We start from the raw sequence: 115,343 nt of genomic DNA, 5'->3' as shown, positions 1-115,343 counted from the left end.
GTGACCGCGGATAGTTCGACAGGTTCGTATCGCGCCTGAGCGCGGCCGGCTTCGATGCGGGAGAAATCCAGCAGCGTGTTTACCAACTTGGCGAGTCGAAGTGAATTCCGGTAGACCACCTCGAGTTCCTGGCGCGCCGCCTCGTCGAGTCCCGATGCGGGAGAACGTAGTTCGGCCACGGGAGCCATGATCAACGTCAGCGGGGTGCGGAACTCGTGGCTGATATTGGAGAAGAAGGTCGTCTTGGCGCGGTCGAGTTCGGCGAGTTCCTCGGCTCGACGCTGCTGCGCGGCATAGCTTCTGGCGCTGCCGATGCCCGCGGCGATATGACTGGCGACCAGCGTGAGGAAGTCACGATATTGCTCGTCGAGCGCGCGGTAGCGGTTGATCGCGGCGACGAGAAACCCCGCGGGTGCGGCGCCCTGCTGCACCAGTGGTGATACCAGCGCCTGGATCGGCGGCTCGTACCAGTCGCCGCAAGGCAGGCCGGGATAGCGTTCACCGTCGAGTTCGATCAGAACCTGATCACCGCGCGCAGATTCGCCCAGCGGCCACAGCGCCGAGCCCGCGGCGGGCAGCAGCGCCGGGGCGGCCGGATGGCCGGGCTCGATTCCGCTGCACCCCGCCAGCCGTGCGTTGCCTGCGTCGTCGAACAGATAGGTCAAGGTGAACGGGAGATCGCGTGGATTCTGGCCGAGTTGGCGCGCCGCGTAGGTCAGCATCTCGTCCTCGGTGCGCACGACGCTCGGATCCGAGCCGAGATCACGCAATGTCGCGATTCGGCGCTGGGCGATCACGCGCTCGGTGTCCTCGCTGACGACGCACAACATGCCCACCACCTGGCCGCTGTCGTCGCGCAGCGGGCTGTACGAAAACGTGTGGTACGACTCCTCGAGGTATCCCGACCGCTCCAGGAACAACAGCAGCGCGGAATCCCATGTCGCCCGCCCGGTGGTCAGCACACCGTCGATGCGAGGACCGATGTCGGACCAGATCTCGGCCCACACCTCGCGCGCAGGTCGTCCCAGCGCCCACGGGTATTTATGGCCGAGCGTGTCGCGGCGGTACGCCGCGTTGCAGAAGAACGTCAGGTCAGGACCCCACCCCATCCACATCGAGAACCGCGACGACAACAGGATGCTGACCGCCGTCTGCAGGCTCTGCGGCCAGGTGGCGGGCGATCCGAGCGGCGTGCGCTCCCAGTCGACGGTCGCGAGGTCACGGCCGACCTCTGGATCGGCGTCGAAGACTTCGGGTAGCGAGCCTCGCCTGATGTCGTCCGCGCCCATCTCACTCCCTCTGCTGGCTAGCCCCGAAGGGAGTGGGGTAGCGGCGATTGCAAGACGCGATATACCCAATGGGGAGCCCTGGCAACCCCCGCCGTCCCACTCGTTGTCGATGCCTGCCTCGTAGATTAAGGGACGATTGCATCGAAAGCGCAGCGTTTCACCGTCTCGCTCGGCCTGGTGCTCATCACGTCGAGGGTGCTGCATTGGGGCGTCGCGGCCGCCTGACACGTCGCGTCGACGGCGCCCCGTCAGCAACGCCGGTTACGCTCACGACGTGCTCAGCAGGCGTGGATTTCTTGGCGTAGCCGGCGTCGCACTCGTCGCCGCATGCAGTTCGAAAAAGCCGGGCGAAATCGCCAAGGACGGCTCGGTCACCGTCAAACACATCTTCGGCGAAACAAAGATCCCTTCGCCGCCCAAGCGGGTCGTCAGCGCAGGCTTCACCGAACAAGACGACCTGCTGGCCGTCGGGGTCGTGCCGGTCGCGATAACGGACTGGTTCGGCGCCCAACCGTTCGGCGTATGGCCATGGGCCCAGCCCAAATTGGGCAGCGCGCAACCTGTAGTGCTCAACCTCAACGACGGCATCCAGGTCGACCAGATCGCGTCGCTGAAGCCGGACCTGATCGTCGCTGTCAACGCCGGACTCGACGAGGACACATACAAGAAGCTGTCAGCCATCGCGCCGACCGTCGCGCAGTCCGGCCAGGACGCGTTCTTCGAGCCGTGGAAGGACCAGGCCACCGCGATCGGGCAGGCCGTATTCAAGGCCGACGAGATGTCCGGATTGATCACCGGCGTCGATGAGAAGTTCGCCGCTGTCGGCAAGAACAATCCGCAGTTCGCAGGCAAGAAGGCGCTGCTGCTCGCCGGCACCTTCTACCAGGACAGCGTTCGTGTGACCGAGTCCGGTTGGCGCACCGACTTCCTCACCACCATGGGCTTCACCATCCCCGACACCGGCGGCTGGTTGATCCCGCGCGACAAGATGGCGTCCGTTCTCGACGCCGCCGACGTGCTGATCTGGACCACCGAAAGCGACGACGAACAGGCCGCGCTGCTTGCCGACCCAGTCGTCGCAAAGCTTAGGGCGACCGCATTGAACCGCAACGTGTTCACCGGCAAGGATCTGTCGGGCGCAATCGCGTTCGCGTCGCCGTTGTCCTACCCGGTGGTGGCCGACCAATTGCCACCGCTGCTGACCAAGGCGCTCGCCTGATCTAATTACCGCGTGACAAGCGACCAGACCACCGTCAAAGAGCAGCACGCCGCATTCGCGCAGGTGGGGTCAAAGTACTATCCGACTTTCGTTGCTGTCTTCACAGCACTGGTGATCATCTCCAACGTCACCGCAACGAAGGGCGTCGCGTTCGGACCGATCATCACCGACGGTGGATTCATCGTCTTTCCGCTCACCTACGTGATCGGCGATGTGCTGTCCGAGGTCTACGGCTTCAAGGCCGCGAGGCGGGCGATATTCCTCGGGTTTGCTATGAACGGGCTGGCCGCCCTCACGTTCTGGGTGACCATCTACCTTCCCGCTGCCGATTTCTACACCAACGAAGAGCACTTCGAGAACATCGTCCACGCCTACACACAGCTGATCATTGCCGGGCTTGCGGGCTTCATCGTCGGGCAGACCATCAATGCCTGGGTCGTCGTGTGGATCAAAGAGAAGACCAAGGAGAAACACCTGTGGGCGCGGCTGGTCGGCTCGACTTTCGCGGGCCAGCTTGGCGACACGCTGGTGTTCTGCAGCATCGCGGCCAACGCGATCGGCATCAGCACATTCCGCGATTTCGTCGTGTACACCGGGTTGGGGTGGTTCTACAAGACCGCCGTCGAAGTGGTCATGCTGCCGGTGACCTACCGCGTGATCGCGTACGTCAAGCGCCACGAGCCGACATACGGCGTGGCAATATGAGCTATCGCTAAGCCTTCTCTGGCAAGGCTCCCAGAGCCGGTTATTTCTTAGCTACCCGCGGGTAAGTTCCAGAACATGAGCGTGACTGCGGATCTGATGGACGTGCAGGCTATTGGCACGGTCCGTGATTATGGCGATCAGGCGCTGCTGCTCGAGTTCGACAGCACCGCCGAAGTATTGGCGTGGGCCGACGTGCTGCGCGAAGCCGAGCTGCTCGGCGTGCTGGACATCGTTCCGGCATCGCGCACGGTGCTGCTCAAGCTCGCCGGACCGCGCTATCAGGCGCCGACCCGGCAGCGGCTGGGCAAGCTGCGGGTGACGGCCGAGGCGCTGGCGGCGGCGAGCATGCCTGCCGACGGTAAGGCCGACATCGAGATAGGTGTGCGGTACGACGGCGCGGACCTCGAGGAAGTGTCGCGGTTGACGGGGCTGACCACTGACCAGGTGATCGCCGCTCACACCGGGACACCGTGGCGGGTCGGATTTGGTGGCTTCGCACCGGGTTTCGCGTATCTGATCGGTGGTGACGAGCGACTGAACGTGCCGCGCCAGTCCGAGCCGCGGACCAGGGTGCCCGCGGGATCGGTGGCACTGGCCGGGGAGTTCAGCGCGATCTATCCGCGGGAATCGCCCGGCGGTTGGCAGCTGATCGGCCAGCTGGCCGACGACTCGGTGGCGTTGTGGGATATCGATCGCGACCCGCCTGCTCTACTCAGACCTGGCATGTGGGTCCAGTTCAGGGAGGTGCGCTCATGACCATCACTCTGGAGGTACTGCGCACCGGACCGCTCGCCCTGATCGAAGACCTCGGCAGGCCCGGCCTGGCGCATATGGGCGTGTCGCGGTCCGGGGCGGCTGACCGGCGCTCGCATCAGCTGGCCAACCGGCTGGTCGCCAACCCCGGTGAGCACGCCACCATCGAGGTGACGTTCGGCGGGTTCTCGGCGCGGGTTCGTGGCGGCGACGTCGCGATCGCAGTCACCGGCGCCGACACCGACCCGGCAGTGAACGGAAAACCGTTCGGAAGCAACAGCATTCATTACGCACACGACGGCGAAGTGATCTCGCTCGGTGCCCCGCACACCGGCCTGCGCAGCTACCTGGCGGTGCGCGGCGGCATCGACGTCTCTCCCGTGCTGGGCTCGCGTTCGTATGACGTGATGTCCGCGATCGGTCCGCTGCCGCTACAACCGGGCGACGTGCTGCCGGTCGGCGAACACAGCGGCGAACTCCCCGACCTCGACCAGGCGCCGGTGGCCGCCATCGAGGACGAGGTGTTGGAACTGCGCGTGGTGCCCGGCCCGCGCGACGACTGGTTCGTCGACCCCGACATCCTGATCCGTACCAACTGGCAGGTCACCAACCGAACCGACCGGGTCGGCATGCGGCTGATCGGTATGCCGTTGGAGTACCGCTGGCCCGACCGGCAACTGCCCAGCGAGGGCGCGACCCGCGGCGCAATCCAGGTGCCGCCGAACGGTTTTCCGGTGATCCTCGGGCCTGATCATCCTGTGACGGGTGGCTATCCCGTCATCGGTGTGGTGACCGATGAGGACATCGACAAGGTGGCGCAGAGCCGCCCCGGACAGACGGTGCGGCTGCATTGGTCGCATCCGCGTAAACCGTTCGAGGAGTAAGCAGGCGCCGAGTGTGAACTTATGACACGCTTTCGGCCGAAAACCGTGCAATAACTTCACACTCGACGGCCCAGTAGGGGCACGCTACTGGTAGACAGTCAGTGTGCATACGCACGATGCCCCCGCTCCGCAGGCGCGCGGGATCTACACAGCCCGCCTGGTCCATACCTCCGATCTCGACAACGAGACGCGTGAAGACGCCCGCCGGATGGTGTCCGAAGCCTTCGCCGATGAGTTCACCGCCGCCGACTGGGAGCACGCTCTCGGCGGCATGCATGCGCTGATCTGTCACCACGGCGCACTGATCGCGCATGCCGCCGTCGTGCAGCGTCGCCTGCTGTACCGCGACATCGCGCTGCGCTGCGGCTACGTCGAGGGGGTCGCCGTGCGCGAGGACTGGCGCGGCCAGGGCCTGGCCCATGCCCTGATGGATTCGGTGGAACAGGTGCTGCGCGGCGCCTACCAGCTCGGTGCGCTCAGCCCATCGGAGATCGGCAGACATCTGTACACCGCGCGCGGTTGGCTTCCGTGGCAGGGACCGACGTCCGTGCTGGCGCCGGCAGGCGTGACCCGAACCCCCGACGACGACAACGGGCTCTTCGTTTTCCCGGTGAATCTGCCCAACAATCTGGAGCTCGACACCACCGCCGAAATCACCTGCGATTGGCGCGAGGGCGACGTCTGGTAGGACGCGTAACTTTGGATGCATGACCACTCCAGCGTTTCGTCCCGACCCGGAGACCTTCGACAAGCTCTACCGCGGCGAGCCTGTCGTCGAGGGCGGGCCGGTGCCGCCCGGCGTGCCGTGGGACGTGCAGCAAGCCCAGCCCAGACTGATGGAACTCGAAGCGCTGGGCGGGTTTTCGGGTGAAGTGCTCGATATCGGCTGCGGTCTCGGTGACAACTCGATCTACCTGGCTTCGCGGGGACACTCGGTCACCGGGTTGGACGGCTCACCCGCGGCGATCTCCGAAGCACGCCGACGCGCGGAAGCCGCCGGCGTCAGCGTGACGTTCGACGTCGCCGACGCCACGGACCTCAAGGGCTACGACGGACGTTTCGACACAGTCGTCGACAGTGCGCTGTACCACTGTCTGGACGACGACGGTAGGCAGGCCTATATCGCCGCGCTGTACCGTGCAACGCGGCCAGGCGCGCGTCTACATCTGTCCTGTTTTTCCGACGGCAACGTCAACGGCGTGATCACCCCCATGGGCGCCGTGCCCGAGAGCAACATCCGCGATACGTTGACTGCCAATGGTTGGCGCATCGACTTCCTCGGCCCCACCACATATTTGGGTAACGCCATCGGATTCGGCACCGACGACGAGGGAATGCCGCAGCACCTGGCCGACCAGATGCCACCCGAGGCGCTCGAGCAGATGCGCCGGGTGACCGAGCGGTTCGCCAAGATCAGGGACTTGCTCGAGAACAACCGGGTGCACCTGCCGTTCACCGTCGTTCATGCACACCGGGTCGATTGAAGACGGCTCAAACTCACACCCCGGCTTTCAGCAAGGTGAGGGGAAGTTCACGGCGGGGTGATCGCGCTGCGATTTCGCGCAATAAAGCGTTCCTAGCGTTGTCCGCATGTCGAAACGCATCACTGACTGGGATCCCGAGGACGTCGTCGCCTGGGAGGCCGGTAACAAGAACATCGCGCGCCGCAACCTGATCTGGTCGGTGGTCGCCGAGCATATCGGCTTCTCGGTGTGGTCCATCTGGTCGGTGATGGTGCTGTTCATGCCGGAGGCGGTCTACCACTTCTCCGCGGGTGACAAGTTCCTGCTGGGCGCCACCGCAACACTGGTCGGTGCGTGCCTGCGAATCCCGTACACCCTGGCCACAGCGACCTTCGGCGGTCGCAACTGGACGGTGTTCTCGGCGTTCGTGCTGCTGATCCCGACCGTCGGGACCATGTGGCTGCTGGCCCATCCGGGTCTGCCCCTGTGGCCGTACCTGCTGTGCGCGGCGCTGGCCGGTTTCGGCGGCGGCAACTTCGCATCGTCGATGACCAACATCAACGCGTTCTACCCGCAGCGACTCAAGGGCTGGGCGCTGGGCATCAACGCCGGTGGCGGCAACATCGGCGTGCCGATGGTCCAGCTCGTCGGCCTGCTCGTCATCGCCACCCTCGGCAACCGTCAGCCCTACTGGGTGTGCGCGGTGTACCTGGTGGCGTTGGCGATCGCAGGCGTCGGCGCCGCGCTCTACATGGACAATCTCGAGCAGCACAAGATCGACCTGACGGCCATGGGCGCGATCCTGAAGGTGCGAGACACCTGGGTGATCTCGCTGCTCTACATCGGCACGTTCGGCTCGTTCATCGGCTTTGCGTTCGCGTTCGGTCAGGTGCTGCAGATCAACTTCGCCGCAGGCGGTCAGAGTGCAGCGCAGGCCTCGCTGCACGCCGCACAGATCGCGTTCATCGGTCCGCTGCTCGGGTCGCTGTCGCGGGTGTACGGCGGCAAGCTCGCCGACCGCATCGGCGGCGGCAAGGTCACGCTGTCGGTGTTCGCCGGAATGATCCTTGGCGCAAGCATTCTCGTCGGCGTCAGCATGCTCGACGACCACACCAAGGGTGCGGCGACCGGTGCCATGATGGCCGGCTACGTGGTCGGCTTCATCGCCCTGTTCCTGCTGTCGGGCATCGGCAACGGGTCGGTCTACAAGATGATCCCCTCGATCTTCGAGGCCCGCAGCCGCTCACTGGATGTGCCGGAGGCCGATCGCGTGGCGTGGTCCCGTGCGATGGCAGGTGCGTTGATCGGCTTCGCCGGTGCAATTGGCGCGCTGGGCGGCGTCGGCATCAACATGGCGCTGCGCCAGTCGTACCTGAGCAGCCACTCCGCCACGACGGCCTTCTGGATCTTCCTGACCTTTTATGTGGTGGCGTGCGCTGTCACCTGGGCGATGTACGTGCGACGGCCGGTCTCGGCCCCTGTCACCAGTGCAGCGCCCGCAACGGACCTGGCCCGGACCTGACCTCCTTTCAGTGGGCCGGGGCGGCTGGGCAACAACGGCGTTGCCCAGCTCACACCGCTCGACACGGGTAAGCAATGGCGAAGTAATGGGTTGGAAACATGCGCTACGTAGACATGGCACATGAGTGATCCCGACTGGGCACCGCTCACCGGTTTTCGCGTGGCGGTGACCTCCGCCCGTAGGGCCGACGAACTGGCCAAGCTGCTGGAACGGCGTGGCGCAACCGTCACGTGCGCAGCAGCCATCGCGATGGTGCCACTGCCCGACGACGAACAGTTGCGGGCACACACCGAGGAATTGATCGCGCAGCCCCCCGACATCGTGGTCGCCACCACCGGAATCGGCTTCCGCGGCTGGGTCGACGCCGCTGACGGCTGGGGGCTGTCTGGCGAACTGCTCGCGGCGCTTGGCAAGGCGCGCATCGTCTCCCGTGGACCGAAGTCGACCGGCGCACTGCGCGCCGCGGGCCTGCCCGAGGAATGGTCGCCCGAATCCGAATCGTCGCGGGAGGTACTGCACTATCTGGTCGAGGGCGGCATCGCCGGCAAGCGCATCGCCGTGCAGTTGCACGGCGCCACCGACGACTGGGATCCGTTCCCCGAGTTCCTCGACGAATTGCGCTCTGCCGGTGCGGAAGTGGTGCCGATCAGGGTGTACCGCTGGCACCCTGCACCCCGCAACGGCGATTTCGATCAGCTGGTCGCGGGTATCGCCGACGGCAAGTTCGACGCGGTCAGCTTCACTTCGGCGCCTGCTGTCGCGTCGGTTCTGATGCGTGCGATGGAGCTGGACATCGAAGACAAGGTGTTGTCCGCGTTGCGAACTGACGTCCATGCGATGTGTGTGGGCCCGGTGACGGCGCGGCCATTGGTCCGGCTCGGCGTACCAACGTCGGCGCCTGAGCGGATGCGGTTGGGCGCGTTGGCCCGTCACATCACCGACGAACTTCCCCTGCTGCAGTCGCGCACCCTGCGGGTGGCCGGTCATGTGCTGGAGATCCGCGGCACCTGCGTGATGGTCGACGGCGAGGTGAAGGCGGTTTCGCCTGCCGGGATGGCGACGATTCGCGCGCTGGCGCATCATCCCGGCGCGGTGGTCTCGCGGTTCGACCTGCTCGGCGCGCTTCCGGGCAGCGGCACCGACACCCACGCCGTTGAGACGGCGGTGCTGCGGCTTCGAACAGCGCTGGGCGACAAGAACATTGTGTCGACGGTCGTCAAACGCGGTTACCGGCTGGCAATCGACGACGAGTTGGCGCACGCGCGATGAGCCTGATGTTGGTCGCGCACGGCACCCGCAAACAGCAGGGCGTCGCGATGATCGGAGATCTGGCCGAGCAGGTGTCCGCCACGCTCGGGCGAGCGGTGCACGTGTCGTTCGTCGACGTGCTCGGCCCGACGCCGTCGGAAGTGCTGACGCAGATGACCGGGCCCGCGATAGTCGTGCCTGCGTTCCTGTCACGGGGGTATCACGTCACCAGCGATATTCCCGCGCACGTGGCCGCCAGCGGACACCCCGACGTCACGGTGACGGAGGCCCTCGGGCCCGGCCCGGCACTGGTCCGCGTGCTCGCTGATCGGTTGATCGAATCCGGTTGGCGCCAGGACGATTCGGTGGTGCTCGCGGCAGCGGGCACTTCTGACCCCGGCGCCCAACATGATCTGCACACGATGGCGACCTGGCTGTCGGCGGTCACGAGTTCGCGGGTGGAGTTGGCGTTCGCCGCCACGGGGACACCTCGCGTACACGACGCCGTCGAATCGCTACGGCAGCGGGGTGCGCGCAGGGTGGTCGTCGCGTCATACCTGTTGTCGGAAGGCCTGTTCCAGGATCGCCTGCGCGACAGCGGCGCAGACGTGGTGACCGAGCCGCTCGGCACCCACCCCGGGCTGGTGCGACTGATCGCCAACCGGTTCAGCCGTGCCCGCTACTGCGTGGCCGCCTGACTCTTCGCAAACTCGCAGTTTGTTGCCCGCCGGGCGGGGGTACGCCGCGCTAATGACCAAGCATGTCGCCGCTGCCATCGCTTTGCTCGCCGCGCCTGTTGCCATTGCAAGCGGTTGCGCCAACCAATCGGCCAACAACCCGTCGGCGACGACGACCACCTCCGGGTCCGCGTCCAACGCCCAGCAGCTCACAACGCAGCTCAATACTTCCGACGGCAAACACGTCGCGACTGCCACTATCGACTTCACCAGCGGCTACGCCACGGTCACGGTCGAGACCGCTCAAGCAGGCATCCTCTCGCCCGGCTTCCACGGCCTGCACATCCATGCCGTCGGCAAGTGTGAGGGCGACTTCAGTTCGGCCGGCGAACACTTCCAGGCGTCGGGGCACAGCGGCTCGCCGGCCAGTGGGGATCTGCCGCCGCTCCTAGTGCGCTCGGACGGCTCCGGCAAGCTCGTGGCGACCAGCGACGGCTTCACCGCCGAGGACCTCAAGGGCCCGCAGGGATCCTCGATCGTGCTTCATCAAAGCGCCGACATGAGCGGCTCGGCGTCCGATCAGCGACTGGCCTGCGGTGTGCTCAGCCCCGTAAACGCCACCAGCACATCGGTATCCGTTTCGACCTCGGTGTCGACGTCGACGGTCACCACCGGAGCGACCACCACTTCCGCTCCGCCAGCCACCGTCACCGAGACGACGCCGTCGTCGACGTCGGTCACCACAACGCCCAGCATGAGCACGAGCACCAGCACCGTCACGGTGATCCAGCCGCCGTCCATCCCGCCGATCACCGTGCCGGCTCCGCCCGGCTAGTGAGGTCCTTCGTTCGGCGGTAGGCCTGCGACATAGGGCGTGTCCACTCCAACCCGGCCCAGCGCGGCAGCGCCGCACGGTGAGCCCAGCGGCGCCTCGTGTCCCGGCAGTACCTCGGTGAAGAACGCGGCGTTGTCGGCGAGGAACTGCCGCTGATCCCCGGGCAGGTCGGTCTCGTAGTAGATCGCGTCCAGGCGGCAGATGAACGCGCATGCACCGCAATCCACGCACTCGTCGGGGTTGATGTAAAGCATGCGGTCGCCTTCGTAAATGCAGTCGACTGGGCAGTCCTGGACACAGGACTTGTCCATGACATCGACGCATGCACTACCGATCACATAGGTCATGCAGTCGACGGTATGGAACAGCCGTAGGAGAAATCTCGGGCCGAAAGTCCTCAATCTCTTGTGCCGAGCGCTGAGAACCTAGACGCCGACCTCGACCTGGCCGTCCACGATGCGGGTGGCGTACACCGGCAGCGTGACCTCGGGGTCGTCCAGGCAGCTGCCGTCGTCAAGCGCGAAGGCCTGCTTCTTGATCGGCGTCTGCACCGTGGCGCGCCCACCGCGGTCGCCAACGATGCCGCGCGACATCACCGCCGCGCCCGAAAACGGGTCGATGTTGCCGATGGCGTACAGCGAACCGTCGTCGAGGCGGAACAGCGCCGCTTGCACACCGCCAGGCAGCAGCACACCAACCCCACGGTTCGGGATCAGGAAGTCGTAACGGCAGGCAGTGGTCCACACTTGCACGTCGTTGAGAAGAGTCATCTGCTGTGTTACCCCCGTACCGTTGGCATGCCGATGGGAACGATGCGGCCTGATCGCTCGGTGAATTCGATGGTCGGATCGGCGACTTCCGGGGCGTTGACGAACGAGACGAACCGCGACAGCTTCTCGGGGTCCTCGAGAACACCCTTCCATTCGCAGGCGTAGCCCGCGACGTGGCGTTCCATCGCCTCCTCGAATTCCGCTGCCAGCCCGAGCGAGTCGTTGCAGACGACCTCGCGCAGGTGATCCATGCCGCCGTCCATTGCCTCGAGCCACGGCGCCGTCCGCTGCAACCGGTCCGCGGTGCGGATGTAGAACATCAGGAACCGGTCGATGTAACGCACCAGCGTTTCGTCGTCCAGGTCGCTTGCCAGCAGTTGCGCGTGCCGCGGCGACATGCCGCCGTTGCCGCACACGTAGAGGTTCCAACCCTTTTCGGTGGCTATGACGCCGACGTCCTTGCTCTGCGCTTCCGCGCATTCACGCGCACACCCCGAAACCGCCATCTTGATCTTGTGCGGGGCGCGCAGGCCGCGGTAGCGGTTTTCGATGTTGACCGCCATGTCGACGGAGTCCTGCTGGCCGTACCGGCACCACGTGCTGCCGACGCAGCTCTTCACGGTCCGCAGCGCCTTGCCATACGCGTGGCCGGACTCCATGCCGCCGTCGACAAGGCGGCGCCAGATCTCCGGCAGTTGATCCACCCGCGCGCCGAACATGTCGATGCGCTGCCCGCCGGTGATCTTGGTGTAAAGCCCGAAGTCGCGGGCGATCTCGCCGATCAGGATCAACTGCTCAGGGGTGATCTCACCGCCTGGCGACCGCGGCACCACGGAGTAGCTGCCGTTCTTCTGGATGTTGGCAAGGAAGTGGTCGTTGGAGTCCTGCAGCGAGGCCTGCTCACCGTCGAGGATGTGCTCCGAACTGGTCGACGCGAGGATCGACGCCACCACGGGTTTGCATATGTCGCAACCCTTTCCGGTGCCGAACCGTTCGATCAGTCCGGTGAATGTGCGGACCGACTCGGAAGGCCCAGCGGCGACGATCGAGAACAGCTCGGCGCGTGACTGGGGAAAGTGTTCGCACAATGCCTTGGACTGCTCGACGCCCTCGGCTTCGAGCAGTTGCTTCAGCAGCGGCACGCACGAACCACACGAGGTTCCGGCCTTCGTGCAGCTCTTCAGGGACGGCACGTCGCTGCAGCCGCCGGCGATCGCGTCACACAGCTCGCCCTTGGTGACGGCGTTACACGAGCAGATCTGCGCGGCCGCCGGCAGCGACCCGACACCGAGACCCGCTGCGCCCCCTTCCGATCCGGCCGGCGCGATCAACGCCATCGGGTCGCCGGGCAGCTCCTCGCCGACCATCGGCCGCAGCACGCCGTACGAGGACGCGTCGCCGACGAGGATTCCGCCGAGCAGCGTCTTGGCATCGTCCGAAAGCACGAGCTTGGCGTAGGTCTGGTTGACGGCGTCGTTGACGACGACCTCGAGGCAGTTCGGCGTGGTGCCCATCGCGTCGCCGAAGCTGGCCACGTCGACACCGAGCAGTTTGAGCTTGGTCGACATATCGGCTTCGGGGAATTCTGCGGCGCCGCCGAGCAATCGATCGGCGACGACCTCCGCGCTGGTGTAGCCGGGGCCGACGAGGCCGTAGCAGCGCCCTTCGATGGCTGCCACCTCGCCGATCGCATAAACGTTCGGATCCCTTGTCGCACAGGATAAGTCGGTGAGAACGCCGCCGCGGGCGGCGAGCTCGAGACCTGCGTCTCTTGCCAGCTCGTCGCGGGGCCGGACCCCTGCCGCGAAAACGACGAGGCCTGCGTCGATCACCGTGCCATCCGAAAGCGTGACCCGCAGCGAGTCGTCGTCGGCGGACCGCCGGACGGGCCGGTTGCGCTGCGTTGGCTCGATCGACGTCGTGGCGACGCCGGTGTGCACGGTGATGCCGAGTTCGCGGATCATCCGGCCGAGCAGCGCACCGCCGGCTTCATCGAGCTGTTGTGCCATCAACCGCGGCGCCATCTCGACGACGTGCGGGGTCAGGCCGAAGGCACGCAGCGCATTCGCGGCTTCCAGACCCAGCAGCCCACCGCCGATCACGACGCCGGCCGCTGCGTGTCCCGATTTGAGCGCACGCTGCGCGTCGGCGCGGATCGCGTCGAGGTCGTCGAGGGTCCGGTACACGTGGCAGCCCGGCAGGTCGTGGCCGGGCACCGGCGGCACGAAAGCATACGAACCGGTGGCCAGCACCAGCGCGTCGTACGTGACACGGGTTCCGTCGGCCGTGATCACCGCCCTCGCGCTGCGGTCGATCTCCGCGACGCGGCTGCTGAGTCGCAGGTCGACCCTGTCGTCCCCGGCGTAGTCGTTGCCGGGCAGCGCCAGTTGTGCGCGGTCCCAGTGCTCGGTGTAGCTGGTGAGTCCGACGCGGTCGTATGCGGCGTCGGACTCTTCGGCGAGCACGGTTACCTGCCAGGTTCCCTCGGTATCGCGCGACCGCAGCGCCTCGACGAATCGGTGACCAACCATGCCGTGGCCGACGACCACAACGTTTGATGAAGACCGCATGCAGCCGAGGTTAAGCAGCGGATATTGCCGAAATGTCGCCTGATGTGAACCCGCCATCACGGACTGCTCACCGTCGCCGCCAGGCGCATGTGAGCGGTCGGCGGCCGGCTGCCTAGATGTGGCCTGCGTTGGTCGGTGTGGTCGTCAGGTACGGATTTGTGATCGTGCTCGACGTCGTCGTCTCGTCGTCGGGGCCGTCATCGGATGGCGTCGACGCCGGCGGCCCGGTCACGATCGGATTGTCCTGGCTGGTTTGCACACTCGGCAGGGTGTAACTGCTGCTCGACGACGAGCTCGTCGTGTACGTCGACGAGGTGTCAGACGACGGCGGCAGATCGGTTGGCTCAGGCGGCCGCGACGAGTTGTCGGCAGTGTGGATCACCGCCCACACCAGGATCGCCAGCAGCACGACGGCAGCCACCCCGGCGGCCACTATCACGGGTTGCTGGTCGTGCCAGCTGCCGTCGTCGTCAGGGCTCACGCCGGAATGCTAAGCCCAGCGGGCCAGCATCTCCTTCGAGTACGCCGAAAGCGCCCGCTGCCAAAACGGACCGAAGCTGATCCGGCCGACGCCAAGCGGCCCGAAGGACGAGGGATCGTCCTGTTCGGGCACTGCGATCGCGTTGATCGGCAGCGGAAGCTCAGTTGCCAAGCGCCACAACGTATCCGGGTCGTGTCGACCAACCGGGTACAGTGAATCCGCTCCGGCGGCCGCCGCCTCTTTCATGCGCGCGATTGCGCGATCCACCCGATCGGACTCGTCACCGTCCTGACGCAGGAACAGATCCGTGCGGGCGTTGACCACCACGTGCACGCCTGCGGTATCGGCCGCCTTGCGCAGTGCGCCGACGAGCTCGGCGTGCTCGCTTGACGACCGCAGCCGTCCGCCTTCGCTGTGCACGGTGTCCTCGATGTTGAGGCCGACCGCGCCTGCCTCCAGCAGACCGGTGATCAGGCGGGTGGCCGGTTCGGCGTAGCCCGATTCCAGGTCGACGGACACCGGCACGTCGACGGCGGAGGTGATCTGCTTGACGCGGGTCACCACGTCGTCGAACGACATGCCCTCCGCGTCGGCCTTGCCAACCGAATCGGCCATCGGGTGGCTGCCCACCGTCAGCGCGACGAAGCCGGCGTCGACCGCCAGCCGGGCCGACCACGCGTCCCACACCGTCGGCAGAACCACCGGATTGCCCGGCTGGTGCAGGGCCAGCAATGTATCTGCGCGCTGCTTGAGGACCTCGCTGGACATAGACCTACCTCCGGTTCGCTGACGTGACCTGTCTCACTCCAAACCCCCTGATGTAACTAACATCGGGTGTCGTACTGTGATCCGAGACACCCTTCAGCCCAAGGAGGTCAAATGTCGAGCACTACCGAACTTACCGAGCTGCACGAGCTAATCGGAAGCCTGCGGCGGTGCGTGACATCGTTGGCGTCGAAGTACGGGGACAGCCCCGCAACCCGCCGCATTGTCAATGACGCCGAACGCATTCTCAACGACATCGACCGACTCGACATCGACGCCGAGGAGCTGGAGCTCACCCGGGGCGTGACGCGCCATCACCACGGCGCCGAGAAGATCACCATCCCCGACACCCCCTACGACACAGCCTTCTGGGGCGATGAGGACGACAGAGGAGTCGCCGGCTAGCGCCGCGGCCACCTCAGCGGGACATAACCACACCGAAAGGGAAACGTGAGCGCACCCACCGCCGACCGCAAAGCGACCGGCGTCTTTTCACCGAGCCGTGCCCAGATTCCAGAGCGCACCCTGCGCACCGACCGGTGGTGGCAGTCACCGCTGATCGTCGACCTTGGCTTCGCGGTCTTTTTGATCTACGCGACGGTGCGGGCGTTCCTGCAGAACAACTACTACGTCCCCCAGTACCACTACCTGACGCCGTTCTACTCGCCGTGCATCAGCAAGGGTTGCGTCCCTGAGGCCAGTCACTTCTGGCCGCAGATCCTGCCCGACGTGTGGTGGTTGCCCTACGCGGCGATGACACTGCCGTTCCTACTGCTGTTCCGGCTGACCTGCTACTACTACCGCGGCGCCTACTACCGGTCGGTGTGGCAGGCACCCACCGCATGCGCAGTGGCCGAGCCCCACGCGAAATACACTGGTGAGACACGGTTTCCGTTGATCCTGCAGAACTCGCATCGCTATTTCTTCTACATCGCGGCGCTCATCTCGGTGATCAACACCTACGACGCGATCATCGCCTTCCAGTCACCATCGGGCTTTGGCTTCGGCCTGGGCAACGTCATCCTCGTCATCAACGTCGTCCTATTGTGGACGTACACGCTGTCGTGCCACTCCTGCCGCCACGTCGTCGGCGGGCGCCTCAAGAATTTCTCCAAACACCCTGTGCGCTACTGGTTCTGGACCCAGGTGAGCGCGTTGAACACCAGGCACAAGACATACGCATGGATCACCCTTGGGACGCTGATACTCACCGATCTCTACATCGCTCTGGTGGCCAGCGGCACCATTTCCGATCTCAGATTCATTGGCTGACAGACTTTTCCGAGAGCAACAGTAGTGAGGTTTATTTATGGCTGACATCGAACGGCACGAATACGACGTGGTCGTGATCGGTGCCGGCGGCGCGGGTTTACGTGCTGTCATCGAGGCACGCGAACGCGGTTTGAAGGTCGCCGTGGTCTGTAAGTCGTTGTTCGGCAAGGCACACACCGTGATGGCCGAGGGCGGCTGCGCGGCGGCGATGGGCAATGCCAACCCGAAGGACAACTGGCAGGTCCACTTCAAAGACACCATGCGCGGCGGGAAGTTTCTGAACAACTGGCGGATGGCCGAACTGCACGCCAAGGAGGCTCCCGACCGCGTCTGGGAGCTGGAAACCTACGGGGCACTGTTCGACCGCACCAAGGACGGCCGCATCAGCCAGCGCAACTTCGGTGGACACACCTACCCGCGCCTGGCCCACGTCGGCGACCGCACCGGGCTGGAGATCATCCGCACCCTGCAGCAGAAGATCGTCTCGCTGCAGCAGGAGGACAAGGCCGAGTTCGGCGACTACGAGGCCCGCATCAAGGTTTTCCACGAGTGCACCATCACCGACCTGATCAAGGATGGGGATCGGATCGCGGGAGCCTTCGGCTACTGGCGCGAGAGCGGGCGCTTCATCCTGTTCGAGACGCCTGCCGTGGTGATGGCCACCGGCGGAATCGGCAAGTCCTACAAGGTGACTTCGAACTCATGGGAGTACACCGGCGACGGGCATGCGCTTGCGCTGCGCGCAGGCGCGACGCTGATCAACATGGAGTTCGTCCAGTTCCACCCGACGGGCATGGTGTGGCCGCCCAGCGTGAAGGGCATCCTCGTCACCGAGGGTGTACGCGGCGACGGCGGAGTGCTGAAGAACTCCGAAGGCACCCGGTTCATGTTCGATTACATCCCGCCGGTGTTCAAAGGTCAGTACGCGGAGAGCATCGAAGAGGCCGACCAGTGGCTCAAGGACAACGACTCCGCGCGCCGCACCCCCGACCTGCTGCCCCGCGACGAGGTGGCCCGCGCCATCAACTCCGAGGTGAAGGCCGGGCGTAACTCGCCGCACGGTGGCGTGTTCCTCGACATCGCGTCGCGGCTGCCCGCCGAGGAGATCAAGCGCAGGCTGCCGTCGATGTACCACCAGTTCATGGAGCTGGCCGAGGTCGACATCACCAAGGAGCCGATGGAAGTCGGGCCGACCTGCCACTACGTGATGGGCGGCATCGAGGTCGACCCCGACACCGGCGCCGCCAAGACGCCCGGGCTGTTCGCCGCCGGCGAGTGCTCCGGCGGCATGCACGGCAGCAACCGGCTGGGCGGCAACTCGCTGTCCGACCTGCTGGTCTTCGGCCGCCGCGCCGGGCTCGGCGCTTCCGATTACGTGCGGGCGCTGCCGGAGCGGCCCAAGGTCTCCGACGAGGCCCTCGCGGACGCGTCCAAGCTGGCGTTGGCGCCGTTCGACGGCCCGACCAACGGCGATCGCGCCGAGAACCCCTACACGCTGCAACTCGACCTTCAAGACACGATGAACAACCTGGTCGGCATCATCCGCAAGGCCGACGAGGTGACCGAGGCGCTGGACAGGCTGCAGGAGTTGCGCGAGCGCTACAAGAAGGTCCAGGTTGAAGGCCATCGGCAGTTCAACCCGGGTTGGCATCTGGCCATCGACCTGCGCAACATGCTGCTGGTCAGCGAGTGCATCGCGAAGGCCGCGCTGGAGCGCACCGAGAGCCGCGGCGGCCACACCCGCGACGACTACCCGTCGATGGACGCGTCGTGGCGCAAGACGCTTCTGGTGTGCCGCGCCGAGGGCGACACCGTGGTGCCCGACATCAGCATCACCCATGAGGACCAGGTGCCGATGCGCGATGACCTCCTCGAGCTCGTCGACATCGAGGAACTCGAGAAGTACTTCACCCCAGACGAACTCGTCAACCACCCGGCAAGGAGAAGCTGATGGCCTATCAAGCGAAGCTGCGGGTGTGGCGTGGTGACGACGACGGCGGCGCGCTGCAGGACTTCTCCGTGGACGTCAACGAGGGCGAGGTGGTGCTCGACATCATCCATCGCCTGCAGCAGACGCAGGCCGGCGACCTGGCGGTCCGGTGGAACTGCAAGGCAGGCAAGTGCGGTTCCTGCTCGGCCGAGATCAACGGCAGGCCGAAGTTGATGTGCATGACCCGGATGTCCACGTTCGATCCGGCCGACACCATCACGATCACGCCGTTGCGGACGTTCCCCGTCATTCGCGACCTGGTCACCGATGTGTCGTTCAACTATGAAAAGGCCAGGGAGATACCGTCATTCGCGCCGCCGAAGGATCTGCAGCCGGGCGAGTACCGGATGATGCAGGAGGACGTGAACCGGTCACAGGAGTTCCGCAAGTGCATCGAGTGCTTCCTGTGCCAGAACACCTGCCACGTCGTGCGTGACCACGAAGAGAACAAGCAGGCCTTCGCGGGTCCGCGGTATCTGATGCGCCAGACCGAACTCGACATGCATCCGCTCGACACGCACGACCGTCGTGCGGTGCAGGCGCAGGAAGAAAATGGCCTTGGCTTCTGCAACATCACCAAGTGCTGCACCGAGGTCTGCCCCGAGCACATCAAGATCACGGACAATGCGCTGATCCCGCTCAAGGAGCGGGCGGCCGATCGCAAGTACGACCCGATCGTGTGGCTCGGCGACAAGCTGTTCCGACGGAGCTGAGCGCGGGTACTCTCGCAGAAAAGCGGCCAATCAACGACGAAAGGCAGCGCAATGCCCCTGCGAGAGCCCAGAAGCATCAATGACATTCGTACCGCGATTCGTGAGCTGAGCACACGCGCGGAGCTGGCCCGCAAAGAAGGCAGGCCGGCTGACGCTGAAGAACTCGAACAGCGCGTCCAGGGCTATCGCGAGGAGCTTGCCGACCGTCCCTGAACCGGCACCGTTAGGCGCCGAGCCGACGAAATGTGCTGCGGTGAAACACAATCGGCGGCACGTCGGCATGCACGGTGATATCGCTGACCCGCAGAATCACTATGGTGTGATCGCCGGCAGGGACCAGCTGCTCGATCGCGCTTTCCAGCCACACACTCGTACCCGAGATGAATACCGCACCCGACTCCCGCGACACGGTCTCCAGGCCCGCGAACCGGTCGCCTGTCTTGGCTGCCAGCGTGCGGGCGGCGGCGTCGTGGGCCTCGCCGAGCACGCTGATGCCCAGTGCGGGCAGGCCCTTCAGCTTCGGCCACGTCTCGGAGGTGTTCTGTACGCAAAACGACACCAGCGGCGGGTCGAGTGACACCGGGACAAACGTGCTTGCCGCCAGCCCGATCCTGGTGCCGTCTACCTCCGCGGCTATCGCGATGACGCCGGAGGGGAAATGTCCGAACGCTTCCCGCAGCGTGGTCGGGGTGAGATCGGTATCGCTCATCGACTCCATCTTCACACGCGGCCGGTAGCGGTGACCATCGTCGCGCTCACGGTAGCCTGTGGCCCGATATGTGGATAACGCTCCTGGCGATGGCCATTGCGGTCAGCCTGGAGCCGTTCCGGATCGGCATGACCGTCCTGATGATCAACCGGCCGCGACCGGGTCTACAACTACTGGCCTTCCTGACCGGCGGATTCGCGATGGGCCTCGCGGTGGGCGTGATCGTGCTGTTCGTTTTTCGGCCAGCCTTGGGGTCAGCCCATTTCACGCTGCCACGGGTCCAGATCGTCGTCGGCGTGGTGCTGTTGCTCAACGCCGCCGTGGTTGCCACCCGCGTGGGTTTTGCATCAGAGCGATTTGAACCGCTCGCGACACGCATCCAGCAACTACTCAACGGCCGGTCGCTGTGGACGGCGGGCGTCGCGGGCCTCGGCATCGCGCTGCCGTCCGTCGACTACCTCGCCGTGCTGGCGCTCATCGTCGCCTCGGGTGCGGCGGCCTCGGTTCAGTTCGGCGCCCTACTGCTGTTCAACGTGGTGGCGTTCGGGTTCGTCGAGATCCCTCTCGTGTGCTTCTTGCTGGCCCCTGACCGCACCCGCGCAATGCTGTCGGCAGTGCAGGACTGGCTGCGATCGCGGCGGCGGCGCGCGGTCGCGATGCTGCTGACCGCGGTCGGATGCGTGCTGCTCGTCGCAGGGTTGGCCGGGCTCTAGCCGCCCGGATGATTCAGCACGTACTGCATGCCGGCGAGGAGTTGTGAGACAGGATCGGCACCCCCGCCGAAGGCCGCCTGTGTCGCCGGTGCGGTCGCCGCCGCCGGGTCGTAGCCGCGCACCGGATCCACCGTGATCGGAGCGGTCAGCGGATTGTCGTTTCGCGAATATCCCGCATCCACCATCGGTTTCAGTACCCCGTCGAGCTGATTCAGCGTGCCTTCATCCACCCCGAGGTACTTGAACGGCAACACCAGCGGAAGGTGCTGTTCGGGGATCAGGTACGTCGTCGTCTTGGCGCCCCTGGAGTTGACGGTCGTCCTGATGTTCTCCGGCGGCACGTTGCTCGGGTTGGTGAACGCCACTGCGGTGTGACCGGTCGCGAGCCCCACGACCGCGTTCAACACCGACATCCAGTTGTCCGACCTGTCGGGCCAGTCGGCGATGCTGTCGTACGCAGAGACGAATTGGTATGTGTCGTACTGGCTTTCCACCGGTGCCGGCATGCGGAAGTCGAGGGAAGGTACGACGCTGCCGACGGGAAACATCTGCGTCAGGAAACTCTCGCCGAAGGCGTGCTTGGCAAGCGGATCGCCATACGTCGCGAAGCTCAAGGTGTTCGGCGGCGGCGCGGTCGGATCGTTCGCGAGCTTCGCCTGCACGGCGTCGAGCACCATCGCACCCTCGGACAAGCCGATCGTGGTGCCGGGACCGCCGTTGCGGATCGCCGTTTCGAGGTTGCCCTCACCCTCGTCGACCGACTCGCCGATGCTGGGACCGTCGATGCCAAGACCCGGGAAGCCGACATCAAGCTGGCCTATCCCAGGAAACAACCTCTCGAGAGTGTGGCCCTGAACCTGACCCGCGGGATAGCCGACGATCTGTCGATCCAATCCCGGGAACCAGTCAGCACCCGTGCGCTTGATGTACTCGTCGTATGGAATGCCGAGCACGTGCGCACCGCCCAGCGCGTACCCGCGGCCCGGGGTCCCCAACGGCGGTGGCCCGTTGTCCGGCGCCCCGTGGTCAGGCGTCCACCCGGCCAGTGAATCATCGGCTGCGGCAGTCCCGACACCGAAAAAGCCTGTGGCGCCTACGGTTACCAGCGCACTGACCGATGCAACCAGTCTCCGCATTCCCACTCTCCAGACCTTACTCCGCCTACCGGCCCGCTTTAGGCGTCCAACCGAACGAACTGGTCCCGCCGGTACTGCTCGGCGCAGGCGGCGCGCCGGACCTTGCCGCTCGTCGTGGTGGGGATCGAGCCGGGAGGCACCAGAACCAGATCACCGACATTCAGGCCGTGCGCGTTGGATATCGCGGAGGTGACATCGCTTTTGACCTCACTGAGCCAGCGCGTCGCCTCTGTCTCTGCCGCGGAATCTCCACGCTTCTTGACTTCGACGACGGTCACCAACTTCTCCGTGCTGTTCACCGGAACCGAAATCGCCGCGACCCGACCGCGGGTGATCTCTTGGACCGTCGCCTCGATGTCCTCGGGGAAATGATTGCGGCCGCGAATGATCAACATGTCCTTGATGCGGCCGACGATGAACAACCCGCCATCTGACATGAAGCCCAAATCGCCCGTTCGTAGCCAGGGCCCGTCAGCCGTGCCAGGCGAAGGGGCACCCAGCGTTGCGCCGAAGCACTGCTGCTCCTCCGGCGATCTGCTCCAGTAGCCGTCGGCGACATTGTCGCCATGCACCCAGATCTCCCCGACGACGTTCTGCGGGCATTCCAGGCTTGTGTCGACGTCGACGATCCGCACCGCCGGTGACGGCGGCAGTTCGTATCGCACCAGGGCTGAGCCTGTCCCTGGCGGACACCGCACAGCGCTGCCCGCGGACAATTCGTCCGCATCGAAATGGGCCGCCCCCGACGAATCACTCCAGGTGCCACTCGCCACGAAGACGGTCGCCTCCGCCAGTCCGTACGAAGGACGCAGCATGTGGTCGCGAAAATTGAAGTGCGCAAACCGATCTGAGAAACGTTCCAGGGTGGACGGTTCGACCCGTTCGGCGCCGTTGATGATGGCGTGCACCCCGCCGAGGTCGAGCCCGGCGAGATCACTGTCGGCCGTTTGTCGAGCTGCCAGGTCGAAGGCGAAGTTGGGCGCGGCCGAAAACGCACGAGAATTCTGCGCCAGTGCTCGCAGCCATCTGGCCGGCCTTTCCACGAACGCAGTCGGACTCGTCAAGACGGCGGGATGTCCGCTCAGGATCGGCCCGCAGATGCCCATCATCAAGCCCATGTCGTGGTAGAAGGGCAACCACGACACGAACGTGGCATCGGTGGCGGTTTTGGCGTGTGCACCCCCGAAATAAGAGCGCATCAGCTGCTCGAAATTCGTCTGCAGGTTGTGGTGCGAGATCATCACGCCGGTCGGCAGCCTGGTCGAACCCGAGCTGTACTGCAGATACGCGGTGTTGGGGAAATCGGCCGTCGAAAAGGCGGCCCCGCCCTCGGCGTCCAAATTGATCGAATCGATTTCGACGACCTTCGGAACAACATCGACGGGTGCTCGATCGATATAGCCGGCGACGTCGTCGGCAACCGCAGACGTGGTGAGGACAACCGTAGGCGCGGCGTCACCCAGCACCGCACTCAGCCGATCCTGACCCGAGCCGCGATGGGGCAGCGGCAGCGGCACCGCGATGAGGCCCGCCTGCATGGCTCCCAGGAATGCCACGACGTAATCCAGACTTTGCGGAGCCAGGATCACCACCCGGTCTCCTGCCGCCGCGTTAAGGCTTAGCTCAACCGCCACGTTCAAGGTTCGGCGGGATAATTGCGACCACGTGAGAGTCTCGGAAACACCCGCCGGGACACTGGCGTAGTCGGTGAAGGTGAACGCTGCGTCGCCGGGCCGCAGGGCGGCACGGCCGTGCAGCATCGAGAGAATCGTTGCTTGGGGCGTAGGTGTCACGTCACATCCGTACTAACTCGCTCAATCCGTCGGCTCGGCGCCATTCTCGGCTGGCACCTCGAAAGTCGCTGTACGACTTGTAATTAACGACATCGTAAGTCAGGGCGAAGAGGTTTTTCATTCCTTTACATGACCCATCGACTTTCCCTTGAAGTTTCACACACATCGCTTCTGCGCGCCGACCCCGCCGTTGCTAGGCGCGTCGTACCGGTTGCTGCCTGCTCAGTCGTGAGGGCCACCAGTTTGCCCGCCCCACCAATGTCGCCATGGCGGGCACTGTGACGGTCCGTACCAGGAAGGTGTCCAACAGGACGCCGACACCGATCAAAAACCCGCCCTGGACCACGGTGGTGATGCTGGAAAACAGCAGACCGGACATCGAGGCGGCAAAGATCAACCCAGCCGCAGTGATCACCCCGCCGGTCGACGTCAGGGTGCGCATCACGCCGTAGCGCATGCCGTGCGGAGACTCGTCGCGCATTCGCGAGACGAACAGCAGGTTGTAGTCGGCGCCCACCGCGACCAGCACCACGAAGGCCAGTGGGGGCACGCTCCAGTGCAATTGCTGGCCGAGCAGGTACTGAAAGGTCAAGACGCTGATACCGAGTGCGGCAAAGTACGAGATGACCACGGAGCCAACCAGATACAGCGGCGCGACGATCGCGCGCAGCAGCACCATCAGGATGAGCAGCACGACGATCAACGTCACGACGATGATGAACCGGATGTCGTGCTCGTAATAGTCGCGGGTATCCCGCAGCGAGGCGGGAAATCCGCCCATCGTTATCTTGGCGTCGGCCAATTGGGTGTTCGGTTGTGCGCTTCGAGCGGCGTCGGTGATCGCATTCACCTGATCCATCGCTTCGGCACTGAACGGGTTCAGCGTGGTTTGCACCAGATACCGGGCCGTGTGGCCGTCGGCCGAGATATAAATCCTCGCGGCCTTCTTGAAGTCGTCGAGTTGAAGAACCTGGGCGGGAAGATTGAAGCCCGCCATCGACGGATCCGCCGCGTCGTTTCGCATCGCCAACAAGAACGCGGCCGCCTCGTCGAGTCCGTCGCCCATCAGCTTGACCTGGCCGACGAGTTGGTCCACTCCGCCCGCCACCTGCCGGCTCCCGTCTGCCAACTTGTTCGCGTTCTGCCTGGCCTGGGTCAGGCCCGCCTGCAGCCCACCGGGTTTGTCGAGACCCATGCTGCGTATCGCCGAACTGAACTGCGAGAGCGCATCGTTGAGTTGTTTCACCGTGGCGTTGAGGGTCTGCTTGTCGCCGAACCCCTGCAGTTGCCCGGCCAGGGTGTTGATCTGGTCGAGGCGCCCGTCGTCACGCGCGGCCATCAACTTCTGAAACTGCATGCGGGTATCGCTGCATGAGGGGTTGGCGTCGCAGACGGCGTTGCCGTTCAACGCCATCAACACCGGACCGATCCACCCGAACATGTCCTTGACGCTCGAGAAGTTCATGCCCATCGAATTGCCGAGCGCGTTGACGCTCTGCACGAGCTGTGCGGCCGTGTCGACCTGCTGGACCAGCTTGTTTCCGCCGAATTGGCCTCGCATCGAGTTGAACGCGTCGATCAGCCGCTGCATGCTGGGGGCGATCCGGTTGATTTGAGCGCGCACGTCGCTGAGGCTGGCGGCCAGCGTGCCTGCGCCGTCCTGCAACCGGTTGAGGTCCTTGGAATTGTCGCTGATCACGGCCGAGCCCTGCGCCATCCGATCGCCGACGATGCCCGCCTGATAGGTGGCCCTGAACTCCTGCGGCACTTCTCCGGTGGGTCGGGTGAGGCCGCTGACGAGACCGATGTTCGGCAGTTGGCTGACCCGTTGTGCCATCTGCTCCAGGTCCGCGAGGGCCTGCGGCGTGCGCAGGTCGCGGGGGGACTCGACCAGGACGTATTCGGGTACGGCCTGGCTGATGGGGAAGTGGCGTTCCAGTGCGGCGTACCCGATCGAACTCGACGCCGATGACCCGAGGGCTTTGCGGTCGTCGTAGTTGTAATGCACCAAGGTTGCGCAGCTCGCGAGGATCAGAAGGACGACCAGGCTGCCGACTAGATGGGCCTTCGGCCGCCGCACGATGCGGGCCCCCGACCGTCGCCAGAACCGGCTGGTGAGTTGGCGTCGGGGCTTGACCCAGCCGCGCGGCCCGGCGAGGACCAGGATGGCAGGAAGCAATGTGATTGCGGCGAGGTATGCCACGCCCACCCCGATCGCGCACGCCACACCGACCGTCGAGAACACCCCCATCCGGGCAAAGCTGATCCCGAGAAAGGTGATTCCGACGGTGGCCGCAGATGCGGTGATCACCTTGCCGATCGAGATCAACGCCCGCTTCACCGCGCCATCGAGATCTGCGCCCTGGCGTAGATAGTCGTGGTAGCGGCTGATGAGAAAGACCGCGTAGTCGGTTCCCGCGCCGGCGATCATCGCGGAAAGAAATATGACGGACTGGTTCGAGACGCCTATGCCGAACAGATCGGACACCCGGGCCACCACGGCCTGTGCGGTCACCAGAGCCGCGCCGATCGCCGCCAGCGGCAGGAGCATCGTGACCGGGTTGCGGTACACCACCAGCAGTACGAGAAGCACCAGGACGCCGATCGCGATCTCGATCGGGAGGCGATCGTGCTCGCCCGCGACAGTCAGGTCGGCAACCGTGGCCGCGGGTCCGGTCACGTGCACAGCCATGGGGCTGCCAGCGGCGTTTTGTTTGACGACGTCGGCAACCCGGTTGTAGGCCGCATATGCGTGCGGCGTGCCCAACTCGCCCGCGAGCCCGACCGGTAACACCCACGTCGTCTTGTCCTTGCTCGTCAGGAACGGGCGCAGTTGCGGGGTGGTGAAGAAGTCCTGAACCATCACGACATCTGTGACGTCGTCGCGTAGCGCGTCGACCACCTTGCGGTAGGTGGCCTCGTCGGCGGGCTTGAGCCCGGATTCGTTGATGAACGCAACGATTAAGAGGTTCTCCGAACCCGACTCATGAAACGCGTCTGCCATCTGCCGAGCGGCGACACTCGACGGGGCGTCGTTGGGCAGGATGGCGAGCGGATGCCGCTGGGCCATCTCGTTCAGGCTCGGGGACGTCAGCGGCAGGGCGATCGCAATCGCGATCCAGACCCCGACCACCGCCCAGGGCCACCGCACCACAAGATCCGCTAGCCGTCGCATATCGCCCTCACTTCGCCCCGAACTCGCCCAAGCTATGCGACGCGTCCCCACTGCCCGCTGTCAGCCACCCGGATGGCCACCGACTTCATCGCCTCCATGTAGCGGGTGACGGATTTCCTGGCGACGGGGTTGTCGGGATGCATGATCGCCATCACGGTCCCCTCCCCGTACCGGAAGATGTAGATCGTCAATTGATACGAGAACCGGCCGTCAGGATAGATACCGACGTTGTCGGCAAGGCCCATGTCGGCGGCCGCGAGAATGGCATTCAGCGGCGCCGCGCCACCGTGGAAGAAGTTCGACACCGGGAAGTTCGGTCGTGGCCAGTCCAACCACGGCGCCAACTCCAACACTCGGTAATACGGCACTCGCGACATGTCCAAGCCTGAATCGAAAGACGCCTGCGCCGCCCACGCGGCATCGGCGAACGAGGTCGCGGCGATCGGGACGGTGATCGGGATCAAACCGGTGAACCAACCCTGCGTCATGAAATTGTCGCCGCCGGTGCGGCAATCCCGCGGTGTCAGGCCGTAATACGTGAGAGCACCGGTGAACTCGTGCTCCACCAGGCCGAGGCAGGCGAACAGACCGCCGACGAAGCGTGCGCCGGCCGCCGTGCAGGCCGATTCGAATCGCTCCGTCTGTTCCGGGCTCATCAGGACCAGCGAGGTCATGTCGCTGCTCGTCGACTCATTCGGGTTGCCCAGCGGAAGAGGGAACTCCGGAAAGCCGTCGCGGTTGTTTTCTGCGAAGTCGATCCATGCGCGTACGCCTGGCGAATCCACTGTCAACGCTGACGTGTACTCGCGTTCGCGGATACAGAAATCGCTGAAGCTACCGGCGTCTGGAAGAGCGAGGGCCTGACCGCCCTCACTCAGCGCCGAATACATTCCGTTGGCCTCCATCATCGTGGTGCCGATCAACGTCGCGTCGCCGTGCACGTGATCCATGGCGGCAAAGAACGTGAAGTGGCTCTCCTGCTGGACGATCCCGAACGTGAAGCAGCCCCATTCCAACGGACTCGGTATGTCCACCACATGAGCATGAATTTCGTCGACCGTCAGGTAGCCCTGGTCGATCGGCACGAATTCGATGTCAGCCGGATCTTCGATGGCATGCCGGACGAACTCACCGTCGCTGGTCTGTTCGAACCAGCTGCGGAACGTGTCGTGCCGACGCAGATACTCGTTGACGGCCTGGTCCATGGCAGAAACGTCACACTGGCCGGCCATCTCGCAGCTGGCGATGATTTGCCGCGAGAAGTTCAACCCTGCGGTAGTCCGATTGCAGTAGTTACGAAGATGTTGCGTCTGCATGTAACTGATCGGCACCGAACTGACCGGTGCCCGTCGCGCCGTTTCGGCGGCCGCGGCAGTCGGATGCCAGGACGTGACCAAGCCGGGCTGCAGTGACCATTCACCAAGCGCGCCAACGGTGATCTTTCCAATCCGCAAAACTTCGTCCTCCCCGATCAACCGGCTCCGGATCCACCACCACTCGTGGCTGGACCAACATACCTTCGGTTCGCGGACGGCAGCCCGCACCCGAATCCGAACCCGGCCAGCAACGTCACGCATGCCACCGTCGCACGTGCAATAGTGTCGTCGAGGTTCAATCTACGGTCGCGTCGAATCTCCGGCAGGGTCATTCTGGCCCGCCGATGTAAGGAGGACAACGGCATGGGATTCCCCGAACACTCGTTCGAGCCGGCCCCACGCTTCGCAATTGTCGGTTATGCAGCGCGTTTCCCGGGTGCCAAGGATGCGGATGAGTTTTGGGACGTGCTGCGCGAGGGTCGGGACGCGATATCGGAGGTACCCGAAGACCGCTGGGACGTCGACGAATTCTTCGACCCCGAACCCGGTGCGGCCGGCAAGGTCGTCACCCGCCGCGCGGGCTTCGTCGACGATGTGACGGGCTTTGACGCGCCGTTCTTCGGTATGTCGACGCGCGAGGTCAGGTTGATGGACCCGCAGCATCGGCTTTTGCTGGAGACCGCGTGGCGCGCCGTGGAGCACGCAGGTATCGCGCCGACGGCTCTCGCGAATACCAACGCCGGTGTGTTCGTCGGGTTGGCGACCCACGACTACTTCGGAATGGCGTCCGACGAGATGGCTTACTCCGACATCGAGGCCCATTTGGCCATCGGGACATCGAACGCCGCCGCAGCGGGTCGGATCAGTTTTCGGTTGGGGCTGCAGGGACCCGCGATCGCCGTCGACACGGCGTGCAGTTCGTCGCTGGTGGCAATCCATCAGGCGTGCCAGGCGTTGCGCTTCGGCGAATGTGACCTCGCGCTGGCCGGCGGTGCGAACGTACTGCTGACCCCGGCCACCATGATCACGTTCTCCAGCGCACACATGCTCGCGCCCGACGGCCGGTGCAAGACGTTCGACGCGGCCGCGGACGGCTATGTACGCGGCGAGGGTTGCGGCGTCATCGTCGTCAAGCGCCTCGAGGATGCGATCCGCGACGGTGACCGGATCCGGGCTGTGATCCGCGGCAGCGCGGTCAACCAGGACGGTGCGTCGGGTGGCTTGACGGTGCCGAACGGTGTTGCCCAGCAACGGGTTATCGCCGATGCGCTGAAGCATGCGGGGCTGCAACCCAGCGACGTCGGCTACCTGGAAGCACACGGCACCGGAACATCACTGGGCGACCCGATCGAGGTCCAGGCCGCAGGTGCAGTGCTCGGCGCTGGACGCGAAACCGGCCGGCCGCTGTTGATCGGCTCGGCGAAGACGAATATCGGTCATTTGGAAGCGGCCGCGGGGATTGCGGGCGTCATCAAGGTCATCCTGTCGCTCGAGCACGAGACTCTGCCGAAGCACCTCAACTTCGAGAACCCGTCGCCGCACATTCCCTGGGACCGGCTTCCGGTCGAGGTGGTGAAGCAGACCATCCCCTGGGAGCGCCGTGATCGTCCCCGTGTCGCAGGGGTGAGCTCGTTCGGGTTCGCCGGAACAAACGCTCACGTCATCCTCGAGGAAGCTCCCGCTGTGGCACCGACTCCGGTTGAGCAGACCGGCGACGGACGGTTCAGCATTCTTCCCCTCTCGGCCAAGACCCCCACCGCACTGGTAGAGGTCGCCGGCCAATACCGCGACTGGTTGAGCGCGCACCCGGAGGCTCCCCTGGCGGACGTGTGTTTCACCGCGGGGGCCGGTCGCGCCCACCTGGAGCACCGTGCCGCGTTGGTGGTCAATTCGAGGGAATCCGCCATCGAGCTACTCGGCGCGCTCGCCGACGATCGCCCGGCACCAGGCCTGGTTCGCGGAGAGTCCCACGACGCACCGAAGACGGCGTGGCTGTTCACCGGTCAGGGCAGTCAGTACCCCGGCATGGCCCGGAAGCTGTTCGACACCGAGCCCGTGTTCGCCGAAACGTTGAAACGTTGCGCGGCAGCGATCGCTGATGTGCTCGAAAAGCCGTTGCTGGACGTTATTTTCGACGTAGACAGCCCTGACAGCGCAGAGACGCTGCGGCAGACCGCCTACGCGCAGCCGGCCTTGTTCGCGGTGGAGATGGGTTTGGCCCGCCTGTGGCAGTCGTGGGGTTTCGAGCCAGACGTGGTGCTGGGTCATAGCGTCGGTCAGTATTCGGCTGCCTGCGTCGCGGGCGTGTTGACTCTCGAGGACGGCGCGCTGCTGATGGCCGAACGGGGCCGCTTGTTCGGCAGTGTGCCCGCGGGTGGTCGGATGGTCGCGGCGTTCACCGCTGCGGAGCGTGCGGAGAAACTGGCCGACGAGTTCCCGAGTCTGTCGGTCGCCGCCTACAACGGCGCCAACACCGTATTGTCCGGGCCCGCACAGGATCTCGAGACGGCGGTGGCGGTACTGTCCGCCGAGGGTGTCCGATGTGACTGGCTGGAGACCAGCCACGCGTTCCACTCGGCACTTCTGGATCCCATCCTCGATGAATTCGAGTCGTACGCCGATCGATTCAGTTTCCGTACGCCACAACGAGTTCTGATCGACAACCGCACCGGCGCCGCGCTCGGCTGGAGTGTGAAACTCGACGGGGCCTACTGGCGTCGCCACGCTCGCCAACCGGTGGAATTCGCCAAGAGCGTGCGCACCCTCGCCGAGCTGAATTGCAAGCTGTTGGTCGAGATCGGCCCGCGACCGGTACTCACCGCCGCAGCCCTTGGGGCATGGCCTGATACGACGACCGCACCGCGGGTGATCACGTCTCTGCGCCCCACCACCGCCGACCAACGGCAGATCCTCGAGGCCGTTGCCGACGCGTATGTCCTTGGCCACCTGCCCGATTTCGCTACCTTGCGGCAGGCACACGCGCGCAAGATCGACCTGCCGACCTACCCGTTCGAGCACCGCGAGTACTGGTTTCGCGACAATCTGCAGCGCGCCGAGCAAGAACCGCCCCTTCCCGCGAGTAGCGACGCCCTTCGCCTGCTCGAGGACGGCCGGATCGAAGAACTCGCCACGCTGCTCGACGGTGCAAGCGGTGACTCTCAGACGTTGAATGTGCTGAGCAAGCTTGCCGCGCAACACAATCAACAACGGACGACCCAATCGATCGCGGACGACCGCTACGAGTTCCGCTGGGACAAGTCGCCTACGCCGATAGCCGGCGCGCAAGCCGACGAGAAATGCACATGGATCCTCATCGGTGAGAAGAGCGATGCAGTCCGACCTCTCGTTGATGTGCTCACAGCCCGCGGACACACGCACCGGATCCTCGCACTGCCGGCGTCAGACCCGGACGAGGAGAAGCTTGCAGACGCGTTGCGCGCTGCGGCAGTGGACGATTCGACACTGACTATCGTGCATGTCGCGGCGCTCGACGTCGTGACCGCGCCGTCGATGCGGTCCCTGCTGCGCATGCAACACCGGATCTTGGGCGGAACTCGACGACTCCTGCGCGCCGCCGCCGCCGCCGAGTTGGCGGTCCCCATCTGGATGGTGACACGTGGTGCACAGCGGGCCACCGACGCGGACACTGTGGCACCGGATCAGAGTTGCCTATGGGGCTTCGGACGCGCCGCGTCGCTGGAGCTTCCGCATGTCTGGGGTGGGCTGGCCGATTTGTCGGCAGACAGGGAAAACGAAGCCGACGAATGGTCCGGGTTGGTGAACCGGATCACGACGCCGCGCGACTCGACGATCCGAGAAGACCAGATCGCGCTGCGCGGTCAGTCGATCTACGTGCCCCGGCTGGTTCGGCGCGCGGGAACGCCGAGCGATACACCGATGGAATTGCGCTCGGACGCCAGCTATCTCGTGACCGGCGGCCTCGGAGCAATAGGACTGGAGATTGCCGGATACCTGGCTGCGCACGGCGCGCGGCATCTGGTGCTGACCAGCCGAAGCGAACCCAGCGACGCCGCACAACAACGCATCGACGCACTCTGCGAACAGCACGGTTGTGAATTCCGTGTCGTCACTGCGGATGTGGCCGATGCGCACGCCGTTGCACGCCTGTTGACCACCGTAGGAGCCGAGCTACCGCCGCTGGCTGGCATCGTCCACGCTGCAGGCGAGATCGGCACCACTGCGCTGAGCAATCAGGACGACGCCGAACTCGACCGCGTTTTCGCCGGAAAGGTCTGGGGTGCTTGGCATTTGAGCGAAGCAGCCGCCGACCTGAACTTGGACTTCTTCCTCAGCACGTCGTCGATCGCCTCGGTGTGGGGCGGATTCGGCCAGACCGCCTACGGCGCGGCAAACGCATTCCTCGACGGACTCGCTTGGCGCCTGCGCGAGCAGGGCATCCCTGGTGTCAGCATCAACTTCGGTCCATGGTCGGCGGGAATGGCCGATGCGGAGTCTCGTGCACGACTGGATCAGCGTGGGGTCCGGACGTTGTCGCCTGCTGATGCACTGGCGGGCCTGGCCGACGTCGTGGCGGCGGCGAAGGCATCGGGGCCCGCGCAGGGAGTTGTCGCCCGGATCGACTGGACCCGCTTCCTGCCCCTCTATCAGCAGGCAGGCAGGCGGGCACTGCTGACAGAGTTGGAGCGCGAGGTGCCCGCCCAATTCACCGGGGCCGCGCCGTCCGTAACGCCCTCGGGCAAAACCGAGTTCGTCGAGCGACTCACCAATGCGCCAGTGCAGCAACGCAAGAAACTCCTCACGGATTTCCTGCGCGACGCGGTGGCAGAGGTGACGCGTGTCGATGCTTCGGAGATCCGGGAGGACGCCGGGTTCTTCGACCTCGGCATGGATTCGTTGATGGCGGTCGAATTGCGGCGCCGCCTCGAACAAGGAGTGGGCAAGGAGATACCGGTCACCCTGGTGATGGATCACCCTCGGCTGTCCGATGCGTCCGCCTACCTGCTCCACGATGTGCTCGGCCTCGGCGAGCAGGTGTCCGTTCCTGCGCGGGCCTCAGTGGCGACGACACGCACAGACGAACCCATCGCCATCGTCGCGGTGTCGTGCCGTTTCCCCGGCGCGCCCAACCCGGAAGCTTTCTGGGACTTGCTGTCCGGCGGTGTCGATGCGATTCGGGAAGTGCCAGAGGATCGCTTCGACATCGACGAGTTCTACGATGCGGACCCCGAGGCCGCCGGCAAGACCTACACGCGCTTCGGCGGATTCCTCGACGGAGTCGACGGATTCGATCCCGAGTTTTTCGGCATCTCCCCTCGCGAGGCTGTCTGGATCGAGCCGCAGCAGCGGCTGATGCTCGAAACGGCGTGGGAGGGTCTCGAAAGAGCAGGCTACGCGCCATCGACATTGCGCGGCAGCCACACCGGCATCTTCGTCGGGGTAGGCGCCAACGAGTACGCGCATCTGCTGTCCGCCGAGTCGCTCGACAAGATCGCGCCCCACTTCATCACCGGCAATGCCCTCAACGCCATCTCCGGTCGGGTCGCCTTCGCCCTCGGACTCGAAGGACCCGCGGTAGCGGTCGACACCGCATGCAGTTCGGCTTTGGTGGCGGTTCATCAAGCCTGCCAGGCATTGCACTCCGGTGACTGCGACATGGCGCTGGCAGGCGGGGTGAACGTCTTGCTGAGCCCGGTGACCTCCGTCGCCGCCTCACGCGCGAGGATGCTGTCCCCCGTCGGGCGGTGTAAGACCTTCGACGCCACCGCCGACGGCTACGTGCGCGGTGAAGGCTGCGGAATTCTCGTGCTCAAGAGGCTCAGCGACGCGCAGCGCGACGGCGATCGGATCTGCGCTGTCATCTCCAGCAGCGCAGTCAACCAGGACGGCGCTTCCAGCGGCCTGACCGTGCCCAATGGCGGCGCACAGCAACGCCTCATCGGGACCGCGCTGGAGCGTGCTGGTCTGACAGGTGGCGACGTCGACTACCTCGAGGCGCACGGGACGGGTACGCCGCTGGGGGATCCGATCGAGGTGCAGGCCGCCGCGGTCGCCTACGGCGCCTCCCGTGCCGCCGACCGACCGCTGCTGATGGGCTCGGTGAAGACCAACATCGGGCACACCGAATCAGCCTCGGGCGCAGCGGGTCTGATCAAGGTCGTGTTGTCACTGCAGCATGACCTCCTGCCGAAGAGTCTGCATTTCGACACCCCGTCGCCGCACATCCCCTGGGACTCACTGCCGGTGCGGGTCGTCAACGAGGCGACGCCGTGGCCTGCGGGCGGTAGGCCGCGCCGCGCGGGCGTGAGTTCCTTCGGGTTCACCGGCACCAACGCACATGTGCTGATCGAGGAGGCCCCGCCGCAATCGACGGTCACCGCCCAACCGGAGACGCAAGAGCATGCGGTCAATGTGCTTGCGCTGTCCGCGCGGTCACCGGAAGCCCTGGTGGAGTTGGCGCAGCGCTACGAGGAATGGTTGGCCGCCCACGCGGATGCCGACCTTGCGGACGTGTGCCTGACCGCTGGAATGGGCCGTTCGCATTTCGAACATCGCGCCGCTCTGGTCGTGGATTCGATCGAGGAGGCCCGGGCTGGCCTGGCCGACCTGGCTGAGAATCGCCTGCGACCCGGTGTCGTCCGCGGTGAGCACACGAATCCCCCGACTACGGCGTGGTTGTTCACCGGGCAGGGCAGCCAGTATCCGGGGATGGCGCGTGAATTGTTCGCCGCCGAGCCCGTTTTCGCCGAGACGGTGACCCGCTGCGCGGAGGCGGTCGAGGACATCCTGCCCGTTCCGTTGCTCGACGTCATGTTCGCAACCGATAGAGAGACCCGCGGAGAAACTGGAAAGTCTCTGCGGCACACGTCGTTTGCACAACCGGCACTATTCGCCGTCGAGATGGGCTTGGCTCGGCTCTGGCAGTCGCGAGGTATCGAGCCCGACGTGGTACTGGGACACAGCGTGGGCCAATACGCGGCCGCATGTGTGGCTGGAGTGTTCAGTCTCGAAGACGGCGCACGATTGATCGCCGAGCGCGGTCGACTGTTCGGCAGCCTGCCCGAAGGTGGGCGGATGGTGGCGGTGTTCAGCGACGCCAAGCAGGTCGAGGAGATCGCCGCCGAGTTCCCGCGGGTGTCGGTCGGCGCCTACAACGGACCCAACACCGTGCTGTCGGGACCTGGCGAGGATCTGGAGAAGGTCGTCATCCGGTTCGAGGAGGAGGCGATTCGCTGCACGTGGCTGGAGACCAGCCACGCCTTCCACTCAGAACTGCTGGATCCCGTTCTCGACGAATTCGAGTCGTACGCAGCACAGTTCGAATTCGCCGTCCCGACGCTACCGTTGGTCTGTAACCGCACCGGCGCCGTGCTCACCACACAAACGCCGATCGACGCGCAGTACTGGCGGCGGCACTCGCGCCAGCCCGTACAGTTCGCCGAAAGCGTGCGGACCGTGGCGGCGCTGGGTTGCTCGGTGTTGATGGAGATCGGTCCGCAGCCGGTGCTGACCGGAGCCGCGGTGCAGAGCTGGCCGGAGCACCTGGCTCCCCCGCGGGCGATCGTCTCGATGCGCAAGGGCGTCAGCGACCGACGGCAGATCGCCGACGCGCTGGCCGCGGCCTACGTCGGCGGCCTACGGCCCGATTTCGCTGCGCTGCAACATCAACCAGGTCGCAGAATCGAACTGCCCACATATCCATTCCAGCGGCGCCGGTTCTGGCCCAAGTCGACCGGCATCGCCATTGAAGGAGGGGTCGGGCCGTCCTCCGGAATCTTGGGCAATGGCAAGGATCTCGCTTCCGGCGACTGCGTCTACACGAGCAGGTTGTCCGTCAAGTCGCAGCCTTGGCTTTCCGACCACGTCATATACGGCACCGTCATCGTGCCAGGAGCGACGTACGCCGCGATGGCGTTGGCCGCCGTCGGTACCCCGGCTCATGCGAAGGATGTCCTCTTCTACGAGCCGATCATCTTGCCCGAGAAGAGTTCCCGCGAGGTGCAGTTGACCCTGCACCCGCTGCAGAACGGCAATGAGTGGACGTTCCAGGTGCACAGTCGCCCCTACGGTGAACGCGGCGCCGAGTGGTCGTTGAACGCCGAAGGCACCGTGGTCAGCGGTATCGCCCCCGGCACTGACGAGACCACACCCGAGAAGGAGCCGGTCGACGAAGCCGTAGACCGTCTGGAACGTATGCGTCCGCAGGAGCTGTTCGACACGTTCGCCGATATGGAACTGGCGTGGGGGCCGACGTGGTCCGGTTCGTTGAAGTCGCTGTGGCTCGGCGAGGGCGAGGCGATCGGCGACATCCTCGTCGGTGACGAACTGGCCGAACAGCTCGGAACCGAGCCGATGCACCCGGTGCTGATGGACCTGTGCACCGGTGTCGCCTTCCCGGCGTTCCCGGCGCTGCTCGCTGCCGAACAGGGCGTTAGCGATCTGTTTCTACCGTTGCGGTATGGGGAGGTGACGCTGCGGGAGAAGATGCCGCGGCGGTTCTACTGCCGCGCGCGGTGGCACGAGAACGCCCTCGACAACGAAACCCAGGTCTTCGACATCGATTACCTCGACCGAAATGGCCGTCATCTGGGCGGGATTCGCGAGTTCACCGTGAAACGCGCGCCGCGCGAGGCGTTGTTGCGCGGCCTCGGCGGCGACGCCACCCGGCTGCTCTACACCCTTGGCTGGCACGAGGTTCCACTGTCGACTGACCAGAACGCGGCGGTGAGCGGCACCTGGCTGATCGCCGGGTTCGGCGAGTTGGCCGCCAAGGTGCCTGGCTGCATTCCGTTCGATCGGAACACCGCCTCGGAGCCGTTGGGACAGGTCCTGTCGCAGGCGCACGAGAGCGGCGCAGGGTTCTCCGGCGTCGTCTGGCGCGCCGGCGCGCCGAACACGGACGAGTCGACCGCCGAGGCCGCGGCACGGCTCGAAGCGGAGATCGCCAACCTGCTCAGCGCCGTACACACCGTGCAGGGTGGCCTGCGACTGCCCGGCGGGCTGTGGATCGTCACGGAGCGGGCCGTGGCCACCGAATCCGGTGAGCCGGTCGACGCGGTGCAGGCGGCGCTCTGGGGATTCGGGCGCACCACGATCAACGAGGAGCCTGCGCTGCGCGCCAAACTCGTCGACTGCGACGGCTCACCCGAGGCAGTTGCGCTGCTGTCCACTCTGCTGGGCCACCCGGTCGACGAACCGGAAATGGCTCTGCGGCAAGGGAAGTTGTTGGCCTCCCGATTATTGCCGTGGGCGCGCAGCGGCAACCTCACCGTGCCGCGCGGCGGCGACTACGCCCTCGCGCCCACCGAACGCGGTGCGATCGACAACCTGCGGCTGACCGAAAGGGATGTCGCGCCGCCGAACGAGGGCTACGTGCAGGTCCGGGTGGAGGCCGCGGGCCTCAACTTCCGCGATGTGCTCAACGTCCTCGGGCTGTACCCGGGTGACCCCGGACCGATCGGCGGCGACTTCGCCGGTGTCGTCACGCAATTGGGCGATGGTGTCACCGGACTCGAGGTGGGCCAGCGCGTCTACGGTTTCATGCAGGGCGCGTTCGCCAGCCGGTTCAACGTGCCGGCCCAGCTGCTGGCGCCGATTCCCGACGGGGTGAGTGCAGTCGAGGCGGCGACGATCCCCGCCGCGGCACTGACAGTCCGCCTCGCGTTCGACTGGGCGCAGCTCAAGCCCGGCGACCGGGTGCTCGTCCACGCGGCCAGCGGCGGTGTCGGGCTGGCGGCGATTCAGATGGCACAGCAGTGCGGCGCCACGGTCTTCGCGACGGCAAGCACCTTCAAGCGCGCGACGCTACGCAAGATGGGTGTGCAGTACGTCTATGATTCGCGCACAACCGATTTCGCCGACCAGATCTTGGCGGATACCGGCGGTGCGGGTGTCGATGTCGTGCTCAACAGCCTGACCAACGAGGGCTTCCTGGAGGCAACCGTTCGGGCCACCGCCCAGAACGGCCGCTTCGCCGAGATCGCCAAGCGTGACATTTGGACGCCGGAGCAGATGGCTGCAGTCCGTCCCGACATCGCCTACGAGATCGTGGCGCTGGACACGGTGACAATCCAGGAGCCCGAACGCATTCGCAGCTTGTTGACCGAGGTGTCGCACGGACTGGCGGAGGGAGTGTGGACGCCACTGCCCGCGGAGATCTACCCGCTGACGGAGGCGAGGACCGCGTTCCGCCGCATGCAGCAGGCTCGGCACATCGGCAAGATCGTGGTGCAGATCCCGAATCCACTGCAACCGCGCGCGGATCGGAGCTATCTGATCACCGGCGGTCTCGGAGCGATCGGTCTGCACACTGCCTCGTATCTGGCTCAACTCGGCGCGGGTGACCTCGTGCTGACCAGCAGGCGTGCGCCCGATGCTGAAGCCCAACAGGCCATCGAGCAGATCACCGAGCGCTACAAGTGCCGCGTGCACGTCTTGTCGGCGGATGTCGGCGACGAATCGGAGGTGGTGGAACTGCTGGCGCGGATCCGCGCGGAGTTGCCGCCGCTCGCAGGCGTGGTCCACCTTGCCGGTGCCCTTGACGATGCACTGCTGTCCCAGCAGAGCGTGGAGCGATTCCGTACGGCGTTGGCGCCCAAGGCATTCGGCGCCATTCATCTGGATCGTCTGACGATGGATGACGAATTGGACTTCTTCATTGTGTCGTCGTCGGTGTCCAGCCTGTTCGGTTCACCCGGGCAGGCGAACTACGCCACCGCCAACGCACTGCTCGACGGCCTCATCGCGCAGCGAAGGGCACAGGGCCTGCCGGCCACCGGCGTCAACTTCGGTCCCTGGGCGCAGGGCGGCATGGCCTCGTCGGAAGCCGCGCGCGCCAATATCGGTGCGCAGGGCCTCATTCCGTTGGAACCCTCGGCGGCGCTCAGTGCCCTCGCAGAGGTCGTCGCCAATGGAACCGGCCAGGCGACCGTCATCAAGGCCAACTGGCAGCGTGCGGCGAAAGTGCTTGGCAGTTCGCGGCCTCCCATCCTCGACCTCGTGTTGCCGAGTGCCGTGGGCGAGGTGACCGGTGACAGCGAGCTGCTTCGCCAACTACAGGAGATACCGGTGCCGCAGCGCGCCGGCTTCGTGACCGAATTCCTCCAACGCGAGGTGCAGACCTTCCTGCGGCTCGCGCAACCGCCCGCCGGCACGAGCCGCTTCCTGGACCTGGGTACGGACTCACTGATGGCGATCGAACTCCGCAATCGGCTACACAGCCAGTTCGGCGGTGCGTTCACGATCAACGCGACCGCGGTGTTCGACTACCCGACCATCGGTGGGCTGGCCGAGTATCTCGTGGGCCAGCTACCCGACGCGGAATCAGCGCCCGCCGAAACGGAGAGCTAGTCGGCCCAGCGCGTCGCTTCGACCTCCGGCGGCAGCGCTGACTGCATCGGCACATCGAGACCGTCGTAGATCGCGGGCTTCTGGTGGGCGAGCCAGTTCAGCGCTCCGAGCAGGCGGTTGGCGGCCGTCGTGTTGCCGCCATCAGCGCGGGTGCCGCCTGGGACGTCGGCGCGGCTGGTGATGGTGAGCTGCGGGTCCCCGTCGATGATGACGCGGTGGTCGCCGACGCCCTCGTCGGGCTGCGGCCAGTGCGGTGCGCACGACGGATGGATGCGGGTGATGTGGTCGATGGCGACGCGCTCGCGCCCCTTCGACTTGCCGATCACCTTGAGCCAGAACGCGCCCTGCGTGCCCTTCTCGAATCGGCCCATCACGGTGTCGACGGACTCTTCGAGCGGCAACCGCTCGACTTCCTCGGTGATCTCGTCGATCTCCATGCCAAGGCCGCGGGCGATGAGCCGGATGTTGCCACCCCAGACCATGGTCGGTACCGACGGCAGCAGCATCATCGGCACCTCATCCATGGAGCCGCCGAACCCGCACGACACCTTGACCGCGTACGGCTGGTTGTAGGTCGAGTAGTCGAAGATCTCCTGGCAGTTGATGGTCTTGATCCGGGTGCACAATCCGGCCGCGATGATGGCCAGCGCGTCATTGCCCCACCCCGGGTCCACGCCGCTGACAAGCAGCGAGGCCCCGCCTTCTTCGGCGGCCGCCGTCAGGCGCTCCACCCATTCGGGCGGCGCGGACCGCGGGTCATAGAGGGAGTACAGGGACGGCGTGACGACGTGCTTGCCCGCCCGCAGGCAGCGGGCGATGTCGTTGACGGCGTCGTCGGGCCGGATGTCGCCGGACGCCATGTAAGCCACCGCGTCGCATGCGGCGAGGGCGGCGTCGACGTCGGTGGTTGCGGAGACACCCGTGTCGGCATCGAGCCGGGCGAAGGCCGCGGCGTCTTTTCCGTCCTTGTCCGGCGAAGACGTGATCACACCCGACAGTTCCAGGCCCGGAAACGCCACCGCGGACCTGATTGCTGTGGACCCCATATTCCCTGTTCCCCACACCACGACTCGAAGCATCCGGACAGCCTATCCACAGCCCGTGATGAAGCTCACACCAGGGCGAACAACCTGATCAGACACGTGTCAACTGCGGTTTTGGACTCCCGGCCAACCACTGGGTTACTTAGCAGGAGGAAATTGCTCCGGGGGGGTTTGAGTTGTAGTTACTGATGGGTATAGTTCGGGCCAGTTACTGGTGGGTAACTTAGAAAAAAGTACCCAACCACAAGTGGCTACTCGACGAGGAGGAAATGTGAGCCACTATAAGAGCAACGTCCGTGACCAGGTATTCAACCTGTTCGAGGTCTTCGGTGTGGACAAGGCGCTCGGTGAGGGCGCATACACCGACCTGGACACCGACACCGCCACGGAGATGCTGGGCGAGATGGCCCGGCTGGCCGAGGGTCCGATCGCAGACTCCTTCGTCGACTCCGACCGCAACCCCCCGGTGTTCGACCCCAAGACTCATGAGGTGAAGCTTCCCGAGCCGTTCAAGAAGTCGATGCGCGCACTGCTCGACGGCGGGTGGGACAAGATCGGCCTGGTCGAGGAACTCGGCGGCATGCCGATGCCCCGCGCACTGCAGTGGGCCCTGATCGAGCATGTGCTGGGCGCCAACCCGGCCGCCTACATGTACGCGATGGGTGCGGGCATGGCCCAGATCCTGTGGAACCTCGGCACCGACGAGCAGAAGAAGTGGGCCGTGCTGGCCGCCGAGCGTGGCTGGACCGCGACCATGGTGCTGACCGAGCCCGACGCGGGCTCCGACGTCGGCGCCGGCCGGACCAAGGCCACCCAGCAGCCCGACGGCACCTGGCACATCGACGGTGTGAAGCGCTTCATCACCTCCGGTGACGCCGACGACATCGGCGAGAACATCATGCACCTGGTGCTGGCCCGCCCCGAAGGTGCCGGACCGGGCACCAAGGGTCTTTCGCTGTTCTTCGTGCCGAAGTTCCACTTCGACCCGGAAACCGGCGAGCCCGGCGAGCGCAACGGCGTCTTCGTCACCAACGTCGAGCACAAGATGGGCCTGAAGGTCTCGGCCACCTGTGAGCTGTCGCTCGGCCAGCACGGCGTTCCCGCCGTCGGCTGGTTGGTCGGCGAGGTGCACGACGGCATCGCCCAGATGTTCGACGTCATCGAGCAGGCTCGAATGATGGTGGGCACCAAGGCCATTGCGACGTTGTCCACCGGTTACCTGAATGCGCTCGAGTACGCCAAGGAGCGCGTGCAGGGCGCCGATCTGACCCAGATGACGGACAAGACCGCGCCGCGCGTGACCATCACGCATCACCCGGACGTGCGCCGCAGCCTGATGACGCAGAAGGCGTACGCCGAGGGTCTGCGCGCGCTGTACCTGTACACCGCGACGTTCCAGGACTCCGCGGTCGCCAAGGCGCTGCACGATGTGGACGCCGAACTGGCCGTGCGGGTCAACGACCTGATGCTCCCGCTCGTCAAGGGTGTTGGCTCCGAGCAGGCGTACGCCAAGCTCACCGAGAGCCTGCAGACCTTCGGTGGCTCCGGCTTCCTGCAGGACTACCCGATCGAGCAGTACATCCGTGACGCCAAGATCGACTCGCTGTATGAGGGCACCACCGCCATCCAGGCGCAGGACTTCTTCTTCCGCAAGATCGTCCGCGACAAGGGACAGGCGCTGGCCTACGTGGCAAGCCAGGTCGAGCAGTTCGTCAAGAACGAGGCGGGCAACGGCCGGCTCAAGGCCGAGCGTGCGCTGCTGGCCACCGCTCTGGAGGACGTGCAGGGCATGGCCGCGACGATGACCGGCTATCTGATGGCGGCGCAGGAGAACCCGGCTGAGCTGTACAAGGTCGGCCTGGCTTCGGTGCGCTTCCTGATGAGCGTCGGCGACCTGGTGATCGGCTGGCTGCTGCAGCAGCAGGCCGCCGTGGCCATCGAGGCGCTCGACGCCGGGGCCAGCGGTGACGATCGCGCCTTCTACGAGGGCAAGATCGCGGTTGCGTCGTTCTTCGCGAAGAACATGCTGCCGGTGCTCACCAGCACCCGTGCCGTGATCGACACGCTCGACAACGAAATCATGGAACTGGACGAGGCGGCTTTCTAAACCCGCTTCGTACGCGACAGGCCCCGGACTCTTCCCGGGGCCTTTTGCGTTGGCGCGTCAGTGGTTCGGGCCGACGACGGTCGCGCCGTTTGCCATCTGGTGGACGAACTGTGGGCAGTAAGCCATCGCAGCGTCGACGACGATGACCAATGCGGTCTGCCGGTCGATGCCACCATTGGCGGCCGCGATGTTGGCGCTGATGTCACTGGGCTCCATGCCGGCACCGAGCGCATCGCACGCGTGGTGGGCGACTTTCATGGCCGAGTCCTGGCTGCCGAAGCCGATGCCTTGCTGCTGCAGCGCACCGAAGAATTGATCGTCGGCAGTCTGCGCGTTCGCGGTTCCCGCGGCAAGCAGGGCCACGCCGATGAGCCCCGCGGCGATGGCGGGTTTGGTGATTCGTGAGCTGAACATGTGTTGGTTTCCTTAACGGTCGATGTTCGCGTTGGAAACACCATTCCCGGCGGCGCTTGATGGATTCTTGGCGAGCAGCCAACCGCGAACATGGGGAGATTTCCCTATTCATCTCGGCCTGACGTGCACGCAGACTTCAGAGCGACGGATCACCAAGAAACCGCCAAGACTGTCTCGGCACGCTTGCGGACAACACAGACGTCTCCTTTGGAAGGACACCGTAATGACCGCAGTTTCGCCGCCTGTCCGGCGGGCCAGCCGTGGCGTGAAGGTCGCGCTCGTCGTCGGCCTGCTCGTCATCGTGGCGATCGCCGCGGCCGTGAGTATCAGGGCCATGGTCACGGCTCGCGCATCCCAAGAGCACACCGTGACGTACTCATCTCAGGTGACGCTGCCGTTCGTACATCTCGAGAAGCCCTACGGCGCTGCGGTCGACGCGGCTGGCAACCTCTACATCGCCGACCATGCCACCCACCAACTCTTGAAGCTCGCGGCGGGAGCCAATGCGCCGACCCTTCTTCCGTCAGAGGGGCTTTCGGACCCGACGGGCGTCGCGGTCGACAGCGCGGGCAGCGTCTACGTCACCGACAACGGCAACGACAAAGTCTGGAAGCTGGAGAAAGGCGCAGACAAACTCATTGCACTGCCCGTCAGTGGTCTCAAGGATCCCGACGGCGTGGCCGTCGACGCCGGGGGCAACATCTACATCGCCGACTACAGCGCCAACCGGGTCCTGAAGCTCGCCCCGGGACAGAGCACCGCAGCAGTGCTGCCGTTCGGCACCTTGCACGGCCCCGTCGCCGTAGCCGTTGACGCTGCGAACAACGTTTACACCGTCGACAACAAAAGTGGTCGGGTGCTGAAACTGACGGCAGGCGCGAACAACCCGACCGTGCTGCCGTTCGGCTCGCTGCACTATCCCACTGCGGTCGCGGTCGACAGCGAGAACAACGTCTATGTGCTGCAGCACAACCCCGACCCGGTGCTGAAGCTGGCACCAGGTGCAACTGCCCCGACTCCGGTGTCGTTCAGCCTGATCAACGAGGGAGCAGGGCTGGCAGTCGACCAGCGCGGCACGATTTTCGTGACGGACCTCGGTGAGCACAAAGTCATGAAGCTCGCGGCCGGGGCGCGTGGTTCCGACGATCTTCCGTTCACCGTCCTGCGCTACGCCAACGGCGTCGCGGTTGATTCCGCCGGCGGTGTTTTCGTCACCGGCGAAGGTGACAACCGGGTGTGGAAACTGGGGGCAGGTGCGGATACGCCTGCGCTGCTGCCGTTCTCCGACAAGACCGATCCTGCCAGCGTCGCGGTGGATCAGGCAGGCAATCTATACGTCACCGACTTCAACCACCATCAGGTCCTGAAGTTGGCTGCTGGGGCAGCCAGCCCTACGCCACTACCGCTGACGGGCGTGCAGTATCCGGCGGGTGTCGCCGCCGACAACGCAGGCAATCTCTACGTCACCGACTGGGGCAGCAACCGCGTGTGGAAGCTGGCCGTCGGAGCCGATGGCCCGATTGCGCTGCCGTTCAATGATTTACACGATCCGCAGGGCATCGCAGTGAACTCGGCAGGCGACGTCTACGTCGTCGACAACGGCAACAACCGGGTGCTGAAGCTCGCCGCGGGATCGACCACCGCCACAGTGCTTCCCTTCTCCGACCTGAACAACCCCGCCGGGGTGACCGTCGACACCGCAGGCGACGTCTACGTCACCGACCGCGGCCACAACCGCGTGCTGAAGCTCGGCGCGGACTCGACCACACCGACCGTGCTGCCGTTCACCGACCTCAACCTCCCGCAAGGCGTGGCTATTGACGCCGCAGGCAGCGTGTACGTGACCGACAACGGCAATGGCCGCATCGTGAAACTCCCGGTGCAGCGATGAACCGAAACCCCTTGACCCCCAACCACATTATCCAAAAAGGAACGAATATGTCGCGACCCCGGATGACCGTCGGCCTCGTCGCCGTGGCGGCAGTGATGCTGGCCGGATGCTCGTCGTCGAATGGTTCGACGACGGCGCCCAGCGTGGCAGTCAGCCCTGTGACGCCGACGTCGACGGCCGCGCCTGCCACGCCTGCCGTGGCACACGGCGCCGAATCCCCGATCGGCAGCGTGCCCTGGCCGAGTGTCGGCCAAGGCTGGATGCTGGCACTCTGGAGTCCGATCACTCCCACGATGCCGGGCGCTTCGCCTGCGCCCAACGAGCCCAGCCGTGAGACGGCCTCCACGACGCTGTACCTCGTTGACCCGCAAGGAAACCGCTACCCAATCACCACGTTCGCCCCGGAGTCGGACCCGCAGGTGGTCGATTGGTCCGGCGATGGCAATCACGCCCTGATCAGGACGGAGAAGTACGAGCCTGGCGCGTCATCCTCGCCGCTCGTCTCGATCGATCTGCACACAGGCACACAGACGCCACTTCCGATCACGGGTCACGTCCGATACACCCGCCCTGACGGCGAAGCCCTGCTCATCGCGACCGACAACGACCGGGACAAGCCGGGAACGTTGAAACGGGTCGACCTTGCCGGCAATGAGCAACAGTCGTATCCGACAGATCACCTCGGCGGCGCGGGCCACTTCAGTGGTGGCTACCTCCAGTCGCTCGACGGGACACAGCTTGTGCTCTCGACCGCGAACCTCAAAAAGGACGGGGTCACAAAGTCCGACAACAGCCTCGTCGTGATGGGCAACGACGGCAAGATCATTCGGACACTGAAATCACCTATGCCGAAGGCGGAATGCTCGCCTCTGCGGTGGTGGAACTCAACCGTGATCCTCGCCCACTGCTCCAACGATGCCGGCGGCCAGCTGTGGAAGGTGCCCGTCGACGGTGGGCCTGCGACCGCGCTGACCGCAGTCAACTCGGGCCAGGGTGACGACCATGGCTTCAGCGGGGACTACGGCGACGGCATGGCTTACGAGCTGCCCAGCGGAACGTTTCTGCAAACCGCGGGCGCTTGCGGCACAGTGCATTTGTCCCGCTTGACTCCTGACATGCACACCACCCAGGTGAAAATCCCCGGCGTTTCCGACAGTATCCAACTCGTCGGCATCACAGGGGACAAGTTGTTGCTCTCCGCCCAGGTCGGCTGCGGAGGTACCACATCGCTGCTGACCTATGATCCTGCCACCAACACCTCCACTGTGCTTCTCGGTCCGCCGATCAACGGCGGCGGCGTCACCGACGCGCAGCTCTATCCGGACCAGAAGTCGTAAGTCACCCTCGTTCAAAAGGAAACCGCCATGACATCAAAGTTGCTTCACCGCAACCTCATTGCAGTATTCGCGGGCGCCGCGGTCATCGCACTGGCACTGCCGGCCACTGCTGCTGGGCAATCAACATGCGACAGCCTCGGCGGTACGGTCGACGCCAACCAGGTCTGCCAGGCGCACAGCACCACGGCCACCTACACCATGGACATGAGCATTCCAGTCGACTATCCCGACCAGCAGGCGGTGTTCGATTACCTGGCACAGGACCGTGCCGACTTCCTGGACTGGCTCGCGAAATTCGGTCCCGACGGCCGCATCCAGCCCTTCATGCACGACGTCACCGCGAAGGAATACCGGTCGGGAACCCCGGACTCCGGCACCCAGAGCCTGGTGCTGACGATCAACGACGACACCGGTTTCAGCCACGAGGACCACCCGGGGACGTCGTATCAGGCCTTCAACTACAACCTCGGTAAGCAGGCACCGATCACCTTCGACACGCTGTTCAAGCCCGGCACCAAACCGTTGGACGTATTGAACCCGATCGTCCAGCGCGAGTTGGGGAAGCACACGTACACGCCTATACAAGGTCTTGACGAAACCACCTACCGGGACTTCGCCATCACCGACGACGCCGTGATCTTCTTCTTCGGAGAAGATCAGGTGGTGGTGGACAACAGCGGGCCACATCGCGTCTCGGTGCCGCGCAGCGAACTCGCGTCGCTGCTGAGTCAGGAGTTGAGATAGGTCACCACCGCGAGCACCCGGCGGTGGTGCGCCTGCGACGGCGGCAGGTCCAGCTTGGTGAAGATCGCCGACACGTGCTTTTCGACAGCACGCTCAGTGATCGAAAGGAGCTGCGCCAGAGCGCTGTTGGAATGCCCTTCGGCCATCAGCTCGAGCACCTCGCGTTCGCGTGGCGTCAGCCTGTCCAGGACGGTCGCCTGCTTGCGGCTGCCGATCAACTGGCGCACGACCTCAGGATCGAGCGCGGTTCCGCCCGAGGCGACGCGGCGCAACGCGTCGTCGAATTCCGCGATGTCGGTGACCCTGTCCTTCAGCAGATAACCGACACCTTCGGGATTGCCCGCCAACAATTCGGTGGCATAACGTGTTTCGACCCACTGCGAGAACACCAGCACGCCGACGTCGGGATGCAAGCGGCGCAGTGCCACCGCCGCGATCAAGCCCTCGTCGGTGAACGTCGGCGGCATCCTGATGTCGACGACCGCGACATCGGGCCTGAAGGCATCGACGGATTCGAGCAATTCGTCCGCGGTGCCGGCCTTGGCCACCACCTCGTGACCGCGCTCGACGAGCAGTTGCACCAGTCCGTCGCGCAGGATCGCGCTGTCCTCGGCGATGACCAGGCGGGTCACTGTTCGGCTCCCGGCGGGACGACTACCGTCACTGCTGTCGGGCCGCCTGCCGGGCTGTCGATCTCCAACCGTCCGTCCAACATCGCCAGCCGGTCGCGCAGGCCCGTCAACCCTGTGCCGTTTCCGACCGCGGCGCCACCGGAACCGTTGTCCCTTACAGTGATTCGTAATTGGGCGGCGTCGCCGTTGATCCGCACCGAGGCGTGGCTGGCACCCGAATGGCGGGATACGTTGGCCAGCAGTTCGGCCACACAGAAGTACGCCATGGTCTCGACGCCGATCGACGGCCGCGCCGCGAGGTCCACCGCCACTTCGACCGGGATGGGGTTGCGCGCCGCCAGCGTCTGCACCGCCTCACCAAGACCGAGATCCAGTGCAGGCGGGCGGATCCCCCGAACCAGATCACGCAACTCCGTCAACGTGTCCTTGGTGTTCGCCAACGCATCCGACACCAGTTCGCGGCCACGCGTCACATCCGACGACGCAAAGTGCTCTTCGGCCCGCGCCAACGCCATCGCGACAGTGATCAGCCGGGCCTGGGTGCCGTCGTGCAGATCTCGCTCGACACGGCGCAGCGTGGCGGCCGAGTCGTCGACCACGTCCGCGCGGGCCCGCTCCAACTGGCCGACCCGTCGCTCCCGTTCGGTCGGCGCAAGCAGCATGCCGGCCAGCCACACGTGGCCGCGGCCGAGTCCCAGCATCAGCCACCCCAGCAGGTACAGCGTGATCAGGCCGCCCGCCGACAACAGCAGGTATGCGGGCAGCGAATCCACGGGCTCACCAAACGAGACGAAGGGTTCGCCCATCACCGCCCACGCGATCGGCGAGATCACCAACGCCAGCGACATCGCGATGCCGACGATCACCAGATAGCCGACCGGGGTCATCAGCACCGCCTGCAGTGCCAGGAATCCGAGGCTGCGCCAGCCGACGGCGTCGGTGAGCGCGGCCGGGATCGTCTGCAATCGACCGGCAGGGCGCCTGAACGCAGGTGGGGCATCGATCTGCACGTCGAGAAGCCGGGCCAGTGACCGGTACAGCTTGTTCCACAGCCGCCCGGTCAGCACGACGCCGGCCAGCAACGGGATGCCGACAAGCGTGACCAACAGCAGCCCGGATCCGAGGCCCGCGAAGAAAATGAACACGACAGCCGCGATGGCGAGCACGCTGACCAGCACGAAGTAGAGATAGGCCCGCCACGCCGGGGCGCGCAGCGGCGTCAGTAGTGTTCGGGTCCAATCCGGTTGGGTCGCAACAGCAGTCATCGTCACGTCATCATCGTGGCCCGCATACCTCACGCGTTCCATGGGGGTGTCCGGCAGATGTCGGGTGGGGCTAGCCACACCGTGCTACAGACAAAAAGGGCGGGTTCGGGAGGACACTTGAGGGCGTCTCATTAGTCTCGCGCGTCCGGCTTTCACCTCTTGCCGGCACTTTGGATTGGTCACTCCCGAACCCGTCGTGCGCTCGATCGTACGCCTGTGATTGCGGTCACACCAGAGGAAAATCGGGCGCTATTCGTCCCTCGTACGCAGCAGCGCGCGAGTGCGTGCGCGCCCCTCAGGAGACGGGTCGAACGTGACGGCAGCGAACTCGTCGACGCCCGATGCGGCGACCTCGTCGAGACGGTCGGACACCGTCTTCTCGTCGCCGATGATCGCGGCGTCCTCCGGCCCGGCGTACCCCTCGCGGTCGAGCATCGCGCGGTACGACGGCAGCTGGCCGTAGATCGCGAACTCTTGCGCGGCTCTGGCCCGCGCCGCGTCGATGTCGTCGGTCACGGCCACCGGCAGCGACGCGGCGACGCGCACCGACGTCTCCGAACGGCCCGCTTCGGCCGCGGCCTCGCGCAACGTCGGGCTGACGTGTTCGGCCAGCGTCTTGGGGCCCGTCATCCACGTGAGCGTGCCGGCTGTGCGCCTGCCCGCCAGCCGCAGCATCTGGGGGCCGAGCGCGGCGATGTAGACGTCGGGCGTCGGGGCACCGGGAATCTGCAGCGATCCGCGTGTGGTCACCGTTTCGCCTTCGGCATCAGCGGGCTGTCCGGCCAGCAGCGGCAGCAGACCGTCGAGGTATTCCCGCATCCGCCGCAGCGGCTTTTCATACGAGATGCCCCACATCTGCTCGGTGACCATCTTGTGGCTCATGCCGACGCCGAGGCTGAACCGGCCGCCCGCGATCGCGTTGAGCGTCAGGGCCCGCTGCGCCAGGGATGTCGGATGCTGAACCTGAATCGGCACCACGCCGGAGCCCACTTCGATGGTGTCGACCTCATGCAGGGCGACGGCCAGGATGGTCAGCAGATCCGGGTCATAGGGCAGCTGGGCCATCCAGACTCTGCGGAATCCTTCGTCGCGCAACTGGGCGAGGCTCTTGATGGTCGCATCGACGGGCGAGCCGCCCGTATCGCTGAGTAATCCGACGAGGCTGAGGCTGATCTGCATGTCCCCATCGAAGCACCCGGGGCGCGAAAATAAGAGCCCCGTGTTGCCGTCGGGTCGGGGGGTCAGACGGCAACACGGAGCTACCAGGACTATCGACTACCCCCGCGAGCCCGTTACACGCCTGCGAAAATTTTTTGGCTCAGGCTTCGAGAATTGCCGCGACACCCTGACCACCTGCTGCACAGATCGAGATCAGGCCGCGGACCGGCTGACCGGTCTCCTTCTTCTTCTCCGCGAGCTGCTTGGCCAGCTGGACCACGATCCGTCCGCCGGTAGCCGCGAACGGGTGGCCGGCCGCCAGCGACGAACCGTTGACGTTGAGCTTCGACCGGTCGATCGAGCCGAGGGCAGCATCCAGGCCGAGCCGCTCCTTGCAGTACTCCTCGGACTCCCAGGCCTGCAGGTGCGCGAGCACCACCGACGCGAACGCCTCGTGGATTTCGTAGAAGTCGAAGTCGCCAAGGGTCAGCCCGTTGCGGGCCAGCAGCCGTGGCACCGCATACGTCGGCGCCATCAGCAGGCCGTCCTTGCCGTTGACGTAATCGACGGCGGCGGTCTCGGCGTCGACGTAGTAAGCCAGCGGTTCGATGCCGTGTTGGGCGGCCCACTCGTCAGTGGCCAGCAGGCTGACCGATGCGCCGTCGGTCAGCGGGGTCGAGTTGCCCGCGGTCATGGTGGCGTCACCGGCCTTCACACCGAACACCGGCTTGAGCTTGGCGAGCTTTTCCGGCGACGAATCGGCGCGGAGGTTGTTGTCGCGGTACAGCCCGAGGAACGGGGTGACGAGGTCGTCGAAGAAGCCGCGGTCATAGGCGGCGGCCATGTTGCGGTGGCTGGCGGCGGCCAGCTCATCCTGGTCGACGCGCTTGATGCCCATGGCCTTGGCGGTGATGGCCTGGTGCTCGCCCATCGACAGGCCGGTGCGCGGCTCGCTGTTGACGGGGATTTCGACGCCGAGCGCCGCGGGCAGCTTGCCGACCAGCTTGAGCCGGTCGACGTTCGACTTCGACCGGCGCAGCCCGAGGAGCACACGACGCAGGTCGTCGCCGAACGCGATCGGCGCGTCGGAGGCGGTGTCCACACCGCCCGCAGCGGCCACGTCGTAGCGGCCTGCCGCGATGCCGTCGGCGGCCGCGATGGTCGCCTGCAGGCCCGTGCCGCACGCCTGCTGGATGTCGAACGCAGGCGTGTAGGAGGACAGCGAGCTGCCGAGGACGCACTCCCGCATCAGGTTGAAGTCGCGGCTGTGCTTGAGCACCGCGCCGCCGATCACCGCGCCCAGCTTTTCGCCCTCGAGGTTGAAGCGGTCGATGAGCCCGCCCAGCGCCGCGGTGAACATGTCCTGGTTGGAGGCGTTGGCGTACGCGCCGTCCGATCGTGCGAACGGGATTCTGTTGCCGCCAAGTACGGCGACGCGTCGGTGGGTATCACTAGCCATGAACCCCATATTACGCACCCTTCTTACTCTGGAGTAAGTTCGTCCCCATGGCTACCGATCTGTACTCGCAAATCGTCCACTCGGCGCCAGGATCGTTCCTCGCCAAGCAGCTCGGCATTCCGCAGCCCGAGACGCTGCGCCGGTACGCGCCCGGCGATCAGCCGCTGGCGGGCACGCTGCTGATCGGCGGGGAGGGCCGCGTCGTCGAACCGCTGCGCGCCGCACTGGCCGAGGACTACGACCTGGTCTCCAACAATCTCGGCGGCCGGTGGGCCGACTCGTTCGGCGGGCTGGTGTTCGACGCCACCGGCATCACCGAGCCCGCGGGGCTCAACGAGTTGTACAAGTTCTTCACCCCGCTGCTGCGCAACCTCGGGCCGTCGGGACGCATTGTGGTGATCGGCACGACGCCCGACGAGGTCAGCGGCCACGAAGAGATCGCGCAGCGGGCACTCGAAGGGTTCACCCGCTCGCTTGCCAAGGAGATGCGCCGGGGCGCCACGGTCAACCTGGTGCACCTGTCGCCCGATGCCAAGCCGGCCGCGACCGGGCTGGAGTCGACGGTGCGATTCATCCTGTCCGGCAAGTCGGCCTACGTCGACGGGCAGGTGTTCCGCGTCGGTGCGGCCGACTCGGCGCCGCCTGCCGATTGGGACAAGCCCCTGGACGGCAAGGTCGCGATCGTGACGGGTGCGGCCCGCGGTATCGGCGCGACGATCGCCGAGGTGTTCGCGCGCGACGGCGCGAAGGTGGTGTGCATCGACGTCGAGAGCGCAGCCGAGCCGCTGGGGGTGACCGCGTCGAAGGTGAGCGGCACAGCGTTGACGCTTGACGTCACCGCCGACGATGCGGTCGACAAGATCGTCGAGCATCTGCGCGAGGTGCACGACGGGCGGGCCGATGTTCTGGTCAACAACGCAGGCATCACCCGCGACAAGTTGCTGGCCAACATGGACGAGGCCCGTTGGGACTCCGTCGTCGCCGTGAATCTGCTTGCCCCGCTACGGCTTACCGAGGGACTGGTGGAGAAGGGAGCGCTCGGTGAAGGTGGCCGAGTGGTCGGGCTGTCGTCGATGGCTGGCATCGCGGGCAACCGCGGGCAGACCAACTACGCGGCCACCAAGGCGGGCATGATCGGGCTGACCGATGCGCTGTCGGAGGCTTACGCCGAGAAGGGCATCACCGTCAACGCCGTCGCACCCGGCTTCATCGAAACCAAGATGACCGAGGCGATCCCGGTGGCCACCCGCGAGGTGGGCAGGCGACTCAACTCCTTGTATCAGGGCGGCAAGCCCGTCGACGTCGCCGAAACGATCGCGTATTTCGCCAGCCCGGCGTCGAACGCGGTGACCGGCAATACGATTCGGGTGTGCGGCCAGGCATGGTTGGGGGCATAGCGTGAGCCAAGCGCAGCCGTCGGGGTTGATGAATCTGGTGCGCGCGGCGGCGGGAGCACTGCCGTTCGTGCCGCGTGGCGATACGCTGCCCGACCGCACGTTGACTGTCGACGAGCTGAGCATCGACCCGGCGAACGTGGCGGCGTACGCCAACGTGACGGGGCTGCGATTCGGTGACGCGGTGCCGCTGACCTACCCGTTCGCGTTGACGTTCCCAACGGTGATGTCGCTGGTGACCGGATTCGATTTCCCGTTCGCCGCAATGGGTTCGGTGCACATCGAAAACCACATCACGCAGCACAGGCCGATTCTGGTGACCGATACGGTCTCGGTGCGCACGCATGCCGAGAACCTGCGCGAGCACCGCCGCGGGCTCCTGGTTGACATCGTCACCGACGTGAACGTCGGAAACGAGACCGCGTGGCATCAGGTGACGACGTTCCTGCATCAGCAGCGCACCAGCCTGTCCGACGAGCCGAAGCCGCCGCCGCAGAAGCAGCCGAAGCTCGGGCCGCCGAACGCGGTGCTGCGCATCACGCCGGGGCAGATCCGCCACTACGCATCGGTCGGTGGGGACCACAATCCGATCCACACCAATTCGGTCGCCGCGAAGCTGTTCGGCTTTCCGAGCGTTATCGCGCACGGAATGTTCACCGCTGCAGCAGTGTTGGCAAACATCGAGGGGCAGCTGCCGGATGCCGTGAAGTACTCGGTGCGGTTCGCCAAGCCGGTGGTGCTGCCGGCACAGGCCGGCCTGTATGTCGACCGCATCTCCGAGGGATGGCAGCTCACGCTGCGCAACCTGAAGAAGGGCGACCCCCACCTGACGGGCACGGTGACAGCGCTATAGCGACGGAGTGCCGACACCGATGGTGATCACCGGTGATGCCGAAGGGTCGAGCCAGTTCAGCACGGAACGCATCTGATCGCGGCCGATGGCCACACATCCCCAGGTGGGACTGTCGTCGGTCACGTGGAGAAAAATCCCGGACACGCGTCCCGGGATGCGATTCGGATTCACCGCGATGTTGACTGCGTAGTCGTAGACGGACCCCGAGTCGTATAGATTTTCCGCGATTGACGAAGGACTGCCGGGTCGGCGTACGTGGGTGTTGTAACTCGGCGACCCCGGGTCCTCGTCCCACCAATCTTGTTGAGTGGCTTGAAAATACGGCATCTTAGTACCGGGATTGGGCTGCCGCCCGAAGGCCTGGTCGAATCTGAACGTTCCCACCGGAGTGCGGTGGACACCGTCGCCTGGAGCACCGACACCGAGCTCGCCCACCTTGGCGGGTACCGGTCCCAGGACCACCTTCCACTGTTGACCGACGCGTTGGTAGGCGGTCAGGGTTCCTGTGGTGGCGTGGGCAGACGGCACGCCGACGACGATCCATTGGGCTGCCGCTGTTGCGGGGTCCGCCGCCGCGGGCGACGCGGTGGTCATGCCCAGTATTACCAACCCAAGCCAAAGCGTCTTGGGCAGTTTCACAGGGGCGGCAGCTTCGCCGACAACCAGTCGTTGATGGCGTCTTGGCCGATCTGGTGTGCTTGCACGGCTTGTGATGCCGACCTCGGTAATCCGGTGCTGTCGAAGTGCGACTGCAACACGCTCAGGATCGCCGAATACAGGTCTCTGTCGGTCACTACTTCCTCTCGTACGGCACGGTGCTTCCGTCGCATTCTTGCGACGGGACATGTCACACGAGGCAAGCTCCGATAACGATTCTGTGGCGAGCGCGATTGTCGCTGGTTACCCGGGCAGCTTGAGCACGTAGCCCTGGGCGTCGTCCTTTTCCCAGGGCAGGCCGCTCCCCGTCGCGCGGGAGCCCGTGTGATCCGTGACGTAAACACTGCTGCCGCGGGCGTCCACCGCCAACCCCATCGGATCCACCAACGGAGGATGTCCAGGCAGCGTCGTCCAATTGTCCGACCCTGGCGCGAGTTTCATCACCGTTCTGGACGTGATCATGTACACGGTGCCCGCTGCGTCGACGGCCACGTCCTGTTCGCCTGAGCTGAAGGTGTCGCCGGAATTGTCGGTGGTGGATGGCAACCGGGTCCAACTGTTCGATCCCGGCGCGAGCCTCAGTAAGCAACTCAGTCGCGTGCGCCCGCGGCTGCAACTCGCGTAAACGTTGCCGGCGGCGTCGACCGCCACAGCACCAGAGGGACCGCCCGCGCCGGTCGCCGGAAGCCGGATCGGCTTGGTTGCCCCGGGGGCCAGCTCGAAGATGTTGCTATGGGAGTAGTCGACGACGTACACGGCGCCCGCGGCGTCCACAGCGATCCCGTGAGGTCCATCCAGGCCGCGGAATGGCAGCACGGTTTGGGTACTCGACCCCGGCGATAACTTCACCACTCTGTCGTTACAGCTGTCGCTGACGTAGACACTGCCTGCCGCATCCACCGCCACCCCAGCCACAGAAGCGTCGATCACGTTGGAGCACAGATCGAGTCCGGTGAACGGCAGCACGGTTTGGGTGTAGGACCCTGGTGCGAGCTTCAACACTTGGTTGGTATGGGTGTCGGCGACGTAGACGTTGCCTGCGGCGTCTACAGCCACACCGTGAGGGACGCGCAGGTCCTTGAACGGCAGCGCGAAAGGCAGTTCGCGCTGCGCCTTCAGCTGGTCTTCCTTCAGCTGGCGGTTGGTTATGATGCCGCCCGCGACCAATATCATCGCGGGCACCGCGACCAACACGATCACTGCGAAGATCACGGCGTAGATCCATAGCTTGCGCTTGGGCCGAGCCAGCGGCGCCGCCACCGCGTCGGCGTGCGCCCTGTCGTCCAAACACGATGTCAATCCAAGTTTTTCAACCAGCGTCAGCCAGTCCGCGTCCGAGACCACATATGTCGGCTCGGGCGCAGTATGCACTTCGCCACGCCATGAAAAACGGTATGCGAGTTTGGTTCTGCCGCTCCTTGTCCGCTGTGGCGGTTCGGTCCAATCGGCGCACCCGATGGACAGTGGTTGCGCGTCGGGGATGCTCACCGCCAGGACGGGCGTCGTCTGCGTACCCATCCTTGGCATCCGGCGAGTGCTTTCCGCCGGTGTCGCGGTCACCTGTGCCGGTGCCGCCGAGGCGATCACCGTGTTGCTCTTCAGGTCGATCACCGAAATATCATTTTCGGCCAGGTCGATGGCCATGCTCGGCTGCGGCGGATCGGTAGACATCTGCAGCGCTGTTCCCGTGTTTTTGAACATCCCGAAGAACGAGGACGAGAACATTGCCATGGGGTTCGGCAGCAGAAGGCAGCGAATCGGCTGCCCGGGTGTCGGCCGTTGCGCAGTCAGCTCACCGCGGCCGCCGACGACAGCGAGAAGCTCATCGAATTCCGCGGGCCACATCCATGCGTCGACGACCTCGACGGCGTCCGCATTCAGTACAGTCCCGGCCGCAGTGCGGTGATCCCGTCCGCCGATGACCAGGTCCTTCCCGCCGCTTCGCAGCCGCAGCGCCGTACCTTTCGTGACGCCGCGATAGCCCGTGAGCGCCCAGCGGCTCAGCTGCGCATCAACGAGGGAAAAAACCTCACCCGGCCGCGTGCTGATGCTCAAGTCATCGGCCGCGACGACTATGAGCACCTTCTTTCCCCGATAGATCCGACGTTGGAACGCCGCGAATGCAGGGCGGGCCAGCAGCAGTAACGCGGCATAGAGCACCGCGCTACCCACCTGCCAGAGTCTTTGCGAGCCCACGATCGAACCGAGCAGAAGAAGCGCCGCATTGACACCGCCAAGCAAAGCGATGGCCGCGAAGATGCACACGGAGGTGTACTTCATCATCTGCTTGGTGGTCGGCGGGGCCGCGAACGCCACGAAGGGGCGCGACGCGGCCCCGGTTGGCTCCAGGAGCCGATGCTCCAACTCAGCGACGTGTTTCTCCGGATCACTCCGCGATTCGACGGGCATGGCTAAAAGTGTGGTCGCAACAGCGCCTTCGGCGCATGGGGTATTTGCCCACTATTTACCGACCATCGGCGCACTACGCCAACGCGTCGGCGGCCGCGAGGTCGAAGTCGCCGTAGTCGCTGCCCAGTCCCTGCGCGACGAGTGCGGCTACCGCATTGCCGAGGACCGCAGCATCACGCGGCGACCTGCCGAGCCCCATGCCGTAGACGAATCCGGCGGAGAACGCGTCACCGCATCCGGTCGTGTCCACCACGTCGACGGCGAACGCCGGAACCTCTTGTGCTCCGTCGGCGCTGACGATCAACGCGCCGTCGGCGCCGCACGTGATCGCCAGCAATCCAGCGCCCGCGTCGAGCAGTTTCTGCGAACCTTCGGCAAGATCTGCGGCACCCGTGAAGCCGAGCACCTGATCCTCGTTCGGCAGCAGATAGTCCGTGTATTCCATCGCGGGCGCGATGAGGTCAAAGGTCCCCATGCCGCCCGGTGCGATCAGGTCGACCGAGGTCGTGACGCCGTTTTCCTTGGCGTGCTTGAGGATTCGCGCCGCGAAGTCGGGGCCCAGCATCTCGGTGCCGCCGAGATGGAGGTGATCGGCGGCCGCGATCGCTTCCCAGTCGACGTCGTCGAGGGTGTAGGCGAGGTTGGCCCCGAGCAGGTGCAGTGCAGGCCGCTCCCCGTTCGGTCTGATCGGCAGCACCGACATCGACGTCGGCACATCTGCCTTGCGGACCACCATGCCGGTGTCGATGCCCGCGCGGCCCAACAGCGACAGCAACAGATCGCCCGGCGGGTCAGCGCCGATCGCCCCCGCCGTCCGCACCGTCGCGCCCAGCTTGCCGAACGTCAGCGCCGTCCCCGCAGCCGTGCCCGCCGCCGTCATCCGCATCTGTTCGACAAGTGCCGTGTCCTGCCCCGCCGGAATGTCCGTGACGGGACGGACAAGCACGTCGAGAATGTGGGCTCCCAGGCAGACAACGACGTTCATCGGGCGAGAGCCTAACCGCTCGGATAGACCAGGTTGGGATCGACATTCTGCGCCTCGTACAACCGCTTGTAGAGTCCGCCTTCGGCAATCAGCGTGCGGTGATCACCGACCTGGGCGATGCGGCCGTTCTCCAGCACCAGGATTCGATCCGCCACCGCCGCAATGAAGTCCATGTCGTGGCTGATCACCAAACACGTACGGTCGCGGGCGTAGTCGCGGATAACTGCGGTCAGCCGGGCCCGTTGGTCGGCGTCGAGGTTCTCCGTCGGCTCGTCGAGCAGCAGTACTTCGGGCCTGCGTAACAGGCACCGCGCCAACGCGATCAGTCGCTTCTGGCCACCGGATGGCACCTGGACATCCACGACGGTGTCGTAGCCGTTGTGCATCTTCATCCGGTCGGTGATCACAGTGTGCACGTTCGCCTGCTTGCAGGCTTCCTCGACGTCTGCATCGGAAGCGTCCGGCCGCGCCAGCCGGATGTTCTCGCGGATCGTGTCCTTGGTGAAGAACGGGAATTGCGCGAGTTTGGACACCTGGTCACGCAGCGACGCGATGGTCACCCCGGCAATGTCGTGGCCGTCGAGCAGTATTCGGCCCCGCTGCGGATCGAGGAACCGCAGCATGAGGTTGAACACCGTCGACTTTCCCGACCCGATGCCACCCACCAGTGCCACCGTCTCGCCTTCGGCGATCGAGAACGACAACCCGTCGAGAACCGCTTGCCGATCCGTGTATCCGAACGTCACGTCCTCGAACACCACGTTGCCGTGCACCTCGCCGAGTGCGACGGCGTCGGCGCGGTCCTCAACCGTCGGTCTGGTGTCGAGCAGTTCGTACGTCGACGTAGCGCTCGGCAGCACCGACCGGTAGGTGGTGTATGCACCCATCACCCGTTGCGCCGCACCGAACATCGTCGGAACCATTCCCGCGAACACCATCAGGCTGGCGAACGTCAGACCGAAACTCGAGCTGAACCCGACCCCGACCAGCAACACCACCACCGTGCTGAGTGCTACGAAAATCTGAGACCCGTTCGCGGTGGCCTGCATCCAGACCACGCTCGTCGCGTCGTTCTTCGCCGCGTTCTCCGACGCTTCGCGAAATCGCTTGCTACGAATGGACTGAGCGTTGAACGTCTGGATCTCGGCGATCCCGTTCACCGTCTGCTCGAGTTCGGCGGACATCACGCGGTCGGCGGTTATCACTCGGTGGATCGCTGCCTGAACATGGCGACCGGCGAACCTCAGGGTGAGCAGCGCCAGCGGTGTGAGCGCCAAGGCGGCGATGGTCATCTGCCACGAGAGCGCCACCAGATAAGCGATGGCCGCGACCAATACGACGGCATCGATCAGTGGCGCCAGTAGACAGTCCATCAGAAGACGTTGCACGCCAGCGGATTCCGTCGTCACCCGCGGGATCAGCGCACCGCTGCTCGACCCGCTGAAGAAATCAAGGGACAACGTCTGGATGTGATCGTGCACCCGCTGCCGGATGTCCGTGACGAGCTTCCGTTGGGCCGTCACCCGTACGGACGCGTTGACCAGGTGCATCAACTGTGTGAGCACGAGGGAGACGCCCCATGTCCCCAGCAGCACCCCGAACGGCACCGGGCCGGCCAAGGAGCGGAGCAGCCCGTCCTCACGCGCGACCAGCGGGCCCTGCAAATCCCATACGCCACTGAGATTCCCGCTGGCGCCCGCGTCGGCGACCACCTGCATCATGGGCCCGAAGGCTGCAGCGGTGACGTACGGCAACGCCGAGGCGATCATGCCGAGCAGGACAAGGGCCACGATGAGGCCGCGGACCGAGCGCAACATGGAAAGGCTGCGCCACACCAGACGACCGCTCAATGGAGTATCAGCCGGTGGCCGCTGGGTGTGCAGGCTGATCTGCAGGCGCGCCCTTCAGGCCGCGCCAGAACAGGTTGATCATCAACTCGGCGGCCTCGTCGACGTCGGCGTCCCCGGTGCTGACCCGGGCGGCGACGGCTTCGCCAGCGCCCACAAGGGCGACGGCCATCATGTCGAAATCGGTGTCCGGCTCGGGATGGCGAGTGCCCGACCGCAGCAGCCTGCCGACCAGGTCGATGATCCGCTCGCGACCCTCACGCACTGTGTGCGCGAACGCCTGCGAACTGGTGGCCTGGGTGTAGAGCACCATCCACGACGCCCGGTTCGTGTCAATGTAGGTAAGGAACGCGAGAACAGCGTTGCGCAGCAAGTCTTTTGGGCTCTGCGAGAAGTCGATCTTGCTACGCACGTCGTCGACGAACCGTGTCAGCTCGCGGTCGAGGCACGCGCCGAACAACTCTTCCTTCGAGCCGTAATACAAGTACAGCATCGGTTTGGAGATCTCTGCCTCGGCGGCGATCGCGTCCATCGACGTCTCGTGATAGCCGTTGACAGAGAACATCTGCACCGCGGCGTCGAGCATCTGCTGTTCGCGCACGGCGCGTGGCAAACGCTTGGTGCCTCCGGCCATTGCTCCAGAGTAAGCAATCGGTGACTGATCAGCGGCCGCAGCGGGTATTCGGGCCTTTCACGGCGGCCATTCGCAGTACCGACGTGTCGATCTGCGGCATCGTCAGCTCGCCTGCCGCCAGCGCCTTCTCCAGCCGGTCCAGCACCGCCGGGACCTCGTCGGTGGTCACCCACAACGCGATGTCCGCGCCTGCCTGCAGGCCCCGCAGCGCCGCCTCGGCGACGCCCATCCGGTCGCTGATGGCCTGCATGCTGGACAGGTCGTCGGTGAACACCGGGCCGGTGAAGGCGGGCCCGCCGTAGTCACCCGAACGAAGCAGCGCGTACGCGGCCGGGTTCAGGCTGGCCGGGTCGCTGCCGGTCAGCCCTGGCACCTCGATGTGGCCGACCATCACGCCGACGGGGCCCTGAGTGGTCAGCGTGCGGTACGGGATCAGGTCGTTGGTTTGAAGATCCGCCAGCGGCGGGGTGACAACGCTTCCGGTGTGGGTGTCACCCGAACCGTGGCCGTGGCCGGGGAAGTGCTTGAGCACGGGCAGCAGGCCGGCCTCGCGCAGCCCGCGGGCGTAGGCGCCCGCATAGTCGGTGACGGCCCGCGGGTCTGCACCGAAGGATCGGTCGCCGATCACGGTGTCATCGGGCGCGTCGGTGACGTCGGCGACCGGCGCGAAGTCGATGGTGATGCCGAGCTTGCGCATGGCCTGCCCCCGCGCAAGGGCGATGTTGTACACCTCGTCGGGGGTGTGCGTGGCCGCGAGCACCCGCGGCGACGGCTGGCTGCCGATCAGCGACGCGAGGCGAGAGACGCGGCCGCCTTCCTCATCGACGCTGACCGCAAGCGGCAGCGGACCCTTGTCGGCGATGTCGGCGATGGTGCCATCGGACAGCATCGACAGATCGGTCCAGCTGCCGATGAAGATGCCACCGACGTGGTGGTTTTGCACGACAGCCTTGGCGTCAGCCGCGCCGGTGACTCCGACCATCAGCAGCTGGGCCAGCTTGTCGCGAGTGGTCATGCTGGCCAGCAGCGCAGGTCCGTCACCGCACGCAGGCGCGGCAGGGTCGGCCGCAGGCGCAGGCGCCACGGTCGCAGCCATCGTGGGAGCCGGCGTCTTCGCGGACGGAGTCGGTTGCGGGGCCGGGGACGAACAGGCCGCCAATATCGAAGAAAGCGCCGCCAGAACACACAGTCGACGAGGCAAGGCCATCCCGCCATGCTGTCATGTGCGACCAAACGCCGCGTCGTGGGTATTCCTCCCCCATGGCGTGCCAGGCGTTTGTGCTGGGCGGCGGCGGCCTGCTCGGCGCCGCGGAAGCCGGCATGGCAAGCGCACTCCTCGATGCCGGTGTGCGACCCGACGTGGTGTGCGGCACCTCAGTCGGCGCGATCAACGGCGCAGCACTCGCGGCTGATCCCACCCCCGCAGGCGCCAAGCAGTTGTTGGCGTTCTGGGACGCGCTGCCCAACGAGAGCGCGCTCGACGGTTCGATGCTCCGGCGGTTCGCCGAAGTTGTCCGCCGCAGAACCTCGTTGCACGACAACAACGAGCTTCGACGGATGTTGCGCGCGTGGCTGCCCGTGCAGACCTTCGAAGAACTCGCGGTGCCGTTCGAGTGCGTAGCGGCCAGCATCGAGCAGGCCCGTGAGCACTGGTTCAACTCCGGGGAACTGATCGAGCCCGTTCTCGCATCGTGTGCGCTGCCCGGCGTTTTCCCGCCGGTGCGGATCGGCGACGAGCACTTCTTCGACGGCGGCCTCGTCAACAGCATTCCGCTGGACCGGGCCGTGCGGCACGGCGCCGACACGATCTGGGTGCTGCACGTCGGGCGCCTCGAGGAGGAACTCGCACCGCCACGCTTTCTATGGGAGGTCGGGTTCACCGCGTTCGAGATATCGCGCAGGCACCGCTTCCACAGCGATCTCGAGCGGGTCGGGCCGGAGGTGGCCGTCCATGTGTTGCCGAGCGGACTGCCGCAGCGACCGGCGTCGACCTGGTCGAACCTGCGTTACCGCGACACCCGCCGCATCGCGCGGCGGGCCGAACTCGCTTACGAAGCGACCCGCGAGTATCTGGAGGCGCTGCCGTGAAACTGCTGCGCCGAGCCGTGACGGTGCCGGTGGCGACCGCCGCGATGATCGGCATCCTCGTGGTCTGGCCGCTGCTGCTCGCCATCGGTGGCGTCGCTGGACTGATCGCTCGGTCGACCCTGCCGGTGCGAACTCTCGGCGTGCTGATGGCATATGCGCTGCTGGAACTTCGGGCGCTGTGGCAGCTGCTGCGCGGCGGTCAGGACTGCGACCGGTTCGTCCGCGATGTCCTGGACAGGGCCCACACCGTCGGGCGCCGCACGCTGGATCTCGACGTGCAACTCGACGACGCCTCACCGACGCCGGAGCAGATCCCGCGCGACGAGCCGCTGATCGTGCTGTCGCGGCACTGCGGGCCGGGGGACACCCTGCTGGTGGCCTGGTTGCTCAACATTTACTACGGCCTGCGCTTGCGCATCGTGCTCAAGGCGCTGCTGCGATGCGAGCCCGTTCTCGATCTCGTCGGCGACATGGGCTGCCTGTGTTTTCTGCGTCATCGAGGCAACAAGGCGCGCAAGCAAATTCGCGATCTTGCCGGTTCGATGGTCGGCGGGCAGGCGCTACTGCTGTTCCCCGAGGGCGGGAACTTCACCTGGGCACGGTGGCGCGAGGCGATCGTGCGGCTTCGCTCGACCGGCAGGATGCGAGAGGCGCGTCGGGCATGGCGTCAGACGCACACGCTGCCCCCGCGCACGGGTGGCACCGCCGCGGCGTTGTCCGGAGCGCCGCACGCCAATGTCCTCGTGCTCACGCACACGGGATTCTCGCCCGACGGGCGCGCCCGCGTGTGGTGGCAGCTTCCGATGAACAGACGGTTGTTGGTCCGCACTGTTCTGGTCCCCTCCGACGAGCTTCCGCCACCCGATCAGTTGGCTCCGTGGCTCGAGCAGACGTGGAGCCGGGTGGACGCCTGGGTGGCCGGCCACGTCACGGGCTAGCAGCAGCTGAACGGTCGGCTCTGCTACCTTGGCCGCATGGATCGGTTCATCGTTCCCGCCGCGGCCAGCATCGTTGTCGGCCTGCTGCTGGGAGCGGCCGCCGTGTTCGGTGTGACGCTGATGGTGCAGCAGGACAACAAGCCCGCGGTGGCCCCGGGTGATCCGGCGTCATCGGTGCTCAACAGGGTCGAGTACGGCGACAGAACATAGCGTGACCGCGCCGCTGCAGCGGCGCTGGCTGTGGTTGGCCGCGGCGGCGGCACTGATCCTGACCTTCGCCCAGTCGCCCGGAAAGATCTCGCCCGACACCAAGCTCGACCTCACCGCGAATCCGCTGCGCTTTCTGGCCCGCGCCTTCAATCTGTGGAACAGCGAGCTGCCGTTCGGGCAGGCGCAGAACCAGGCCTACGGCTACCTGTTCCCGCACGGGGCGTTCTTCCTTGCCGGCGATTTTCTCGGTCTCCCCGGCTGGGTGACGCAGCGGCTGTGGTGGGCGCTGCTGCTCACGGTCGGCTTCTGGGGCCTGCTGCGGGTCGCCGAGGCCTTGAACATCGGCAGCCCGACGTCGCGGGTGATCGCCGCGGCGGCGTTCGCACTGTCACCGCGGGTGCTGACCACCCTCGGCGCGATCTCCTCGGAGACGCTGCCGATGATGCTGGCGCCGTGGGTGCTGCTGCCGGTGATCCTCGCTCTGCGAGGGGACCCGCGGGTGCGGGTGCTGGCGGCCCGGTCGGCAGTGGCGATCGCTTTGATGGGTGCGGTCAACGCGGTGGCCACGCTGACCGCCTGCCTGGCCGCCGCGATCTGGCTGCTGTGTCATCGGCCGAACCGCTTGTGGTGGCGCTTCACCGCGTGGTGGGCGATCTGCATCGTGTTGGCGGTGCTGTGGTGGGTGGTCGCGCTGGTCATGCTCGGCCGGATCAGCCCGCCGTTCCTCGACTTCATCGAGTCCTCAGGCGTGACAACGCAATGGATGTCGCTGACAGAGATGCTGCGTGGCACCGATGCGTGGACGCCGTTCGTCGCGCCGGCAGCGACGGCAGGGGCTTCGCTGGTGACGGGGTCGGTCGCGGTGTTGGCGACGACGTTGGTCGCAGCGGCCGGCCTCGCCGGGCTGGCGATGCGGACGATGCCCTCGCGCGGCCGGCTGATCGTGATCCTGCTGACCGGTGTCGTTCTGCTTGCCGTTGGCTATTCGGGCGGGCTGGGCTCGCCTGTCGCGCAGCATGTTCAAGCGTTCCTGGACGCCGGCGGCACGCCGCTGCGCAACATGCACAAGCTGGAGCCGCTGCTTCGGCTGCCGCTCGCGCTCGGGCTGGCGCACCTGCTTGGCCGAATCCCGTTGCCCGGCAGCGCACCTCGACGCGAGTGGCTCCACGCGTTCGCGCATCCGGAACGCGACAAACGGGTGGCGGTCGGCATCGTGGTGCTGGCGGCGTTGGCCGCAGCCACATCGCTGGCCTGGACAGGTAGGCTCACACCGCCAGGGTCCTTCGACGCGATCCCGCAGTACTGGCACGACACCGCCGACTGGCTCGACGAACACAACTCCGACGGCGGGCGGGTGCTGGTGGCGCCCGGCGCGCCGTTCGCCACCCAGGTGTGGGGCAACAGCCACGACGAACCGCTGCAGGTGCTCGGCGGCAGCCCATGGGGGGTGCGCGACTCGATTCCGCTGACCCCGCCGGAGACCATCCGCGCGCTCGACTCGGTGCAGCGGCTGTTCGCGGCCGGCCGGCCGTCGGCAGGTCTCGCTGATACCCTTGCCCGCCAGGGTATTTCGTACGTCGTGGTGCGCAACGACCTGGATCCAGACGCGTCACGATCGGCGCGACCGCTTCTGGTGCACCGGGCGATCGAAGGTTCGCCGGGTCTGACGCGGGTGGCGCAGTTCGGCGAACCCGTCGGCGCGGGCACGCTTGCCGGCTTCGTCTCCGACAGTGGGTTGCGGCCGCGTTTCCCCGCGGTGCAGATCTACCGCGTCGACGGCTCACCTGGCATGCATCCCTACCTCGTCGACACCGATGCGATGGCCCGGGTAGACGGTGGTCCCGAGGCGCTGCTGCGCCTCGACGAGCGCCGCAGACTGCTGGGTCAGCGGCCGCTCGGACCGATGCTGCTGACCGGCGACGCGCACCGCGCGGGCCTGGCGGCACCCCAAGTGACGGTGACGGATACGCCGCTGGCGCGCGAGACGGACTACGGCCGCGTCGATGACCACTCGTCGGCGGTCAGGACCCGCGATGATCAGCGGCACACGTTCAACCGGGTGCCCGACTATCCCGTCAACGGCGCCGACACGGTCTACGGGCAGTGGAACGGCGGCCGTGTCACGGTGTCCAGCTCGGCCGCGGATTCGACTGCGCTGCCCTATGTTTCGCCTGCGACCGGGCCTGCCGCCGCCATCGACGTCGATCCTTCGACGAGTTGGGTGTCCAATGCCCTGCAGGCAGCCGTCGGCCAATGGCTGCAGGTCGACTTCGATCATCCCGTCACCAACGCCACACTGACCATCACGCCGAGCGCCACCGCCGTCGGCGCTCAGGTTCGCCGCATCGAGGTGTCGACCGTCAACGGCACCAGCACGTTGCGCTTCGACCAGGCGGGCAAGCCGCTGACGATCGCGCTGCCCTACGGCGAGACGCCGTGGGTGCGGATCACCGCGGTCGCCACCGACGACGGGTCGGCAGGGGTGCAGTTCGGCGTCACCGACTTCGCCGTCACACAGTACGACGCGAAGGGCTTCGCTCATCCGGTCAACCTGCGTCACACCGTCGTCGTCCCTGCGCCACCTCCGAATTCAGCTGTCGCGCAATGGGATCTGGGCTCCGACCTGCTGGGCAGGCAAGGTTGCGCGCAAGCGCCCGACGGCACCCGGTGCGCAGCGTCGATGGCACTGTCGCCCGAGGAGCCGGTGAACATGAGCCGGACGTTGACCGTCCCTTCACCGACGGAGGTGACACCGACGGTGTGGGTGCGTGCCCGCCAAGGCCCGAATCTTGCCGACCTGGTCAGCGAGCCTGGCACGACGCGGGCACTCGGTGGTGCAGACCCGATCGATGTGCTCGGTTCGGCCTACGCCGCTGCGGACGGCGATCCCGGCACCGCATGGACCGCGCCGCAGAGCGTCGTGCAGTACCGGACGCCGCCGACGCTGACGTTGAAATTGCCCGCCCGTACCGAGGTGGCCGGACTCCGTGTCACACCGAGTTCCTCTGTGCTGCCGGCACATCCGACGATGATCGCGGTCGATCTCGGGGCGGGACCCGAGGTGCGCAGATTGGCGGCCGACGGTGGGACGCAGACGGTCAGCCTGCGCCCGGTCGTCACCGACACCGTGAAGGTGTCGCTGCTGAGTTGGAACGACGTGATCGACCGCACCGCGCTTGGCTTCGATCAGCTCAAGCCGCCCGGACTGGCCGAGGTCACTGCGCTCGACGCCAGGGGTGCGCCGATCGCGGCCGCCGACGCTGCGCGCAACCGCGCCAGGACCGTCGACCTGCCCTGCGGCAAGGGGCCGATCATCGGCGTGGCCGGGCAGTTCATCCAGACCTCTGTCACCACCACCGTCGGTGCGCTGCTCGACGGCGAACCCGTCGCCGCCAAGCCGTGCCGGTCCGGGCCGATCACACTGCCCGCCGGTCAGCAGGAACTGTTGGTCAGCCCCGGCGCGGCGTTCGTGGTCGACGGCGTGCAACTGGCAGGCCCGCAGGCAAACCAACTACGCACGGCTGCAACGGTTCCCGCCACGGTGGGTCGTTGGACCGCAGACCACCGCGAGGTGACGGTCGCGCCCGCGCAGGCGGCGCGGGTGCTGGTGGTGCCCGAGAGCATCAATCCGGGCTGGACCGCGCGCACCGCCGACGGGTCCACACTGAGGCCGGTCACGGTCAACGGATGGCAGCAGGGTTGGGTGCTGCCAGCGGGCACCGCCGGAGCGATCACGCTGTCCTTCGCATCCAACACGCCGTATCGGGCGGGCCTGATCGGCGGGCTGGCGCTGCTGCCGCTTCTTGCGCTGCTGGCCTTCCTGCCGGTCCGGCGTCCCCGTCCGGTGGACCCGGCGCCGCAGCCGTGGCGGCCTGGACGGGTGGTGACGAGCGTCGCCGCGGTGGCGGTCGCAGCGGTGATATCGGGGTTCGTGGGCGCAGTCGTCGCCGGTGCGGCACTCGGCATCCGTTATCTGCTGCGTAGACGCGAAAGGCTTTGTGAGGCAGTCACAGTCGGCGTCGCAGCAGGCGGGCTGATCAGCGCGGGCGCGGTGTTGAGTCAGAACCCGTGGCGGTCGGTCGAGGGCTACGTCGGCCACTCGTGGGGTGTTCAGCTGCTGGCGCTGGCGTCGGTGGCGATGCTGGCGGCGTCGACAGTGCCGATTGCGCGACGCCCGGAAGGCGACGCCTCCGACGATCAGAGCGTTTCGTCCAACTGGCCGAGCGTGTCGGTCAGTCGCAGGTTCTCCGAATAGTCGACCGGACACGCGATCAGCGAAACCCCGTCGTCGTCTAGCGCCTTCTTCAGGGTGGGCAGCAGCTGATCGGCCGCCGTGATTCGATATCCTTTCGCGCCAAAGCTTTCGGCGTAGGTGACGATGTCGGGGTTGGTGAACTTGATGTAGTGATGCTCGCCCAACTCGAGGTCCATCTTCCATTCGATCAACCCGTAGCCGCCGTCCTCCCAGACGAGCACGACCAGCGGGATCCGCTCGCGCACCGCGGTCTCGATCTCCTGCGAGTTCATCAGGAATGCGCCGTCGCCGACCACGGCGAGCACCTTGACGTCGGGCTTGGCGAGCTTCACGCCGATTGCACCCGGTAGCGCAAAGGCCATGGTGGACAAGCCATTCGAAACCAGGCAGGTATTGCGCTCATATGTCGGGTACAGCCGCGCCATCCACATCTTCGTGGCGCCGGTGTCGACCAGCACGACATCGCTACGCCCGAGCGCGGCACGGATGTCGGCAACAATTCGCTGCGGTGCCAGCGGAAAGCGGATGTCCCGCTGTCCACGCGCGAATTCGTCGGCGAGCAGGCCGCCGCCCGGTGCCGGGCCCTCGTTGTCGAACCGGTGTCCGGCCAGTGCGTCGGTCAGCGCGTCCAGCGACTCGCCGATGTCTCCGATGATGCCGACGGACACCGGGTAGTGCATGTCGACCTCGGCCGGGAATCGATGGATGTGGATGATCTCCTTGTCGCCGTCGGGGTTGATCCTGACCGGATCGAATTCCTGTAGCTCGTATCCGACCGCGATCACGACGTCGGCGGTCTCGAATCCGAAGTTGACGTAGTCACGGCGCATGAAGCCCAGGGTGCCGATGCTGTTGGGGTGGTCGTCCGGCATCACGCCCTTGCCGTGGAAGGTGTTCGCCACCTGGACACCGAGTTCGTCGGAGAACCGGACCAGCGCAGCAGTCGCGTCGCCGCGCGCGGCACCGTGTCCTGCCAGCACGACCGGCCGCTTGGCGTTGCGCAGCACCTCGACCGCGCGCGCCACCTGGCTGGGTGACGGCGCTTCGGCTCGAACAACGTTGCGCGGCAATGGGTTCAGGTCATAGTCCGCTTCGTCGGCGTCGATGTGTTCTGGCACGGCGAGATAGACAGCGGCGGGTCGTTCGGTCTCGGCGACCTTGAACGCCTTGCGGATCATCTCGGGTATCGCCCGTGACGTCGGGACGCCGTCGGACCATCGGGTGATCGGGGCGAACATCGACACCAGGTCGACGTATTGGTGCGACTCCTTGTACTCGCGGTCCTGGCCGACCTGAGCGGATATCGCGACCAGCGGGGTGCTGTTCGTCGTGGCGTCGGCGACACCCAACTGCATATTGATGGCGCCGGGACCAAGCGTCGCCGAAACCACGGCGGCCCGCCCCGTGACGCGGCCGTACATCTCGGCCATGAACGCCGCGCCCTGCTCGTGGCGGGTCAAGATGTAGCGAATCGGTGACGCGGCCAGGGCCTGGATGAAGCGGATGTTCTCCTCTCCCGGCAGTCCGAAGACGACTGAGACGCCCTCGTTTTCCAGGCATTTGACCATCAACTGGGCTGCTGTCGGCATGTGGCACCTCCATTCGCCACGATAGCGGCGCGGCGAAATCGCGACCCACCTAGCATCGGTCGAGTGCCCAACCTGAACACCGCGCGGGGAGCAATCGACACCGCAGACCTAGGCGCGACATTGATGCACGAGCACGTCTTCATCTTGTCCCCCGACATCACCGCCAACTATCCCGAGGTCTGGGGAGACGAGGCCCAGCGCGAAGCCGACGCGATAACCCGACTCAACGAGCTGAAGTCCCGCGGTGTCGACACCATCGTCGACCTCACGGTGATCGGGATGGGCCGCTACATCCCGCGGGTCGCGCGGGTGGCGGCGGCCACCGAGATCAACATCGTGGTGGCCACGGGGATCTACACCTACAACGACGTGCCGATGTACTTCCACTTCACCGGTCCGGGCGGCGCACTCGGCGACAGCGAACCGATGGTCGACATGTTCGTCCGCGACATCGAACACGGCATCGCCGACACCGGCGTCAAGGCCGGAATCCTCAAGTGCGCGACCGACGAACCCGGCGTCACCCCCGGCGTGGAGCGTGTGCTGCGGGCCGTTGCCAAGGCGCATCGTCTCACCGGTGTGCCCATCTCCACCCATACCCACGCGGCCACCCGACGCGGTCTCGAGCAGCAACGCATCTTCGCCGAAGAAGGGGTGGACCTGTCCCGCGTCGTGATCGGACACTCCGGCGACACCACCGACCTGGACTACCTCGAGGAGCTCATCGGCAACGGCTCCTACATCGGGATGGACCGGTTCGGCGTCGACGTCTTTTTGCCATTCGAGGACCGGGTGAACACCGTTGCCCAGATGTGTGAGCGCGGCCATGCCGACAAGATGGTGCTGTCGCACGATGCCGCCTGCTTCATGGACTGGGTGCCAGAAGAACTGTTGCCTGCGTTGCCGAACTGGCACTACCTGCACATCCACAACGACGTGATCCCCGCGCTGAAGGAGCGCGGGGTCACCGACGAGCAACTGACCACGATGCTGGTCGACAACCCGCGCAGGATCTTCGAGACCCAGGGCGGCTACTGATGACGGCGCCGATTCCGCCGATCGGCGCGGAGTTCTCCCGGCTGGCCGGACTTTCGCCCGACGAGCCCGCGGTCACCTGCGGGGGGCGAACGCTGACCCGCGGTGAACTCGACAAGTCCACCAACCGGCTGGCCCGCGCATACGCCGAACTCGGCGTGCGCCAAGGCGACTACGTGACGATCGTGCTGCCGAACTCGATCGAATGGATCCAGGCTGCGCTGGCCGCGTGGAAGCTCGGGGCGGTGCCCCAGCCGCTGTCGCCCCGACTGCCCGACGCTGAATTCGAGGGCCTGCTCGACCTGAAACCGCGGGCGTTGCTCGTCGGCCGCGACGACCCCCGTGGCGTGATCCCCAGCGTGCCAGGCGATTTCGTCGGCGACACCAATTTGTCCGATGCTGCGTTGCCCGCAGCCGTTTCGCCGAGTTGGAAGGCGCTCGGGTCGGGTGGCAGCACCGGCCGGCCCAAGCTGATCGAGGCGGGCGGCGACAGTCGCTTCCCTGGCGCGCTCGCCGGTTACGGCATGGGTGCCGCCGACGGTGACACTCAACTGATCGCAGTGCCGTTGAGCCACAACACCGGAATGACGACAGCGACGATCGGCTTGTTGATGCGGCACCATCTCGTGATGATGCCGCGCTTCGACGCCGCCGAGTTTCTGCGGCTGATCGGCGAACACCGGGTCAGCTTCATGGTGGTGGTTCCGACGATCATGCAGCGACTGTTGCCGGTGTATCGGGCCGCCCCGGATTCCTACGACCTGTCGTCGGTGCGTCGGCTGTGGCACGTCGGGGCGGCGTGTCCGCCTGCGGTCAAGGAAGCGTGGATCGAGATCCTCGGCCCGGAAGCGGTATGGGAGCTCTACGGCGGCACCGAACTTCAGGCGTTGACGTTCGTGAGCGGCACCCAATGGCTGGAGCATCGCGGCTCGGTCGGGGTTGTCGTCGCCGGTGAGATGAAAGTGCTCGACGACAACGGCGACGAATGCCCGCCCGGCGTGGTCGGTGAGATCTACATGCGGCCGGCGCCGGGTAGCGCGCCGACGTACCGCTACATCGGCGCGAATGCGAAAAGCCGCGACGGCTGGGACTCGCTGGGCGATCTCGGCTACTTCGACGAGGACGGCTTTCTCTATCTCAACGACCGGCGGGTGGACATGTTCACCGTCGGCGGCCGCAACGTCTACCCCGCCGAGATCGAGTCGGCACTGTCGGCTCATCCGAATGTGTTGTCGTGCTTGGCTGTTGGTGTCCCCGACGACGACCTCGGCCAGGTGCCGTACGTGATCGTGCAGGCCGACGGGCTGGACGAGGCGGACGTCATCGCATTCCTGTCCGAGCGCATCGCGCCCTACAAGGTGCCCCGCACGGTGGAGTTCAGCGATACACCGTTGCGCGACGACGCGGGCAAAGCCCGTCGGTCGGCGGTGCGTGACGCAATTATCGCGCGACGGGCTCAGGCAGGTTCCTGACCGCACTGTCAAGCGGCGGCACAGGACGTTCTTTGCGAAATTCCCAGCGCCGCAATGCCACTCGGCATGGTGACTCGATCAGCGCGTAGCTGACCGCCGCGATCGCAAACCCGAACAATACGGTCAGCACAAACACCACAGGCATATGCCCGTTGAACATGAACTCACCGATCAAGGGGAACACCATGGCCAGCGCGGCCAGGTGCCAAATGAACAGCCCGTAAGACCAGCGGCCCAAGGTGACCATCGTCGTGCTGCCCAGCAGTCGGTGCTCAGTGTCCGGGCGGTCCAGCACCAGCGGGGCGACCAGCGCCCCCGCGACGACCGCCCCCGTCGCGATCTTCACAATGAATTGGCTGACCGTGCCTGGCGTCAGGCCCTCTGGGCCCGCCAATGGCGAGGCGCCGACCAGGAACGCGGCCCCCGCGATACCCGCCATCAGCACCCGGCGTCGTGCGAGTCGATGAAACCGGCCGACCTCGGAAACGGTCAACTCGGCCAACAACATCCCCGCGGCGAACCACGAGAAGAACGCGGGCGGCCAGTTCAGAGGATTGACGCCGAACGGCGCGGGGATAGGGAGCAGCGCCCACCCGAGACTGGCCACCGCCGCCGCCGCGATCAGGGGGATACGGGCGCGCACCGGCAGTCGTCGCGCCAGCAGTGCCAGGAACGGCAGCGCCAGGTAGAACGCGACCTCGACGGAAAGGCTCCACATCTGGGTCAGCCCTGGCGTCAGCGTCAGCGGCACGTAGACCTGGGTCAGCGACAGGTTCGCCAGCCACACCGTCAGGTCGGCCTGCGCTTCGGGCAGCAGCGTCAAAATCACCACGACCGCAACCAGGTAGCCGGGCATGATCCGGACGATGCGGGACCGCAGGTAGTGGCCGGTCGGCGGGCGTGACCGCAGACCGCGCGCTGCGGCGGCGTGGCCGCGCCACAGCAGAAAGCCCGACAGCGCGAAGAACACCGCGACCGCCAGGTCGAACCGGCCGAACAGCCGGCCCGAGATGCCCCCGGTGTGCGCCGTCTGAAATGCGACGTGAGTGACGACGACGCCCACAGCGGCGCAGGCACGCATCCCCTCGAGGGCAGGCAGGAACGAGCGCGTCCCGCCGACAGCAGAGGATTGGGCCACGACGACCAGTGTGCCGTGCTGGTCGACCGGCAGGAAAACGGGTAGTCAAGCGGCCATCGGCGGATGCCTTCGTAGTAAGGATCGACTTTAGTTTGTGCTGTTAGGGTCGAACGGGTTTGCCGCCGCTCCCAGGTCGGGACGGTGGCGGAGCGTCTGCAGGCAGACGGTGAAGGAGGCACGGTTTGAACCGCGCAGTGGCGCTGCGTATCGCAGCGTGCGGAATCATGGGGCTCGGAGCCGCCCTTCTGATCGCCGCGCTGTTGCTGACCACCTACACCAAGGGCAAGATCGCGAAGATCCCGCTCGATCTGGACACCACACTCAACGCCGACGGCACTGGCTCGGCGTTTGACCCGGAGTCACTGAACTCCGACAAGTTCGTGATCAACAAGAACGTCCCGATCGCTCAGCAACAGCAGATCAGCGTCGAGGCGCCGTCGAACGCCGAGGTCGTCACGCTGCAGGTCGGCGATTCGGTGCGACGTACCGACAAGCAGGGCGATGCCGGCCTGTTGCTCGCGCTGGTGGACACGGTCACGGTCAACCGCAAGACCGCGGCCGCGGTCTCCAGCGACAGCAATCCTGGCGGCGCGGTGCAGAAACCCCGGGCCATCGACGCCACCCAACCGCCGACCAACATCGCGCTGCCGCACGACGGGCTGACCTACCGATTCCCGTTTGACACGCGCAAGCAGACCTATCCCGTCTTCGACCCGATCGCGCAGAAGGCCTACGACGCCAACTACGACGGTGAGGAAGACGTCAACGGGCTGACCACCTACAAATTCAGCCAGAACGTCGGCTACGACGCCGACAGCAAGCTGGTCGAGCCGATCAAGTACGCGTCGCTCTACGACGACGACGCCGACGCCGAGGTCACCGCGCGGGCGTCGCTGTGGGGCCTGCCAGGCAACCCGGACGAACCGATCACGATGACCCGCTACTACGCGGCCCAGCGCACGTTCTGGGTCGACCCGGTATCGGGCACCATCGTGAAGACGAAGGACCACGGCTACCACTACTACGCACGCGAACCGCTCAAGCCCGAGGTGACATTCGTCGACTACACGGTGACGTCGACCGAGCAGACCGTCGAATCGCAGGTCGCCAGCGCACACGATGAGCGCGACAGGCTGGCGCTGTGGGGTCGCATCCTGCCGATCACGTTCACCGCGGTCGGTCTGGTTGCGCTGATCGGCGGCGCACTGCTCGGGTCGTTCAGCATGCGCGCCGAGTCGGCGTTGATCGATCCCGGACTCGACGAGGCCGATCACCGGTTCTTCGGGCCGCGTGGTGCCGAGGACGAACGCGTGCCGGGGGCGGAGGCGCAGACCGAAAAGCTGCCTGCGTCAAGGCCAACCGATCTTCCGCCGGACAGACCAGTCTGATCACACGAATATCCGCGCCTGCCGTTGCGCGGTCGTTCATCGCGCCGGGCTACGCGCTGGTGCTCGCTGTTCTGGTGACGGCGCCGCTGCTGTCCCCCGGATACCTGTTGCTGCGCGACGCGGTCTCGACGCCGCGTTCCTACCTGTCCGATGCTGCGCTCGGCTTGTCGGAGGCCGCGCCGCGGGCGCTGCCACAGGATTTCGTGATCGGGCTGGCCACCGCGCTTGTCGACGGTGGCCTGGTGGTCAAGGCGCTGTTGGTGGCGGGACTGTTTCTGGCAGGCTGGGGCGCGGCCCGACTGGCGATGGCCGTGGTGCCCGAAGCTGGCACGGCCGGTCAACTCGTCGCGGCGACCATCGCTGTCTGGAATCCGTATGTCGCAGAACGACTCCTGCAGGGGCACTGGAGCCTGGTGGTCGGCTACGGCTGCCTGCCATGGGTGGCTACGACGATGCTGAGGTTGCGGACCTCGACCGTCGCACCGTGGTTCGAGGTGTGTGCGCTGGTGTTCTGGATCGGCGTCGCGGGGCTGACCCCGACCGGGCTGATGCTGGCCGCGGCGATCGCGTTGACGTGTGTGTTCGTTCCCGGCGCCGGCAGACCGCGGTGCTGGTGCGCTGCGGCGGCGCTGGGCACCTCGGTGTTGGTGGCGCTGCCCTGGTTGACCGCGGCGGCGATGGCCGATTCGTTGTCGTCGTCGCAAGCCGAAGGCGTCGGCCCGTTCGCCGCCCGTGCCGAACCCGGCCTCGGCACCTTGGGCAGCCTGCTCAGCCTCGGCGGCATGTGGAATGCCGATGCTGTACCTGCTTCTCGCACAACGCTTTTCGCGATCGTCGGCGCCGTCGTGCTACTGGGCGTGGTCGCGTTGGGCCTGGCAACGCTGGCGCGTCGCCGTGTCGCGGTGCCGCTGCTGATCCTTGCCGCGGTCGCGGTGGTGGTGCCCGCCGCAATGGCCACCGGACCCGGTATGGCCCTCGCCGAGGCGGCGATCCGCTCACTGCCCGGGCTGGGCGTGGTGCGCGACGCACAGAAGTGGGTCGCGCTGGCCGTGCCCGCGTATTCATTGGCCGGTGCGGCGGCGGTCGTCACAGTGCGACACCGGATTCCGGCTGCGGCGACCGCGCTGATCTGTTGTGCGGCGCTACTTGCGACGTTGCCCGATCTGGCGTGGGGTGTCGGCGGGCAGATGGCCGCCGTGCGCTACCCGCCGGGCTGGCAGAAGGCATCGGCCCTGATCAACGCTGACCCGCGCCCGGTCGCGGTGCTGCCCGTCGACAGCATGCGCCGCTTCGCGTGGGCCGGTGACGCCCCGGTGCTCGATCCGTTGCCCCGGTGGGTGCGCGCCGATGTGCTGACCACAGGCGACCTGACGATCGGTGGCCGCACGGTGCCCGGCGAGGGTAGCCGCGCCCGCGAGGTCCAGCGGTTGCTGTTGACTGGGGCTGATCGCGCCACGCTTGCCTCCGCCGGTGTGGGCTGGGTCGTCGTCGAAAACGTCTGGAACACAGGATGGTCCGCGCCGGCGCTCGCCCTACCGGTCGCGTATCAGGACGCCGATCTCACCTTGTACCGGGTGGGCGGCGATCATCCACCGGCATCCGGGCGCGCCGTCATGCTGGCCGTGCACTGGATATGGCTTGGCACGCTGATGCTCAGCGGCGTGCTGGCGTTGGGGTTGGCGCTGCGGACTAGAGCACGCCGCTGACGATCCGCCCGGCGTGCACGGCCTGCAGCACCGTGCGCATCGCGTCGGCGCTTTGCTGCCAAGAGAATTCGGCACTGCGGACGGCTGCCTTGGCGCCGAGTTGTTCGCGCAGCACATGATCGGTCAGCAGGCGGTCGAGTTGATCGACGAGCTCATCGTGGTCGTCGACAAGCACACCGGTCACGCCGTCGACGATCGAATCCGTCAGGCCACCGGAGGAGCGGTAGCCGATGGTCGGAACGGAATGCTGGGCCGCTTCGGTGACCGCCAGCGCCCACCCTTCTTTGCGTGACGGCAGAATCTGAACCCAACTCTGTTGCAGCACATGATGTTTGATTTCGTCGTCGACGTGGCCGTGGAATGTCACCGCGTCGGAGATGCCGAGCAGCGCGGCATGATCGACCAGCCGCTGCTGCCACCAGCCACCGCCGAGGATGTCGAGGTGCAGGCCGGGAATCCGGGCGCGCAGCGCGGCGATCGCCTCGAGCGCGTCCTCGATCTGCTTGTGCGGCACCAGACGTGACAACACCACGACGCGAGGCGTGGCCGAGCGAGGCGCGGTGAGCGTCTGCGCGGGCGCCTCGTCAAGCCCGTTGCGGACCACGGCGATATGGCCCGGCTGCACACCGAGGCCCGTCAGGTCACGCGCCGACGGCAGCGACACCGTGACGTACTGGTTGCGACGGTGCACCCGCGGCGACAGCTTCGACTCGACGAACCAGCCGATCCTGCCCATCACCGGCCCCGCCACCGGCCACTGCTCGCGATGGCAGTGGTGCACCAGCACCGCGACCCGGCGACCGAACGCCCAGGAGGCCATGAAGGGCAGACCGTTCTGGGTGTCGATCACCACATCGGGCCGGGCCCTGCGCAGCGAGCCGAGGCCGATGCGGGCCAGGACCATGGCCAGCCCGGCCCAGATGTAGACGGAGTACGGACCGCCGGCGCGGCTGATCTGCACGCCGTCCCTGACCTCGCGGCGCCGCGCGCCCGGATAGCGGGCCGTGCGCAGCGTCACGCGCACTCCGGATTCGGCGAGTTGGGCGCCGATGCGCTCGAGGTAGGCCTCGCTGCCACCGCCTTGCGGGTGCCCGGTGTCGCGCCAGCACAGCAGCAGCACGGAGCGCACGGGTCGGGACATCGGTGACCAGACTATCCGCTGGCTAAGGTCTGTCTCGATGAGAGCCGCAGACCAGTTCGCCGCGCGGGCCACGCTGTGGCGGTCGCTGCGGCTGCTCAGCCAGTTCCGCTACGAGCAGCCCGACCCGGCGAGGTTCTACGGCGCGCTGGCCACAGACACCGCCGCGATGGTCGCCGACCTGTGGTGCGGCCTGCACCGCATGACTCCCGCCGGCCGAACCGTGCTCGACGTGGGTGGCGGCCCCGGTTTTTTCGCGACGGCTTTTCAGGCCGCAGGCATGCGCTACATCGGCGTCGAACCCGACCCTCGCGAAATGCATGCCGGCCCGGCTGCCGTCGACAGGCAAACCACCTACGTGCGGGCGTCCGGGATCGCGTTGCCGTTCGCCGACGCCAGCGTCGACATCTGTCTGTCGTCCAACGTCGCCGAGCATGTGCCGCACCCGTGGCGGCTCGGCCGCGAGATGCTGCGGGTCACCAAGCCCGGCGGCCTGGTTGTGCTGTCGTACACGGTGTGGCTCGGCCCGTTCGGCGGCCACGAGATGGGCCTGTCGCACTACCTCGGTGGTGCCCGCGCGGCCGAGCGCTACACCCGCAAGCACGGGCATCGACCGAAAAACGACTACGGATCGTCGTTATTCGCGGTGTCCGTGGCCGACGGGCTCGAGTGGGCTGAAAGCACCGGCGCCCTGGTCGCCGCATTTCCCCGCTACCACCCACGATGGGCGTGGTGGCTGACGCGGGTGCCGGGGCTTCGGGAATTCGCGGTCAGCAACCTCGTCCTGGTTCTCGCGCCGCCCTGACAGCCTGAATGGAACAGGTTCTACTTTCGCGAGATCGTAGGTAATGTGACGCTCATGACACAGAGTGTGGACACCGCTTACAAGACCGAATACGACAAGCTGTTCATCGGTGGCAAGTGGGTCGAGCCGTCAAGTGCCGAGGTCATCGAGGTGTTCTCGCCCGCGACCGGCCAGAAGGTCGGGCAGGTGCCGCTGGCCGCCGAGGCCGACGTGAACGCCGCCTGCGCCGCCGCCCGCAAGGCCTTCGACGAGGGTCCGTGGCCCCACACTCCGCCCGCCGAGCGTGCCGCAGTGATCGGCCGCGCGCTCAAGCTGCTCGAGGATCGCGCCGATCTGTTCAAGCATCTGCTCAAGCTGGAGACCGGCCAACCGCCGACGATCGTCGACATGATGCAGTACGGCGCTTCGGTGTCGACGCTGCAGTACTACGCGGGCGCCGCCGACAAGTACACGTGGAATGAGATCCGCGACGGCATCTACGGTCAGACGCTCGTCACCAAGGAGCCTGTCGGCGTCGTCGGCGCGGTGGTGGCGTGGAACGTGCCGCTGTTCCTCGCGGTCAACAAGCTCGGCCCGGCACTGCTGGCCGGCTGCACGGTCGTGCTCAAGCCAGCGGCCGAAACACCGCTGTCCACAAACGCTTTGGCCGAGGCGTTCGCCGAGGCGGGACTGCCAGAAGGCGTGCTGTCGGTGGTGCCCGGTGGCGTGGAGACCGGCCGTGCGCTGACCTCCAACCCGGAGCTGGACAAATTCACGTTCACCGGCAGCTCCGCGGTCGGCAAGGAGATCGGCAAGCTGGCAGCCGAGAAGTTGAAGCCGTGCACGCTCGAACTCGGCGGCAAGTCCGCGGCGATCATCCTCGAAGATGCCGACCTGGATTCCACGCTGCCGATGCTGGTGTTCTCCGGCCTGATGAACTGCGGCCAGGCGTGTGTGGGACAGACCCGCATCCTCGCGCCGCGCTCGCGCTATGACGAGGTCGTCGAGAAGGTGTCCGCCGCGGTCGCCGCGATGCCCGTTGGCCTGCCCGACGATCCGGCGTCGATGATCGGCCCGCTGATCTCCGAGAAGCAGCGCGAACGCGTCGAGGGCTACATCCGCAAGGGCGTGGAGGAAGGCGCGCGGATCGTCACGGGCGGTGGCAGGCCCGAGGGTCTGGACGGCGGCTGGTTCGTGCAGCCGACGGTGTTCGCCGACGTCGAGAATTCGATGACCATCGCGCAGGAGGAGATCTTCGGCCCGGTGCTGGCGATCATCCCGTTCGACACCGAAGAGGACGCGATCCGCATCGCCAACGACTCGGTGTACGGCCTGGCCGGCAGCGTGTTCACCACCGACTTCGGCAAGGCCGTCGAGATCGCCAAGCAGATCCGCACCGGTACGTACGCGGTGAACATGTATGCGTTCGACCCCGGCGCCCCGTTCGGCGGTTACAAGAACTCGGGTCTGGGCCGTGAGAACGGACCAGAAGGCATCGAGCAGTACTGCGAGGCCAAGAGCATCCTGCTGCCGTTCGGTTACACCCCGGAGATCTAGAACTCCTCTCGCCAGCAGACGCAAAGTGCCCCAATTTCTCGGCGTGTCGGGGACTTTTGCGTCTGCTCGCGCACAGAGGTGATCTAAAAGGAGTCCTCGCCGAGGTCCATCAAGGCGAGGTCGACAGCCTCGACGATCTTGCGTTCGGCGGTCAGCCGCGGCAACACGTTTTTGGCGAAAAACTTTGCCACGGCTGCCTTTCCGGTATAGAACGCCCGGTCGCGGTCGGAGACGTCGCTGTCGAGGGCGTCGAGCGCGATCTCGGCCTGGCGCAGCAGCAGCCAGCCGATCAACAGGTCGCCGACTGCGAGCAGGAACCTGACCGACTCCAGGCCAAGGCGATACAGCTCCCTGGCGTTCTCCTGGGACGACAGCAGGTAGCCGGTCATTGCCGCAGCCATCGCCTGCATGTCGGCCACCGCGGTGGCGAGAAGCGTTCGCGCATCAGCCAATTCGGGCCGGGCGGCGTCGCTGCCGAGGAATTCCTGGATCTGCGCCATCACGTGCTGCAGCGCGCGACCCTGGTCGCGGGCGATCTTGCGGAAGAAGAAGTCCTGCGCCTGAATTGCGGTGGTGCCCTCGTAAAGCGAATCGATCTTGGCGTCGCGGATGTACTGCTCGATCGGATAGTCCTGAAGAAAGCCCGAACCGCCCAATGTCTGCAGTGACTCGGTCAGGCATTGATACGCCCGCTCGGAACCGACTCCCTTGACGATCGGCAACAGCAGATCGTTGACCCGCTCGGCCATTTCGGCGTCGGCGCCGGACACGATATCGGCGACGACCACATCCTGGTGGGCAGCGGTGAAGAGGTACAGCGCCCGCAGACCCTCCGCATACGCCTTCTGCGTCAGCAGGGCCCGGCGCACGTCGGGGTGGTGCACGATCGTGACGCGCGGCGCCGACTTATCGGTCATCCGGGTGAGATCGGCGCCCTGGATTCGCGTCCTCGCATAGTCGAGCGCATTCAGATAGCCGGTGGACAGCGTCGCAATCGCCTTGGTGCCGACCATCATTCGGGCATACTCGATCACCTTGAACATCTGGGCGATGCCGTTGTGGCTGTCACCGACCAGCCAGCCGACGGCGGGACGACCGTGTTGGCCGAAGGTGAGCTCACAGGTCGGCGAGGCCTTCAGCCCCATCTTGTGCTCGAGGTTGGTGACATACACTCCGTTGCGCTCACCGGGTTCGCCAGTCTCGGGATCGAACAGGAACTTCGGCACCACGAACAGGCTGAGGCCCTTGGTGCCCGGCCCGGCCCCTTCGGGCCGTGCGAGCACGAGATGGATGATGTTCTCGAACAGGTCGTCGGAGTCGCCGTTGGTGATGAACCGCTTTACGCCGTCGAGATGCCAAGTACCGTCGGGCTGTTGGATCGCCTTGGTGCGGCCCGCGCCGACGTCGGAACCGGCGTCCGGTTCGGTCAGCACCATGGTCGCGCCCCAGTTGCGCTCCAGTCCCACTGTCCCCCAGTGCCGTTGCTGCTCGTTACCGACGGCATACAGGATGTCCGAGGACTTGGGCCCGGACAGGATCATGAAGACCGGGGGTTGCGCGCCGAGCACGAATTCGTTGATCGCCCACTCGAGAATGGCGGGCGCCGCCACACCACCGACGTCTTCGGCCAAGCCGACCCGGAACCACTCACCCTGCTGCCAGGCCCGCACTGACTTCTTGAACGACTCGGGCAGATGCACCGTGTGTGTCGCCGGGTCGAACGTCGGCGGGTTGCGGTCGGCATCGGCGAACGATTCCGCCACCGGGCCTTCGGCCAGTCGCGCCGCCTCGTCGAGCATCTCCCGCACCGACTCGCCGTCCAGATCGCCGAACTCTCCTGTGGCGAGCGCCTTCTCCAGGTCCAACACCTCGAACAGGTTGAACTCCAGGTCGCGAACGTTGCTCCGGTAGTGGCCCATGCCTTGCGCCTTTCGTTACGGACTCACGGTGGGACTGTGGCCGACCGACGCGCGCGGCCGGGTTGGCCTCGGTTGGTTCTGCGCGAAGCCGGTGCAGGTACCGAGGTGTCCTGCGACGCACGGCACACCGTTCATCGTCGGTACCGGACCGCCCGAGACCGGGGTCGGCGCGCCGTTGTAACCGTTCTGGTCCAGCGGTACGGCACCTGCCGCGGGGGCGGTGAAAAGCGTGGCAGCGCACACCCCGACCAGGACTGACCTGCGCAGATAGCAGCGCTCGGCCATGGCGGACCCGCTTTCCTCGGTTTTGCCGCCAGCCTACGGCTCCAAAGTGGTGCTGAGCTGGGAACTCTTAATTATGGTCTTCCTCATAATCCCGGAAAGTGCGCCGAATCAGTGACACCGGCTAAGCAAGTCGGTTCACCTGGCATTAACCGGCGCCGCGGTGTGATGGGGAATACATTTATTGCACCAGTGTGTTACCGGTTCTATGCTTTGCACCATAGACAGGGAGGCATCCGATGTGGATCGTTGAGGTCAACTTCGCCGGCCGTCGGTTCACGCGCGAGATGCATGGGCGTCGGCGATCGGTCTTCCACTTCAGCCCGCGCCACTTCAGCTGGCGGTCTGCACCACTGCGGGACCCGCACGCCGCCTGACACCGCCGGAGGTTAGTTCTGTCCACCCCGACCAAGACCAGGACCAAGCGCGGCTCTACGCGCACCAAGATGTTGATCAGCGCCGCTGAGGTGCTGCGCGAACGCGGAGCCGCTGGTGTCACGATCGACGAGGTGCTCGCCCGCAGCGGCGCGCCGCGCGGTTCGGTGTACTACCACTTCCCCGAGGGCCGCAATCAGATCCTGACCGAGGCGTTGCAGTACGCCAGCGGCCTTGTCTCCGACGTCATCGACGATGCCGCGGCAAAGGGCGGCGTGTACCTGGTCCGGCGGTTCGTGACGTTCTGGGAGGACCTCCTTGCCGAGAGCGATTTCACCGCAGGCTGCCCTGTCGTGGCCGCGGCGATCGGCTCAGCCGACGACGAACCTCAACTGACAACCGTCGCAGGCAACATCTTCAGCCGCTGGCGTGACGCGCTGACCCGCGCGTTCGTCAGCGACGGCTTCGACGAGCCCTGCGCCGCATCGTTGGCCATCATGTGCATCGCGTCGCTCGAGGGTGCGGTAGTGCTGTGCCGGTCGACGCGCAGCGTCGATCCCCTGCGCGAGGTCGCCGAGCAGCTCGAATTCCTGATCAAGTCACGGGAATTCGTGCGTGTCTACGGTGTGCCCGAGCACCGTTAAGCCTTGCGCCACCTGGCGCAGACGAAGTCGCCGTTGACGCCGGATTCGACGAGCGCCCATTCGGATCGGATAGGCAACAGCCGTGCGCCTGCACCCAACGAACACGGCGCATACGTCACGATCATTTCGTCGATCAGGCCCGCGCTGCGGAACTGCCCGGCCGTCTCCCCGCCGCCGACCACCCAGACGTCCTTGCCCGCCGCTGCCGACACCAGCTTCGGATGCAACTGCGCGACGTCACCGTCGAACACCTGCACCGGATGTCCCTCTGAAACGATCTGCGGTCGATGCGTCAACACCCAAGACGGCTGCTCATACATCCACCGCCCTGGGTGATTGTTCAGGATCCATTCGTATGTCGCGGAGCCCATCACCAGTGCGCCAACAGTTTTGATGAATGCCTCATACCCGAACGGGCCGTCGGCATCGACCGCCCGCGAGGTCAGCCAATCCAGGCTCTCGGCTTCGTCGACGATGTAGCCGTCGAGGCTGGACGCGGTGAAGTAGACGGTTGCCATGTCAGGTTCCTCTCATCCAGTCGAGCGGGTCACCGCGGCGGGTGCGCAGGCCGAGCCGCGTCAGCATGGCTCGGGCCAGTTCGCGCCGGTGCGCCGAATACGTCAGCACATGCGCAACGATGCCGTAGAGCTGAAACGACTCCGGCGGGTCGCACAGTGCATCGATGACGGTGTCGCCGAGCCTGCCCGTTGCGCTGTATTCGGAAACCATTGCCGCCCAGCGGGTTCCGATTTCTTCGTGGTGCGTGGCCAGTTCTTGCGCAGTTGTCGACTGCGCGGCTTGTCTATTGGGGAAGTCGCGGCCCTCGATGGTGGCCAGCCACACTTCCTTCGCCCACACGATCGCTCCCAGCACGGCTGCAATGCTTGGCTCGGGACCGTCCCAGTCGAGAATCACCTGTCCAGGTGAGATCTCGTGTGTCCATTGCTCTTCGGAGAGCCGGGCGGCCTCGTCGATCAGATAGGCGGTGTCGGCGACGTCATGGGCCACCATCAGTTGAGAAATGTCGGGCTCCTTGCTGGCGCCGTCGCTGTCCAACCACAGCGACTGCGGGGGGTGAAAGTGCAGCCCGTTCGGCGCAGGCAACCGGAACTCGACATCTGCGGCGCGCGACGGTGGCACGCCGAATGTGCGACGGAAAGCGCGGGAGAACACCTCGGCCGACGACCAGCCCTCGTCGGCGGCCACCGCGGAAACCGATTCACCGCGGTGCAGCCGCCAGGCCGCGCGTTCGAGCATGATGCGCCTGCGCATCGCCGCCGGCGACTCGCCGGTCAACCGTCGCACCTCGCGGGAGAAGTGGAATTCCGACGCGAAGCTGCTGCGTGCCATGTCGCCGACGTCGGTGTTGTCGGCGTCGACGACGGCGTCGAGGAGTTCCCGCAGTCGATCGCGGCGTGCTGGATCGCTCACGCTTCCCGAGTATGGTCGTGCGTCCGCGGGATGGACATGACAATTCCTGCTGCGCTGTCGGCTCACTAGACTCTGTTGCCCAGTGAGCGAATTCGATGCGCTGTGCGCCAACGACGCCGAGCTGGGCCTGCTTCGGACGTCGGTCCGCGAGTTCCTGGCCGCCGACCGCGACGAGTTCGGTTGGCAGCCCGCTGTCGACTGCTGGCTGGCGAAATGGGACCCGGACTTCTCCGCCCGGCTGGCCGGCGCCGGTTTCGTCGGCCTGACCATCCCCGCCGAGTACGGGGGACGCGGGCTGGGTTATCTGCACCGCTATGTCGTCACCGAGGAACTGCTCGCCCACGGCGCTCCCGTCGCTGCCCATTGGATCGCCGACCGGCAGGTGGCGCCTGCGCTGCTGACGTACGGCAGCGAAGAGCAGCGGCACCGGTTGCTGCCGCGGATCGCAGCGGGGCAGCTGTATTCGGCGATCGGAATGAGTGAGCACGGCGCCGGGTCCGACCTCGCCGCCGCGCAGACGCGCGCCAGTCGAGTCGACGGCGGCTGGGTCCTCAACGGTTCGAAGGTGTGGACGAGCGGCGCGCACGTCGCACACCAGATCGTGGTGCTGGCCCGGACCAGCCCGTTGGACCCCGAACACCGCCACGCGGGTTTCTCCCAGTTCATCGTCCAGACGTCGGCCCCGGGCATCATGATCGAGCCGATCCTGTTGATGAACGGCGAACACCACTTCAACGAGGTGATTTTCACCGACGTGTTCGTTCCCGACGAGGACGTGCTCGGACAGATCGGCGACGGATGGCACCAGGTCACCGCCGAGTTGGGTTTCGAGCGAAGCGGACCGGAACGGATCCTGTCGACGGCCACGCTGATCTTCAGCGCGATCCGGGCCTTGGGCGAGGTCGACGACGGGGTCGCCGCCGACGTCGGAGACCTTGTGGCCCGGCTGATTTCGCTGCGGCAGCTGTCGATTTCGGTGGCACGCACGCTGGCCGACGGTCGGGATGCCGCCAGCCGGGCGGCACTGGTGAAGGACCTCGGGACGCGCTTCGAGCAGGACTCGGTGGAGTTGGTCGCCGACCTGCTGGACTACGTCGAGGATCCAGAACCGTTGCGTGCGCTACTTAAAACTGCGCGGGTGCACTCGCCGCTTTTCACACTGCGCGGGGGCACCAACGAGGTGCTACGCGGCGTGGTGGCCAAGGGCATGACGTCATGAACGAACTGACGCAACTGATCGACGATCTCTGCAGTCGATCGACGGGTGACGAATTGTGGCGCAACCTGGAGGACACCGGACTCACCCGGCTGACCACGGGCCAGGGCGCAACTCCTGCGGAGGCCGCAATCGTGTTGTCCGGCTTGGCAAGACATGCGGCGGCAGTTCCGATCGCAGAGACCGATCTGCTCGCAGCCTGGCTGGCTGGCGAGGCGGGCTTGTCGGTTCCGGACACCGGCCCGTTGACGGTGGCGATCGCCGACGCATGCGAACGTGGCGGGCGCGTCACGGGAACTGCACGCGACGTGCCGTGGCCGTCAAGCACAGTCGTACTGGCGGCGCGCACCGCCGATGCGTTGCATGTCGGCTTGATCGATGGCACGTCGCACGGATCGATCGACTTCGACCTAGCCGTCGCCGAGCTACGCACGCTCGATGCTGTCGTCGCCGACGAGCTGGTCCGCCGCGGCGCGTGGGCGCGCTGCAACCAGATCGTCGGTGCGCTCGATGCGGCGTGCGACCTCACGGTGGCGCACACCGCCGAGCGAGTGCAGTTCGGCCGCACGCTGAGCAAGTTTCAGGCAGTGCAGCATTCACTGGCCGCGATGGCCGGCGAGATCGAACGTGCCCGTGCTGCAACCGCTTTGGCGGTCGCTGCTGCAACCGACTACGGCTTCGACCACCCTGCGACCGATTACGCCGCCACGGTGGCAAAGGTCGCGGTCGGGCGTGCCGTTGATCCGGTCACCACCATCGCCCACCAGTTACACGGGGCGATCGGGGTGACCATCGAGCACCGGCTGTGGCGCTCGACCATGCAGGCTCGCAGCTGGGTCGACGACTTCGGCTCGACTGCGTCCTACGCACGGCGCCTTGGCCGGATCGCGTTGGCCGCCGATGATCCGTGGGACGTCGTGGTCAGCTATCCAGCACCTGGTTGACCCGCGCCTCCAGATCACCGCCGTCACCCAGATCAGCGATGTCGATACCGAAGCGGTCAGTCAGCGCTTCGAGCACTTCTGCGGCAGTATCGAAGCGGATCTTCTCGGTTTCACCGGCACTGTGGATGGCCAGATTTCGGCCCCGCATGTTGTAGCGGGCCTCGCCGGTGACCAGGGCTGCCGTCAAACCGGTGACGAAGAACGAGTTGGGATGCGTTGACACATACCAGCTTCCGACCTCGAGATCGATTCGCGGCTGCGGCCGGGTGGTGAAGATGTACAGCGGCTGCCACTCGCCGCGGACCTGGGCTTCCAGCTGGAGGGCGTCCCCACGCTCGCTGATGCGGTACGGCTCATGGCGCGTCTCCTGGACCGGCCCGGCCTGCAGCCGGATAGGTGACGTCAACGTCTGCCCACCGAAACCGACGTCGACCAGGAGCCGCCCATCGAGGCCAGGCACCGTCACCGAAAGCACCTGATGCGTCTGGGCGGGAAGTGGGCCGTCCGGGTTCAGCCAAATCACGCGGCCAGCAAGCCGATCGACGCCGAAGCCCAACTGCTCGAGCACGTATCCCATCAATCCGTTGTGCTCGTAGCAGTAACCCCCGCGGCGGCGGTGCACGAGTTTGTCGGTCAGCGCCGCCGCGCCGAGATCAGCGACGGGGATGCCCATCAACGGGTCGAGATTCTCGAACGGGATGGACCCGTTGTGCGCGGCGACGAGCGCATGCACCGTCTCGACGGTTGGTTCGGCGGGGCCGCGGTAGCCGATCCGGTCGAAATATGCGGCCACGTCCACAGCATCGGTGACTTCAATCGTCATGACGCCATCTTCCGACCTCAACAGGGGTTCAGGTCAACCCGGTGGAACACTGGAAGGGTGCCCGCCCATTTGACCGAGGAACTGCGCGAGGACCTGCTGGCCCGTTGGTCGGAGACGCACCGCAAGCACCACACCGTCAGCCACCTGCACGAGATGCTCGACGCGATCGGCGCGCTGGCCGAGGCGGGCGTCGAGTTCGACCGCGAGGCGGTGGAACTCGCCGCGTGGTTCCACGACGCCATCTACGAGATCGGCCGCGACGACAACGAGGACCGCTCTGCGGAGTTGGCGCTCGAGCTACTGGCGTCGTCCCCGATCCGCGACGAGGTCGCGCGACTGGTGCTTGTCACCAAGACGCACAAGGTGGGAGAACACGACATCAACGGCGCGGTGCTCAGCGACGCCGACCTGTCGGTGCTCGGCAGCGAACCGTTCCGGTACCGGGCCTATGCCGCGGCCGTCCGTGAGGAATACGCCGACGTGCCCGACGATGTGTTCAAACCGGCTCGGGCGCAGGTACTTTCGGCGCTGCTCGACGGGCGGCTGTTTCACACTGCGGCAGGGCGTGAACGGTGGGAAGAGCGGGCGCGCCGCAACATCGCCGAGGAGATCGCCGAACTCGCCGGCTGACTGGTTGCCGACGGAAGAGCGGGGATGGCGTCGGCGTCGTGTCTGTGCGATGCTCCGGCCATGGGGGTGACATACGAGGAATTCGCAGCTCAACACCGGACCCAGCACGTCACGCCAGTCAACCAATGGTGTGCGGTGGTCGGTAACTCGCTGGTACCCGTGGCCGCGGTGACGGCGTTGACGGGTCGGCTCAAGGCAGGCGCCGCGCTCTTCGCGCTGGCGAACGCAACGGTTGTCGCGGGGCACATCGCAGAAGGCAACCTGGCGCGCGCCACGCGTGACTTGCGTCAGCATCCGATCTGGGGGGTGCGCGCCGATGTCGCCGTCGCGGCCGCGACGGTCAGGAGCGCGCTCGGCCGGCACTAGGTGCGGCCACGGGGCGACGGGGCCGCGGGATCTGCGGCAGTCGCTTCGTTGACCGCAGAGCCGTGCGGCGTGCGCGCGACGCCGGGTGCGTTCGCGGGGTCTCCCGACGACGGCTCGGCGCCGTGGGTGAGTTCCCGCAGTCGGGCGTGCAACACCTCGAGCACCGGGATGCGATTGCCGTGCGCCTCCTCGTGCTCGAAGAGGCCTCGCAGTTGCCCCTCCTCGAGGGAGCGAATCCGGTGTCGCAGCTCGGTCAGCGGCAGCTGGTCGTAGTCGGGAATGGGAAGTTCGTCGGCCATGGCTGTCGGTTGCCCACCATCGCGCAACCGAAAACCGTTAGCTGCCGGTCCACTTCGGCGGTCGCTTCTCCGCGAAGGCGATCGCACCTTCCTTGGCGTCGTTGCTGCTGAACACCGGCATCAAGATGCGCGTCTGTTTGGCCCACATCTCGTCGGGGCTCCACCCGCGCGACTCGACGATGATCTGCTTCGTCGCTGCGACGGCCAGCGGTCCGTTGGCGGTGATCCGCTCGGCCAGCTCGATCGCCGCGTCGAGCACCTTGCCGGGTTCTGCGAGCGCGTTGACCAGGCCGAGCTCGAGCGCCCGCTGCGCAGGCAGCCTGTCGCCGGTCAGCGCGAGCTCCATCGCGATCGCAGGCGGGATGCGTTGGGGCAGCCGCAACAGCCCTCCTCCGCCGGCGACGAGACCGCGTTTGACCTCCGGGATGCCGAACGCGCCGTCCTTCGACGCCACGATCAGATCGCAGGCCAACGCAAGCTCCATCCCGCCCGCCAAGCCAAAGCCCTCGACCGCGGCGATCAACGGCTTGACCGGGGGGCGCTCGGTGAACCCCATGCCCCGGCCCTCGACCACGACGTTCTCACCGCGGGCGAATGCCTTCAGATCCATGCCCGCACAGAACGAACCCCCGGCGCCGGTGACGATGCCGACCGACAATCCAGGGTCGTCGTCGAGGCGGTCCACGGCGTCGGCCAGCCCCCGGCTGACCGCGGCGTTGACGGCGTTGCGGGCCTCGGGACGGTTGATGGTGATCACCAGGATTCGGCCACGCTGCTCGACGAGGACTACATTTTCACTGTTATCTGTCACGCCGGTGATCGTATCCACAGTCGGCTTTGGCGGTCCGGCTCAGGCCATGTACCATAAATTAGAACACGTTCTAGTTTTCCTAGTCAGGGGGACCCGTGACCTCGACCGATACCGAACCGTCGGAACTCACCAAGTGGGATCCGGGTCTCACCGAGCGCGTCATGGGCCTCACCCGGCCGTTCCTCAAGCGCTACTTCCGATCAGAGGTCCGCGGGCTGGAGAACATGCCGGCAGGCGGGGCGCTGCTCGTCAGCAACCACTCTGGCGGGATGCTGCCGATGGACGTGCCGATCCTCGCGGCCGAGTACTACCACCATCACGGCTATGACCGCCCGCTCTACACGCTGAGCCACGACATGCTCTCGGTAGGACCGACCGGAGACTTCTTCAAGAAGATCGGCTACATCAGCGCCAACCACGAGAACGCCGATGAGGCGCTGCGCTCCGGCGGCCTCGTGGTGGTGTTCCCCGGCGGCGACTACGACGTCTATCGGCCGACCCTTTCGGAGAACAAGATCGACTTCGGCGGCCGCACCGGCTACGTGAAGGCTGCGCTCAACGCGGGCGTTCCGATCGTTCCGACGGTCGGCATCGGCGGGCAGGAGACGCAGATCTTCCTGTCCCGCGGCACCTGGCTGGCGAAACGACTCGGGCCGATCGCACGGTTGGCGCGCACCAAGATCGTGCCGATCTCCTTCGGGTTCCCGTTCGGCCTGAGCATCGTGATCCCGCCCAACATCCCGCTGCCCGCCAAGATCGTGATGAAGGTGCTGCCGCCGATCGACATCCTCGCCGAGTTCGGCGAGCACCCGGACATCGACGAGGTCGACGCTCACGTGCGCCACGTCATGCAGCGAGCCCTCGACGAACTGGCCCAAGAACGCACACTCCCTGTGCTCGGCTGAGACCCATGGCCATCACCGACCGGCTCACGGAAACGCTCGGCATCGTCTCGACGATGGCCCGCGCGCGGCTGCTCGCCCCGATGCGGCCCGACAGATACCTACGCATCGCCGCGGCGATGCAACGCGAAAACATGGGCATCACATCGGGATTCGCCGCCGCCGCGCAGCGCTGCCCGGACCGGCCCGGCCTCGTCGACGAGCTCGGCACGCTGACCTGGCGAGAAATCGACCAGCGCGCAGACGCATTGGCCGCCGGACTGCAGTCACTGCCGGGTGGACAACCGCACGTGCTCGGCCTGATGGCGCGCAACCATCGCGGCTTCGTCGAGTCGCTGATCGCCGCCAACCGGATCGGCGCGGACGTGCTGCTGTTGAACACGTCGTTCGCCGGGCCCGCGCTGGCCGAGGTGGTACAGCGCGAAGGGGTGGACGCGGTCATCTACGACGAGGAGTTCGCCGAGACCGTCGACCGCGCGCTCTCCGACAGTGCCGACGCGACGCGGATCATTGCCTGGACCGACGGGCCCCAGGACGGGCTCACGGTCGAGAAGCTGATCACTGAGCACACCGGTCGTGAGCCGCAGCGCGCGAGCGCGAAATCGAAGGTCATCCTGCTGACGTCGGGCACCACCGGAAGCCCCAAGGGCGCCAAGCACTCTGGCGGCGCCGACGGTGGACCCGGCATCCTCAAGGCGATCCTGGACCGTACCCCCTGGCGCGCAGAGGAACCGGTCGTCGTCGTGGCGCCGATGTTCCACGCGTGGGGCTTCTCCCAGTTGGTGTTCGCCGCGTCGCTGGCATGCACGGTCATCACCCGTCGCAAGTTCGACCCGGAAGCCACGCTCGAACTCGTCGACCGCCACCGCGCCACCGGGTTATGCGTCGTGCCGGTGATGTTCGACCGGATCATGGAGTTGCCCGACGAGGTCCGCAACAAATACAGCGGGCGGTCGTTGCGGTTCGCCGCCGCGTCGGGGTCGCGGATGCGCCCAGACGTCGTCATCAAGTTCATGGACCAGTTCGGCGACGTGATCTACAACAACTACAACGCCACCGAGGCCGGCATGATCGCGACGGCCACACCACAGGACCTGCGGGCGGCCCCCGACACGGCGGGTAAACCGGCCGGTGGCACCGAGATCCGGATTCTGGACTCCGATTTCAACGAGCTGCCCACCGGCGAGGTCGGCACCATCTACGTGCGCAATTCCACGCAGTTCGACGGGTACACGTCCGGCAAGACGAAGGACTTCCACGAGGGGTTCATGTCGTCCGGCGATATCGGCCGCTTCGACGAGGCCGGGCGGCTCTTCGTGGTCGGCCGCGACGACGAGATGATCGTCTCCGGCGGTGAGAACATCTACCCCATCGAGGTGGAGAAGACGCTGACTTCGCATCCGGACGTGGCGGAGGCATCGGTGCTCGGCGTGGACGACGAGCAGTTCGGTCAGCGACTGGTGGCCTTCGTGGTTTTGAACGGCGGTGCCTCGGCTACCCCCGACATACTGAAGCAACACGTCCGCGAGAACTTGGCGAATTACAAAGTGCCCAGGGAGATCACGATTCTCGACGAACTACCTCGCAGCAGCACGGGAAAGATCGTGCGCCGCGAACTGCAGGAGCGCGCCGGTCGTGCGTAAACGCTGGCCATTGCTGCGCGCGTGCGCGGAGCTACTCAACGCCGCGAACGGGGTGCGCCCGATCGCCCGCGAGGGCTACGTCACGCTGCCGGTGTTCGCCTTCGGTTGGCCGACCACTGAGATGTCGGCGGTCTATCTCGCCGGATCGATTTTCGACGCGGCGCGCCGCGGCCTGCGCGGGGACTTTCGCGGTGCGCGCGGTCGAATCGCCCTGGTGCTCACGGTCATTGCCTGGGGGCTGCTGGCGCTGATCCAGCACCGCAACGTCACGTCCAAACCGCATTTCGAAGATCCGTTGCGCGAGGTGCTTGGCGACGACTACGAAAAGATCGCAGCGCAATCGCAACCGGTGAAACGCCGCAGGATGATCGGCGTGTGGCCAACCGAATTGGTGCGTCGCCGTTATGTCGAAAAAGCCAGCACGGTTCAGTACGGTCCGCATCGCAGGGTCAACCGGGCGGACATCTGGCGGCGCAGCGACCTGCCCCGCGACGGCAAGGCGCCGGTGCTGCTGCAGGTACCTGGCGGCGCATGGGCCATCGGCATGCGCCGACCGCAGGCGTATCCGCTGCTGAGTCATATGGCCGAGCGCGGCTGGATTTGCGTGTCCATCGACTACCGCGTCAGTCCGCGCAACACCTGGCCGGACCACATCGTCGACGTCAAGCGGGCACTGGCCTGGATCAAGGAGAACATCGCCGACTACGGCGGTGACCCGGATTTCGTTGCGATCACCGGTGGTTCGGCGGGCGGGCATCTGTGCGCGCTTGCCGCGCTCACCCCCGACGACCCGCAGTACCAGCCGGGTTTCGAAGATGCCGACACCTCGGTGGTGGCCGCGGTGCCGATCTACGGTCGCTACGACTGGGTTTCGGGCAACGGCAACGGCCGCCGGGAGTTCATCGCGTTCCTGCAGAAGTATGTGGTCAAGAAGCGCATCGTCGAGCGCAAGCAGGTGTATGTGGACGCTTCGCCGATCATGCGATTACGGCCAGACGCCCCACCGTTTTTCATCCTGCACGGCGAGGACGACTCGATCATCCCGGTGCCCGAGGGCCGCGACTTCGCCGCTGCGATGAAGGACGCGTCGACATCGGTCGTCGTTTATGCCGAGATTCCGCACGCCCAGCATGCGTTCGATTTCTACTACGGGTCGCCGCGTGGCCATTACACCGCTCAGGCGGTAGAGACGTTCCTGTCCTGGGTGCACGCCACGCGCGGATGAGCGATTTGTGTGCGTTTTGTTGCGCTGAGCGCTCCTGAACGCACACAAATCGCAGGGGGGATTACTGCGCCATCGCCTTTTCGACGATGGTCAACTCTTCGGAAAGCCCTGCGGCACGCCGGATTTCGACAAACGCGTCGATCATCGCGTCGGTCAGCTCATGTGGGTCTTCTAGAGTGCGGCCGTCCGAGAGTACCGAGATGTTGAGCTGGTCGACATAACTCCACACCGTGATGTTCATCCCGCTGCCCGCGGTCAACGGGCCAACCGAATAGATCTCGGTCACCAGCGCACCGCCGACGCGACCGTACTCCCGAGGGCCGGGCACATTGGAGATCGGCAGGTTCAGCACCTTGTTCTGACCGTCCTTGTTCGACAGCCACCGGAACATCGCCTCCGCAGGCGCGGGCGGGAAGTACGCCGACCACTTGCTCACCAGTTCCGGCCCGAGCAGGTTGTGGCTTTCTTTCGCTTCCAACGCGGCCTGGCGCGCGTTGCGCACCCGATCCAGCGGGTCCTCGCAGTCGGTCGGCAACGCCACCAGCACGCCGGTGAAGTAGTTGCCGGAGATACGGTCAGGGGAAAAGTCGAAGCTCACTGGGACCGACGCCAGCAACGGGTCGCCGGCGTGACCGTCGTAGCGCAGCAACAGTTTTCGCAGTGCCCCCGCCGAGATCGCCAGTACCATGTCATTGATCGTGACGCCGAGGTGCTTACCGGTCGCCTTGATGTCCGCCAACGCCAGCGTGGCCGTCGCGAACTTGCGGATCGGATCGACCTTGTGGTTCATGAACGTCGCCGGCGGCGTGAATGGTCGGGTCAATTCCGGCGACAGCTTGCGCGAACTCTTACGCACGCGGCGGACACCCTGCGCCGTGTAGCGCACCGTGCTGGGCAATTTACCCACCAGGCGGACGTGGTCGGCGAACGCCGAGCGCAGCAGCTCGCCCTTCGTCGGCGCCGGGTCGGTGGCATACGAATCCCGATCGGCCAGGCCGCCGTCGCCGATGTCCATTCCGCGGGCCAGCAGATTCGCCGAAGCCACCCCGTCGGCCAACGCGTGATGGATCTTGCCGAGCACCGCGATCCTGCCGTTCGCCAGCCCCTCGATGAAATACATCTCCCACAGCGGTCGGCTGCGGTCCAGTGGCGTGCTCGCGATCTTGCCGATCGCCTCGTCGAGCTGACGCCTCCCACCCGGAGCGTCCAGCTGGTACGGCCGGACGTGGTAGTCGAGGTCGACCTCGCAGTTCTCCCGCCACATCGGGTGATGGATCTTGCCGGGCACCTCGATCAGCTGGTACCGGAACGGGTCGAGCTTGTAGAGCCTGCCGTGGATGACCTTGCGGAACTCGTCGATCCCGAACTTCCGCCCGCCGAGATCGTCGAGCTCGATCACCGCCAGCTTGAGTGTGTGCATGTGCACGTTCGGCGTCTCGCTGTACAGCAGCACAGCGTCCCACCCGCGAAGCCTCTTCAACGGCGCTCCCTCCTATGTGGAGGAGCCTAGATCACCTGCTTGGCCCCCGTGAGCGATCGGTTGCGGTGAATCTGCTTGAGGAATAAGCCGATTGCGGTGGCCATCGACCCGGTGCGGGCACCGTCGATCATGTCGAAGGCGTGGCCTGCGCCGGGCAGCTCCACATAGCTGACCGCAGAACGCGATGCCGCGCGCAGCCGCTCGACGAAGCTGCGGGCCTGATCGACGGGAATGACGCTGTCACCGGTGCCGTGGATCACCAGGAACGGCGGCGCGTCCTTGTGGATGCGGGCGATCGGCGATGCCTTGCGGAACACGTCTGGATGCTTCGACATCTTCCGGCCGACCACGATGCGTTCGAGGAAGTCGACGAAGCGAACCCGCTCCGCTGTCGAGCGGTCCTCCCAGTCGTAGCGGCCGTAGATGCCGACAACCGCGTCGACCGACGTATCGGAGCCGTCGGGCAGTTCGCACTGCATGTCCGGGTCGTTCGCCGTCAATCCCGCCAGCGCCGCCAGATGCCCGCCGGCCGAACATCCCGCTAGCGCAACGAAATTGCGGTCGCCGCCGAACTTGTCGACATTGGCGCGGGCCCATGCGATCGCGGTCTTGACGTCGGTGATGTGCGCAGGCCACCGGTGGTGCGGCGCCACCCGGTAGTCGATGGACAGGCAGACCCAGCCCATCTCGGCCAGATGCGACATCAACGCGTACCCCTGCAGCATGCGACTGCCGTGCACCCACGCGCCGCCCGGCACGAAGATCAGCACTGGCGCGGGCTCGGCGGGCAGATCCTTCGGACGCCAGACGTCGAGCAGTTGAGATGGGAGATTGCCGTAACGCACCGAGGTGCGATACACGCTGCGACGGTGCTCGCGGAACTTCCACAGCGGCGGGGCGCTCTCGGGTGCGGGCCACTTGACGGCGAGGTCTGCGGCAGGCACCACTCCGCGCAGGGCAGCGTCGACGACGGCATGCGTGGAATCGCGTTCCTGCTTACGCAATTCGGCGTTGCCGGGCTCGAACATAGAGCGTGCGGTGGCCCCGAGGAAGTCCGGCAGGTGGCGGTAGCCCCAGACACCCATGGCGGTCATAGCACCAAGTGGCTCAAGGTGTTTCCCGATCACGGGCAGGGAGGCCGACGCGACGCTGGCCGCCAGCATGTAGTCGGCCGGGCCGGCCCTCAGCAACCACCGGGCCCGTGTCCACATTGTCGGCCCCGGGTACCGGGTGTCCGGTCGTACCGTCATTTCGCGACTGTACCCCGCTGGGCGATTCCCAAACGACAACATCGGTGAACATGTCTACTGGGCGCACTTTCAAGATCAGATGTGACCCGCATCACGTATGTGCAGGTGGGCGCCGACGCGTTAGCTTTACTTGACGACCGTCAAACGTAAAGAGGACTTCCAACGTGAGTAAGTCAGCTCTCGCCATCACCGAAGAACACACTGACCTGGCCGATTCCGTCATCGGGCAGCTGAATCGCCTGGACAGCCGCGCTGCGGCCCGCGCCACGCTGGAGAACGGCGCGGCCCATCCGTCCGAGATCTGGTCGGCAGGCACCGGCCTCGGCTGGAACGGGCTGGCGATCTCCGAGGAACACGGTGGTTCCGGGTTCAGCCTCGCCGAACTGGCGGTGGTGCTCGAGCTGTTGGGACGCGAGCTGTCGCCCGGCCCGTTCCTGCCGACAGTCGCGGCAGCGGTGGTCATCGACCGCTGTGCATCGGATTCCGTTCGCGCGCAACTACTTCCGGGCCTCACCGCCGGCAGCGCAGTCGGCGCGCTCGCCCTTTCGGGAAACGTCGCGATCGGTTCGGACCTGGTACTCACCGGGGAAAGCCCTGCAGTGCTCGGTGCCCCCGACGCCGATGTGCTCGTGATCGCCGCAGGTGAGGACGTTGTCGTCGTCGACGCGACCGCCGAAGGAGTCACCGTCACGGCCCTGGAGTCGCTGGACCCCACCCGCAGCGTCGGGTCCGTGGCGTTGCGCGGCGTGACGGTCGACGAAGACAAGGTGCTTCGCGGCGCGGCGCGCAAGGCGAGGACGGTGTTCCGGATCCTGGCCTCGGCCGAAGCGGTCGGCGTCAGTTGGGCCGCGCTGGACATGGCCGTCGAATACGCCAAGGTGCGCGAGCAGTTCGGCCGCACCATCGGAACCTTCCAGGCCGTCAAGCACCATGCGGCGAACATGTTGGTCAACGCAGAGGAGACCACCGCGGCCGCGTGGGACGCCGCGCGGGCCGACGACCTCGAGAGTGCATGGTTCCCCGCCGCCGTTGCGGCCGCGCATGCCATTCGCACGCAAGTCTTCAACGCGCAGTACAACATTCAGCTTCACGGCGGCATCGCCTATACGTGGGAGCACGACGCGCATCTTTATCTGCGGCGTGCCCGCACACTGGCCGCGCTGATGGAAGAAGGCGGCGACCCACTGCTCGATGTCGTCGAGGGTCAGCGCAGCGGCCAGGCGCACGGCGCGTCGTTCACTCTGCCGCCCGAGGCGGACGCACACCGCAGCCAGGCCCGCGAGGCCGTCGACCGGCTGCAGTCGCTGCCCGAGGACAAGCAGCGCGATTACCTCGTCGACTCCGGCTACCTCGTTCCCCACTGGCCGAAGCCGTGGGGCCGCGCGGCCGACGTCCTCGAGCAGTTGGTGATCGAGGAGGAGTTCGCGGGCATTGAACGACCCGATATGGGCATCACCGGGTGGGTGGCGCTCACGATCGCGCAGGCAGGCACCGACGACCAGCGGGAACGCTGGGTCGAACCCGTGCTGCGCGGCCAGGTGATGTGGTGTCAGCTGTTCTCGGAGCCCGGCGCGGGCTCGGACGCCGCGGCGGTGCGCACGGCCGCCAAGAAAGTCGACGGCGGCTGGCGGGTCAGCGGACAGAAGGTCTGGACAAGCCTCGCGCAGTACTGCCAGTGGGGCCTTGCCACGGTGCGCACCGATCCCGATGCGCCCAAGCATGCCGGTGTGACGATGATGGCGATCGACATGAAAGCGCCTGGCGTCACGGTCAATCCGTTGCGCGGCATCACCGGCGATTCGCATTTCAACGAGGTCTTCTTCGACGACGTGTTCGTTCCTGACGAGGACGTCGTCGGCGACGTGAACAAGGGGTGGTTGGTGGCCCGGGCGACGCTGGGCAATGAGCGCATCTCGATCGGCGGTGGTTCGGGCGGCGCTTCCGGGTTCAGCCCGGACCATCTCATCAAGCTCCTCGACGCTTCCCCGGCCGCGGCCAACTACGTGCGGCGGGCAGGCGAGTGCATTGCGGAGACTCACACGCTGCGGCTGCTGAACCTGCGCCGGGCCAGTCGGGCCATCGCGGGCGCGGAGCCAGGGCCAGAGGGCAATGTGACCAAACTGCTGGTGGCCGAGGCAGGGCAGCGGATCACCGAGCTGGGCATGGAGCTGTCCGGTTCGGCGGCAGTGGTTGGCCAGGCGCCGAAGCTGTTGCGTAGTTACCTCGGCAACCGGGCGATGACCATCGCAGGCGGCACGTCGGAGATCACCCGCAACACCATCGCCGAACGCATCCTCGGCCTGCCGCGTGACCCGCTGCTGAAATAGCAGCTTTAGGCCGGCTCGGCCATGAATCGGCTGAGTTCGGCGCGCGAGTGGATGTCCAGTTTGCGGTAGATCCGACTCAGGCTGGCCTCGACCCCCTTGCCGCTGATGCCGAGCCGCGCAGCCACATCGGCTGAAGTCAGGCCGGTCACCACTAGTTCCGCGACACGCCTCTCCGATGGGGTAAGACCGTTGCCTTGCGTCCGGCTGGTGCGGGTGCGCTCCAGTTCGGCGCGCGCACGTTCGGCCCACAAATCACTGCCCATGTTCTCGAATGCCAGCAGCGCCTGGGCAATCGTTGCCGCGGCCGTGGTCGTCAGCCTCCGCCTGCGCTGCAGCTGGCCGAGGAACAACTGCGTGCGTGCTCGCTCGAACGGCATCGGCAGGGCGCCGTGTAGGACCAGCGCCTCATGCAAAAGCCGTTCGGCTACCTCCATTTCACCCTGGGCGTCCAGCGCCATGGCCCGGCATCGTGTGCCGATTGCCAGCATCCAGGGTCGGTTGAACAACCGTCCGTTGTGTTCCAGCGCTTTGATCATCGGTTCGGCTTTGTCGCACTGGCCGAGTGCGACCAGAGCCTCCACAGCGTCGGGAATGAAACCGGCAGTGACGATTTCGGTGCCTGGCATGTCGGGGAATTCCCTACAGCGGTGCTCCAGCGCCGTTGCCGCTGCCGCATAGTTGCCCAGCGAGACCTCCAGGAACCCCTGGACGGCTGCGGGCCCGTACGCCAGCCCGTGCATTCCGCACTTGTCGACGGCCGCCATCGCGTCGGCGATGTCGGAGCGAGCGTCGTCCTCCCGACCGGCGAAAGCGGCGGCGGCGGCGCGCATCGTCTTGGCGATGGACACCAAGTGCTCACCCCCGACCTGTTCGGCAAGTTGAACGGCTTCGTCGGCAGCCAGCGTGGCATCGGCGAATCGCCCGTGCCAGATTTCCACCATGGCGGTGTGCACCGAAACAAAGAGCAAGTCGCTGTCGGCACCCTCTTCGACGCAGTGCGTCCGCAGTTCGTGTAGTTCGGCGCGGGCCTCGTCGAGCCGGCCGGTCCAGGCCAGCGCCTGGGCCCTGGCGGCACTTGCGTGAAACACGATGGAGACGTCAAGGTCCGGGTCCGCCAGATCGAGCGCCCGGTCGAGCGCCGACTCGTCAATCCCGTTGCCGTCTAAGGCATTAATCGTCACATAGTTCGCGAGCGCCTGACTCTGCAAGGCAGGCACACCGAGTTTCTCGGCTTCCTCGACCGCACGCCTGGCGATTTGCACCGCCTTGTCGTAGTCACCTGCGATGCTCTGCGTAAAGGCGAGTGCCAGCAGCGTCTGGATCATGGTGCGCGGGTTGTCAGCCGAATCGTCGGCTGCGCGGGTCAGGAGGTCCGTCGCCTCGCGCGTGCCGCTGCGCAACATGTGCGCTCCGGCAAGCAGATTCAGCGCGCCGGCACGCTCGGGACCGGCCGGTAGTTGGTCGATGGTTGGCGCGAGCAGGTCGGCCGCCCTCATTGGATCCCCTGATCGCAGATGGTTCTCCGCGGAACGCGTCCGACGAGCTGGGGTGTCACCACCGAGTTTTATTGCCAGGTCAAGTAATTCGGCGGCATCAGCAGGCGCTCCCCTCGCACGCGCGGCGTCCGCCGCCCCGTCCAGCGCGCGCAGCAGTTCAGGATCGTGACTCGACGCGGCCAGCGCGAGATGCCTGGCCTTCAGTTCGGGCTGAGTCAGGGTATCGGCCAGCGGGCTGTGAATCCGCCGACGCTGCGCCGGTGGGTTGCTGGTGTAAACGCCCCTGGCCAACAGCGGATGGGTGAAACGCACGTGGTTGCCGTGGATCGCGACGATTCTCTGGCGTTCCGCATGGCCGAGCAGTTCGACGGTGCGCTCGACGGATTTACCGGTTGCCCGCGCCAGTGCCTCCACAGTCGGATCTGCGACGCATGCAGCCGCCAACAGAACTTCGCGGGCATCCGGGCTGAGGCCGCCGATACGTTCGCGGACGAGATTGGCCAGACTGTGCGGGAGGCTGTGCTTACCGTCATTTGGTCCACAGGCCCCGGCGCGCGCCAACTCCAAGGCATAGAACGGGTTTCCGGCCGAGGTCTTCGCGATTCGGCGCATTGTCGGCCGGGCCACCGGCTTGCCCAACCGCGCGAAAAGCAGTTTGTGCAAATCGCTCATGCACATCGGATCGACCCTGAGGCGGGTCAACCGATTGGACAGCGCTACCTCGAGCCAGGGCGTCGCACTCGCGCCACCCGCCTCACACCGCGCCGTCACCAGCAGTGCCGCACGGGGCGGAAGCCGCCAAGCCATGTCGTCGATCACCGCTCGACTGCTGTGATCCAGCCAATGCACATCATCGACAGCGACTAGCACCGGCGCACTCTTGCTGAGCCGCCGAATAATGAAAGTCAACCCCCGGGATGCCAGCTGCCAATCACCAGCCGTTGGTTCACTGTCTGCCCGGAGCAACACGCGGTCGATCGCCGCCTTCTGAACATCGGGCAACCCGTTGAAAAGCTCGGGAGCGATTCCGGCGAACAGGTCGGCCACTGTGCCGTACTCCAGCGCAGACTCCGCCTGCGAAGCCCCCGCCGACAGTGTGTGGAAGTCACGATCGCCCGCCTTCTCGAGTGCAGCGAGCCACAGGGTGGACTTACCGACCCCCGCTTCCCCCTCGATGAGCAGGGCGGAGGGTTGCGTGCCGACTGACTGCAAAAAGTCGGCTATCGCGTTCGACTCGTACGAACGGCCTACAACAGTGACCATTGCGTAAATTATCGCATTCAGCAAACCACTGCGAGCCAAAATACGAAACCTCATCACAAGAACGAAGATTTTTACGGATACGCGCAGCTGGTAATACTTATCGCGTGCCGCTCCCCGAATTCCATCCCGATCTGCGTAGCGTCGCCCGCTATCTGCCCAAGCAGATCGTCACGCCCGCCACGGTGCCGTTCCTACGAGCAGCGGAGCGCCTGCTGTGGCGCCGACCCCCGCCGAGCGACATCGAGGTGCTGACGCTGTCGTCGGGCGTCGGGATCCGACTGTTCCGCCCCACTGGGGTGACGGGCCCGGTCCCCGCGCTGTTGTGGATCCACGGCGGCGGGTACGTGATCGGGGCCGCGGCGCAGGACGATGCACTGTGTCGCCGGTACGCGCGCGAACTCGGGGCGGTCGTCGCCTCGGTGGATTACCGGCTGGCGCCCGATCATCCGTACCCAATTCCGCTCGAGGACTGCTATTCGGCGTTGCAGTGGCTGGTTCGCCTGCCGTCGGTCGACCCGGGGCGCGTCGCCATCGGCGGGGCGAGCGCAGGCGGTGGCCTGGCCGCTGCGCTGGCGCTACTCGTCCGCGACCGCGGCGAAATCCCCCTTACCGCACAGCTATTGGTTTATCCGATGCTCGACGACCGCACGGTGGGCAGGCACTTGGACAATCCCGGGCTGCGGCTGTGGAACCAATCCAGCAACAAGTACGGCTGGTCGGCTTACCTCGGTGGGGCGGATCCGACGGTCGCGGTGCCCGCGCGCCGCGAAGACCTGAGCGGATTGCCGAAGGCGTGGCTCGGTGTCGGCACGTTGGATCTGTTTCACGACGAGGACCTGGCGTATGCCGAGCGACTCGAGGCCGCCGGTGTTCAGTGCGAGGTCGAGGTCGTCCAGGGGGCCTTTCACGGCTTCGACGGCATCGTGCCGAAAGCCGATGTGTCCCAGTCGTTCTTCAAGAGCCAGTGCGAGCTGCTGCGAAAGGCGTTCGCGCCCGCGGCGGCGTAATCGCGGATGCTCAGCGTTCGAAGACGACGCGGCCCGCGACGATGGTCGCGGCGACCATGTGCGAGTCCAATTCGCTGAGCACCTCATCGGGCGGCGCGGTCAACAGCGTAACGTCACCCGGCTGCCCCTTCGCCAGGGCTCGTGGCTCGTCAGGCGCGCCCGACGTGCCGAAGAACATCGTCAAAGCCGCACGCGCGGAGACACATTCGTCGGCGCCGAGTACTGCGCCGCCCGCTGTGGTCCTGTGGACGGCAGCCCGCATGGTCGCCCACGGGTCACCATCGCCGAACGGCATGTCAGTGGACAGGGCGACTTTCACGCCGGCCTTCAACAGTGAGGCAAGCCGCCACAGTTCGTGGTGTTCGTCGGCGGCGACGTCGGTGAGGTATTGGTCGCCGCGCTCCGCGACGAAGTTGGGCTGGGTCACAACGGTGACACCGAGGCTCTTGAGGTCGGCGAGGGCGTCGTCGGGCACCACGGCGGCGTGCTCGATGCGGTCCTGCGGATGGGTGCCCGCCTCGCGCAACGCCGACAGGGTCACGACGAGTTGGGCCGCCGTCACGCAATGGACTGCGACAGGAGCGTCTTCTGCGTGCCGTCCGGAGATCCACCCGGTGAGTTCGTCGAGGTTGAGGTCGGTGTCGTGCAGGATGCGCTTGCCGGGCGCCAGGCAGTGCACGCGCTGGCGAAGCTCGCCGTGCCGGTGGGCCTGCATCAGTTTGACGATGTCGCTGACTTCGAAGTCCGGGGTGGCGTCGGTGACACTGGTGACACCGTGCTCGCTGAGCCGTCGGCTGACCTCGGCCAGCCCGCTTTCGTTGCGCTGCAACGTGTCCGACCAACTGTGGTCGGCGCTGGGCAGCCGCCCGTCAGGGTGCTTGGCCAGCCCCACCCTTGCCAGTGCCGCCGAGTTCAGCGTCCACAGCACACCGCTGCGGTGCTGCACCCGGACCGGCAGCGGCGGTGACACCTCATCGAGCACGCGGCGGTCGAGCGGACCGGCGACGGCCTCGTGATAGCCGACGGCTCTTATCCACCCGTCGCTGCCGACGGGAGCGTGAGCGAGCGCGCGAGCCAGGTCGTCGCGGCCCCGAACTTCGGCAGGCCCGACCCGCGCCGAGGTCAGCGCCGCAGCGGCCGAGCGAAGGTGGACGTGGTGGTCGTGCAGGCCGGGGATCACGGTTGCGCCTGCGGCGTCGAAAACCTCCTCGCCCTTCTCGGGTTCGAGCTCGCCGACGTCGGTGATGTGTTCGTCGAACCGGATGTCGGTGATCGTGCCGTCGAGCAGCGTGGCGCGTCGAATCAGCATGAAGCGACCAGCCGTTGTTCGACGAACGCATTGTCTGCGCCTAGCGCCGGGCCTGCGCTAGGAAGTTGTGGCGTTGCGGCGCAATCTGTTTCGGCGGTGCGATCGTCGGCGGCATAGGTTGCGGCGACGGCTGCCATCGACAGTTCGATCAGTTGACCGCCACCGCGGCTCAGCGAGTCCGCCGCAGCGAGCGCGGCGTGCAGTCCCGTCAGCGGGTCGGCCACCGCATCGCCACAGAACACCGGTCCGCTTTCGGTGTCGCCGACCAGGCCGCCCGACACCGCGGCGTCGTCGCCGAACGCCACCCAGTTCGCCCGCTCCCCTTCGGTGCCATGCCCCGTGATGCGCAACCACACCTGGCCGTCACGCGGCACTGGGCCGAGCCCGCGGCGTGCGAGGGCGGCCGGGCGTGATGATTCGATGACGACGTCGGCAGCGTCGAGGAGCTGTCGCAGGCCCGTCGGCTCGTCGAAATCGACTGTGTACGAGAGCTTTCCGTTGTTCATCCAGTCGAAGAACGTCGAGGGTCCTGCGCGGGTGCCGTCGGGTCTGGTCCGGGTCTCGACCTTGACGACGGTGGCCCCCGCTCGGCTGAGCAGCTGACCGCACAGCGGACCGGCCCACATCGACGACAGGTCGACGACCAAAATTCCGCTGACCTCACGCGGGGCGGCGGCGCCCAGGTTGGTGATTCGTGGTGGCGCGGCGGCTGTTTCGCCGAGGGCTGCGACCGGAAGGCCGAGCAGCCGGGCCCGCTCGGTCACGTCGGTGCAGGCACGTTCGGCCACCCACCGCTCAACGGCCGGCCACGGATCGCCTGTTGTCTCGTATTCGGTCAGCGCGGGTAGGGCGTCGAGGTCGTCTTGCCGTGACAACGTGAGCGCACACCATCCGTCGCGGCTGGGCATCAGCCGGGTGGCACCCCCCGCGGAGAGCCGGCCGTGGGGTGACAGCCCGAGCAGAGCAGCGCGGCCCGCGAGCAGTTCCTCGGCGTCGACTGCGACACCGGTCAGCCGTTGGAATGCGTCGGCAGCCGCCTGTGCCCGGGAGAGCACAGCGACGGGCATCCTCATAGGAACATTGTGCGATTTCGGCGCGGTTACCGTCGCTGAGCGTGGATAAGCGCGCCCGAAACCGCTCAGAACTGCAGCGCCGTGAACCGCCAGTCGAGCACTTTGCGGTCCGGCTCGCCGACCGCGAACACCTGCGACCTCAGCTTCAGCACTTCCCCGCGGCCGTCAGGCAACGGATCCGCCGCCTCGACGTGGAGTTCGCTGTGCAGTGTGTCGCCCTCGTGGACTGGCCCGGTGTGGTCGCAGGACTCCCAGCCGAGGACGGTCACGAGGTTGGGCAGCAGCCGTGAGGCCTGCGCCAAGGCCAATCCAATGGTGTGCCCGCCGTACACCAGCCGCTGACCGCCGACGCGCCAATCATGGTGTGTTGCAGCGACATTGAGCGTCAGCCTGGCGAGCTCCGGCGCGCTGGTTACTACGTCGGCGGTGCTCTGCATGACAGCACCTGCGAGGCCTGGGTCGAAGTGGGCACCCGGCACCTTCTCCCGGAAGGCGCCGGCGTTCCAGTCGGCGGTCGGATCGGGCGGGGACGCGAGGTCGGCCCCGATGTTGGCCAGGTTGTCGTTGTGACCGGTCTCGCGGTCGGCGCTCAGCGGCAGCATCGCGCAGCGGTAAAAGTCCAGTACCAGCCGGCCGATCTGGTCGACGGTCGTCATCCGCAGCGCCGCAAGGCCCGTCGGCGCGCGGCCGGGCTTTGCCGAGTTCTGCTTCAGCCCCACGACTTCTGTGCGGGTGAACAGGCTGTCTCCGAGCACGGGAAACCGGTGAAACGCCAGGCCACGGTAGAACAGATTCGCCTTGACCCGCAGCGTGGCCAGCGTGCTCTGCCCGATCGCCACGTCGCAGACCAGGGCGGGGTGGGCCAGCGCCGACGTCGCGCCCGTCACGGCGTACGCCAACTGCGCATCAAGCGCGAGGCGCAGCCTATCGCCGATGATCGCCTGGTGCGCGCCCGCGGCGCCCTCGGTCAAAGTCATCGAGGGCGCCGAGTCGAAGACCTGGCCCACCTCCAGGTCGTCGAAGTATGGACCGCTCACAGCCGCCGATGTTGCCATTGGGCCGCACAAAGTGTCAATATGGCCGTACATATGATGACCGAAGAAGAGATCCTGCTGGTCGAGACGGTGCGGGCATTTGTCGACCGGGATGTGAAGCCGACCGTCCGCGACGTCGAGCATGCCAACGAGTACCCCGAGGCGTGGATCGAGCAGATGAAGCGCATCGGCATCTACGGCCTGGCAGTGCCCGAGGAGTATGGCGGCTCGCCGGTGTCGACCCGCTGCTATGTGGAGGTCACCCAGGAGCTGTCGCGCGGCTGGATGAGCCTGGCAGGCGCGATGGGCGGGCACACCGTCGTCGCCAAACTGCTGAGCCTGTTCGGCACCGAGGAACAGAAGCGCAAGTACCTGCCGGCGATGGCGACCGGCGAGGTGCGCGCCACGATGGCGCTCACCGAGCCGGGCGGCGGCTCGGATCTGCAGAACATGAAGACGACCGCGATTGCGTCCGGCGACGAACTGGTGATCAACGGGTCCAAGACATGGATCAGCAACGCACGCCGATCGGCTCTGATCGCCCTGCTGTGCAAGACCGATCCCGCGGCCGAGCCTGCGCACAAAGGGATTTCGGTGGTGCTCGTCGAGCACGGCGAGGGTCTGACCGTGTCCCGTGATCTGCCGAAGCTCGGGTACAAGGGTGTCGAGTCCTGCGAGCTCACGTTCGACGACTGCCGCGTGCAGGCGTCGGCGATCCTCGGCGGTGAGCCCGGTAAGGGCTTTGCGCAGATGATGAAAGGCCTTGAGACAGGGCGTATTCAGGTGGCCTCGCGGGCGCTGGGCGTGGCGACGGCGGCGCTCGAGGATGCGCTGCGCTATGCGCAGGACCGCGAGAGCTTCGGCCAGCCGATCTGGAAGCATCAGGCCGTCGGCCACTACTTGGCTGACATGGCCACCAAGCTGACGGCGGCGCGCCAGCTCACGTTCTACGCCGCCGACCGGTACGACGCGGGTGAGCGCGCGGATATGGAAGCCGGGATGGCCAAGCTCTTCGCCTCCGAGGTGGCGATGGAGATCGCGTTGAACGCGGTGCGAATCCACGGCGGCTACGGCTATTCCACCGAGTTCGACGTCGAACGCTACTTCCGCGACGCGCCGCTGATGATCGTCGGCGAAGGCACCAACGAGATCCAGCGCAATGTGATAGCCAGTCAGTTGGTGGCCCGCGGGGGCATGTGATGAAGCCCGCCTACCAGGTTTTGCGCGAACAGTTGCGTGACGAGATCGCAGCTGGTCAGTACAGCGACGGTGCGCGGCTGCCGACCGAGTCCGAACTCGTTGCGCGCCATGGGTTGTCGCGTCAGACTGTGCGACGCGCGTTTCAGGACCTGGTAGCCGAGGGTGCGGTGTACCGGGTGCCCGGCCGCGGCACCTACGCCAGCGAGCCAGGGCGGTACTTACGCCAACTCGGGTCGATCGAGGACCTGATGAGCCTGTCCGACGACACGACGATGGAAGTGCTGTCGGGGCTGCGCCGCCGGGTCGACGTCGACGCGGCGAGCCGGCTGAGGCTGGACGACGACGTCGTCTACACAGTGGTGTTCCGCCGACTGCACGACGGCGTTCCGTTCGTTTCGACGACCGTGCACCTGGCCCCGTCGGCGGCCCAACCGATACAGGCCACGCTCACCGACGGCGCGGTCGGCACGCACACGGTCATCGGCTTGCTGGAGCCGCACCTCTCCGAGCCCATTGCCGAAGCGGCACAATCGATTACGGTGGCTCCGGCCGATGATGTCGTCGCCGCCGCCGTTGGCTGCGAGCCGGGTCATCCGATGCTGCGGGTGGACCGCCTGTACACGGATGCCGGCGGCAGCCCGGTCGAGTTGTCGGTCAGCCACTTTCTGCCCGAGCAGTACACCTACAGGGTGACGCTGCGCAGGTCGGGTTGAGCGCCTGCCACTAAGCGTTACGAATCAGGCCGAAGTCACTGGACTTCGTCGATGAGACCCCAGCGCAGGGCCGTGGCGGTGTCGATCGTCCGGCCGGACAACACCAGATATGCGGTGCGCCAGCGCCCGATGCGACGGGTGATGCTGACGGTGCCGCCGGCGCCGGGGATCAGGCCGAGGCTGAGTTCGGGCAGGCCGAGCACGGCGTCGGGATGGGCGCGCACGCTGCCGCAGTAGGCGGCCATCTCGAGTCCGCTGCCGAGCACCTGGCCGTGCACGTCGGCGCGGCAGTTGCGGCCGAGGCGGGCGGTGATTTCGTCGAGCACCAATGCGGGCGAGTGGCGGGTGCGGGCCAGATGGGCGCTGGCGGGATCGGTGAAGGTGCCGAATTCGGCGAGGTCGCCGCCGCTGCAGAACGACGGGCCGTTGCCGGTCAGCACCAGTTCGGTGATCGAAGGGTCGAGTCGCGCGACGTCGAGCTTTTCGAGCAGCGCCGCGCGCATATCGGTGGAGAACGCGTTGTGCCGTTGCGGCCGGTTGAAGCGGACGTGCAGACAGTCGCCGGCGCGGTCGGCCTGGACGGGATCGGCGATCATCGGGACGGCGGCGGGTCCGCGCTCGGCGAGCCAGCGGGCGAATTCCGGTCCCGACTGCAGGGTCGAGTAGGCCAGTGATTCGGTGACGACGCCTGCGCGGGTGGGGCCTTTCGGGTCGATCGACCGGAGCACATCGTCGCAGACGGCGGTGGCCTGCGGCCAGCGTTCACATCGTTCGGCGAGTTCGGCGAGTGCAGCGGGCACCGATGCAACGGTGATGGCGCGGCGGTCGTCGGTGTCGTCTTCGGTCAGCGTGAAAGTCACGTCGTCGGAGGGGGATCCGACGGCGACGACAACACCGCCCGCGAGCTCCGTCACGAATACTTGTCTATCAGTCCCTGCTTGTAGAGCTTGCCGGTATCGGTGCGTGGCAGCTGCGCCTCGAACGAAATCGACCGCGGACACTTGTAGTGCGCCAACCGATCCCGCAGCCAGCCCAGCAGTTCGTCGCCGAACTCGTCGGTGGCATCGGCCGGGTCGACCGTCTGCACGACGCCCTTGACGGCCTGGCCCATTTCGTCGTCCGGGATGCCGAACACCGCGGCGTCCATCACCTTGGGATGCGTCACCAACATGTTCTCGGCCTCTTGGGGGTAGATGTTCACGCCGCCGGAAATGATCATGTGGTGGCGCCGATCGGTCAGATAGAGGTAACCCTCTTCGTCGAGATAACCGATGTCGCCGACGGTTTTCCAGCCGTGCTTGTCGCGTGACTTGGCGGTCTTCTCCGGATCGTTGAGGTATTCGAAGTCGAAGCCGCCCGCGAAGTAGATCTCGCCCGCCTGGCCCGGCGGCAGTTCGTTGCCGTCCTCGTCGAGAATGTGCAACTCGCCCACCATCGGCTTGCCGACCGAACCGGGGTGTGCCAACCAGTCATCGGCGGTGATCAGCGTCGAGCCGATGGCCTCGGAGGACGCGTAGTACTCGTCGACGATCGGGCCCCACCAATCGATCATCTGCTTCTTGATCTCGACGGGACACGGCGCGGCGGCGTGCATCACCCGCTTCAGGCTGGACAAGTCGTACTTATCACGAACGGCCTCAGGCAGTTTCAGCATCCGGGTGAACATCACCGGGACGAACTGACCGTGCGTGACCCGGTGACGCTGAATCGCGTCGAGGCAACCCTCGGCGTCGAACTTCTCCAGCACCACCGTCGTGATGCCTGCGCTCTGAATCTGCATGGACCAGACCGACGGTGCAGTGTGGTAGAGCGGGGCGGGGCTGAGGTAGATGGCCTCGGGTTCCAGCCAGAAGCTGACCAACACCGACATCAAGCCGGGGACCTCGGCAGGCGGCAGGTGCGGTAATGCGCGCTTGATGCCCTTCGGGCGGCCGGTGGTACCCGACGAGTACTGGAGAAGGTCGCCTTCGATTTCGTCGTCGATGGGCGTATCCGGTTGATCCGCAGCACATTCGGGATAACGGTGCCAGCCGTCGAGGTCATCGTCGGCGATGATGCGCAGCTGGGGCACGGTGTGCTCTTGGAGGTTCTCGCACGTCTTGCGCAATGCGGCCGATCCGACGACGGCCTTGGCGCCGCTGTTGTCGATGATGTAGGCGGCCTCGGCGGCGGTCAGGTGGGTGTTGATCGGGACGTAGTACAGACCGCAACGGCGAGCAGCCCACGCGACGGCGTGGAAGTGCTCGTTGTTCTCCATGATGATCGCGACGGCGTCACCCTCGCGCAGGCGGTGGTTGCGAAAGAAGTGGGCGAGGCGATTGGCGCGAGCCTCCAGCTCGGCGAACGTCACGACCGTCCCCGACGGATGGATGATGATCGCGGGCTTGTCGGGGCTGGCCGCGGCGTGTTCGCGAATCTGCATGTGCTGACTTTACGACGAGGAACTTGACAGGTGTCAAGACCCCTGGTCTCTGTCCGTTTCTCCGAGGACGAATTTACGATTACGCCTGGAGAACGGGGGTGCGTCATGATCGATGGCGACGCGCCGCGCCCGGGTTCCGGCGTCCTGACCTTCCTGTTCACCGATATCGAGGGCTCCACGCGGCGGTGGGAGGCCGACGCGACCGCGATGCGGGCGGCTCTTGAGTCGCACAACAAGGTGCTGCGCGAGGCCGTCGATGCCCACGAAGGTCGGGTCTTCAACTACACCGGCGACGGCATGTGTGCGGTGTTCTCGTCGCCGCGGTCGGCGGTCGATGCCGCGGTCACCGCGCAGCGATCGCTGGAACTGCCGGTGCGGATGGGGATCGCTACGGGTGAGGCGGAGTTGCGAGGCGGCGAGTACTTCGGCACGGTGCTCAACCGCACCGCCCGGGTGATGGCTGCGGGTCATGGCGGCCAGATCCTGCTCGACGGCGCGACCGCGGGTCTGCTCGGCGGCGTCGACCTGATCCCGTTGGGGTCAAAACGTTTGCGTGACATCGCCAAACCTGTCGAGATGTTCCAGGTGCGCGCCGACGGGCTGGCTGACGAGTTCCCGCCGCTGAAGACACTCGATGTGGTACCCGGCAACCTCCGCCCGCCCACGACGAGTTTCGTCGGCCGGTCATCCGAACTGGCCGAGTTGACTGCGGCTCTCGACGTTCATCGCATGGTGACGTTGACCGGCGTCGGCGGCGTCGGCAAAACCCGGCTTGCACTCGAAGTGGCGGCGAGATCGGCCCAAGATTTCCCGGACGGCGTATGGGTGATCGAGCTGGCGTCGATCTCCGATCCCGCTGCGGTACCGGAGGCGGTGGCGGCCGCGCTCGGCATACTTCAACAACCGGGCAAGAGTCTCGCGCAGAGCGTCGCCACGGCGTTGGAAGGCCGGTCACGGCTGCTGGTATTCGACAACTGCGAGCATGTGCTGGACGCAGCCGCGGAAATGGTCGAAACGATCTTCGCCCACTCGCAAACCGTGAAAGTCCTTGCCACCAGCCGCGAAGGACTGCGCGCGGCCGACGAGCATCTATGGTCGGTGCCTTCGTTGGACGTCGACGATGGCATCGCCTCGTCGGCGGCCGCACTATTCATCGAACGCGCTGCAGCCGTGGGGCACCGTGTGCCGACAGCAGGAAGCAACGATGTCGGTGCGGTGATCGAAATATGTCGCCAGCTCGACGGGATACCTCTCGGAATCGAGTTGGCGGCATCGCGTATGCAGTCGATGACGGCCACTGAAGTACGAGACCGGCTCGGCGACAGGTTCCGTCTGCTCGTCGGTTCTCGCCGCGGGTTGGAACGACACCAAACGCTCCGCCACGCAGTGCAGTGGTCATATGATCTGCTCGACGATGCCGAGAAGTCACTGTTGAACCGTTGTTCGGTATTTGCGGGCGGATTCGACCTCGCAGGAGCCCGATCGGTTACCGAGCTCGGCGACGACTTCACCACCCTTGACCTGTTGGACGCACTGGTTCGCAAATCACTTCTCACCGCCGATCGCACGTCCGCACAGACACGGTTCTGGATGCTCGAGACCATCCGCCAGTTCGCTGAAGACCAACTGGTCGTATCCGGTGAGGGAGCCGCTGCCCGTACCGCGCATGCCCGCTACCTCGCGGAGCGAGAACCCGATGTGATGGCGTTGTGGGACAGCGCACGCCAACGCGAAGCCTATGAGTGGTTCACCCTCGAACTTGCCAACCTGCGTACGGCATTCCGGTGGGCGGCCGACACCGAAGATCTCGACACCGCGGCGACGATCGCCGCCATGTCGGCGTTTCTCGGCTTGCGCATCCAACAGCACGAACCCATCACGTGGGTCGAGGAGCTCATCGAACCCGCTCGCGCAGTTGACTTTCCGCGCTTGCCTCAGCTCTACAGCATGGCAGCTCAGTGCTACACGTTCGGCCGCACCGACGATGCATTGCGCTATGCCGAGGCCGGCTTGGCCGCCATCGATACGGGACGTTTCGCGGAAGTTCCCTACGAATCAGAGGCGTGGCTCGGAGGCATATACATCTCTCTCAACAAGCCACAGCGATGGGAAGAGCTATGCCGAAACATGATCGCGCGCGGCACCGGCGATCAGCGCTACGCCCGCGGCGCCCTGGTATTGGCGATGACGATGGTTGGTAAGGAGACCGAAGCCGCGGAGGCATCAACCGATTTGTTGACGATGGCTGACGCCACCGATAACGCACACACCGCCAGTTATCTATTGCTTTGCTACGGCATTGCGCAGCACAGCGCCAATTTCGATGCAGCTCATGATGCGCACCGCAAGGGATTAGAGATTGCGCACAACACCGGCAACCGGGAGCTCGAGTCCTACCACGCCGGCAACCTAGCGCGTCTGGTCGTCACGCACGGCGATGCCGCCGAAGCCCTCGACTACGTGGAGTTGGCGTTGCACATGTTCCACGACGCTAACAACATCTCCCAGGCGTCGAGCGGTCTCGCGGTTCTGGCCGCATTGTTGGATCGGCTCGGTTACTACGAACCCGCCGCGACCATCAGTACGTCTGGTTGGACCGGCTTCACCCAGACGTCCTTCCCCGAGTTCGAGTCGACGATCACCCATCTGCGTGAGGTCCTTGGTGACCGCACCTACGAATCTCTCGGCCGTGTCGGCACGTCCATGACAAATGCCGCGATGGCGACCTACGCATTCGAGCAGATCGAGATGGTGCGCGCCGACCTGCAGCAACCGTAAAGCGCGCTGTGAAACAGCCACCAAGCCTCTGTGCCAACAGAATTCGCGTTCCGTGCGCCGGTACATTGCGAACGTGCGTGGATTCTTCGCGATGCTTGGCGGCACCGCTATCGCCGTGGCGGCGGCCGTGGTCGTTGTGACGGCGCCGGCACCGCAGAGCCCGATCAATGTGTGCGCGCTGCTTCCCAGCATGGATTCCTGTCAACCGCCGGATGTGCGGCGGAGCATGTTCGTGCACAAGACCAATCCGCCGACGATCACGCAGGTTTCACCGAACTCCGGCTACTAGGGTCGGCCCTGTCCGCGGGACCAGGTGGCATCGTGCGAGCGCGATTTCCTGTGGATCTGCCACCAGTCGACTGTGGAGAACATGTCCCGCGCCGTGACGACGGTACGTTGCCAGAGGGCTGGGGCCATCCGCAGGGAGGTTGTGATGAACGGCCATCGAGTGCGCAGATTCTTCGCGGTCGTGGGCGGGTCTGCTGTCGCGGTAACTGCGGCACTGACCATATTGACATCGCCGGCACCCGAACATCCGGTCGATGTGTGTGGGCTTATGCCCTCCTGGCAGGGGTGTAGGCCGCCAGTTCCCAAGGACCCACCGATACGCGACTTGACAGCCCCGACGTATACGCAGAAGCGGGCCAGTCCGGGAGGCTGACAAATGCAAAAGTCCCCGAATCCAAAGGACCCGGGGACTTTTGACGACGTGATCAGTCGGCTTCGGCCAACCGATGCTTCAGCGCGTCGAACTCGTCCTTGATGCCGGTCGGCAGTTTCTCGCCGACGAACTCGAACCACTCCTCGATCAGCGGCAGCTCCTGGCGCCACTCATCGGCGTTGACGGCCAGTGCCTCGTTCACGTCGGCGGGATCGACGTCGAGACCCTCGAGATCCAGGTCCTCGGCGGTCGGCACGGTACCGATCGGCGTGGTCGTGCCACCGGCCTTGTGCTCGATCCGATCGATGATCCACTTCATCACCCGGCTGTTCTCGCCGAAGCCCGGCCACAGGAAGCGGCCGTCGTCGCCGCGGCGGAACCAGTTGACGAAGAAGATCTTCGGCATCTTCGACTCATCGGACTGCTTGCCGATGTCGATCCAGTGCGCGAAGTAGTCACCGACGTTGTAGCCGAGGAACGGCAGCATCGCCATCGGGTCGCGGCGGACGGTGCCCACCTTGCCTTCGGCGGCGGCGGTCTGCTCCGAGCCGAGCGTCGCACCGATGAACACGCCGTGCTGCCAGTCGCGGGCCTGCGTCACCAGCGGGACAGTGGTCTTACGACGCCCACCGAACAGGATCGCGGAGATCGGCACGCCCTGCGGGTCGTCCCACTCGGCAGCCAAGGTCGGGCACTGCGACATCGGGGTGCAGTACCGCGAATTCGGGTGCGCGGCCTTCTCGTCCGAGTCCGGCGTCCAGTCGCGGCCCTTCCAGTCGATCAGGTGCTGCGGGTCGCCTTCGAGGCCTTCCCACCACACGTCGTTGTCATCGGTCAGCGCGACGTTGGTAAAGACGGTGTTGCCGGCATCGATGGTCTTCATCGCGTTCGGATTCGACGACCAGTTCGTGCCGGGCGCGACACCGAAGAAACCGAACTCGGGGTTGACCGCGTACAGCCGGCCGTCCTTGCCGAACCGCATCCACGCGATGTCGTCGCCGACGGTCTCTGCGCGCCAGCCCGGGATGGTCGGCTGCAGCATCGCGAGGTTGGTCTTACCGCACGCCGACGGGAACGCCGCGGCGATGAAGTACGACTTGTTCTCGGGGGAGATCAGCTTGAGGATCAGCATGTGCTCGGCGAGCCAGCCCTCGTCGTGCGCCATCGCCGACGCGATGCGCAGTGAGTAGCACTTCTTGCCAAGCAGCGCGTTGCCGCCGTAGCCCGACCCGTAGCTCCAGATCTCGCGGGTCTCCGGGAAGTGGCTGATGTACTTGGTGTCGTTGCACGGCCACGGCACATCCTTCTGGCCGGGGTCGAGGGGCGCGCCGATCGAGTGCAGCGCCTTGACGAAGAAGCCGTCGGTGCCCATCTTGTCCAGCGCGGCCTGACCCATCCGGGTCATCGTCCGCATCGAGACGACGACATATTCGGAGTCGGTGATCTCGACACCGAGCTTGGGATCCTCCGCACCGAGCGGGCCCATGCAGAACGGCACCACATACATGGTGCGACCGCGCATGCAGCCGCGGTAAAGGTCGGTCATGATGCCGCGCATCTCGGCCGGATCCATCCAGTTGTTGGTGGGGCCCGCGTCGATTTCGCGCTCGGTACAGATATAGGTACGGGACTCCACCCGGGCCACGTCAGAAGGATCGGACAAAGCCAGATACGAATTCGGCTTCTTCTCGTCGTCGAGGCGCTTGAAGGTGCCTGCCGCTTCGAGTTGCTCGCACAGTCGCGCGTTCTCCTCGTCGGAGCCGTCAGCGAACACGACCCGGTCCGGCTGCGTCAGCTCCGCGACCTCGGAGACCCAGGCGAGCAACTCCTTGTGTTTAGTCGGTGCGGTGTCCAGACCTGGAATGGTCGCTGCTGTCATCAAAACTCTCCTGCGTAGGTTTTCTGCCAGGACGCAGGCCCCGATCACGCCTCCGAGCCTGAATGGCTGCGCATTCGGTCGTCCCTGTACTGAGGTTAACGTGGGTGACATACCCGCGGTAAATCGGATCTATGTCCGATCACTCACAGGAACGATTCAGAGAATCGATTTCGGGCGTTTTACCGATTCAGTTTGCCGGCCGTCGCATCCGAGCCGTTCCGCAGTTCGTTCGAGGCGCAGCCGTACAGGTCGGCGCGCACCGCGTCGAGCGCCTCCTGCAGGGGCGGCAACCGACGGTCACGGACCGCCGCGGCCTTGGCGGTGGCCACCGCATGCTCGCGCAGTTCGGCGTCGATCTCAGCGACGCGATCGGCCGCCGTCGCGCTGTCCACCTCGTCGCGGGCGGCCAGGCCGGAGGTCAACGCCGCTTCCGCCGCGAGCACCCGGGTGGCGACCCGCTCCTCGACCACGGCCCGCCATGTCGCGGT

The 115,343-nt window shown here is 66.0% G+C and carries 91 protein-coding genes (2 of these 91 only partly in view); 47 read left to right on the top strand and 44 right to left on the bottom strand.

Annotated features, from left to right (window positions below):
* On the bottom strand, window positions 1-1,289 hold the beginning of the coding sequence (locus tag J3E61_RS10790; RefSeq protein ID WP_210083547.1) for a SpoIIE family protein phosphatase. Its footprint begins 2,890 nt before the window's first position; the window shows 1,289 of its 4,179 coding nt (coding positions 1-1,289); its start codon is at window positions 1,287-1,289; the stop codon falls past the left edge of the window.
* 274 nt (window positions 1,290-1,563) lie between these two features.
* Between J3E61_RS10790 and J3E61_RS10785 the strand changes: the two genes are divergently transcribed.
* From J3E61_RS10785 to J3E61_RS10740, 10 genes are all read left to right on the top strand, one after another.
* Window positions 1,564-2,508, top strand: a complete 945-nt coding sequence (locus J3E61_RS10785) for an ABC transporter substrate-binding protein (RefSeq protein WP_192725872.1) — start codon at window positions 1,564-1,566, stop codon at window positions 2,506-2,508.
* A gap of 12 nt (window positions 2,509-2,520) precedes the next feature.
* Window positions 2,521-3,213: a queuosine precursor transporter gene (locus tag J3E61_RS10780; RefSeq protein ID WP_210083546.1), complete on the top strand. Its 693-nt coding sequence runs from the start codon at window positions 2,521-2,523 to the stop codon at window positions 3,211-3,213.
* 75 nt (window positions 3,214-3,288) lie between these two features.
* Window positions 3,289-3,969 carry an allophanate hydrolase subunit 1 gene (locus tag J3E61_RS10775; protein WP_210083545.1) on the top strand — a complete coding sequence of 227 codons (681 nt, stop codon included), beginning with the start codon at window positions 3,289-3,291 and terminating at the stop codon, window positions 3,967-3,969.
* A complete protein-coding gene (locus tag J3E61_RS10770) occupies window positions 3,966-4,850 on the top strand; it encodes a 5-oxoprolinase/urea amidolyase family protein (protein WP_210083544.1) in 885 nt (294 codons plus the stop codon). The genes J3E61_RS10775 and J3E61_RS10770 overlap by 4 nt, the downstream gene beginning before the upstream one ends.
* Window positions 4,851-4,953: 103 nt before the next feature.
* Window positions 4,954-5,538 carry a GNAT family N-acetyltransferase gene (locus J3E61_RS10765; protein ID WP_210083543.1) on the top strand — a complete coding sequence of 195 codons (585 nt, stop codon included), beginning with the start codon at window positions 4,954-4,956 and terminating at the stop codon, window positions 5,536-5,538.
* A gap of 19 nt (window positions 5,539-5,557) precedes the next feature.
* Window positions 5,558-6,334, top strand: coding sequence for a class I SAM-dependent methyltransferase (locus tag J3E61_RS10760; RefSeq protein ID WP_210083542.1), 777 nt, complete (start codon window positions 5,558-5,560; stop codon window positions 6,332-6,334).
* 106 nt (window positions 6,335-6,440) lie between these two features.
* Window positions 6,441-7,835, top strand: coding sequence for a NarK/NasA family nitrate transporter (locus J3E61_RS10755; RefSeq protein WP_210083541.1), 1,395 nt, complete (start codon window positions 6,441-6,443; stop codon window positions 7,833-7,835).
* Window positions 7,836-7,955: 120 nt separating this feature from the next.
* The gene (locus tag J3E61_RS10750) at window positions 7,956-9,104 is read left to right on the top strand and encodes a uroporphyrinogen-III synthase (RefSeq protein WP_192725879.1); all 1,149 of its coding nucleotides are present in this window, start codon (window positions 7,956-7,958) and stop codon (window positions 9,102-9,104) included.
* Complete coding sequence (locus J3E61_RS10745) at window positions 9,101-9,781, top strand: sirohydrochlorin chelatase (RefSeq protein ID WP_210083540.1); 681 nt, start codon at window positions 9,101-9,103, stop codon at window positions 9,779-9,781. The genes J3E61_RS10750 and J3E61_RS10745 overlap by 4 nt, the downstream gene beginning before the upstream one ends.
* A 52-nt stretch (window positions 9,782-9,833) precedes the next feature.
* Window positions 9,834-10,595, top strand: coding sequence for a superoxide dismutase family protein (locus J3E61_RS10740; protein ID WP_192725881.1), 762 nt, complete (start codon window positions 9,834-9,836; stop codon window positions 10,593-10,595).
* Here the strand turns inward: J3E61_RS10740 and J3E61_RS10735 are convergent.
* From J3E61_RS10735 to J3E61_RS10715, 5 genes are all read right to left on the bottom strand, one after another.
* On the bottom strand, window positions 10,592-10,942 hold the full coding sequence (locus J3E61_RS10735) for a 4Fe-4S binding protein (protein ID WP_192725882.1): 351 nt from the start codon (window positions 10,940-10,942) through the stop codon (window positions 10,592-10,594). The genes J3E61_RS10740 and J3E61_RS10735 overlap by 4 nt on opposite strands.
* 78 nt (window positions 10,943-11,020) lie before the next feature.
* Entirely contained in the window at window positions 11,021-11,365 is a 345-nt protein-coding gene (gene nirD / locus J3E61_RS10730) for a nitrite reductase small subunit NirD (RefSeq protein WP_192725883.1), read from the bottom strand.
* 8 nt (window positions 11,366-11,373) lie between these two features.
* Window positions 11,374-13,935 (bottom strand): nitrite reductase large subunit NirB, encoded by a 2,562-nt coding sequence (gene nirB / locus J3E61_RS10725; protein ID WP_210083539.1) that lies wholly within the window; start codon window positions 13,933-13,935, stop codon window positions 11,374-11,376.
* 112 nt (window positions 13,936-14,047) lie between these two features.
* Window positions 14,048-14,416 (bottom strand): hypothetical protein, encoded by a 369-nt coding sequence (locus tag J3E61_RS10720; RefSeq protein ID WP_210083538.1) that lies wholly within the window; start codon window positions 14,414-14,416, stop codon window positions 14,048-14,050.
* 9 nt (window positions 14,417-14,425) lie between these two features.
* Window positions 14,426-15,184 carry an isocitrate lyase/phosphoenolpyruvate mutase family protein gene (locus J3E61_RS10715; RefSeq protein ID WP_210083537.1) on the bottom strand — a complete coding sequence of 253 codons (759 nt, stop codon included), beginning with the start codon at window positions 15,182-15,184 and terminating at the stop codon, window positions 14,426-14,428.
* Window positions 15,185-15,295: 111 nt separating this feature from the next.
* Here J3E61_RS10715 and J3E61_RS10710 point away from each other — a divergent pair, with 111 nt between their 5' ends.
* From J3E61_RS10710 to J3E61_RS10690, 5 genes are read left to right on the top strand one after another with little or no spacing between them, the layout of a single operon-like run.
* Entirely contained in the window at window positions 15,296-15,586 is a 291-nt protein-coding gene (locus J3E61_RS10710; RefSeq protein ID WP_192725887.1) for a hypothetical protein, read from the top strand.
* 45 nt (window positions 15,587-15,631) lie between these two features.
* Window positions 15,632-16,453: a hypothetical protein gene (locus tag J3E61_RS10705; protein WP_210083536.1), complete on the top strand. Its 822-nt coding sequence runs from the start codon at window positions 15,632-15,634 to the stop codon at window positions 16,451-16,453.
* A 37-nt stretch (window positions 16,454-16,490) separates the two neighbouring features.
* The gene (locus J3E61_RS10700) at window positions 16,491-18,404 is read left to right on the top strand and encodes a fumarate reductase/succinate dehydrogenase flavoprotein subunit (protein ID WP_192725889.1); all 1,914 of its coding nucleotides are present in this window, start codon (window positions 16,491-16,493) and stop codon (window positions 18,402-18,404) included.
* A complete protein-coding gene (locus tag J3E61_RS10695) occupies window positions 18,404-19,156 on the top strand; it encodes a succinate dehydrogenase/fumarate reductase iron-sulfur subunit (protein ID WP_192725890.1) in 753 nt (250 codons plus the stop codon). The genes J3E61_RS10700 and J3E61_RS10695 overlap by 1 nt, the downstream gene beginning before the upstream one ends.
* 51 nt (window positions 19,157-19,207) lie before the next feature.
* A complete protein-coding gene (locus J3E61_RS10690) occupies window positions 19,208-19,369 on the top strand; it encodes a hypothetical protein (RefSeq protein WP_192725891.1) in 162 nt (53 codons plus the stop codon).
* 10 nt (window positions 19,370-19,379) lie between these two features.
* Here J3E61_RS10690 and J3E61_RS10685 read toward each other — a convergent pair whose 3' ends face one another.
* Window positions 19,380-19,865 (bottom strand): flavin reductase, encoded by a 486-nt coding sequence (locus J3E61_RS10685; RefSeq protein ID WP_192725892.1) that lies wholly within the window; start codon window positions 19,863-19,865, stop codon window positions 19,380-19,382.
* A 68-nt stretch (window positions 19,866-19,933) separates the two neighbouring features.
* Between J3E61_RS10685 and J3E61_RS10680 the strand changes: the two genes are divergently transcribed.
* Entirely contained in the window at window positions 19,934-20,578 is a 645-nt protein-coding gene (locus J3E61_RS10680; RefSeq protein WP_210083535.1) for a GAP family protein, read from the top strand.
* On the opposite strand, the gene J3E61_RS10675 is transcribed toward J3E61_RS10680, so the two are convergent.
* From J3E61_RS10675 to J3E61_RS10660, 4 genes are all read right to left on the bottom strand, one after another.
* Window positions 20,575-21,714 (bottom strand): PE-PPE domain-containing protein, encoded by a 1,140-nt coding sequence (locus tag J3E61_RS10675; RefSeq protein WP_192725894.1) that lies wholly within the window; start codon window positions 21,712-21,714, stop codon window positions 20,575-20,577. The genes J3E61_RS10680 and J3E61_RS10675 overlap by 4 nt on opposite strands.
* Before the next feature lie 38 nt (window positions 21,715-21,752).
* Complete coding sequence (locus tag J3E61_RS10670; protein WP_210085503.1) at window positions 21,753-23,474, bottom strand: AMP-binding protein; 1,722 nt, start codon at window positions 23,472-23,474, stop codon at window positions 21,753-21,755.
* Window positions 23,475-23,700: 226 nt separating this feature from the next.
* Window positions 23,701-26,640, bottom strand: a complete 2,940-nt coding sequence (locus J3E61_RS10665; protein ID WP_210085502.1) for an RND family transporter — start codon at window positions 26,638-26,640, stop codon at window positions 23,701-23,703.
* A gap of 74 nt (window positions 26,641-26,714) precedes the next feature.
* Window positions 26,715-28,136, bottom strand: a complete 1,422-nt coding sequence (locus J3E61_RS10660; protein WP_210085501.1) for an acyltransferase — start codon at window positions 28,134-28,136, stop codon at window positions 26,715-26,717.
* 225 nt (window positions 28,137-28,361) lie between these two features.
* On the opposite strand from J3E61_RS10660, the gene J3E61_RS10655 reads away from it, so the two are divergent.
* Window positions 28,362-39,326 (top strand): SDR family NAD(P)-dependent oxidoreductase, encoded by a 10,965-nt coding sequence (locus J3E61_RS10655; RefSeq protein ID WP_210083534.1) that lies wholly within the window; start codon window positions 28,362-28,364, stop codon window positions 39,324-39,326.
* Here the strand turns inward: J3E61_RS10655 and J3E61_RS10650 are convergent.
* Window positions 39,323-40,405, bottom strand: a complete 1,083-nt coding sequence (locus tag J3E61_RS10650; protein ID WP_210083533.1) for a dihydrodipicolinate reductase — start codon at window positions 40,403-40,405, stop codon at window positions 39,323-39,325. The genes J3E61_RS10655 and J3E61_RS10650 overlap by 4 nt on opposite strands.
* Before the next feature lie 235 nt (window positions 40,406-40,640).
* Between J3E61_RS10650 and J3E61_RS10645 the strand changes: the two genes are divergently transcribed.
* Window positions 40,641-42,476, top strand: a complete 1,836-nt coding sequence (locus J3E61_RS10645) for an acyl-CoA dehydrogenase C-terminal domain-containing protein (protein WP_192725897.1) — start codon at window positions 40,641-40,643, stop codon at window positions 42,474-42,476.
* Window positions 42,477-42,533: 57 nt separating this feature from the next.
* On the opposite strand, the gene J3E61_RS10640 is transcribed toward J3E61_RS10645, so the two are convergent.
* Complete coding sequence (locus J3E61_RS10640; RefSeq protein ID WP_210083532.1) at window positions 42,534-42,890, bottom strand: DUF732 domain-containing protein; 357 nt, start codon at window positions 42,888-42,890, stop codon at window positions 42,534-42,536.
* 223 nt (window positions 42,891-43,113) lie between these two features.
* Between J3E61_RS10640 and J3E61_RS10635 the strand changes: the two genes are divergently transcribed.
* Genes J3E61_RS10635 through J3E61_RS10625 form a run of 3 tightly spaced genes read left to right on the top strand, consistent with a single transcriptional unit; the run spans window position 43,114 to window position 46,862 of the window.
* Window positions 43,114-44,781, top strand: coding sequence for a hypothetical protein (locus tag J3E61_RS10635; RefSeq protein WP_210083531.1), 1,668 nt, complete (start codon window positions 43,114-43,116; stop codon window positions 44,779-44,781).
* Window positions 44,778-46,118, top strand: a complete 1,341-nt coding sequence (locus tag J3E61_RS10630) for a hypothetical protein (protein WP_210083530.1) — start codon at window positions 44,778-44,780, stop codon at window positions 46,116-46,118. Before J3E61_RS10635 ends, J3E61_RS10630 begins: the two co-directional genes overlap by 4 nt.
* 27 nt (window positions 46,119-46,145) lie before the next feature.
* On the top strand, window positions 46,146-46,862 hold the full coding sequence (locus tag J3E61_RS10625) for a DUF3298 domain-containing protein (RefSeq protein ID WP_210083529.1): 717 nt from the start codon (window positions 46,146-46,148) through the stop codon (window positions 46,860-46,862).
* On the opposite strand, the gene J3E61_RS10620 is transcribed toward J3E61_RS10625, so the two are convergent.
* From J3E61_RS10620 to J3E61_RS10605, 4 genes are all read right to left on the bottom strand, one after another.
* Window positions 46,847-47,494 carry a response regulator transcription factor gene (locus tag J3E61_RS10620; RefSeq protein ID WP_210083528.1) on the bottom strand — a complete coding sequence of 216 codons (648 nt, stop codon included), beginning with the start codon at window positions 47,492-47,494 and terminating at the stop codon, window positions 46,847-46,849. The two genes, J3E61_RS10625 and J3E61_RS10620, sit on opposite strands and share 16 nt — an antisense overlap.
* Window positions 47,491-48,801 (bottom strand): sensor domain-containing protein, encoded by a 1,311-nt coding sequence (locus J3E61_RS10615; protein WP_210083527.1) that lies wholly within the window; start codon window positions 48,799-48,801, stop codon window positions 47,491-47,493. The genes J3E61_RS10620 and J3E61_RS10615 overlap by 4 nt, the downstream gene beginning before the upstream one ends.
* Before the next feature lie 207 nt (window positions 48,802-49,008).
* Window positions 49,009-49,938, bottom strand: a complete 930-nt coding sequence (locus J3E61_RS10610; RefSeq protein ID WP_192725904.1) for a TIGR03564 family F420-dependent LLM class oxidoreductase — start codon at window positions 49,936-49,938, stop codon at window positions 49,009-49,011.
* A 139-nt stretch (window positions 49,939-50,077) separates the two neighbouring features.
* Entirely contained in the window at window positions 50,078-51,376 is a 1,299-nt protein-coding gene (locus tag J3E61_RS10605; protein ID WP_210083526.1) for an acetyl-CoA C-acetyltransferase, read from the bottom strand.
* A 47-nt stretch (window positions 51,377-51,423) separates the two neighbouring features.
* Between J3E61_RS10605 and J3E61_RS10600 the strand changes: the two genes are divergently transcribed.
* Both J3E61_RS10600 and J3E61_RS10595 read left to right on the top strand, forming a co-directional pair.
* Window positions 51,424-52,773 (top strand): 3-oxoacyl-ACP reductase, encoded by a 1,350-nt coding sequence (locus tag J3E61_RS10600; protein ID WP_210083525.1) that lies wholly within the window; start codon window positions 51,424-51,426, stop codon window positions 52,771-52,773.
* 28 nt (window positions 52,774-52,801) lie between these two features.
* Window positions 52,802-53,623: a dehydratase gene (locus J3E61_RS10595; RefSeq protein WP_192725983.1), complete on the top strand. Its 822-nt coding sequence runs from the start codon at window positions 52,802-52,804 to the stop codon at window positions 53,621-53,623.
* Here the strand turns inward: J3E61_RS10595 and J3E61_RS10590 are convergent.
* The 7 genes from J3E61_RS10590 to J3E61_RS10560 form a co-directional block, all read right to left on the bottom strand.
* Window positions 53,618-54,217: a L,D-transpeptidase family protein gene (locus J3E61_RS10590; protein WP_210083524.1), complete on the bottom strand. Its 600-nt coding sequence runs from the start codon at window positions 54,215-54,217 to the stop codon at window positions 53,618-53,620. The two genes, J3E61_RS10595 and J3E61_RS10590, sit on opposite strands and share 6 nt — an antisense overlap.
* 41 nt (window positions 54,218-54,258) lie before the next feature.
* A complete protein-coding gene (locus J3E61_RS10585; RefSeq protein ID WP_210083523.1) occupies window positions 54,259-54,417 on the bottom strand; it encodes a hypothetical protein in 159 nt (52 codons plus the stop codon).
* A gap of 106 nt (window positions 54,418-54,523) precedes the next feature.
* Window positions 54,524-56,689 carry a hypothetical protein gene (locus tag J3E61_RS10580; RefSeq protein WP_210083522.1) on the bottom strand — a complete coding sequence of 722 codons (2,166 nt, stop codon included), beginning with the start codon at window positions 56,687-56,689 and terminating at the stop codon, window positions 54,524-54,526.
* Window positions 56,690-56,762: 73 nt separating this feature from the next.
* Window positions 56,763-57,674 (bottom strand): carbohydrate kinase family protein, encoded by a 912-nt coding sequence (locus J3E61_RS10575; protein WP_210083521.1) that lies wholly within the window; start codon window positions 57,672-57,674, stop codon window positions 56,763-56,765.
* Window positions 57,675-57,685: 11 nt separating this feature from the next.
* On the bottom strand, window positions 57,686-59,509 hold the full coding sequence (locus J3E61_RS10570) for an ABC transporter ATP-binding protein (RefSeq protein WP_210085500.1): 1,824 nt from the start codon (window positions 59,507-59,509) through the stop codon (window positions 57,686-57,688).
* A 22-nt stretch (window positions 59,510-59,531) separates the two neighbouring features.
* Entirely contained in the window at window positions 59,532-60,155 is a 624-nt protein-coding gene (locus J3E61_RS10565; RefSeq protein WP_192725912.1) for a TetR family transcriptional regulator, read from the bottom strand.
* A 28-nt stretch (window positions 60,156-60,183) separates the two neighbouring features.
* Window positions 60,184-61,362, bottom strand: a complete 1,179-nt coding sequence (locus tag J3E61_RS10560; RefSeq protein ID WP_210083520.1) for a glycoside hydrolase family 3 protein — start codon at window positions 61,360-61,362, stop codon at window positions 60,184-60,186.
* A gap of 53 nt (window positions 61,363-61,415) precedes the next feature.
* Between J3E61_RS10560 and J3E61_RS10555 the strand changes: the two genes are divergently transcribed.
* From J3E61_RS10555 to J3E61_RS10540, 4 genes are read left to right on the top strand one after another with little or no spacing between them, the layout of a single operon-like run.
* Complete coding sequence (locus J3E61_RS10555; RefSeq protein ID WP_210083519.1) at window positions 61,416-62,243, top strand: patatin-like phospholipase family protein; 828 nt, start codon at window positions 61,416-61,418, stop codon at window positions 62,241-62,243.
* Window positions 62,240-63,181 carry a 1-acyl-sn-glycerol-3-phosphate acyltransferase gene (locus J3E61_RS10550; RefSeq protein WP_192725154.1) on the top strand — a complete coding sequence of 314 codons (942 nt, stop codon included), beginning with the start codon at window positions 62,240-62,242 and terminating at the stop codon, window positions 63,179-63,181. The genes J3E61_RS10555 and J3E61_RS10550 overlap by 4 nt, the downstream gene beginning before the upstream one ends.
* Window positions 63,182-63,217: 36 nt before the next feature.
* Window positions 63,218-63,391 carry a DUF2613 domain-containing protein gene (locus J3E61_RS10545; RefSeq protein WP_015304237.1) on the top strand — a complete coding sequence of 58 codons (174 nt, stop codon included), beginning with the start codon at window positions 63,218-63,220 and terminating at the stop codon, window positions 63,389-63,391.
* Window position 63,392: 1 nt separating this feature from the next.
* The gene (locus J3E61_RS10540) at window positions 63,393-67,646 is read left to right on the top strand and encodes a DUF3367 domain-containing protein (protein ID WP_210083518.1); all 4,254 of its coding nucleotides are present in this window, start codon (window positions 63,393-63,395) and stop codon (window positions 67,644-67,646) included.
* Here J3E61_RS10540 and J3E61_RS10535 read toward each other — a convergent pair.
* Window positions 67,589-69,235 (bottom strand): acetolactate synthase large subunit, encoded by a 1,647-nt coding sequence (locus J3E61_RS10535; protein WP_210083517.1) that lies wholly within the window; start codon window positions 69,233-69,235, stop codon window positions 67,589-67,591. The genes J3E61_RS10540 and J3E61_RS10535 overlap by 58 nt on opposite strands.
* A 63-nt stretch (window positions 69,236-69,298) precedes the next feature.
* On the opposite strand from J3E61_RS10535, the gene J3E61_RS10530 reads away from it, so the two are divergent.
* Both J3E61_RS10530 and J3E61_RS10525 read left to right on the top strand, forming a co-directional pair.
* Window positions 69,299-70,273 (top strand): phosphotriesterase-related protein, encoded by a 975-nt coding sequence (locus tag J3E61_RS10530; RefSeq protein WP_210083516.1) that lies wholly within the window; start codon window positions 69,299-69,301, stop codon window positions 70,271-70,273.
* Window positions 70,273-71,742: an AMP-binding protein gene (locus J3E61_RS10525; RefSeq protein WP_210083515.1), complete on the top strand. Its 1,470-nt coding sequence runs from the start codon at window positions 70,273-70,275 to the stop codon at window positions 71,740-71,742. The genes J3E61_RS10530 and J3E61_RS10525 overlap by 1 nt, the downstream gene beginning before the upstream one ends.
* Here J3E61_RS10525 and J3E61_RS10520 read toward each other — a convergent pair.
* A complete protein-coding gene (locus J3E61_RS10520; protein ID WP_210083514.1) occupies window positions 71,711-72,880 on the bottom strand; it encodes an acyltransferase in 1,170 nt (389 codons plus the stop codon). The two genes, J3E61_RS10525 and J3E61_RS10520, sit on opposite strands and share 32 nt — an antisense overlap.
* 182 nt (window positions 72,881-73,062) lie before the next feature.
* Here J3E61_RS10520 and J3E61_RS10515 point away from each other — a divergent pair, with 182 nt between their 5' ends.
* The gene (locus J3E61_RS10515) at window positions 73,063-74,268 is read left to right on the top strand and encodes a DUF3068 domain-containing protein (RefSeq protein ID WP_210083513.1); all 1,206 of its coding nucleotides are present in this window, start codon (window positions 73,063-73,065) and stop codon (window positions 74,266-74,268) included.
* 38 nt (window positions 74,269-74,306) lie between these two features.
* On the top strand, window positions 74,307-75,974 hold the full coding sequence (locus J3E61_RS10510) for a hypothetical protein (RefSeq protein ID WP_210085499.1): 1,668 nt from the start codon (window positions 74,307-74,309) through the stop codon (window positions 75,972-75,974).
* Here J3E61_RS10510 and J3E61_RS10505 read toward each other — a convergent pair.
* The gene (locus J3E61_RS10505; protein ID WP_210083512.1) at window positions 75,958-77,115 is read right to left on the bottom strand and encodes a glycosyltransferase family 4 protein; all 1,158 of its coding nucleotides are present in this window, start codon (window positions 77,113-77,115) and stop codon (window positions 75,958-75,960) included. The two genes, J3E61_RS10510 and J3E61_RS10505, sit on opposite strands and share 17 nt — an antisense overlap.
* A 37-nt stretch (window positions 77,116-77,152) precedes the next feature.
* On the opposite strand from J3E61_RS10505, the gene J3E61_RS10500 reads away from it, so the two are divergent.
* Together J3E61_RS10500 and J3E61_RS10495 are read left to right on the top strand one after the other, a co-directional pair.
* Window positions 77,153-77,917, top strand: coding sequence for a class I SAM-dependent methyltransferase (locus tag J3E61_RS10500; RefSeq protein ID WP_210083511.1), 765 nt, complete (start codon window positions 77,153-77,155; stop codon window positions 77,915-77,917).
* Window positions 77,918-77,971: 54 nt separating this feature from the next.
* Entirely contained in the window at window positions 77,972-79,453 is a 1,482-nt protein-coding gene (locus J3E61_RS10495; protein WP_210083510.1) for an aldehyde dehydrogenase, read from the top strand.
* A gap of 83 nt (window positions 79,454-79,536) precedes the next feature.
* Here the strand turns inward: J3E61_RS10495 and J3E61_RS10490 are convergent, their stop codons facing one another.
* Together J3E61_RS10490 and J3E61_RS10485 are read right to left on the bottom strand one after the other, a co-directional pair.
* Window positions 79,537-81,372 carry an acyl-CoA dehydrogenase gene (locus J3E61_RS10490; protein ID WP_210083509.1) on the bottom strand — a complete coding sequence of 612 codons (1,836 nt, stop codon included), beginning with the start codon at window positions 81,370-81,372 and terminating at the stop codon, window positions 79,537-79,539.
* 15 nt (window positions 81,373-81,387) lie between these two features.
* Window positions 81,388-81,657, bottom strand: a complete 270-nt coding sequence (locus J3E61_RS10485) for a hypothetical protein (protein ID WP_210083508.1) — start codon at window positions 81,655-81,657, stop codon at window positions 81,388-81,390.
* 443 nt (window positions 81,658-82,100) lie between these two features.
* Here J3E61_RS10485 and J3E61_RS10480 point away from each other — a divergent pair, with 443 nt between their 5' ends.
* Window positions 82,101-82,673, top strand: a complete 573-nt coding sequence (locus tag J3E61_RS10480) for a TetR/AcrR family transcriptional regulator (RefSeq protein WP_210083507.1) — start codon at window positions 82,101-82,103, stop codon at window positions 82,671-82,673.
* Here the strand turns inward: J3E61_RS10480 and J3E61_RS10475 are convergent.
* Window positions 82,670-83,191 (bottom strand): dihydrofolate reductase family protein, encoded by a 522-nt coding sequence (locus tag J3E61_RS10475; protein ID WP_192725141.1) that lies wholly within the window; start codon window positions 83,189-83,191, stop codon window positions 82,670-82,672. The two genes, J3E61_RS10480 and J3E61_RS10475, sit on opposite strands and share 4 nt — an antisense overlap.
* A 1-nt stretch (window position 83,192) precedes the next feature.
* The gene (locus J3E61_RS10470) at window positions 83,193-84,104 is read right to left on the bottom strand and encodes a helix-turn-helix domain-containing protein (protein ID WP_210083506.1); all 912 of its coding nucleotides are present in this window, start codon (window positions 84,102-84,104) and stop codon (window positions 83,193-83,195) included.
* 82 nt (window positions 84,105-84,186) lie between these two features.
* Between J3E61_RS10470 and J3E61_RS10465 the strand changes: the two genes are divergently transcribed.
* Both J3E61_RS10465 and J3E61_RS10460 read left to right on the top strand, forming a co-directional pair.
* Entirely contained in the window at window positions 84,187-85,323 is a 1,137-nt protein-coding gene (locus J3E61_RS10465) for an acyl-CoA dehydrogenase family protein (RefSeq protein WP_210083505.1), read from the top strand.
* A complete protein-coding gene (locus J3E61_RS10460) occupies window positions 85,320-86,264 on the top strand; it encodes an acyl-CoA dehydrogenase (protein WP_210083504.1) in 945 nt (314 codons plus the stop codon). The genes J3E61_RS10465 and J3E61_RS10460 overlap by 4 nt, the downstream gene beginning before the upstream one ends.
* Here the strand turns inward: J3E61_RS10460 and J3E61_RS10455 are convergent.
* On the bottom strand, window positions 86,242-87,087 hold the full coding sequence (locus J3E61_RS10455; RefSeq protein ID WP_210083503.1) for an arylamine N-acetyltransferase: 846 nt from the start codon (window positions 87,085-87,087) through the stop codon (window positions 86,242-86,244). The two genes, J3E61_RS10460 and J3E61_RS10455, sit on opposite strands and share 23 nt — an antisense overlap.
* A 57-nt stretch (window positions 87,088-87,144) precedes the next feature.
* On the opposite strand from J3E61_RS10455, the gene J3E61_RS10450 reads away from it, so the two are divergent.
* Both J3E61_RS10450 and J3E61_RS10445 read left to right on the top strand, forming a co-directional pair.
* Window positions 87,145-87,717, top strand: coding sequence for a hypothetical protein (locus J3E61_RS10450; RefSeq protein ID WP_210083502.1), 573 nt, complete (start codon window positions 87,145-87,147; stop codon window positions 87,715-87,717).
* 60 nt (window positions 87,718-87,777) lie between these two features.
* On the top strand, window positions 87,778-88,083 hold the full coding sequence (locus tag J3E61_RS10445; RefSeq protein WP_210083501.1) for a hypothetical protein: 306 nt from the start codon (window positions 87,778-87,780) through the stop codon (window positions 88,081-88,083).
* On the opposite strand, the gene J3E61_RS10440 is transcribed toward J3E61_RS10445, so the two are convergent.
* Both J3E61_RS10440 and J3E61_RS10435 read right to left on the bottom strand, forming a co-directional pair.
* The gene (locus J3E61_RS10440) at window positions 88,080-88,382 is read right to left on the bottom strand and encodes a hypothetical protein (protein ID WP_210083500.1); all 303 of its coding nucleotides are present in this window, start codon (window positions 88,380-88,382) and stop codon (window positions 88,080-88,082) included. The two genes, J3E61_RS10445 and J3E61_RS10440, sit on opposite strands and share 4 nt — an antisense overlap.
* Window positions 88,383-88,419: 37 nt before the next feature.
* Window positions 88,420-89,202: a crotonase/enoyl-CoA hydratase family protein gene (locus J3E61_RS10435; RefSeq protein WP_192725279.1), complete on the bottom strand. Its 783-nt coding sequence runs from the start codon at window positions 89,200-89,202 to the stop codon at window positions 88,420-88,422.
* Window positions 89,203-89,288: 86 nt separating this feature from the next.
* Here J3E61_RS10435 and J3E61_RS10430 point away from each other — a divergent pair, with 86 nt between their 5' ends.
* From J3E61_RS10430 to J3E61_RS10420, 3 genes are read left to right on the top strand one after another with little or no spacing between them, the layout of a single operon-like run.
* A complete protein-coding gene (locus tag J3E61_RS10430) occupies window positions 89,289-90,098 on the top strand; it encodes a 1-acyl-sn-glycerol-3-phosphate acyltransferase (RefSeq protein ID WP_192725133.1) in 810 nt (269 codons plus the stop codon).
* A gap of 5 nt (window positions 90,099-90,103) precedes the next feature.
* A complete protein-coding gene (gene fadD12, locus J3E61_RS10425; protein WP_210083499.1) occupies window positions 90,104-91,738 on the top strand; it encodes an acyl-CoA ligase FadD12 in 1,635 nt (544 codons plus the stop codon).
* Complete coding sequence (locus tag J3E61_RS10420; RefSeq protein ID WP_210083498.1) at window positions 91,731-92,963, top strand: alpha/beta hydrolase; 1,233 nt, start codon at window positions 91,731-91,733, stop codon at window positions 92,961-92,963. Before fadD12 ends, J3E61_RS10420 begins: the two co-directional genes overlap by 8 nt.
* A 61-nt stretch (window positions 92,964-93,024) precedes the next feature.
* Here J3E61_RS10420 and J3E61_RS10415 read toward each other — a convergent pair whose 3' ends face one another.
* Window positions 93,025-94,443 carry a wax ester/triacylglycerol synthase family O-acyltransferase gene (locus J3E61_RS10415; protein ID WP_210083497.1) on the bottom strand — a complete coding sequence of 473 codons (1,419 nt, stop codon included), beginning with the start codon at window positions 94,441-94,443 and terminating at the stop codon, window positions 93,025-93,027.
* Between the two features lie 26 nt (window positions 94,444-94,469).
* Entirely contained in the window at window positions 94,470-95,693 is a 1,224-nt protein-coding gene (locus J3E61_RS10410; protein ID WP_210083496.1) for an alpha/beta hydrolase, read from the bottom strand.
* A 164-nt stretch (window positions 95,694-95,857) separates the two neighbouring features.
* On the opposite strand from J3E61_RS10410, the gene J3E61_RS10405 reads away from it, so the two are divergent.
* The gene (locus J3E61_RS10405) at window positions 95,858-98,020 is read left to right on the top strand and encodes an acyl-CoA dehydrogenase (protein ID WP_210083495.1); all 2,163 of its coding nucleotides are present in this window, start codon (window positions 95,858-95,860) and stop codon (window positions 98,018-98,020) included.
* A gap of 5 nt (window positions 98,021-98,025) precedes the next feature.
* On the opposite strand, the gene J3E61_RS10400 is transcribed toward J3E61_RS10405, so the two are convergent.
* Complete coding sequence (locus J3E61_RS10400) at window positions 98,026-100,779, bottom strand: AAA family ATPase (protein WP_210083494.1); 2,754 nt, start codon at window positions 100,777-100,779, stop codon at window positions 98,026-98,028.
* A gap of 104 nt (window positions 100,780-100,883) precedes the next feature.
* Between J3E61_RS10400 and J3E61_RS10395 the strand changes: the two genes are divergently transcribed.
* Window positions 100,884-101,786 (top strand): alpha/beta hydrolase, encoded by a 903-nt coding sequence (locus J3E61_RS10395; RefSeq protein WP_210083493.1) that lies wholly within the window; start codon window positions 100,884-100,886, stop codon window positions 101,784-101,786.
* A 10-nt stretch (window positions 101,787-101,796) separates the two neighbouring features.
* On the opposite strand, the gene J3E61_RS10390 is transcribed toward J3E61_RS10395, so the two are convergent.
* From J3E61_RS10390 to J3E61_RS10380, 3 genes are all read right to left on the bottom strand, one after another.
* A complete protein-coding gene (locus tag J3E61_RS10390; protein ID WP_210083492.1) occupies window positions 101,797-103,095 on the bottom strand; it encodes an amidohydrolase family protein in 1,299 nt (432 codons plus the stop codon).
* On the bottom strand, window positions 103,089-104,168 hold the full coding sequence (locus tag J3E61_RS10385) for a CoA transferase (RefSeq protein WP_210083491.1): 1,080 nt from the start codon (window positions 104,166-104,168) through the stop codon (window positions 103,089-103,091). The genes J3E61_RS10390 and J3E61_RS10385 overlap by 7 nt, the downstream gene beginning before the upstream one ends.
* 65 nt (window positions 104,169-104,233) lie before the next feature.
* Window positions 104,234-105,223: an acyl dehydratase gene (locus J3E61_RS10380; protein ID WP_210083490.1), complete on the bottom strand. Its 990-nt coding sequence runs from the start codon at window positions 105,221-105,223 to the stop codon at window positions 104,234-104,236.
* Window positions 105,224-105,244: 21 nt separating this feature from the next.
* Here J3E61_RS10380 and J3E61_RS10375 point away from each other — a divergent pair, with 21 nt between their 5' ends.
* The gene (locus tag J3E61_RS10375; RefSeq protein WP_210083489.1) at window positions 105,245-106,402 is read left to right on the top strand and encodes an acyl-CoA dehydrogenase family protein; all 1,158 of its coding nucleotides are present in this window, start codon (window positions 105,245-105,247) and stop codon (window positions 106,400-106,402) included.
* The gene (locus J3E61_RS10370; protein WP_210083488.1) at window positions 106,402-107,115 is read left to right on the top strand and encodes a GntR family transcriptional regulator; all 714 of its coding nucleotides are present in this window, start codon (window positions 106,402-106,404) and stop codon (window positions 107,113-107,115) included. Before J3E61_RS10375 ends, J3E61_RS10370 begins: the two co-directional genes overlap by 1 nt.
* A 35-nt stretch (window positions 107,116-107,150) precedes the next feature.
* On the opposite strand, the gene J3E61_RS10365 is transcribed toward J3E61_RS10370, so the two are convergent.
* Complete coding sequence (locus tag J3E61_RS10365; RefSeq protein WP_210083487.1) at window positions 107,151-108,029, bottom strand: enoyl-CoA hydratase/isomerase family protein; 879 nt, start codon at window positions 108,027-108,029, stop codon at window positions 107,151-107,153.
* The gene (fadD4, locus tag J3E61_RS10360) at window positions 108,026-109,537 is read right to left on the bottom strand and encodes a fatty-acid--CoA ligase FadD4 (RefSeq protein ID WP_210083486.1); all 1,512 of its coding nucleotides are present in this window, start codon (window positions 109,535-109,537) and stop codon (window positions 108,026-108,028) included. Before fadD4 ends, J3E61_RS10365 begins: the two co-directional genes overlap by 4 nt.
* Before the next feature lie 105 nt (window positions 109,538-109,642).
* On the opposite strand from fadD4, the gene J3E61_RS10355 reads away from it, so the two are divergent.
* Complete coding sequence (locus tag J3E61_RS10355; RefSeq protein WP_210083485.1) at window positions 109,643-112,315, top strand: adenylate/guanylate cyclase domain-containing protein; 2,673 nt, start codon at window positions 109,643-109,645, stop codon at window positions 112,313-112,315.
* A gap of 73 nt (window positions 112,316-112,388) precedes the next feature.
* Window positions 112,389-112,604, top strand: a complete 216-nt coding sequence (locus J3E61_RS10350; protein WP_192725117.1) for a hypothetical protein — start codon at window positions 112,389-112,391, stop codon at window positions 112,602-112,604.
* Window positions 112,605-113,028: 424 nt separating this feature from the next.
* On the opposite strand, the gene J3E61_RS10345 is transcribed toward J3E61_RS10350, so the two are convergent.
* Together J3E61_RS10345 and J3E61_RS10340 are read right to left on the bottom strand one after the other, a co-directional pair.
* Complete coding sequence (locus J3E61_RS10345; RefSeq protein WP_210083484.1) at window positions 113,029-114,855, bottom strand: phosphoenolpyruvate carboxykinase (GTP); 1,827 nt, start codon at window positions 114,853-114,855, stop codon at window positions 113,029-113,031.
* Between the two features lie 179 nt (window positions 114,856-115,034).
* Window positions 115,035-115,343, bottom strand: partial view of a hypothetical protein gene (locus J3E61_RS10340; RefSeq protein WP_210083483.1) — the 3' end only. Its footprint extends 1,170 nt past the window's final position; 309 of the gene's 1,479 nt are visible here — the last part of the coding sequence; the start codon falls outside the window, past its right edge; it ends in the stop codon at window positions 115,035-115,037.

This window comes from Mycobacterium sp. OAE908 (assembly GCF_017872775.1).
Classification (GTDB): Bacteria; Actinomycetota; Actinomycetes; order Mycobacteriales; family Mycobacteriaceae; genus Mycobacterium.
This window is presented reverse-complemented; position numbering and strand designations above follow the sequence as displayed.

What these genes read in the sequence shown, in the direction of transcription:
- J3E61_RS10755 (WP_210083541.1), top strand. Translation starts at nt 6,441, where the DNA reads ATGTCGAAACGCATCACTGACTGGGATCCCGAGGACGTCGTCGCCTGG.
- J3E61_RS10485 (WP_210083508.1), bottom strand. Translation starts at nt 81,657, where the DNA reads ATGGCCGAGCGCTGCTATCTGCGCAGGTCAGTCCTGGTCGGGGTGTGC.
- J3E61_RS10385 (WP_210083491.1), bottom strand. Translation starts at nt 104,168, where the DNA reads ATGAGGATGCCCGTCGCTGTGCTCTCCCGGGCACAGGCGGCTGCCGAC.
- J3E61_RS10760 (WP_210083542.1), top strand. Translation starts at nt 5,558, where the DNA reads ATGACCACTCCAGCGTTTCGTCCCGACCCGGAGACCTTCGACAAGCTC.
- nirD (WP_192725883.1), bottom strand. Translation starts at nt 11,365, where the DNA reads ATGACTCTTCTCAACGACGTGCAAGTGTGGACCACTGCCTGCCGTTAC.
- J3E61_RS10495 (WP_210083510.1), top strand. Translation starts at nt 77,972, where the DNA reads ATGACACAGAGTGTGGACACCGCTTACAAGACCGAATACGACAAGCTG.
- J3E61_RS10735 (WP_192725882.1), bottom strand. Translation starts at nt 10,942, where the DNA reads ATGACCTATGTGATCGGTAGTGCATGCGTCGATGTCATGGACAAGTCC.
- J3E61_RS10635 (WP_210083531.1), top strand. Translation starts at nt 43,114, where the DNA reads ATGACCGCAGTTTCGCCGCCTGTCCGGCGGGCCAGCCGTGGCGTGAAG.
- J3E61_RS10555 (WP_210083519.1), top strand. Translation starts at nt 61,416, where the DNA reads ATGGCGTGCCAGGCGTTTGTGCTGGGCGGCGGCGGCCTGCTCGGCGCC.
- J3E61_RS10535 (WP_210083517.1), bottom strand. Translation starts at nt 69,235, where the DNA reads ATGCCGACAGCAGCCCAGTTGATGGTCAAATGCCTGGAAAACGAGGGC.
- J3E61_RS10670 (WP_210085503.1), bottom strand. Translation starts at nt 23,474, where the DNA reads ATGCTGCACGGCCGTGCCGCCCTGCGGCCCGGCGACGCAGCGTTCACC.
- J3E61_RS10500 (WP_210083511.1), top strand. Translation starts at nt 77,153, where the DNA reads ATGAGAGCCGCAGACCAGTTCGCCGCGCGGGCCACGCTGTGGCGGTCG.
- J3E61_RS10505 (WP_210083512.1), bottom strand. Translation starts at nt 77,115, where the DNA reads ATGTCCCGACCCGTGCGCTCCGTGCTGCTGCTGTGCTGGCGCGACACC.
- fadD4 (WP_210083486.1), bottom strand. Translation starts at nt 109,537, where the DNA reads ATGCAGATTCGCGAACACGCCGCGGCCAGCCCCGACAAGCCCGCGATC.
- J3E61_RS10775 (WP_210083545.1), top strand. Translation starts at nt 3,289, where the DNA reads ATGAGCGTGACTGCGGATCTGATGGACGTGCAGGCTATTGGCACGGTC.
- J3E61_RS10640 (WP_210083532.1), bottom strand. Translation starts at nt 42,890, where the DNA reads ATGTTCAGCTCACGAATCACCAAACCCGCCATCGCCGCGGGGCTCATC.
- J3E61_RS10710 (WP_192725887.1), top strand. Translation starts at nt 15,296, where the DNA reads ATGTCGAGCACTACCGAACTTACCGAGCTGCACGAGCTAATCGGAAGC.
- J3E61_RS10380 (WP_210083490.1), bottom strand. Translation starts at nt 105,223, where the DNA reads ATGGCAACATCGGCGGCTGTGAGCGGTCCATACTTCGACGACCTGGAG.
- J3E61_RS10400 (WP_210083494.1), bottom strand. Translation starts at nt 100,779, where the DNA reads ATGGTCACTGTTGTAGGCCGTTCGTACGAGTCGAACGCGATAGCCGAC.
- J3E61_RS10575 (WP_210083521.1), bottom strand. Translation starts at nt 57,674, where the DNA reads ATGAACGTCGTTGTCTGCCTGGGAGCCCACATTCTCGACGTGCTTGTC.
- J3E61_RS10605 (WP_210083526.1), bottom strand. Translation starts at nt 51,376, where the DNA reads ATGGCTAGTGATACCCACCGACGCGTCGCCGTACTTGGCGGCAACAGA.
- J3E61_RS10560 (WP_210083520.1), bottom strand. Translation starts at nt 61,362, where the DNA reads ATGGCCTTGCCTCGTCGACTGTGTGTTCTGGCGGCGCTTTCTTCGATA.
- J3E61_RS10580 (WP_210083522.1), bottom strand. Translation starts at nt 56,689, where the DNA reads ATGCCCGTCGAATCGCGGAGTGATCCGGAGAAACACGTCGCTGAGTTG.
- J3E61_RS10600 (WP_210083525.1), top strand. Translation starts at nt 51,424, where the DNA reads ATGGCTACCGATCTGTACTCGCAAATCGTCCACTCGGCGCCAGGATCG.
- J3E61_RS10715 (WP_210083537.1), bottom strand. Translation starts at nt 15,184, where the DNA reads ATGTCCAGCGAGGTCCTCAAGCAGCGCGCAGATACATTGCTGGCCCTG.
- J3E61_RS10630 (WP_210083530.1), top strand. Translation starts at nt 44,778, where the DNA reads ATGAACCGAAACCCCTTGACCCCCAACCACATTATCCAAAAAGGAACG.
- J3E61_RS10460 (WP_210083504.1), top strand. Translation starts at nt 85,320, where the DNA reads ATGAACGAACTGACGCAACTGATCGACGATCTCTGCAGTCGATCGACG.
- J3E61_RS10475 (WP_192725141.1), bottom strand. Translation starts at nt 83,191, where the DNA reads ATGGCAACCGTCTACTTCACCGCGTCCAGCCTCGACGGCTACATCGTC.
- J3E61_RS10655 (WP_210083534.1), top strand. Translation starts at nt 28,362, where the DNA reads ATGGGATTCCCCGAACACTCGTTCGAGCCGGCCCCACGCTTCGCAATT.
- J3E61_RS10525 (WP_210083515.1), top strand. Translation starts at nt 70,273, where the DNA reads ATGACGGCGCCGATTCCGCCGATCGGCGCGGAGTTCTCCCGGCTGGCC.
- J3E61_RS10455 (WP_210083503.1), bottom strand. Translation starts at nt 87,087, where the DNA reads ATGACGATTGAAGTCACCGATGCTGTGGACGTGGCCGCATATTTCGAC.
- J3E61_RS10590 (WP_210083524.1), bottom strand. Translation starts at nt 54,217, where the DNA reads ATGACCACCGCGTCGCCCGCGGCGGCGGACCCCGCAACAGCGGCAGCC.
- J3E61_RS10410 (WP_210083496.1), bottom strand. Translation starts at nt 95,693, where the DNA reads ATGACGGTACGACCGGACACCCGGTACCCGGGGCCGACAATGTGGACA.
- J3E61_RS10695 (WP_192725890.1), top strand. Translation starts at nt 18,404, where the DNA reads ATGGCCTATCAAGCGAAGCTGCGGGTGTGGCGTGGTGACGACGACGGC.
- J3E61_RS10355 (WP_210083485.1), top strand. Translation starts at nt 109,643, where the DNA reads ATGATCGATGGCGACGCGCCGCGCCCGGGTTCCGGCGTCCTGACCTTC.
- J3E61_RS10650 (WP_210083533.1), bottom strand. Translation starts at nt 40,405, where the DNA reads ATGCTTCGAGTCGTGGTGTGGGGAACAGGGAATATGGGGTCCACAGCA.
- J3E61_RS10690 (WP_192725891.1), top strand. Translation starts at nt 19,208, where the DNA reads ATGCCCCTGCGAGAGCCCAGAAGCATCAATGACATTCGTACCGCGATT.
- J3E61_RS10390 (WP_210083492.1), bottom strand. Translation starts at nt 103,095, where the DNA reads ATGCTGATTCGACGCGCCACGCTGCTCGACGGCACGATCACCGACATC.
- J3E61_RS10480 (WP_210083507.1), top strand. Translation starts at nt 82,101, where the DNA reads ATGTTGATCAGCGCCGCTGAGGTGCTGCGCGAACGCGGAGCCGCTGGT.
- J3E61_RS10625 (WP_210083529.1), top strand. Translation starts at nt 46,146, where the DNA reads ATGACATCAAAGTTGCTTCACCGCAACCTCATTGCAGTATTCGCGGGC.
- J3E61_RS10700 (WP_192725889.1), top strand. Translation starts at nt 16,491, where the DNA reads ATGGCTGACATCGAACGGCACGAATACGACGTGGTCGTGATCGGTGCC.
- J3E61_RS10545 (WP_015304237.1), top strand. Translation starts at nt 63,218, where the DNA reads ATGGATCGGTTCATCGTTCCCGCCGCGGCCAGCATCGTTGTCGGCCTG.
- J3E61_RS10345 (WP_210083484.1), bottom strand. Translation starts at nt 114,855, where the DNA reads ATGACAGCAGCGACCATTCCAGGTCTGGACACCGCACCGACTAAACAC.
- J3E61_RS10565 (WP_192725912.1), bottom strand. Translation starts at nt 60,155, where the DNA reads ATGGCCGGAGGCACCAAGCGTTTGCCACGCGCCGTGCGCGAACAGCAG.
- J3E61_RS10685 (WP_192725892.1), bottom strand. Translation starts at nt 19,865, where the DNA reads ATGAGCGATACCGATCTCACCCCGACCACGCTGCGGGAAGCGTTCGGA.
- J3E61_RS10440 (WP_210083500.1), bottom strand. Translation starts at nt 88,382, where the DNA reads ATGGCCGACGAACTTCCCATTCCCGACTACGACCAGCTGCCGCTGACC.
- J3E61_RS10370 (WP_210083488.1), top strand. Translation starts at nt 106,402, where the DNA reads ATGAAGCCCGCCTACCAGGTTTTGCGCGAACAGTTGCGTGACGAGATC.
- J3E61_RS10490 (WP_210083509.1), bottom strand. Translation starts at nt 81,372, where the DNA reads ATGGGCCACTACCGGAGCAACGTTCGCGACCTGGAGTTCAACCTGTTC.
- J3E61_RS10770 (WP_210083544.1), top strand. Translation starts at nt 3,966, where the DNA reads ATGACCATCACTCTGGAGGTACTGCGCACCGGACCGCTCGCCCTGATC.
- J3E61_RS10740 (WP_192725881.1), top strand. Translation starts at nt 9,834, where the DNA reads ATGACCAAGCATGTCGCCGCTGCCATCGCTTTGCTCGCCGCGCCTGTT.
- nirB (WP_210083539.1), bottom strand. Translation starts at nt 13,935, where the DNA reads ATGCGGTCTTCATCAAACGTTGTGGTCGTCGGCCACGGCATGGTTGGT.
- J3E61_RS10595 (WP_192725983.1), top strand. Translation starts at nt 52,802, where the DNA reads ATGAATCTGGTGCGCGCGGCGGCGGGAGCACTGCCGTTCGTGCCGCGT.
- J3E61_RS10745 (WP_210083540.1), top strand. Translation starts at nt 9,101, where the DNA reads ATGAGCCTGATGTTGGTCGCGCACGGCACCCGCAAACAGCAGGGCGTC.
- J3E61_RS10610 (WP_192725904.1), bottom strand. Translation starts at nt 49,938, where the DNA reads ATGCAGATCAGCCTCAGCCTCGTCGGATTACTCAGCGATACGGGCGGC.
- fadD12 (WP_210083499.1), top strand. Translation starts at nt 90,104, where the DNA reads ATGGCCATCACCGACCGGCTCACGGAAACGCTCGGCATCGTCTCGACG.
- J3E61_RS10615 (WP_210083527.1), bottom strand. Translation starts at nt 48,801, where the DNA reads ATGGAACGCGTGAGGTATGCGGGCCACGATGATGACGTGACGATGACT.
- J3E61_RS10680 (WP_210083535.1), top strand. Translation starts at nt 19,934, where the DNA reads ATGTGGATAACGCTCCTGGCGATGGCCATTGCGGTCAGCCTGGAGCCG.
- J3E61_RS10675 (WP_192725894.1), bottom strand. Translation starts at nt 21,714, where the DNA reads ATGCGGAGACTGGTTGCATCGGTCAGTGCGCTGGTAACCGTAGGCGCC.
- J3E61_RS10375 (WP_210083489.1), top strand. Translation starts at nt 105,245, where the DNA reads ATGGCCGTACATATGATGACCGAAGAAGAGATCCTGCTGGTCGAGACG.
- J3E61_RS10445 (WP_210083501.1), top strand. Translation starts at nt 87,778, where the DNA reads ATGGGGGTGACATACGAGGAATTCGCAGCTCAACACCGGACCCAGCAC.
- J3E61_RS10750 (WP_192725879.1), top strand. Translation starts at nt 7,956, where the DNA reads ATGAGTGATCCCGACTGGGCACCGCTCACCGGTTTTCGCGTGGCGGTG.